Annotated in this window: 113 protein-coding genes (1 of these 113 only partly in view); 53 read left to right on the forward strand and 60 right to left on the reverse strand. The window is 38.7% G+C overall.

What is annotated here, in order from left to right:
• The 7 genes from acnA to HX129_RS03120 form a co-directional block, all read right to left on the reverse strand.
• A protein-coding gene (acnA, locus tag HX129_RS03090) for an aconitate hydratase AcnA (protein WP_286433678.1) crosses the window boundary here: on the reverse strand, positions 1–577 show its start. 2,180 nt of this gene lie to the left of the window's left edge; only the first 577 of its 2,757 coding nucleotides appear in the window; its start codon is at positions 575–577; its stop codon lies off the left edge, out of view.
• A gap of 123 nt (positions 578–700) precedes the next feature.
• Positions 701–1,525: a TatD family hydrolase gene (locus tag HX129_RS03095; RefSeq protein WP_286433677.1), complete on the reverse strand. Its 825-nt coding sequence runs from the start codon at positions 1,523–1,525 to the stop codon at positions 701–703.
• A gap of 36 nt (positions 1,526–1,561) precedes the next feature.
• Complete coding sequence (locus tag HX129_RS03100; protein ID WP_286433676.1) at positions 1,562–2,545, reverse strand: RsiV family protein; 984 nt, start codon at positions 2,543–2,545, stop codon at positions 1,562–1,564.
• Positions 2,546–2,638: 93 nt separating this feature from the next.
• Positions 2,639–3,463 carry a hypothetical protein gene (locus HX129_RS03105; protein WP_130072054.1) on the reverse strand — a complete coding sequence of 275 codons (825 nt, stop codon included), beginning with the start codon at positions 3,461–3,463 and terminating at the stop codon, positions 2,639–2,641.
• Between the two features lie 114 nt (positions 3,464–3,577).
• On the reverse strand, positions 3,578–5,167 hold the full coding sequence (locus tag HX129_RS03110; protein WP_130072055.1) for a peptide chain release factor 3: 1,590 nt from the start codon (positions 5,165–5,167) through the stop codon (positions 3,578–3,580).
• A 176-nt stretch (positions 5,168–5,343) separates the two neighbouring features.
• Positions 5,344–7,443 (reverse strand): putative bifunctional diguanylate cyclase/phosphodiesterase, encoded by a 2,100-nt coding sequence (locus HX129_RS03115; protein WP_174493735.1) that lies wholly within the window; start codon positions 7,441–7,443, stop codon positions 5,344–5,346.
• A 217-nt stretch (positions 7,444–7,660) separates the two neighbouring features.
• Positions 7,661–9,841: a carboxy terminal-processing peptidase gene (locus HX129_RS03120; RefSeq protein ID WP_286433675.1), complete on the reverse strand. Its 2,181-nt coding sequence runs from the start codon at positions 9,839–9,841 to the stop codon at positions 7,661–7,663.
• Between the two features lie 195 nt (positions 9,842–10,036).
• Between HX129_RS03120 and nagZ the strand changes: the two genes are divergently transcribed.
• Together nagZ and HX129_RS03130 are read left to right on the forward strand one after the other, a co-directional pair.
• Entirely contained in the window at positions 10,037–11,056 is a 1,020-nt protein-coding gene (gene nagZ, locus HX129_RS03125) for a beta-N-acetylhexosaminidase (protein ID WP_286433674.1), read from the forward strand.
• 75 nt (positions 11,057–11,131) lie between these two features.
• On the forward strand, positions 11,132–11,977 hold the full coding sequence (locus HX129_RS03130; RefSeq protein WP_286433673.1) for a class I SAM-dependent methyltransferase: 846 nt from the start codon (positions 11,132–11,134) through the stop codon (positions 11,975–11,977).
• 62 nt (positions 11,978–12,039) lie between these two features.
• Here HX129_RS03130 and HX129_RS03135 read toward each other — a convergent pair whose 3' ends face one another.
• On the reverse strand, positions 12,040–13,374 hold the full coding sequence (locus HX129_RS03135) for an alpha/beta fold hydrolase (RefSeq protein ID WP_286433672.1): 1,335 nt from the start codon (positions 13,372–13,374) through the stop codon (positions 12,040–12,042).
• Between the two features lie 314 nt (positions 13,375–13,688).
• Here HX129_RS03135 and HX129_RS03140 point away from each other — a divergent pair, with 314 nt between their 5' ends.
• The 8 genes from HX129_RS03140 to HX129_RS03175 all read left to right on the forward strand — a co-directional run bounded on the left by HX129_RS03140 (position 13,689) and on the right by HX129_RS03175 (position 23,094).
• Positions 13,689–14,954, forward strand: a complete 1,266-nt coding sequence (locus tag HX129_RS03140; protein WP_286433671.1) for a glutamate-5-semialdehyde dehydrogenase — start codon at positions 13,689–13,691, stop codon at positions 14,952–14,954.
• A gap of 133 nt (positions 14,955–15,087) precedes the next feature.
• Positions 15,088–15,489 (forward strand): hypothetical protein, encoded by a 402-nt coding sequence (locus HX129_RS03145; protein ID WP_180044993.1) that lies wholly within the window; start codon positions 15,088–15,090, stop codon positions 15,487–15,489.
• Between the two features lie 313 nt (positions 15,490–15,802).
• Complete coding sequence (locus tag HX129_RS03150; protein ID WP_174493741.1) at positions 15,803–17,020, forward strand: acetate/propionate family kinase; 1,218 nt, start codon at positions 15,803–15,805, stop codon at positions 17,018–17,020.
• A 56-nt stretch (positions 17,021–17,076) separates the two neighbouring features.
• Positions 17,077–19,218, forward strand: a complete 2,142-nt coding sequence (pta, locus tag HX129_RS03155; protein WP_286433670.1) for a phosphate acetyltransferase — start codon at positions 17,077–17,079, stop codon at positions 19,216–19,218.
• Between the two features lie 697 nt (positions 19,219–19,915).
• Positions 19,916–21,442 (forward strand): fumarate hydratase, encoded by a 1,527-nt coding sequence (locus tag HX129_RS03160; RefSeq protein ID WP_130072066.1) that lies wholly within the window; start codon positions 19,916–19,918, stop codon positions 21,440–21,442.
• 90 nt (positions 21,443–21,532) lie between these two features.
• A complete protein-coding gene (locus HX129_RS03165; RefSeq protein ID WP_286433669.1) occupies positions 21,533–22,036 on the forward strand; it encodes a hypothetical protein in 504 nt (167 codons plus the stop codon).
• Positions 22,033–22,527, forward strand: a complete 495-nt coding sequence (locus HX129_RS03170; RefSeq protein ID WP_286433668.1) for a DUF2059 domain-containing protein — start codon at positions 22,033–22,035, stop codon at positions 22,525–22,527. Before HX129_RS03165 ends, HX129_RS03170 begins: the two co-directional genes overlap by 4 nt.
• A 33-nt stretch (positions 22,528–22,560) precedes the next feature.
• Positions 22,561–23,094: a DUF2059 domain-containing protein gene (locus HX129_RS03175; protein ID WP_286433667.1), complete on the forward strand. Its 534-nt coding sequence runs from the start codon at positions 22,561–22,563 to the stop codon at positions 23,092–23,094.
• 65 nt (positions 23,095–23,159) lie between these two features.
• On the opposite strand, the gene HX129_RS03180 is transcribed toward HX129_RS03175, so the two are convergent.
• From HX129_RS03180 to tig, 4 genes are all read right to left on the reverse strand, one after another.
• Entirely contained in the window at positions 23,160–23,912 is a 753-nt protein-coding gene (locus tag HX129_RS03180) for a DUF2846 domain-containing protein (RefSeq protein ID WP_286433666.1), read from the reverse strand.
• Between the two features lie 159 nt (positions 23,913–24,071).
• Positions 24,072–25,382, reverse strand: coding sequence for an ATP-dependent Clp protease ATP-binding subunit ClpX (gene clpX, locus HX129_RS03185; protein WP_130072071.1), 1,311 nt, complete (start codon positions 25,380–25,382; stop codon positions 24,072–24,074).
• Positions 25,383–25,416: 34 nt separating this feature from the next.
• Entirely contained in the window at positions 25,417–26,028 is a 612-nt protein-coding gene (gene clpP, locus HX129_RS03190) for an ATP-dependent Clp endopeptidase proteolytic subunit ClpP (RefSeq protein WP_130072072.1), read from the reverse strand.
• Between the two features lie 189 nt (positions 26,029–26,217).
• On the reverse strand, positions 26,218–27,552 hold the full coding sequence (gene tig / locus HX129_RS03195) for a trigger factor (RefSeq protein ID WP_130072073.1): 1,335 nt from the start codon (positions 27,550–27,552) through the stop codon (positions 26,218–26,220).
• Positions 27,553–27,987: 435 nt separating this feature from the next.
• Here tig and HX129_RS03200 point away from each other — a divergent pair, with 435 nt between their 5' ends.
• The 8 genes from HX129_RS03200 (at position 27,988) to rdgB (ending at position 37,778) form a co-directional block, all read left to right on the forward strand.
• Positions 27,988–30,294 (forward strand): TonB-dependent receptor, encoded by a 2,307-nt coding sequence (locus HX129_RS03200; protein ID WP_286433665.1) that lies wholly within the window; start codon positions 27,988–27,990, stop codon positions 30,292–30,294.
• A 113-nt stretch (positions 30,295–30,407) separates the two neighbouring features.
• Entirely contained in the window at positions 30,408–31,091 is a 684-nt protein-coding gene (locus HX129_RS03205) for a Fe2+-dependent dioxygenase (protein WP_286433664.1), read from the forward strand.
• A 54-nt stretch (positions 31,092–31,145) separates the two neighbouring features.
• Positions 31,146–32,246, forward strand: coding sequence for an alpha-hydroxy acid oxidase (locus HX129_RS03210; RefSeq protein WP_286433663.1), 1,101 nt, complete (start codon positions 31,146–31,148; stop codon positions 32,244–32,246).
• A gap of 278 nt (positions 32,247–32,524) precedes the next feature.
• On the forward strand, positions 32,525–34,222 hold the full coding sequence (gene leuA / locus HX129_RS03215; protein ID WP_286433662.1) for a 2-isopropylmalate synthase: 1,698 nt from the start codon (positions 32,525–32,527) through the stop codon (positions 34,220–34,222).
• Between the two features lie 393 nt (positions 34,223–34,615).
• On the forward strand, positions 34,616–35,776 hold the full coding sequence (metX, locus tag HX129_RS03220; protein WP_130072078.1) for a homoserine O-succinyltransferase MetX: 1,161 nt from the start codon (positions 34,616–34,618) through the stop codon (positions 35,774–35,776).
• Positions 35,776–36,369 (forward strand): methionine biosynthesis protein MetW, encoded by a 594-nt coding sequence (gene metW, locus HX129_RS03225; protein WP_130072079.1) that lies wholly within the window; start codon positions 35,776–35,778, stop codon positions 36,367–36,369. Before metX ends, metW begins: the two co-directional genes overlap by 1 nt.
• Entirely contained in the window at positions 36,366–36,959 is a 594-nt protein-coding gene (locus HX129_RS03230; RefSeq protein WP_130072080.1) for a tetratricopeptide repeat protein, read from the forward strand. The genes metW and HX129_RS03230 overlap by 4 nt, the downstream gene beginning before the upstream one ends.
• A gap of 192 nt (positions 36,960–37,151) precedes the next feature.
• On the forward strand, positions 37,152–37,778 hold the full coding sequence (gene rdgB / locus HX129_RS03235) for an RdgB/HAM1 family non-canonical purine NTP pyrophosphatase (protein ID WP_286433661.1): 627 nt from the start codon (positions 37,152–37,154) through the stop codon (positions 37,776–37,778).
• Between the two features lie 129 nt (positions 37,779–37,907).
• Here the strand turns inward: rdgB and HX129_RS03240 are convergent, their stop codons facing one another.
• The gene (locus HX129_RS03240; protein WP_286433659.1) at positions 37,908–38,783 is read right to left on the reverse strand and encodes an AEC family transporter; all 876 of its coding nucleotides are present in this window, start codon (positions 38,781–38,783) and stop codon (positions 37,908–37,910) included.
• 164 nt (positions 38,784–38,947) lie between these two features.
• On the opposite strand from HX129_RS03240, the gene tatA reads away from it, so the two are divergent.
• The 4 genes from tatA to HX129_RS03260 all read left to right on the forward strand — a co-directional run bounded on the left by tatA (position 38,948) and on the right by HX129_RS03260 (position 42,762).
• A complete protein-coding gene (tatA, locus tag HX129_RS03245) occupies positions 38,948–39,169 on the forward strand; it encodes a Sec-independent protein translocase subunit TatA (RefSeq protein ID WP_286433658.1) in 222 nt (73 codons plus the stop codon).
• A 16-nt stretch (positions 39,170–39,185) separates the two neighbouring features.
• The gene (gene tatB, locus HX129_RS03250; RefSeq protein WP_286433657.1) at positions 39,186–39,647 is read left to right on the forward strand and encodes a Sec-independent protein translocase protein TatB; all 462 of its coding nucleotides are present in this window, start codon (positions 39,186–39,188) and stop codon (positions 39,645–39,647) included.
• Positions 39,644–40,426, forward strand: coding sequence for a twin-arginine translocase subunit TatC (gene tatC / locus HX129_RS03255; protein ID WP_286433656.1), 783 nt, complete (start codon positions 39,644–39,646; stop codon positions 40,424–40,426). The genes tatB and tatC overlap by 4 nt, the downstream gene beginning before the upstream one ends.
• 146 nt (positions 40,427–40,572) lie before the next feature.
• A complete protein-coding gene (locus HX129_RS03260; RefSeq protein WP_130072086.1) occupies positions 40,573–42,762 on the forward strand; it encodes a PhoX family protein in 2,190 nt (729 codons plus the stop codon).
• A 64-nt stretch (positions 42,763–42,826) separates the two neighbouring features.
• Here HX129_RS03260 and HX129_RS03265 read toward each other — a convergent pair whose 3' ends face one another.
• Positions 42,827–43,609 carry an NRDE family protein gene (locus HX129_RS03265; RefSeq protein WP_130072087.1) on the reverse strand — a complete coding sequence of 261 codons (783 nt, stop codon included), beginning with the start codon at positions 43,607–43,609 and terminating at the stop codon, positions 42,827–42,829.
• A gap of 105 nt (positions 43,610–43,714) precedes the next feature.
• On the opposite strand from HX129_RS03265, the gene lgt reads away from it, so the two are divergent.
• The 3 genes from lgt (at position 43,715) to HX129_RS03280 (ending at position 45,446) form a co-directional block, all read left to right on the forward strand.
• The gene (lgt, locus tag HX129_RS03270) at positions 43,715–44,533 is read left to right on the forward strand and encodes a prolipoprotein diacylglyceryl transferase (protein WP_130072088.1); all 819 of its coding nucleotides are present in this window, start codon (positions 43,715–43,717) and stop codon (positions 44,531–44,533) included.
• Between the two features lie 155 nt (positions 44,534–44,688).
• Entirely contained in the window at positions 44,689–45,072 is a 384-nt protein-coding gene (locus HX129_RS03275) for a hypothetical protein (RefSeq protein ID WP_180045462.1), read from the forward strand.
• A gap of 2 nt (positions 45,073–45,074) precedes the next feature.
• Positions 45,075–45,446 (forward strand): hypothetical protein, encoded by a 372-nt coding sequence (locus HX129_RS03280; protein WP_165353023.1) that lies wholly within the window; start codon positions 45,075–45,077, stop codon positions 45,444–45,446.
• An 82-nt stretch (positions 45,447–45,528) separates the two neighbouring features.
• On the opposite strand, the gene HX129_RS03285 is transcribed toward HX129_RS03280, so the two are convergent.
• Both HX129_RS03285 and HX129_RS03290 read right to left on the reverse strand, forming a co-directional pair.
• The gene (locus tag HX129_RS03285) at positions 45,529–46,077 is read right to left on the reverse strand and encodes a CHAP domain-containing protein (RefSeq protein ID WP_130072091.1); all 549 of its coding nucleotides are present in this window, start codon (positions 46,075–46,077) and stop codon (positions 45,529–45,531) included.
• A 298-nt stretch (positions 46,078–46,375) separates the two neighbouring features.
• Complete coding sequence (locus tag HX129_RS03290) at positions 46,376–47,179, reverse strand: YwqG family protein (RefSeq protein WP_286433655.1); 804 nt, start codon at positions 47,177–47,179, stop codon at positions 46,376–46,378.
• Between the two features lie 133 nt (positions 47,180–47,312).
• On the opposite strand from HX129_RS03290, the gene thyA reads away from it, so the two are divergent.
• From thyA to msrA, 5 genes are all read left to right on the forward strand, one after another.
• Positions 47,313–48,155: a thymidylate synthase gene (thyA, locus tag HX129_RS03295; protein WP_130072093.1), complete on the forward strand. Its 843-nt coding sequence runs from the start codon at positions 47,313–47,315 to the stop codon at positions 48,153–48,155.
• A 95-nt stretch (positions 48,156–48,250) separates the two neighbouring features.
• On the forward strand, positions 48,251–48,763 hold the full coding sequence (locus HX129_RS03300) for a dihydrofolate reductase (protein WP_286433654.1): 513 nt from the start codon (positions 48,251–48,253) through the stop codon (positions 48,761–48,763).
• 28 nt (positions 48,764–48,791) lie between these two features.
• Positions 48,792–49,859 (forward strand): Lnb N-terminal periplasmic domain-containing protein, encoded by a 1,068-nt coding sequence (locus tag HX129_RS03305; protein WP_286433653.1) that lies wholly within the window; start codon positions 48,792–48,794, stop codon positions 49,857–49,859.
• Between the two features lie 94 nt (positions 49,860–49,953).
• Positions 49,954–50,382 (forward strand): META domain-containing protein, encoded by a 429-nt coding sequence (locus HX129_RS03310; protein WP_130072095.1) that lies wholly within the window; start codon positions 49,954–49,956, stop codon positions 50,380–50,382.
• Between the two features lie 104 nt (positions 50,383–50,486).
• Positions 50,487–51,011 (forward strand): peptide-methionine (S)-S-oxide reductase MsrA, encoded by a 525-nt coding sequence (gene msrA, locus HX129_RS03315; protein WP_286433652.1) that lies wholly within the window; start codon positions 50,487–50,489, stop codon positions 51,009–51,011.
• 101 nt (positions 51,012–51,112) lie between these two features.
• Here the strand turns inward: msrA and HX129_RS03320 are convergent, their stop codons facing one another.
• The 5 genes from HX129_RS03320 to HX129_RS03340 form a co-directional block, all read right to left on the reverse strand.
• On the reverse strand, positions 51,113–51,517 hold the full coding sequence (locus HX129_RS03320; protein WP_130072096.1) for an ExbD/TolR family protein: 405 nt from the start codon (positions 51,515–51,517) through the stop codon (positions 51,113–51,115).
• Positions 51,517–52,137: a MotA/TolQ/ExbB proton channel family protein gene (locus tag HX129_RS03325; protein ID WP_130072097.1), complete on the reverse strand. Its 621-nt coding sequence runs from the start codon at positions 52,135–52,137 to the stop codon at positions 51,517–51,519. The genes HX129_RS03320 and HX129_RS03325 overlap by 1 nt, the downstream gene beginning before the upstream one ends.
• A 33-nt stretch (positions 52,138–52,170) precedes the next feature.
• On the reverse strand, positions 52,171–53,007 hold the full coding sequence (locus HX129_RS03330; protein WP_286433651.1) for an energy transducer TonB family protein: 837 nt from the start codon (positions 53,005–53,007) through the stop codon (positions 52,171–52,173).
• Between the two features lie 212 nt (positions 53,008–53,219).
• Complete coding sequence (gene purU / locus HX129_RS03335) at positions 53,220–54,086, reverse strand: formyltetrahydrofolate deformylase (protein WP_130072098.1); 867 nt, start codon at positions 54,084–54,086, stop codon at positions 53,220–53,222.
• Positions 54,087–54,171: 85 nt separating this feature from the next.
• Positions 54,172–54,864 carry a TetR/AcrR family transcriptional regulator gene (locus HX129_RS03340; protein ID WP_130072099.1) on the reverse strand — a complete coding sequence of 231 codons (693 nt, stop codon included), beginning with the start codon at positions 54,862–54,864 and terminating at the stop codon, positions 54,172–54,174.
• Between the two features lie 112 nt (positions 54,865–54,976).
• On the opposite strand from HX129_RS03340, the gene HX129_RS03345 reads away from it, so the two are divergent.
• From HX129_RS03345 to HX129_RS03365, 5 genes are all read left to right on the forward strand, one after another.
• A complete protein-coding gene (locus HX129_RS03345) occupies positions 54,977–56,425 on the forward strand; it encodes a coniferyl aldehyde dehydrogenase (RefSeq protein WP_286433650.1) in 1,449 nt (482 codons plus the stop codon).
• A gap of 165 nt (positions 56,426–56,590) precedes the next feature.
• Positions 56,591–56,827 carry a 50S ribosomal protein L28 gene (rpmB, locus tag HX129_RS03350; RefSeq protein ID WP_000048256.1) on the forward strand — a complete coding sequence of 79 codons (237 nt, stop codon included), beginning with the start codon at positions 56,591–56,593 and terminating at the stop codon, positions 56,825–56,827.
• 12 nt (positions 56,828–56,839) lie between these two features.
• Complete coding sequence (rpmG, locus tag HX129_RS03355) at positions 56,840–56,995, forward strand: 50S ribosomal protein L33 (RefSeq protein WP_003654787.1); 156 nt, start codon at positions 56,840–56,842, stop codon at positions 56,993–56,995.
• Positions 56,996–57,157: 162 nt separating this feature from the next.
• Positions 57,158–58,876 carry a cation:proton antiporter gene (locus tag HX129_RS03360; protein ID WP_130072101.1) on the forward strand — a complete coding sequence of 573 codons (1,719 nt, stop codon included), beginning with the start codon at positions 57,158–57,160 and terminating at the stop codon, positions 58,874–58,876.
• A 165-nt stretch (positions 58,877–59,041) separates the two neighbouring features.
• Complete coding sequence (locus HX129_RS03365; RefSeq protein ID WP_130072102.1) at positions 59,042–59,284, forward strand: hypothetical protein; 243 nt, start codon at positions 59,042–59,044, stop codon at positions 59,282–59,284.
• Between the two features lie 62 nt (positions 59,285–59,346).
• On the opposite strand, the gene HX129_RS03370 is transcribed toward HX129_RS03365, so the two are convergent.
• The 5 genes from HX129_RS03370 to HX129_RS03390 all read right to left on the reverse strand — a co-directional run bounded on the left by HX129_RS03370 (position 59,347) and on the right by HX129_RS03390 (position 63,027).
• Complete coding sequence (locus HX129_RS03370) at positions 59,347–59,625, reverse strand: hypothetical protein (protein WP_130072103.1); 279 nt, start codon at positions 59,623–59,625, stop codon at positions 59,347–59,349.
• Between the two features lie 115 nt (positions 59,626–59,740).
• Complete coding sequence (locus HX129_RS03375; protein ID WP_286433648.1) at positions 59,741–60,244, reverse strand: DUF6586 family protein; 504 nt, start codon at positions 60,242–60,244, stop codon at positions 59,741–59,743.
• 75 nt (positions 60,245–60,319) lie between these two features.
• A complete protein-coding gene (locus tag HX129_RS03380; RefSeq protein WP_130072105.1) occupies positions 60,320–60,682 on the reverse strand; it encodes an ASCH domain-containing protein in 363 nt (120 codons plus the stop codon).
• A 72-nt stretch (positions 60,683–60,754) separates the two neighbouring features.
• Positions 60,755–61,006 (reverse strand): RNA recognition motif domain-containing protein, encoded by a 252-nt coding sequence (locus HX129_RS03385; RefSeq protein WP_286433646.1) that lies wholly within the window; start codon positions 61,004–61,006, stop codon positions 60,755–60,757.
• Between the two features lie 29 nt (positions 61,007–61,035).
• Entirely contained in the window at positions 61,036–63,027 is a 1,992-nt protein-coding gene (locus HX129_RS03390; RefSeq protein ID WP_286433644.1) for an ATP-dependent helicase, read from the reverse strand.
• Between the two features lie 109 nt (positions 63,028–63,136).
• Between HX129_RS03390 and HX129_RS03395 the strand changes: the two genes are divergently transcribed.
• Positions 63,137–63,535 carry a hypothetical protein gene (locus HX129_RS03395; RefSeq protein ID WP_286433642.1) on the forward strand — a complete coding sequence of 133 codons (399 nt, stop codon included), beginning with the start codon at positions 63,137–63,139 and terminating at the stop codon, positions 63,533–63,535.
• An 18-nt stretch (positions 63,536–63,553) separates the two neighbouring features.
• Here the strand turns inward: HX129_RS03395 and HX129_RS03400 are convergent, their stop codons facing one another.
• The 9 genes from HX129_RS03400 to HX129_RS03440 form a co-directional block, all read right to left on the reverse strand.
• Positions 63,554–63,781, reverse strand: coding sequence for a hypothetical protein (locus HX129_RS03400; protein ID WP_180045474.1), 228 nt, complete (start codon positions 63,779–63,781; stop codon positions 63,554–63,556).
• Positions 63,782–63,829: 48 nt separating this feature from the next.
• Positions 63,830–64,972 carry a glycerate kinase family protein gene (locus HX129_RS03405; protein WP_286433640.1) on the reverse strand — a complete coding sequence of 381 codons (1,143 nt, stop codon included), beginning with the start codon at positions 64,970–64,972 and terminating at the stop codon, positions 63,830–63,832.
• Positions 64,973–65,070: 98 nt separating this feature from the next.
• Positions 65,071–65,634 carry an HdeD family acid-resistance protein gene (locus HX129_RS03410; RefSeq protein ID WP_174493766.1) on the reverse strand — a complete coding sequence of 188 codons (564 nt, stop codon included), beginning with the start codon at positions 65,632–65,634 and terminating at the stop codon, positions 65,071–65,073.
• 265 nt (positions 65,635–65,899) lie between these two features.
• On the reverse strand, positions 65,900–66,658 hold the full coding sequence (locus HX129_RS03415) for a hypothetical protein (RefSeq protein ID WP_174493767.1): 759 nt from the start codon (positions 66,656–66,658) through the stop codon (positions 65,900–65,902).
• Positions 66,659–67,326: 668 nt separating this feature from the next.
• Positions 67,327–69,969 carry a type I DNA topoisomerase gene (topA, locus tag HX129_RS03420; protein WP_286433638.1) on the reverse strand — a complete coding sequence of 881 codons (2,643 nt, stop codon included), beginning with the start codon at positions 69,967–69,969 and terminating at the stop codon, positions 67,327–67,329.
• Between the two features lie 28 nt (positions 69,970–69,997).
• Positions 69,998–70,447 carry an ammonium transporter gene (locus HX129_RS03425; RefSeq protein ID WP_286433636.1) on the reverse strand — a complete coding sequence of 150 codons (450 nt, stop codon included), beginning with the start codon at positions 70,445–70,447 and terminating at the stop codon, positions 69,998–70,000.
• A gap of 68 nt (positions 70,448–70,515) precedes the next feature.
• Complete coding sequence (locus tag HX129_RS03430) at positions 70,516–71,463, reverse strand: PIN domain-containing protein (RefSeq protein ID WP_286435996.1); 948 nt, start codon at positions 71,461–71,463, stop codon at positions 70,516–70,518.
• Between the two features lie 25 nt (positions 71,464–71,488).
• Positions 71,489–72,496: a hypothetical protein gene (locus HX129_RS03435; protein WP_286433632.1), complete on the reverse strand. Its 1,008-nt coding sequence runs from the start codon at positions 72,494–72,496 to the stop codon at positions 71,489–71,491.
• Positions 72,497–72,614: 118 nt separating this feature from the next.
• Positions 72,615–72,860 carry a SlyX family protein gene (locus HX129_RS03440; protein WP_174493770.1) on the reverse strand — a complete coding sequence of 82 codons (246 nt, stop codon included), beginning with the start codon at positions 72,858–72,860 and terminating at the stop codon, positions 72,615–72,617.
• Positions 72,861–72,896: 36 nt separating this feature from the next.
• Here HX129_RS03440 and HX129_RS03445 point away from each other — a divergent pair, with 36 nt between their 5' ends.
• Together HX129_RS03445 and HX129_RS03450 are read left to right on the forward strand one after the other, a co-directional pair.
• Positions 72,897–74,804 carry an ATP-binding cassette domain-containing protein gene (locus tag HX129_RS03445; protein ID WP_286433628.1) on the forward strand — a complete coding sequence of 636 codons (1,908 nt, stop codon included), beginning with the start codon at positions 72,897–72,899 and terminating at the stop codon, positions 74,802–74,804.
• Positions 74,805–75,142: 338 nt separating this feature from the next.
• On the forward strand, positions 75,143–76,753 hold the full coding sequence (locus tag HX129_RS03450; protein ID WP_130072117.1) for a purine-cytosine permease family protein: 1,611 nt from the start codon (positions 75,143–75,145) through the stop codon (positions 76,751–76,753).
• Positions 76,754–77,015: 262 nt separating this feature from the next.
• Here the strand turns inward: HX129_RS03450 and HX129_RS03455 are convergent, their stop codons facing one another.
• The 12 genes from HX129_RS03455 to HX129_RS03510 form a co-directional block, all read right to left on the reverse strand.
• Positions 77,016–77,588: a HupE/UreJ family protein gene (locus HX129_RS03455; RefSeq protein WP_286433624.1), complete on the reverse strand. Its 573-nt coding sequence runs from the start codon at positions 77,586–77,588 to the stop codon at positions 77,016–77,018.
• A gap of 12 nt (positions 77,589–77,600) precedes the next feature.
• Positions 77,601–78,215: an urease accessory protein UreG gene (ureG, locus tag HX129_RS03460; protein ID WP_174493773.1), complete on the reverse strand. Its 615-nt coding sequence runs from the start codon at positions 78,213–78,215 to the stop codon at positions 77,601–77,603.
• Between the two features lie 48 nt (positions 78,216–78,263).
• On the reverse strand, positions 78,264–78,926 hold the full coding sequence (locus HX129_RS03465) for an urease accessory protein UreF (RefSeq protein ID WP_286433622.1): 663 nt from the start codon (positions 78,924–78,926) through the stop codon (positions 78,264–78,266).
• Positions 78,916–79,422, reverse strand: coding sequence for an urease accessory protein UreE (gene ureE / locus HX129_RS03470; RefSeq protein ID WP_286433620.1), 507 nt, complete (start codon positions 79,420–79,422; stop codon positions 78,916–78,918). The genes HX129_RS03465 and ureE overlap by 11 nt, the downstream gene beginning before the upstream one ends.
• 7 nt (positions 79,423–79,429) lie before the next feature.
• Positions 79,430–80,011, reverse strand: a complete 582-nt coding sequence (locus HX129_RS03475; RefSeq protein WP_286435997.1) for a histidine phosphatase family protein — start codon at positions 80,009–80,011, stop codon at positions 79,430–79,432.
• A 12-nt stretch (positions 80,012–80,023) separates the two neighbouring features.
• Positions 80,024–81,724, reverse strand: coding sequence for an urease subunit alpha (gene ureC / locus HX129_RS03480; RefSeq protein WP_174493776.1), 1,701 nt, complete (start codon positions 81,722–81,724; stop codon positions 80,024–80,026).
• 33 nt (positions 81,725–81,757) lie between these two features.
• A complete protein-coding gene (locus tag HX129_RS03485) occupies positions 81,758–82,081 on the reverse strand; it encodes an urease subunit beta (protein WP_286433616.1) in 324 nt (107 codons plus the stop codon).
• A gap of 13 nt (positions 82,082–82,094) precedes the next feature.
• Entirely contained in the window at positions 82,095–82,397 is a 303-nt protein-coding gene (gene ureA / locus HX129_RS03490; RefSeq protein WP_130072125.1) for an urease subunit gamma, read from the reverse strand.
• A gap of 47 nt (positions 82,398–82,444) precedes the next feature.
• Positions 82,445–83,068, reverse strand: coding sequence for a hypothetical protein (locus HX129_RS03495; RefSeq protein ID WP_286433614.1), 624 nt, complete (start codon positions 83,066–83,068; stop codon positions 82,445–82,447).
• Positions 83,069–83,156: 88 nt separating this feature from the next.
• Positions 83,157–84,032, reverse strand: a complete 876-nt coding sequence (locus HX129_RS03500; RefSeq protein WP_286433612.1) for an urease accessory protein UreD — start codon at positions 84,030–84,032, stop codon at positions 83,157–83,159.
• A gap of 74 nt (positions 84,033–84,106) precedes the next feature.
• A complete protein-coding gene (locus tag HX129_RS03505; protein ID WP_286433609.1) occupies positions 84,107–85,102 on the reverse strand; it encodes an acyltransferase family protein in 996 nt (331 codons plus the stop codon).
• A gap of 30 nt (positions 85,103–85,132) precedes the next feature.
• On the reverse strand, positions 85,133–85,684 hold the full coding sequence (locus HX129_RS03510) for an O-acetyl-ADP-ribose deacetylase (protein WP_174493780.1): 552 nt from the start codon (positions 85,682–85,684) through the stop codon (positions 85,133–85,135).
• Between the two features lie 121 nt (positions 85,685–85,805).
• Here HX129_RS03510 and HX129_RS03515 point away from each other — a divergent pair, with 121 nt between their 5' ends.
• Both HX129_RS03515 and HX129_RS03520 read left to right on the forward strand, forming a co-directional pair.
• A complete protein-coding gene (locus HX129_RS03515; RefSeq protein ID WP_286433606.1) occupies positions 85,806–86,741 on the forward strand; it encodes an LpxL/LpxP family acyltransferase in 936 nt (311 codons plus the stop codon).
• Positions 86,742–86,810: 69 nt separating this feature from the next.
• Positions 86,811–87,914, forward strand: coding sequence for a glycosyltransferase family 4 protein (locus HX129_RS03520; protein WP_286433604.1), 1,104 nt, complete (start codon positions 86,811–86,813; stop codon positions 87,912–87,914).
• A 99-nt stretch (positions 87,915–88,013) separates the two neighbouring features.
• Here HX129_RS03520 and HX129_RS03525 read toward each other — a convergent pair whose 3' ends face one another.
• Both HX129_RS03525 and HX129_RS03530 read right to left on the reverse strand, forming a co-directional pair.
• A complete protein-coding gene (locus tag HX129_RS03525) occupies positions 88,014–89,459 on the reverse strand; it encodes a DUF2252 domain-containing protein (protein ID WP_286433602.1) in 1,446 nt (481 codons plus the stop codon).
• 400 nt (positions 89,460–89,859) lie between these two features.
• On the reverse strand, positions 89,860–90,969 hold the full coding sequence (locus HX129_RS03530; RefSeq protein WP_174493784.1) for an endonuclease/exonuclease/phosphatase family protein: 1,110 nt from the start codon (positions 90,967–90,969) through the stop codon (positions 89,860–89,862).
• Positions 90,970–91,156: 187 nt separating this feature from the next.
• Here HX129_RS03530 and asd point away from each other — a divergent pair, with 187 nt between their 5' ends.
• The 5 genes from asd to truA all read left to right on the forward strand — a co-directional run bounded on the left by asd (position 91,157) and on the right by truA (position 97,242).
• Positions 91,157–92,275, forward strand: coding sequence for an aspartate-semialdehyde dehydrogenase (gene asd / locus HX129_RS03535; protein WP_130072134.1), 1,119 nt, complete (start codon positions 91,157–91,159; stop codon positions 92,273–92,275).
• Positions 92,276–92,424: 149 nt separating this feature from the next.
• Entirely contained in the window at positions 92,425–93,816 is a 1,392-nt protein-coding gene (locus HX129_RS03540; protein ID WP_286433599.1) for a type IV pilus assembly protein FimV, read from the forward strand.
• A 54-nt stretch (positions 93,817–93,870) separates the two neighbouring features.
• Entirely contained in the window at positions 93,871–95,319 is a 1,449-nt protein-coding gene (fimV, locus tag HX129_RS03545) for a T4P machinery localization factor FimV (protein WP_286433597.1), read from the forward strand.
• A gap of 120 nt (positions 95,320–95,439) precedes the next feature.
• Positions 95,440–96,411, forward strand: a complete 972-nt coding sequence (locus HX129_RS03550; protein ID WP_286433739.1) for an asparaginase domain-containing protein — start codon at positions 95,440–95,442, stop codon at positions 96,409–96,411.
• Positions 96,412–96,444: 33 nt separating this feature from the next.
• On the forward strand, positions 96,445–97,242 hold the full coding sequence (gene truA / locus HX129_RS03555) for a tRNA pseudouridine(38-40) synthase TruA (RefSeq protein WP_130072137.1): 798 nt from the start codon (positions 96,445–96,447) through the stop codon (positions 97,240–97,242).
• Between the two features lie 117 nt (positions 97,243–97,359).
• Here the strand turns inward: truA and HX129_RS03560 are convergent, their stop codons facing one another.
• Entirely contained in the window at positions 97,360–98,370 is a 1,011-nt protein-coding gene (locus HX129_RS03560; protein WP_130072138.1) for an AraC family transcriptional regulator, read from the reverse strand.
• Between the two features lie 228 nt (positions 98,371–98,598).
• Between HX129_RS03560 and infA the strand changes: the two genes are divergently transcribed.
• Positions 98,599–98,820 carry a translation initiation factor IF-1 gene (gene infA / locus HX129_RS03565; protein WP_004692529.1) on the forward strand — a complete coding sequence of 74 codons (222 nt, stop codon included), beginning with the start codon at positions 98,599–98,601 and terminating at the stop codon, positions 98,818–98,820.
• Positions 98,821–98,863: 43 nt separating this feature from the next.
• Here infA and HX129_RS03570 read toward each other — a convergent pair whose 3' ends face one another.
• Complete coding sequence (locus HX129_RS03570) at positions 98,864–99,232, reverse strand: lysozyme inhibitor LprI family protein (RefSeq protein ID WP_286433594.1); 369 nt, start codon at positions 99,230–99,232, stop codon at positions 98,864–98,866.
• Positions 99,233–99,370: 138 nt separating this feature from the next.
• On the opposite strand from HX129_RS03570, the gene HX129_RS03575 reads away from it, so the two are divergent.
• Complete coding sequence (locus HX129_RS03575) at positions 99,371–99,745, forward strand: hypothetical protein (RefSeq protein WP_286433592.1); 375 nt, start codon at positions 99,371–99,373, stop codon at positions 99,743–99,745.
• Positions 99,746–99,811: 66 nt separating this feature from the next.
• Here HX129_RS03575 and leuB read toward each other — a convergent pair whose 3' ends face one another.
• From leuB to HX129_RS03600, 5 genes are all read right to left on the reverse strand, one after another.
• Positions 99,812–100,891: a 3-isopropylmalate dehydrogenase gene (leuB, locus tag HX129_RS03580; protein ID WP_174493788.1), complete on the reverse strand. Its 1,080-nt coding sequence runs from the start codon at positions 100,889–100,891 to the stop codon at positions 99,812–99,814.
• 45 nt (positions 100,892–100,936) lie between these two features.
• Positions 100,937–101,500 carry a hypothetical protein gene (locus HX129_RS03585; protein WP_130072141.1) on the reverse strand — a complete coding sequence of 188 codons (564 nt, stop codon included), beginning with the start codon at positions 101,498–101,500 and terminating at the stop codon, positions 100,937–100,939.
• Between the two features lie 91 nt (positions 101,501–101,591).
• The gene (leuD, locus tag HX129_RS03590) at positions 101,592–102,242 is read right to left on the reverse strand and encodes a 3-isopropylmalate dehydratase small subunit (RefSeq protein WP_130072142.1); all 651 of its coding nucleotides are present in this window, start codon (positions 102,240–102,242) and stop codon (positions 101,592–101,594) included.
• Between the two features lie 24 nt (positions 102,243–102,266).
• Complete coding sequence (leuC, locus tag HX129_RS03595) at positions 102,267–103,700, reverse strand: 3-isopropylmalate dehydratase large subunit (protein WP_130072143.1); 1,434 nt, start codon at positions 103,698–103,700, stop codon at positions 102,267–102,269.
• A 234-nt stretch (positions 103,701–103,934) separates the two neighbouring features.
• A complete protein-coding gene (locus HX129_RS03600) occupies positions 103,935–104,570 on the reverse strand; it encodes a hypothetical protein (RefSeq protein ID WP_286433589.1) in 636 nt (211 codons plus the stop codon).
• A 197-nt stretch (positions 104,571–104,767) separates the two neighbouring features.
• Between HX129_RS03600 and HX129_RS03605 the strand changes: the two genes are divergently transcribed.
• Together HX129_RS03605 and HX129_RS03610 are read left to right on the forward strand one after the other, a co-directional pair.
• Positions 104,768–105,025 (forward strand): DUF2061 domain-containing protein, encoded by a 258-nt coding sequence (locus HX129_RS03605; protein ID WP_171457442.1) that lies wholly within the window; start codon positions 104,768–104,770, stop codon positions 105,023–105,025.
• A 424-nt stretch (positions 105,026–105,449) separates the two neighbouring features.
• Positions 105,450–106,307: a LysR family transcriptional regulator gene (locus HX129_RS03610; protein WP_130072146.1), complete on the forward strand. Its 858-nt coding sequence runs from the start codon at positions 105,450–105,452 to the stop codon at positions 106,305–106,307.
• A gap of 61 nt (positions 106,308–106,368) precedes the next feature.
• On the opposite strand, the gene HX129_RS03615 is transcribed toward HX129_RS03610, so the two are convergent.
• Both HX129_RS03615 and HX129_RS03620 read right to left on the reverse strand, forming a co-directional pair.
• Positions 106,369–106,611, reverse strand: coding sequence for a DUF2789 family protein (locus tag HX129_RS03615; protein ID WP_286433586.1), 243 nt, complete (start codon positions 106,609–106,611; stop codon positions 106,369–106,371).
• 200 nt (positions 106,612–106,811) lie between these two features.
• Positions 106,812–107,462, reverse strand: a complete 651-nt coding sequence (locus HX129_RS03620; RefSeq protein WP_174493793.1) for an HAD family hydrolase — start codon at positions 107,460–107,462, stop codon at positions 106,812–106,814.
• A gap of 183 nt (positions 107,463–107,645) precedes the next feature.
• On the opposite strand from HX129_RS03620, the gene HX129_RS03625 reads away from it, so the two are divergent.
• Together HX129_RS03625 and ptsP are read left to right on the forward strand one after the other, a co-directional pair.
• Positions 107,646–108,146, forward strand: coding sequence for an RNA pyrophosphohydrolase (locus HX129_RS03625; protein ID WP_130072149.1), 501 nt, complete (start codon positions 107,646–107,648; stop codon positions 108,144–108,146).
• Positions 108,147–108,228: 82 nt separating this feature from the next.
• Entirely contained in the window at positions 108,229–110,526 is a 2,298-nt protein-coding gene (ptsP, locus tag HX129_RS03630) for a phosphoenolpyruvate--protein phosphotransferase (RefSeq protein WP_130072150.1), read from the forward strand.
• 19 nt (positions 110,527–110,545) lie between these two features.
• Here the strand turns inward: ptsP and HX129_RS03635 are convergent, their stop codons facing one another.
• Positions 110,546–110,731 carry a DUF7230 family protein gene (locus HX129_RS03635; protein WP_130072151.1) on the reverse strand — a complete coding sequence of 62 codons (186 nt, stop codon included), beginning with the start codon at positions 110,729–110,731 and terminating at the stop codon, positions 110,546–110,548.
• 313 nt (positions 110,732–111,044) lie between these two features.
• Here HX129_RS03635 and HX129_RS03640 point away from each other — a divergent pair, with 313 nt between their 5' ends.
• Positions 111,045–111,239, forward strand: coding sequence for a hypothetical protein (locus tag HX129_RS03640; RefSeq protein ID WP_130072152.1), 195 nt, complete (start codon positions 111,045–111,047; stop codon positions 111,237–111,239).
• Positions 111,240–111,467: 228 nt separating this feature from the next.
• Here HX129_RS03640 and HX129_RS03645 read toward each other — a convergent pair whose 3' ends face one another.
• Positions 111,468–113,144, reverse strand: coding sequence for an acyl-CoA dehydrogenase family protein (locus tag HX129_RS03645; RefSeq protein ID WP_286433583.1), 1,677 nt, complete (start codon positions 113,142–113,144; stop codon positions 111,468–111,470).
• A gap of 80 nt (positions 113,145–113,224) precedes the next feature.
• On the opposite strand from HX129_RS03645, the gene HX129_RS03650 reads away from it, so the two are divergent.
• The gene (locus HX129_RS03650; protein WP_286433581.1) at positions 113,225–113,839 is read left to right on the forward strand and encodes a TetR/AcrR family transcriptional regulator; all 615 of its coding nucleotides are present in this window, start codon (positions 113,225–113,227) and stop codon (positions 113,837–113,839) included.
• Positions 113,840–114,073 lie beyond the last annotated feature (234 nt).

Raw genomic sequence — 114,073 nt, forward strand, 5'->3', positions numbered from 1 at the left:
GTGCTAAATATTCTAAGTTGACCTGATGGCAAATCCCTGTTCCGGGTGGAACAACACTAAAATTATCAAATGCAGACTGTCCCCAACGTAAGAACTGATAGCGCTCGCCATTTCTTTGCATTTCAATATCGACATTTTCTTCAAAGGCTTGCGGCGTTGCAAAATGATCCACCACCACAGAATGGTCAATCACCAAATCGACAGGAGACAATGGATTAATTTTGTCAGGATCAACCCCTGCTTTGGCTACCGCGGCACGCATAGCAGCCAAATCAACCACCGCAGGCACACCTGTAAAGTCTTGCATCAAGACCCGTGCAGGTCGATATTGGATTTCTTGATCAGACTTCTGTGTTTTCTGCCAATTCACCAACGCTAAAATATGTTCGGTTTTGACTGTGACATCATCTTCAAATCTCAGTAGATTTTCTAACAATACCTTCAATGATTTAGGTAATTTTGAAAAGTCATCTAACTGTGCTTGGGCAGCATTTAAACTAAAAATTTTGTACTGTGCTGAACCAACCTGTAAATCTTTGAATGCTTTAAAACTGTTTTTCTGGCTATATTTACCCATGGGGTTACTCCTTTGGTAAAATACATTTTTATTGGATGGCAAGAAGTCGCTCTTGTTCTAATGTAAGCCAATTCAAATTTATAGATGTTATGAATTGGTTAAATTTCTAGCACTTTCACTTTTTTAAAATGGCAAATGTAATGCCTGTAACGTATTTTCCCAAAGCATTGCAGCAAGTTTTTCAGGTGCAATATTGAGTTGCTGAGCCAATCCTTCTAGCACATAAGGTAAATTGGCAGGGGTATTACGTGTACGGTGTTCATGCGAGGTTTGACAGCATAAAGGTGTCATATCAGGGCAATCGGTTTCTAAAACCAAATGTTCTGCCCCAACAGCCTGTACGACATTGATCAGCTTTTTGGCATTCGGGTTTGTAATCTGCCCTGTCACACCAATTTTAAAACCAAGTTGAATAAAGGCTTTGGCTTCTTCCACTCCACCACTAAATGCGTGTGCAATTCCACCGAGTTTAAAATGGTGTCGTTTTAACATCGCAAGAACATCCGCATGGGATTTACGGATATGTAACAGTATGGGTTTGTCAAATTGTTGTGCAAGTTCAATTTGGGCTGCAAAAAAATCTTTTTGCTTTTGCAACATAGCAGGTTGTTTATGTTGCTTTAAAAAAGTATCTAAACCAATTTCACCGATCGCTACACAGTCTTCATTTTTTAAAATATTTTCGAGTTCTAGCAAATGCTGTGGTTCATGCTGCTCGATATAAAAAGGATGTAAACCAGGTGCTAAATAACTTTGTGGTGCATGGTCTAATCGGTTTAGAAAATGTTGCGTTTGAATTAAGGCAGCAAAACGTTGCTGCTGAAAACCAATCAGCACTAAACGTTCTACACCCACAGCTTTGGCTTGATACGCTAAAGCCTCTCGATCTACATCGAAGTCTTCCACATCAAAATGTGTATGCGTATCAAACAAAGCCAATTTAGACATATATTTTGCTAGCGTATTCGCTGCCTATTTAAACATTTAGTTTTTAACCACGGTTGATGCAGGTTGATCTACCACCAATTCCACAGGTAAATACGGTTTTTTCAACACAGTTTTAAGTGCGTCATAAGGGATCTCTAAGCGGGGTAAACCCACCACATATGGACCAATTTCATATTCAGCATATTGTAAAATTAAACCTTGCTTACCCAGATAAAAATTATCCGACAGTTTAAATTTCCAGACTTGCTCATACTCTTGCAAATTATCCGCCAATTTATTATCCGCTACCCAAACTTTAAATGCCTCATAAGCCAATTTTTCTAATGCTTTCTTTTGGTTTGGCTCAACAATATCATCTAAACTGACTTGCTTTTGATGTTTTAAATCAAAGTTATAGTAAACCTGTGAAGCTGAACCATGTGCCCCTCCCAAATAGCTACTGGTATTTAATACAACTGTTGCTAAGGGCTCAGTCGAGTTCAAAATTTTTGGACTCACGCTGACACTGATTTTACTGCTCGCCCCTAAACTGGTCAGCTCTTTTTGTAATGCTGCAAAAGTCGTGACATAAGGTTTAAGCTGATCCGCCATGGTTTGTGCAGGTGTTTTTGCCGCATTGGCAGCGATCACACTACTACTGGCTTGCTGTTCATCTTGTTTTTGCTGCTGTTCACTCTTTTTCTTTTCTTCTTGAATACTTTTACTTTGATGCCCAACATCCAAGATTTGATCTAAGTTTTTTAAGATGGCTTGATCAATAATATTATCCACGACAAATTGATTGGTATGTAAGCGCTCAACTGTGAATTCAGAACAACTATTGCCATTACATTCAGGTAAATCCAATACCACTTTTTCGGCTTCACCTTGTAAAGTCAATGTCGTGTCGATGACCTCTGAACTGCTTTGTTGTTCTACAGGCGGTTTTTGTTGTTTTTGATCTGCTTTCGGCTGACAAGCAGATAAGGCAAGGCTTACCATCAAAATAGACAATACACATGTGTGTTTCCGATCTAACATCTCATAAAACCTTAAAACAAATAGAAATAAAAAAGGCATACTGCTAGCTTATGCCTCCTCCATCACACACTCAATATTTATTTGTATCCAAGCTTAAAACATATATTGAAACACGGGTGCTTGTAAAATTTCTTGGGTTTGTTGTTTAGAAAAATATATATCTAACTGTTGAGCGTCTTCCACAATTTCTCCTGCACGATAATGTAAACCCACCCCTTCGCCATCAAAGAACCAATCTGACTGCCCCCAATACAACTTTTTCGGGGCAGATTTTTGCACAAGACTGTCTTGTTTTTTTAACCATGCTTGGTATTTCTCTTGCACCCAAGCATTGAGTTTATTTTGTTGTTTCGATTGGATCACATCCAAAATACTTAAGCTTTTCTGTGTTTTACGATCTGCCACAAAAAAGTATTGTCGCGCTTTGACAGCAACTTCAGCTTGTTGTGTATCCACCGACAATTGCAATAAAACATACTGATTACGTTGTGATGCCATTCTCGTACTCAGATGTAGTTCATAGGCTTTATTTTTAGAAAACTCATCTTGCCACGCATCTGACTTTTTCACATAGGCATTCACAGCTTGCTGCAAAGTCATGCTTTGTTTTAACCCAATTTGGTCTTGAATCACCTTGGCCTGGTTATTGGCAATCCAAGTATTTAACCAAGGGTCTTGAGTTTTTAAAGTTTGTATGTCGATTTCTATACAATTTTTCTTTTCACAAAATGGTACAGCATAATCTGCTTTTGTTTCTTGAATATTTAGATAAGGTAAAACCTCAGCTTTTTCAACTACTTTTTCTTGTACAGTGGCATCTTTCGATTCTTCTTGTGGTGATGATTTTTTATTTGAATCACATGCTGACAAAAAGATCCCCATGCAAAGCATCAGCATGAAACGTTTATGAATGTACATTACGCCCTCTCATTTTGTCTCTTATATTTCAGTATTTTGAACCTATGACCAAATAAAACAGCTTCACCAGGAAGCTGTTTTTGATTCAAGACAATGATATATCACAATCTATAATTAATGTTCACGTGTCGCACGGAATTCGATGTCAGGATAACGCTCTTGCATCAACTGTAAATTTACGCGACTTGGTGCAAGATAGGTCAAATGACCACCACCATCTACAGAAAGCTGATCATGCGCTTTTTTCTTAAATTCATTGAATTTTTTCTCATCGCTACATGACACCCAACGCACAGTATTGATACTCACAGGCTCATAAATACAGTCCACTTTGTACTCTTCTTTCAAGCGATATGCCACCACTTCAAACTGCAGCACACCCACAGCACCTACGATTAAGTCATTACTGTTTTGCGGCATAAATACTTGTGTTGCACCTTCTTCTGAAAGTTCTTTCAGACCTTTTTGCAACTGTTTAGATTTCAAAGGATCTTTTAAGCGTACACGGCGGAACATTTCAGGGGCAAAGTGAGGAATACCTGTAAATTGTAATTTTTCACCTGAAGTGAAGGTATCACCAATTTGAATCGTACCATGGTTATGCAAACCAATGATATCGCCCGGCCAAGCTTCCTCTAAGTGTTGACGATCACCGGCCAAGAAAGTCAAAGCATCACTGATTCGTACATCTTTATCGATACGTACATGCTTCATTTTCAAGCCTTTTTCATAGCGACCTGAACAGATACGCATAAATGCAATACGGTCACGATGTTTCGGATCCATATTGGCTTGAATTTTAAAGACAAAGCCTGTAAAGCCTTCTTCAGTCGCATCAACAGTACGCACTTCCGTTGGATGTGCTTTAGGTGGCGGTGCGTAGTTACTAAATGCATCTAACACATGGTCTACACCAAAGTTACCCAAAGCCGTACCGAACAATACAGGCGTTTGACGACCTGCCAAAAACTCTTCACGATTCAACGGCTCATTTGCCATTTGTACGAGTTCTAAAGACTCTTCAAATGCAGCCCATGCGAGTTCACCGACTTTTTCACGAAGGTCTGCATGGTTATAGCCATCACGAACTTCAATTTCAGTAATGGTTGAACCAAACCCTGCTTTATAAACGTAAAATTTTTCTTCAATTAAATTAAATACACCCGCAAAATCACGTCCTGTACCTAAAGGCCAAGTCAGTGGTACACATTTAATTTTGAGGACATTTTCAATTTCATCAAGCAGCTCTAATGGCTCACGGATTTCACGGTCCATTTTGTTGACAAATGAAATGATCGGCGTGTCACGCATACGACACACTTCCATCAATTTGATGGTACGGTCTTCGACACCTTTTGCACCATCAATCACCATCAACGCAGAGTCCACTGCCGTCAAGGTACGGTAGGTATCTTCCGAAAAGTCTTCGTGCCCTGGGGTATCGAGCAAGTTAATCATTTTATCTTTAAATGGAAATTGCATCACAGATGTGGTGATCGAAATCCCACGTTCTTTTTCCATTTCCATCCAGTCCGATGTCGCAGCACGATCGGCTTTACGACTTTTTACCATCCCCGCAACCTGAATCGCTTGTCCCCATAACAACAGTTTTTCTGTCATTGTGGTTTTACCCGCATCGGGGTGGGAAATGATGGCAAAGGTTCGGCGTGCCGCAACTTCTTTTGCTAATTGATCTTTAAACATAGAATAAATCTTAAATTGACACACAAATTTGTACACAGCATCCTATGGCGTGTTTTGTGTGAGAGAAAATAAATTAAAAATTGGCGTAATTGTATATGAATACGCTGATATCTGCGAATAAATTAGACATGTTTTCAGCACGGATCATTTTTTATTTTTTGTTTGTGACTTGCGTTTTAGTCAAGATGAACTGTCTTATGAGCAGCGAGTTGGGCTGCGAAATATTTATTTTCCAAACATTGTATTGGCTTTGGTTTTCCAAATAAAAAACCCTGTAACTGCTGACAATTTAAGCGTTTTAAAATTGCAGCTTGCTGCTCGGTTTCTACACCTTCAGCAGTGACAATTAAACCCAGTCGTATTGCGAGATGAATGATACTTTCCAAAATAATTTCATCTTTTGAGCCTTCACATAAGTTACGAATAAATTCACGATCAATTTTCAATTCATCCACAGGTAAGTTCTTCAGATATAAAAAGCTAGAATGTCCTGTCCCAAAATCATCAATTGCCAATAAAATACCCAATGCTTTTAGCTGCTCAAAAGTTGCGATACTTTTTTCAATGTGATGCATAGCCGTCGATTCAGTAATTTCAACAATCAGCTCTTTGGCTTGGATCTGATACTTTTGCATTAAATTATCTAAAGTGGTAATTAAATGCTTATGCTCAAACTGCATTGCCGACAAATTCACTGCGATTGGACAAAATGGCATCCCACGTTGATGCCATGATTGCAACTGAATACAGGCTTGTTCTAATGCCCAATAGCCCATGCGAATAATTAAACCTGTTTGTTCAGCCACCTCAATAAATTTGTTCGGTGCCAGCAAACCTAAAGTTGGATGCTGCCAACGAATCAAAGCTTCAACACCACAAATTTTATAATCCGCTGTAAATTTAGGCTGATAATATAAAACAAACTGCTGCTCATCAACGGCACAATATAAATCATTCACCAGTTTAGATTGATGACGATGTTGAAAATAATCATCTGAATTTTGATGATAAATACAAAAAGTATTGCGCCCCTGCTCTTTGGCAAGCATTTTTGCCGTATCCGCATGAATCAATAAATCTTGTAAAGATTGCCCATGATCAGGATATAACACGATTCCTAAACTTGCTGAAATATTAATTTGCTTTTCATGAATTAAAAAACGCTGTTGAATTTTTTCTAAAATTTTTTCTGCAAGGACATCCAGTTTAAGTTCTTTAATTTGTGGAACAATCACTAAAAACTCATCACCACCTAAGCGTAATAAAGTTTGATTATCATGTAACACTGTTTGTAATCGCGTGGTCAAAGCCACCAATAAATCATCACCAACTTGATGACCAAAATTATCATTTACAGCCTTAAAAAAGTCTAAATCTAAGTAAATCAAAGCAAATTTTTGGTGAGTTACTTTATAATGCTGAAATAATTTTTGGATATGATCTTCTAAAAATAATCGATTCGGCAGCTTAGTTAAATTGTCCTGTAATGCTAAATCTTCAAGTTCTTTATTGGCTTGTAATAATTGTAAATTACGCTCTTCTAATCTGCGCTCTAACACCGCAACACTAAAAGCAGAAACCAAAATTAAACTGGTCACAAAAATGATGGTTAATAATAAAATCCCTTGCCCCCCATGAACATGATGTGTCGTATGTAATAAATTTCCAAGAGAATGAAAAGTTGTAGCCGCCATACCAGTATAATGCATGCCAACAATGCTAAAAGCGAGCATGACAGAAAGAGCGATTTTATAGAGTGTTTTGTGTTTAAAGGTATTTTTATATTTAAATGCCAACCAAAAAGATAAACCAGCTCCACTAATCGCAATCAAAACAGAAAATACAACCAATAAAATATTATAGTGAATTTCCTGATTTGGAATTTGTAGGCCCATCATTCCTACATAATGCATACCCGAGATCCCTAAACCCATCAGCAATGCACCTAAGACTAAACGGACTATGGGTAACGTTTCACGCGTCATTAACCAAATTGCAAAAGTTGAAGCAAGTGCTGCAATTACATAAGAAATGATGGTTAATGACAGATCAAACGTATAACCTTCTGGTAAATCACCCGCCCATAACCCCAAAAAATGCATCGCCCAGATTGCAAAACCAAAAACCATACCGCTCAGACAAAGGATCATTTTTTGTATACGGGGCGTCCTTGAAACAAATATGAGTTGTTCTAATGATATAGCAACATAACAGATAAATACTGCAACACATGCAGACCCCATTACGAGACTACTGTCATAACCCATATCATTCATAAAAATTATCTTCCAATAGAGAACCTATTATTTTTATAAAACCCCAATTTTTTTACAACAGAAAACTGTATGAAGGTTCGCCTTTTAAAGAATGTAAAATATATGGTTAAAATAGCATTATCTTATTGAAGGTCAAGTTATTCTTAACTTTTTAGATAAGAAAAAAGCATATCGTAATATGCTTTTAATCTTGATTTAACAGAGTGTTTAGACAAATTTACTTCTGTAATTTTGCCAAGTCAATTAACACATTTGCCGCTTCAGTCACAAAAGTTTCTTCTTCAGGTAAAGCAGGTCGCTTATTTGCTTTCATTTTTGCACGAGATTCAGCAAGTGCATCCAAAGAAGCCTGATAACTCTCCCAATTTGGATAAGCTTTTAACCCTGTTTCAGCACGTCTTTTATTTTCAGCAGCTAAAGTTTTTAACTCAAGAGTATTAAGCTCTGCTTTACGCTTTTCAATATCTAAAACAATTTGCTTTTGATCTTTGGTTTGCTGCGCAATTGCAGTTCTTTGCGCTAAATACTGAAATTGAGGATCTAAAGATACACGTATTTTTGATTTTTCAGCTAATTGTGGCAAATACGGTTTAATAGAACCTTCACGCTTAAATGGCGCTGTTGGAATCGTATCCCATTTCAATGCATTCTTCGCTTTACGTTCTCCAAACTCTTCATCATAGATATCCACCAGTTTAATATCCGGAATCACACCTTTGTTTTGGGTACTTCCACCTGTGATTCGATAGAATTTACGTTGTGTTAAGGTGGCTTGACCATACGCCAAACTGTCTAATTGAACTTGGGCTGTGCCTTTGCCTGTAGTCGTACTGCCTAGTACCACACCACGATCATAATCTTGGATTGCAGCCGAATAAATCTCACTTGCCGAAGCAGATGCAAGATTGATCAGTACAGCTAGAGGCCCCGCATAAGTCTGAGCGCCTCCATCAGTATCTTCAAATACGTTCACTGTGCCATTGCCATCACGAATTTGCACCACAGGGCCTTCTTTTACCACTTGCCCAATCATTTTCGCAACTTCTTCTAAAGAACCACCCGGATTATTGCGTAGATCAATAATAATCCCTTCGACTTTTTGATTCGCTAAATCTTGCAATGCTTTGTTGGTGTCTTCTGCAACTGAACGGTATTCATTGCCTGCACGACGTGCACGATAGTTCAAATAGAACGATGGAATTTCCAACACACCAAACTTATGTTTAACCCCATCACGTGTTACTTCAACTGTACGAGAGCGCACCCCTGCATCTTCTTCTTGAATCACATCACGAGTCAATGTCACTGTACGGGCTTGGTTCATAGAAGCACCTGCACCTAACAGCTTAATACTGACTTTGGTACCACGCTTACCACGAATTAACCCAACAATTTCCGAACTTGGCCAACCGATGACATCAATCATTTTTTCGCCATCTTGTGCGACACCAATGATCCGATCACCTGATTTCACTTGTCCCGACTTACTTGCAGGCCCACCTTCTACAATAGTTTCAATCTTGGTATAATCTTCATTACTCCGTTCAGGACGAATTGAGACCCCAATCCCTTCAAGCTGCAACGTCGTTTGACGATTCAGCTCCATTGCATCAAGTGGTGGGAAATAATTACTATGTGGGTCATAAGTTAATGTCATTGAGTTTAAAATTTTCTCAAGCACATCATCACTTTTGACACGTCCCATACGTTCTAACTGACGCGTATAACGCTTCGTCAAAGTTTGAACAGGCGTTAAATCTTCAGAAGCAGTCAGATCCTGTCCATTTGCCAAAGAAGGGTCATCTTTCAGCGCTTTTTGTTTCGCTTGTTCTTCTTGTTTGGTAATGGTTAAGTTGATGAGCTGAGACACCAACATTTTATTCCAATACTTTTCTTGTTCAGCCTTGTGACTAAAAAATGGCGCTTTTTCTCGATCTGTTTCGATATAAGCATCAGGCTGATTCAGATTTTGCGGCTTTTTCAGCTCTGCCAACATATACGTATAAAATTCTTTTAGACGTGCTCGATATTGCGCATGAATTGCGTATGATCCTGTCAAATCCCCTGCTTTTAAAGCAGCACCCAAGGTTGCACCATATTGCTTTTTATACTGCTCAATTTCAGGGGCTAAGAATAAAGAATGATCAGGATCTAAACTATCTATATACATATCTAAAATACGTGCAGAGGTATTTGCATCCAAACGCATATTTAAATAATGCTGACGATCCACCAAAGTTGCCAACTGGCGTGTCACCAAAGCTTGTTCTTTTGTTGGTTGAATAGATTCTGAAACAGCAGTTGTTTCAGTTGCCGCCATAGCCATTGTAATAGCATGGTTGAAAAATAAACCACCCGTTGCGATAGCAACTGCACATGCGATTGTTTGAAGTTTCATAAATTGTGTGTACTTCCTTGGATTTACCAATTTCAGCGCTGTTTTTTGAAATGAATTCATGCAATTCAAAATCTTAAACAACTTTATCTGTTTATATCGTGTAGTTTTATCATAAACTGTACTGACAAAATGTAGCAAATCATTGCAAAATTCGGTTATTGTTTCTTTTTTAAATAAATACAATTCGGATTTCTTATGATCGGCGCATTGATGCTTGACATTGCAGGCACAGAACTTAATCAAGAAGATATTGAACTATTACGTGCTCCGCAAGTCGGTGGTGTGATTTTATTTTCAAGAAATATTCAATCTCCTGCTCAAGTACGTCAACTCACTGAGCATATGCGTCAAATTCGTCCTGATATTCTTATTGCTGTCGATCAAGAAGGTGGACGTGTACAACGCTTAAAACAAGGCTTTACGCTACTGCCGGCCATGGGTCATTTTGGTGAACTTTACTTAAACGCACCTGAAAAAGCACTTGACCTTGCAGAAAAATGTGGTTGGCTTATGGCAACCGAAGTTCTTGCTGTCGGGATTGATTTTAGCTTTGCACCTGTTTTAGATATCAATGCCATTAGTGATGTCATTGGTGATCGTGCTTTTGCAAACAATGTACAAGACATCGTGCCTTTAGCCAGTGCCTTTATGCGAGGGATGCAACGTGCGGGTATGGCAACAACAGGCAAGCATTTCCCTGGTCATGGCTCTGTTAAAGCGGACTCGCATGTTGCAGCAGCGATTGATCCACGTTCTTATGACGAAATTTACCAAAATGACATGCAAAGCTTTATTCAGCTACAACCGCAGCTTGATGCACTGATGCCTGCACATGTGATTTATGAAAATATTGACCCAAATCCAGCAGGTTTTTCACCCTATTGGCTACAAAAAGTTTTACGCCAAGAATTAAAATTTGACGGCGTACTGTTCTCAGATGACTTAAGTATGCAAGCAGCTTGTGTTGCAGGTGGTGCAGATGCACGTATTCAAGCAGCTTTAAATGCAGGTTGTGATATGGGCTTAGTCTGTAATAATCGTGAATCTGCCTGTATGGCTTTGGCTGGAATTGCAGATTTACCACTACCAAACCAAGAACGTCTTGAACGTATGCGTGGCAAAACTCCACAGCTCCAGATAGGTGAAGCACTTGATTTAGGTGAAGAATGGCAAACTGTCAAAAAAGTCATTGAAGAATTTAAAAATTCACTTTAAAACTAGAGGGGCATTCGATATGCCCTTTTTTGATTTTAAACAGTCAAAATAACAACAATAAAGTTAAGGATAACCATGACTCAACAACTTTCTAAACATCGGCATATTTCCTTTACCGCACACTATACAGGGTATATTTGGTATCAAATGGGAATTTCTCACCCATTACTTGCAACATCAAAAGGAAAGTCACTCGCTTTTATTGCCAATCCTATTGAAACATGGGCAGAAAAGTATGTGGGTGGCAGCATGCGTACGACCTTAAAAGAACGTCACACCATGCTAGATGACACTCTAAAACAATTAATTCATCAGTATCCTAATCTACAAGTGTTAGAAATTGCCACAGGACTATCACCACGCGGTTGGTGGTTTAGGGAGCACTTCCCACACATTGATTATCGGGAACTTGATTTGCCTGATATGGCAATGACTAAGCAAGCAGCATTAAAAAAAATCAATGCAGCCAGTCCTGACGTATTATCTGCAGACTTGTTTACCGAAGACTTTAAAAGTGCCTTTGCTGTCTTTGATCCACAGCGCCCTTTGGTGATCATCAGTGAAGGTCTGATAAATTATTTTGAAAAAAATTTATTACAACAACTCCTAAAATCTATTGTAGATTATGGGCAAGATTTTAAGACCTTACATTATCTGACCGATATTTATCCTGAACCTATCAAAAATAAACTCGCAAGTGTTATTTGGAATAGCAGTAAATTACTCAAAGTCATTTCGCGTAGTGCTTTTAGTTTCCACTTTCAAAAACCTCAAGAAATCCAAACGTTTTTTAAAATGGCAGGTTTTACACAGGTCGAAGTGCTACAACCACATGTTTATTTTCAACCACAACAAGCTAAACAAGTGAACCTAGAAGAACATTTAGGTGATTTAGTGTGGATGATTCACGCTGAAAAATAGTCAATTTTAGGTACAAAAAAAATCAGTCGAATATGACTGATTTTTTTACTCATTTTAAAAGATTAAACCGTTTCACATACTGTAGTCTCTAAATTTGCTCGTTCCGTTGCAATAAATTGCAATAGACGATCTGCATTTTCAAAGCTGCCATGTTTAAATAAAGCGCGTATGTGATTTTCACCCATTTCAAAAATCAAACATTCAATGGTGAACTCACCTTGTTCATCCTCTAAACTCAATGCCAAATCTCGAGTATGTTGTGCTGCAAATTCAACATCTTCTGCACTGAGTGTCATTGAAAGCCCAAAATAATTCACATCATTCACATGTACAGGAATTTCACGTGCCGAATGACGATGACGTAATTGGCGTGCAGGTTGTCGAATCTGAATACGGTCTTCGCCACGGCGTTCCATATTCTGCATGTCCTCACGGCTTAAATGAATAATGCCATCCAGACCCTGAATCGATTCACCTTTTAAATAGGTGGTAAATAAAGTCATAGTTTCTTTACGACGTTGCAACTGTGGCACATGATCGGCATTGGCAATCATGGCAAATTGCATGTCTGGGCATTGCAATGCAAAAGCTGCATTTTCGTGAGGTAAAGTAAAACTGTCATACTGCCCACAAGCAACTAATGTGTCGCACTGTGGCACGGGCACATTGGACAAGCGCAACAAACGATTGCAGTTAATTTCGTAACGTTCTTGTTCGGTGACTGAAAACTCAGCCATTTGTTTAAAGAAAAGACGCTTTGCGGTTGGAGACATACGTGTTTTGTCAAGCTTTGCATGATTGACCAAATACAAAATTACAGCCTGACCAAACTCATCCATACGTTGTTCTTTCATCAGCATTAATGATTCTTCAAGCAGCATACGCCAACTCTTACGCGTTTTTTGCATCACACCCATTAGAATCATTTTTTCAACCAATTCAGGACGTTGCTCTACAAAGAATGAGGCAATCACTGAACCTAAAGAAATCCCGACAACATCAACTTTTGGAATACCAATAATATCAAACCACTGTCCTAACATTTGAGATAAATCTGGAAGCTCCAAGGTGCCCGCAGACAAGCCTGTGTCGACATTGGTAATCTGTTGGTTTGCTCCCATAGAGGGGAGGTCAATTAAAATCACAGGTCCGCTTTCAAAAAACTGCTCAACGCAATATTTATATGAGTTAAAGTTTTGAAAAGCACCACCGATAATTACAATAGGCGTGTTATGGATTGTCTCTGGATCAGCAATCGCCATATATTCAATTTTCCAACCGTCAATCCACGTCGTACGTGCTGGTTGTTTGAAGCTATTTTTATTGTAAATATCGAAAAAACCAAAATTAGTAAAATTTTGATTTGATTCTGAGTCCATTTGGATAATGGAATTCATATCCTTCCTCCATCCTTGCTTTATTCTTTTAGTCTGCAAGATTATTATCGCTCGCGTTGTTTTATCAAATCGTGATACAGACCTACTTTTGTATCATTTCAATGTCCTTATAGTTTCATTCTATACAAATATGTGAATTCTCCGCAATTGCTGAAATGACCGCTCATCATATTTAAAAGGGAAAAGCATTGCAAAATATTTACAAACCATGGTTTTCACTTGCATTTTTAGTTTTATTTTCGAATCAGACTTCCTTGCTTTCACATTGGCTGCTACTATCAAAGGGAAATTTCTAGGTGATCAATTAAAACGCTATGCAAGATTCTATTGAACAGTATATGCAAACTGTAGGGAAACAGGCACGCCAAGCTTCTCGCTTTTTGGCAGGTGCTTCCACACTGCAAAAAAACAATGCGCTATCTGCGATTTATACCGCTTTGGAAAATAGCCAACCGCAAATTTTAGCTGCAAATAAAATTGATATGGACAATGGTCGCTCAAAAAGTTTAGACAGCGCCCTGCTTGATCGCCTAGAACTTAACCCCAAACGCTTTCAAGCGATGCTTGAAGGTTTAAAAGATGTCATTGGCTTAATTGACCCTATCGGTGAAATCACTGATTTAGCCTATCGCCCAACAGGCATTCAAATTGGTAAAATGCGCGTACCTTTAGGTGTTGTGGGCATGATTTACGAGTCGCGTCCGAACGTCACACTTGAAGCAGCTTCGCTTGCGCTTAAATCAGGTAATGCGATTATTTTACGTGGTGGTTCAGAAGCACTCCACTCCAACCAAGCAATCGCGGAAGCCATTCAACATGGTCTAAAAGCGGCTGGTTTACCTGAAACTTGTGTACAAGTGATCAATACCACAGACCGTGCTGCAGTGGGTCAATTAATTACATTGTCAGAATATGTCGATGTCATCGTTCCGCGTGGTGGTAAAGGCTTAGTTGAACTGATTACCAATGAAGCGACTATTCCTGTAATCAAACATTTAGATGGAAATTGCCATGTTTTTGTTGAGGCACAAGCTGACTTACACAAAGCACTTCCGATTGCTTTAAATGCAAAAACACACCGTTACGGTGTCTGCAATGCTATGGAAACGTTACTGGTCGATGAAAAAATCGCAGAAGATTTTTTACCACGTATTGCAGAACTTTATGCTGAAAAGCAAGTTGAACTCCGTGGTGATGCAGAAACTCGTCGTATTTTAGGTGCCAGTGTAAAAACAGCCACTGAAGAAGATTGGTATGAAGAATATCTCGGTCCAATTTTAGCTGTTAAAGTTGTATCTGGTTTAGATGAAGCGATTGATCATATTAATAAATATGGTTCACATCATACTGACTCGATCATCACTGAAAACTTTAGTTTGGCACGTCAATTTTTAACTCGTGTTGATTCGAGCTCTGTCATGGTGAATGCGTCTACTCGCTTTGCTGATGGTTTTGAATATGGTTTAGGTGCTGAAATTGGTATTTCAACCGATAAAATTCATGCCCGTGGTCCAGTGGGGTTAGAAGGCTTAACTTCTCAAAAATGGATTGTTTTAGGCGATGGTCAAATTCGTCAGTAAGTTAGTACATTGAAGTAAAACCGTTCAGTTTTTGAAAATTGGACGGTTTTTTATTTTTGTGGCATTAAAAAATTACATTGCAACAAAAAAAATTTCCTAAAATAAAAAAATATATAAAAAGAAGGGAAAAATTATGTTTTACGCTTTAATCATCATTACATTTTGCTTGGCATTATTGGTTTCGTTTGTGGTCATGCGTATTTTTTCAGGTTCTATCAATGCCATTTTAGCGCGTATTATCCATGATCCAATCCATACAGCTTGGGCTAAATACACCAAATTTGCAGGTATGGTGGTGGGTACGTCTTCAGGCATTCGCATATATGATATGGAAAAGTATATTAGCCCAATCACTTACACCAACGAGAAAGCACCAATCATTTTAAAACTCACCCAAGAACGTTGGTTTTTAGAGGTTTATCGCACCATTATTGAGACATTACAAGGTTTGGCATGGATGATGCTCGTCTTTTTTATGGTGGCTTTAATTGCTTATGTGATTGTGCGTTGGTCTGAAATTAAATATAAAAATTAATGATACACAACCGTTGAAATACAAACTTGTTAACATAAAACTCAGCCAAGATGTATAAAAATCATGCTATGTTTGAAATAGATGATACTTTATGTCCTGTACTATTTTATTTATAAATGAAATCTATCAACTGATAAATTCTAATTATAATTCTTAAAGTGGTCGATAGTGCTTAAGTCTAATCACCTAAAGTCTATCTAGGACAGAAAAACCACACATGGTACAACATCACTACTGATCTAAATTGCACCAACAAAAAGCGTAATCAGATCAATCAGGACGAATATCAAATTACAATTTCGGGTAATAAAACGTGTCTACATCAGTATTAGTAATTAACTGCGGATCTTCATCAATTAAATATGCTTTGGTTTCAGAGCACCGTAAAGATCGAATCTTTGGTTTGGCAGAAAACTTAGGTTCTGCGAATGCACGTATTAAAGGTATTACGACTGGTGGTGAAGAGCTTGAACTTTCTATTCCACATGCAGATCATGAAAAAGCATTGGAAACCATTCTTGAACGTTTAGCTCATCATAATCCTCAAGCGATTGGTCACCGTGTTGTACATGGAGGCACATTAACCAAAGCTGAATTATTAACACCTGAAATTATTGAACGTATTCGTGAAGCAACGCCACTTGCACCTTTGCATAATCCTGCGCATTTAGTGGGTATTGAAGCAACCATGCGTTTGTTCCCACACTTGCCACAAGTTGCAGTTTTTGATACTGCTTTCCATCAAACGATGCCTGCACATGCCTATCGTTATGCATTACCAAAATTTTTATATACAGAACATAATGTTCGCCGTTATGGTTTCCATGGCACAAGCCATGCGTATGTCTCTGAACGTGGTTCTGAACTTGCAGGCAGCTACAAAAAAGGTGGTTGGCTCACAGCACATTTAGGTAATGGTAGCTCGACTTGTGCCATTTGGAATGGTCAATCTGTCGATACCTCTATGGGTTTAACACCACTTGAAGGTGTGGTAATGGGTACACGTAGTGGTGACGTAGACCCAAGTATTCATAGTTTCTTAGCTTCAAACTTAGGTTGGGACATTTATAAAATTGACAAAATGCTCAATAGCCAATCTGGTTTGCTGGGTCTATCTAATCTTTCAAATGATATGCGTACGCTCATCGAAGCATCTGAACAAGGTAATGAAGATGCAACGCTTGCGATTGAAGTTTTTTGCTACCGTTTAGCAAAATCATTAGCAGGTTTAAGCTGTGGTCTACCACGTATTGATGGCTTATTTTTCACAGGTGGTATTGGTGAAAACTCCGCTTATATTCGTGAAAAAACCGTTGCGTATCTACCACATTTTGGCTTTAACTTGAGTCAAGAACAAAATAATAGCTTAAAGCGTGGTACTGAAGGTCGTATTGATGCTGGTACAGGTCCGCAAATCTGGGTTGTACCAACCGATGAAGAAGGTCGTATTGCCAAAGAAACTGAGCATGTTGCACTACAAGAAGGAAATGTAACTGCAAAAAAGTCTAATGCGGAAACTGTGACAGCTTAAGCTGTCGCAGGATGTGATTTAAAATTTATTTTGATTTATCTGATTAAGAATAGCGTATGAAAACAATTTTATTGGTTCCTACAGGTGAAGGCGTAGGTCTTACCTCTGCATGTCTTGGACTTATTTATGCTCTAGATTGTCAGGGAGTAAAAGCGGGATTTTTAAAACCTTTTTCACAAGATGAGAAAGCCGAATCTGACCGTACAACTGCACTCTATCGCCATGTTTCGAAAACTGAAACGGTTGAACCAATTCCATATGCAAAATTAAATCATTTACTCAACACAGGTGAAACCGACGAACTACTTGAAGAAGCTGTTCGTTTACATCGTGAAGTTGCTCGCACACATGACATTATTATTGTTGAAGGTCTAGTCCCAAGTGCACGTGATGCTTTTGCCAGTGAAATTAACGCTTCACTTGCCCAAGCCCTTGACGCAAAAGTTATTTTTGTCAGCAATGCCAATATTGCCAAGCCTGAACAAACTGCTGAGAAAGTCGAAGCACAATTACGCTATTTTGGTGGTGCAGCATCAGCGCGTAATGTTGGTGTATTGTTTATGCGTACACGTGGTTTACCAGAAGAATCAGCACAAATTCCTGTGACATTTGCGCCAGATTTACGTTTAGTTGAAGAAACAAAACAATTTACACAAGCCATTCAATGCACACATGCACATATTGGCACTGAACATTTACCTGTGATTGGTTTAGTCCCATTCAGTGATACTTTAAGTGTACCGCGTGTTTCAGACCTTGCCACACATATCCAAGCAAGTTGGATTAATGAAGGTAAATCAAATGTACGCCGTGTTTTACACAGCAGTTTAATTGCTTCTAATATTGAACATGAATTACAAAAATTTATTGCGGGTGAATTAATCATCTCTGCTTCAGATCGTATTGATGTGTTACTTGCAGCAAGTCTTGCAACCAGTAATGGAATTCCATTGGCTGGCTTAGTCTTAGCTGAGCAACATGAACCCAACCCTGCTGCATTGGCATTTTGTCAAACAGCAATTAAAAATGGTTTACCTATTTTACATACGCCATTAAGTACATTTGAAACAACTCAATTACTTTCAAATCTAAGCAATGAAATTCCAGTCGATGATACTGAGCGTGCAGAACAAGTCACACGTTTTGTTTCGAGCCATATTAATATGGACTGGTTAGTCTTGTTATTAAATGGTGACTATCAACCTCGTCTATCCCCTTCTGCTTTCCGTCATGAATTGGTACAAAAATCAATTGCTGCGAAAAAGCGTATTGTACTGCCTGAAGGTGATGAACATCGTACCATTCAAGCGGCTGCAATTTGTCAGGCGCGTGGAATTGCACACTGTATATTATTGGCAAAACCTGAAGCTGTTGTTGAAGTCGCACGTGCACGCAATATTGAACTGCCTCATGATTTAGAAATTATTGATCCAGATTTGATTCGTGAACAGTATGTCGAAAAAATGGTGGAATTGCGTAAAGGCAAACTCAATGATTTACAAGCACGTGATCAGCTGCAAGATACCGTTGTACTTGGCACAATGATGCTCGCACTCGATCAAGTTGATGGCTTAGTGTCTGGCGCGGTGCATACCACAGCAAATACCGTACGCCCTGCTTTCCAATTGATTAAAACTGCGCCTGACTATTCATTGGTATCTTCAGTATTCTTTATGTTATTACCTGATGAAGTCTATGTTTATGGTGATTGTGCAATCAACCCAGACCCAGATGCAGAACAATTGGCTGAGATTGCTATCCAGTCTGCGGACTCTGCAAAAGCCTTTGGGATCGATCCACGTATTGCCATGATTTCATATTCTACAGGCACCTCAGGAATGGGTGCAGATGTAGAAAAAGTAGCAAAAGCCACTGAAATTGCAAAACAGCGTCGCCCTGACTTACTTATTGATGGTCCATTACAGTACGATGCAGCTTCTGTTGAAAGCGTAGGTAAATCAAAAGCACCAGATTCAAAAGTTGCAGGTCGTGCCAATGTGTTTATTTTCCCTGACCTCAATACAGGAAATACCACCTATAAAGCGGTTCAACGCTCTGCAAACGTGGTCAGTGTGGGTCCAATGTTGCAAGGTTTAAATAAGCCTGTAAATGACCTGTCACGCGGTGCTTTGGTGGATGATATTGTCTTTACGATTGCTCTAACTGCAATTCAAGCAGAACAACAAGCCGTTCAATAATCTAAACTCATACAACATTGTTAAGGTTTGATACTCAAACCACCCAATTTACGGATTGGGTGGTCTTTTTTTTATTACAGTTTTAATCAATTAAATACTCGTATTACCTATCAATTGGAAGCTGATAAAGCTGTACGTTTTTCAATCCTACTTTTTACTATTAAATATTTAAATTTTAAAGAATAAATACTTTTTGATATCTTTTATATTCACTTAAATTTTTGAAATAAAGAGCAATACACAAATGATCAATACAATAAAAATGCAAGCATAAAAAAGAAGATAAAGCTTATGCCTGATCTTCTTTCTGGCCATACATCCAAGTCGCAGCAATATAAACACTAAAGCCTACAACCATTAGGATACTTGAAATTGTCATATTTCATTCCTCTGTTTTGATGCCTATTATTATGTGAAAGTTTTATGACAAATTCATGACATGATTATCATACTCTTTCATCCAATTTTAAATGTTATTTTTATCAAACACTTAAAATCATAAATTTGATAATGAAATCCTAAAATTCACAATATCTCCCTATCATGCAACATCATTTTTATATAGGTCTAAGACAGATTAACTCAAAATAAGATTTATTAAACTTTAGCCCAAATCTTAGCCAAAGCTCCCACAACACAAACAATATCACGTATAATTTAGCCCGCTAGCTATCAGCCCGCTCAAGAGATTTTCGATATGACAACTATTATCAAGCAAGATGACTTGATCACATCGGTCAAGGATGCGCTTCAGTTCATTTCTTATTATCATCCACAAGACTTCATCCAAGCGATGAGCCGTGCTTATGACCGTGAAGAGAACAAAGCAGCAAAGGATGCAATTGCACAAATCTTAATCAACTCACGTATGTGTGCAGAAGGTCATCGTCCAATCTGTCAAGATACTGGTATTGTTAACGTATTTGTTGATGTGGGCTTAGACGTTAAATTTGATTTAACCATGAGCTTAGATGACGCAATCAATGAAGGTGTACGTCAAGGCTATCTTGAAAACAGCAACGTTCTTCGTGCATCTGTACTTGCTGACCCTGCTTTTGGTCGTAAAAATACCAAAGACAACACTCCTGCTGTGATTCACTACAAACTCGTTCCGGGTAACAAAGTAGACATCACTGTTGCTGCAAAAGGTGGTGGTTCAGAAAATAAATCTAAACTTGCGATGCTCAACCCTTCTGATTCAATCGTGGATTGGGTACTTAAAACTGTTCCAACCATGGGTGCAGGTTGGTGTCCACCGGGTATGCTCGGAATCGGGATTGGTGGTACTGCTGAAAAAGCCATGATGCTTGCAAAAGAATCACTCATGGAAGAAATCAACATGGACGAATTACTTCGTCGTGGACCACAAAACAAAATCGAAGAGCTTCGTATTGAAATCTTTGAAAAAGTAAATGCATTGGGTATTGGTGCACAAGGTCTTGGTGGTTTAACCACTGTCCTTGATATTAAAATCAAAGATTACCCTTGTCATGCTGCAGGTAAACCAGTCGGTATGATTCCGAACTGTGCTGCAACTCGTCATGCACATTTCCAATTAGATGGTTCAGGTGTTGCACATATTCAAGCACCTAAACTTTCTGACTATCCAGAAGTGACTTGGGATTCTTCAAAATCTAAACGTGTTGACCTAGACAATATTACGCAAGAAGAAATGAACTCTTGGCAACCAGGCGACACGCTATTGCTTAACGGTACAATCTATACAGGTCGTGATGCTGCGCACAAACGTATGTGCGAAATGCTCGACAAAGGCGAAGAGCTTCCTGTAGACCTGAAAGGTAAATTTATTTACTACGTGGGTCCTGTTGATCCTGTTGGTGATGAAGTGGTTGGTCCTGCAGGTCCAACAACTGCAACACGTATGGATAAATTCACTCGTCAAGTGTTAGAAGCGACTGGTTTGTTCGGCATGATTGGTAAAGCAGACCGTGGTCCGGCTGCAATCGAAGCAATCAAAGACAACAAAGCGACTTACTTAATGGCTGTTGGTGGTGCTGCGTACCTTGTTTCTAAAGCTGTTCGTCAAGCTGAAGTGGTTGCATTTGCTGACTTAGGTATGGAAGCAATCTACAAATTTGTGGTTGAAGATATGCCAGTATCTGTTGCAGTTGATGTAAACGGTACATCAATCCATGCAACAGCACCAAAAATCTGGCAAGCAAAAATTGGTAAAATTCCAGTCGTTGATGCTGCAGCGAACTAAGTCTTTATTCAACGCGAAATAGATTTATTGCTTGAATATTGATGAAAAAGCACTCTATGATTAGGGTGCTTTTTTATTTCTGAGAAGAAGATGAAAATTAAATCCTATATATTTTCTATATTTTTACTAAGTTTTAGCTTTCAAACTTTCGCAGCCTCTGCGACATCACAACAAATTGATCAGCTCATTAAACTTGAATATTGGAATCAATTTAAACCGGCTTTACTCAAACAAAGTATGCCGAATATGAAAAGTGCAACTGAAGAATTGATGTTTGACCAATTACAATATAGACAAGCGCTTTCAGCTGAAAAGCAAGCTTTAATCATCCAAATATCGGATATTATGATTAATGACATGATCGAACAAGTAGATGAAAAAGTTTTGCTCAGCAATATTCGTGCAGCATATCAAGCACTTAGTCAAGAACAAGCCCAAGCCTTGATCAATGTTTACCAACAACCTAATATGCAAAATGCAGGAGAAAACACTCCAATTATAATTGCAAAAATTGTAGATGCTTCAAGTAATGATTTTAATAAGCTGGTCAACTTAGACGATATTCAAAGCATTATTCGCGAGAACCAAAAATGATCAAAAAAATAATATTTAGCCTCAGCTTTTGCCTACTGCACACAGGTGTATATGCAGCACCTGCAACTACAGAAAGTACCGAACAACTACTTAATGTTATTCATATCAATCAAGCAATCGAAGACCTCGCAAAGAGTGAAACTTTTCAACAACTGACACAACAAATCATTGAGTATTATTCCATTCCGCCAACCAAGGAAAACCAAACCCGTATTTATAATGCGATTCAAAAATATTATTTAAGTGATGCTTATAAACGTGAATTTAGACAAAATTTATTTAATATTTACAATCAAAACATGACTGAAGAAGAAACCCAGCAATGGATTAAATTTTATAAAACAGCAGTCGGACAATCTATTTTAAATAATAAAAATTTTGAACAGAAAATCATTGATGCTGTTGAACAAATTTTCCCTGACAATGCCGAACCATCAGCGCAAGCACAAGCTAAACTTACGCAAGTCATGCAGAAATTTTTCTCTCAATAAGTTTTCTATTCATTATCTTTTAAGGACAGTCAGATGAAAAAATTTAAAACCTTATTACTCAGTGGTTTAATACTGATTACACCTTATACTTTTGCTGCTCCTGCAAGCGACCAACAAGTGCAAAAATTAATAGAAGTGATGAAAATCGATCAACTTTTACAACAAACTATACAACAAATTCGCCCTCAGCTTGATCAGCAAGCATATACGATTGTACAAAATATTGTGCGGCATGAACAACTTAGCCCACAAGAACAAATCGTTGCCAATGAATTAGCAGATCAATTACATGAGCAAAATAAGAAAAGTATTTCTTGGGAAAAAATGCAGCCGATTTATCAAAAAATTTACAAAGACATTTATAGTGCTGAAGAAGTACAAGCACAAATTGATTTTTACTCAAGCCAAGTTGGACAATCCATTTTAGCTAAAAGTCCTGTTGTTGCCCAAGAATCCATGAAAATCGTCAATACTCAACTGATGTCGACCATTCAAGCGGCTGAAAAAGACTTTGCTCAAGTTAATAAAAAACTCGAAGCACTTAAAAAAGCCGCAGAAAACAAATAATACTGTTTATTTTTATAAAAAAGAGGCAATTGCCTCTTTTTAAATGAGTGATTTTGGTATCTCATTTACCATGTTAAAGGATTCCAAATCTTAAATGGTGTACTCAAATGCACATCATCACTGGCTTGATAATCTCCACTATTAATTTTTTCCTGAGGTTTGATCAACTTTCCATCTGTGGTCATTTCGCCAACAAAGTTTAAACCAGGCGATTTTAATTGTGTCATGGCAATTTCTTTTAATCCTTGGCGCGTTGGCATTTGCATCAATGGACCAACTTTCAATAAATCACCACCACCATTTGGACCACCACGGAATTTCTCTTCCTCATACTTTACAAAGTATTGCTGACCTGCTTGCACGTGAAAATAAGCAACTTTAGGCTTTTGAAAATGTACCACTGCCAATGGTCGACTTAAACTGAGTTTATAATCGCCCTCAGCCAGCTCAATCCAATAATAATGATTGCTAATGAGACTAGGAATTCGTTTTCCATTTAAATAAAAGCTCTGCGCAATAATTTCTTGGCGATTCCACTTACTATCAGGACGATAAAAATAAATCACAGCAGCATTCGGATTTTGGGGTTTTACCAGTTTGAAATACTGCCCAGGCTCTTGATTGACCCATGAACCGACAGAAAACTTACCGAGTTTATATTGATCTAACTTTTCATGGACAAAAGAATTTTCTTTTTCAAAATTTACGGCATCTAAAGTAGACACAGCTTGACTTGTAATTGGTTGTTCGACAGCCTGATGACTTTGACAGGCAGCCAATCCACAACTGGTTAAAATAATTAGACCAAAGTAACGCATGATTATCCCTCACCACGTATTTTTATTTTCATTTTTTGAATGAAGATGATTTTCTCAACATCAGCTTAACATTTCATTGGCGATTTAAAAATAAAAAACGTGTAAAAAGTCCAGCTTCTTACACGTTTCAGATAAGTTGCAGATCACAACTCAATCATCTTAAGCAGATTTACTATCAATCACTTTTAAATCAACTTTTTCTTCAACAGCTTGTTCTTGCTTCGGTTGACGTTCTGCTTGATAAACAGGTTCTGCTTGATGATTAATCACATCAGCATTAATGATGACTGTGCCAATATCTTCACGACTTGGTAAGTCATACATAGTTTCAAGTAAAACATTTTCTAAAATCGAACGTAGACCACGCGCACCTGTATTGCGTTCAAGCGCTTTTTTTGCCACAGCACGTAATGCTGAGTCTTCAAAAATTAGATCGACATCTTCCATTTCAAACAAGTACTGATACTGGCGCGTTAATGCATTTTTTGGTTCAGTCAAGATTTGCATTAATGCTTCTTCATCGAGCTCTTCAAGCGTCGCAATCACAGGCAAACGACCAATAAACTCAGGAATTAAACCGAATTTTACTAAGTCAGTTGCTTCAACTTGACGGAACAATTCTGATACTTTCTTAGTATCATCTTTATTTTTCACATCAGCAGTGAAACCAATACCACCTTTTTCTTGACGTTGTTGTACCACTTTTTCAAGTCCAGCAAACGCACCACCACAAATAAATAAAATATTTGAGGTATCAATTTGAATAAACTCTTGTTGTGGATGCTTACGTCCGCCCTGAGGTGGAATAGATGCAACCGTGCCTTCAATCATTTTCAGAAGTGCTTGTTGTACGCCTTCACCTGATACATCACGGGTAATCGATGGATTTTCAGATTTACGCGTAATCTTATCAATCTCATCAATGTAGATAATACCTTTTTGGGCTTTTTCTACATCATAATCCGCTTTTTGTAATAGCTTTTGTACAATGTTTTCAACATCTTCACCCACATAACCTGCTTCGGTTAAAGTGGTTGCATCTGCCATCGCAAAAGGTACATCAAGTAAACGCGCAAGTGTTTGCGCCAATAATGTTTTACCAGAACCTGTTGGTCCAATCAGCAAAATATTACTTTTTGCTAACTCAATAGCATCTTTAGGTTTATTTGCAGATTGCGTTACTTTTAAACGTTTGTAATGGTTATAGACCGCAACTGATAACGTTTTCTTTGCAGTATCTTGACCAATCACATACTGATCAAGCGCAGCACGAATCTCATGAGGTTTAGGCAATGGACGTGTTGCCCAATCTCCAGTTTCAACTTGTTGACTGGTTTGAACTAAATCTAAGCAGACATCCACACATTCATTACAAATGTACGCGTCCTCTCCAGCGATCAGTTTTCCAACTTCAGACTGTGTTTTTCCACAAAATGAACAATGTTTTTGTCCTTGAGGATTATCGGACATTTTCACTCCAAATCTTAAATCTGTACGTTAAAGCTTAGTTTTGTGGGCGTTTTGATAACACTTGATCCACTAAACCGTATTCTTTCGCTTGTTCTGCAGTCATAAAGTTATCACGATCCGTGTCTTTTGCGACACGCTCATAGTCTTGGCCACTATGTTCTGCCATTAAGCGATTTAAACGTTCTTTAATAAATAAAATCTCACGTGCATGGATTTCAATATCTGATGCCTGACCACGGAAACCACCCAATGGTTGGTGAATCATCACGCGCGCATTTTCAAGACAATAACGTTTACCTTTCGCACCCGCATTTAACAAGAATGCACCCATCGATGCAGCTTGCCCCATACAATACGTCACCACATCGGGCTTAATAAATTGCATGGTATCGTAAATTGCCATACCTGCAGTCACTGACCCTCCTGGTGAATTAATATATAAATGAATATCTTTTTCTGGGTTTTCAGCTTCTAAAAACAACATTTGTGCAACGATTAAGTTTGCCATGTTGTCTTCAACTTCACCTGTTAAGAAAATTACACGCTCACGTAAAAGACGTGAGAAAATATCGAAAGAACGTTCACCACGAGATGACTGTTCTACAACCACAGGGACTAAAGCGTTTTCAATAGATGGAACATACATATGTTATTTATTCCTGAATTTTTTGTTACTCAGCTCATAGTGACAATATGAGGGATAATGATTGAAATTGCAAAATATTCCCCATTAAATATCAAATTTTTTTGAATAAGCATTTTGAATTTGGGACAATTACAAGTTTGATACAGCATAAAAAAAGGCGCTCGAAAGCGCCTTTTAATAAAAAACAACTTAGCCTTGTTGACGTGCTTGCTGTTCTTTCAATAAATCTTGGTAGCTCACTTCAGTATCAGATACTTTAGCAGCAGCTAAAATATAATCTACAACTTGGTCTTCTAAAACAACAGCTTCAATTTGAGCACGTTGTTTTTCATCATTTTTGAAGTATTCAATCACTTCAGCAGGATCTTCATAAGAAGTTGCCATGTCTTCGATGTAAGCTTCAACACGAGCAGCATCTACTTCAAGTTTAGCATCTGCTAAGATTTTACTTACAAGTACACCTAATTTAACTGACTTTTCAGCTTGTTCTTTGAATAAGTCATCAGGCAGCATGCTGCTGTCAAATGCTTGCGCACCTTGAGCACCAAACTGTTGAGTGAACTGTTGAATCATTTGTTGACGTTGACGGTCAATTTCTTGAGCAACCATTGCTGAAGGAAGTTCAACTTCATTTGCAGCAACTAATGCATCAAATGCAGCAGATTTAACTTGGTTACGTAGACCATTTTTCACTTCACGTTCCATGTTTTTGCGAACGTCAGCTTTTAATTTTTCAACGCCTTCTTCTTCAGTAATACCAAAGATTTTTAAGAACTCAGCATCAATTTCAGGAAGTTTTGGTTTTTCAACCAATTTCACATTGATTTTGAATTGAGCCGCTTTACCTGCAAGGTTTTCAGCTTGGTAGTCTTCAGGGAAAGTAACATCAATGACTTTCTCTTCACCTTTCTTCATACCGATGATGCCATCTTCGAAGCCAGGAATCATACGACCAGAACCTAAAACAAGTTTAAAGTCTTGCGCAGCGCCGCCTTCAAATTTTTCGCCATCCACTGTACCTTCAAAGTCGAAAGTCACTTGCATGTCTTTCTTCGCCATACCTTTGGTTTCAGCCCAAGTTTGACGTTGTTTTTGAAGGTTTTCGAGCATAGTGTCGACATCTTTATCATTCACTGAAGTCGATTTACGTTCGATTTCTAAAGTATCAAGTGCATTTACTGAAACTTCTGGGTAAACCTCTACAGTTGCTTGAAAAACCAAAGCATCATCTTTGTTTTCAACTTTATCAATGTTTGGCATACCAACAGCATTGATTTTTTCTTGTTGAATTGCTTCGAATACTGAGTCACGGATGATGTCATTTACCACTTCTTGGTAAATACCAGCACCATATTCACGACGAACAACGTTTACAGGTACTTTACCTGGACGGAAGCCGTTAATCTTTACAGTTTTGGCAGCGCGTTTTAAACGAGCTTCAAATTGCTCATTTACACGGCTCGTCGGTACAGATACATTTAAACGACGGGCAATGCCCGAAACCGCTTCAGAAGTTACTTGCATGGCTTCCTCTATATAATAGTAGTTACAATTTAAAAAAGTGCCACATTATATGACAACTTTATAGATATACAAAATGTCGGCTATTTTAACCCCTAAAATAAAAATTTCTCTATATTTCTTTTCAGTAATTTTTCAAATTTATTTTCCGATGACGTCATTCTTTCAGAAATGAATAAAACCACTTCACTAGAGTAAAACTTCTAACAACTCCTCTCACATGACCTCTGATTCGTAAAACCAATAAAAAACCATTTTTTAAAAGAGTTTTTTATTTAACATAAAAATCATAAACTTAATATTATTTTACATTATTAAACATTATATTTACAAATGATAATCAATATATTCATAGTTAAAACCAATAACAAAGAATAGTTAAAACAAATAAGAATTATTATTATTCGCATACAAATTTGCATTCACCAGTGAGTCGTTATGTCATTTATTAAATCACGCAAAAAGGTTGTTGTTTCAGCCCTTGCTTCTTCTTTGTCTGTCATTACTACAACTGCGATTGCACAAGAAGATACGATTCAACAACTACCTACAATCCATGCGCAAGCTCACGCAACAAAAAAAGAAAGTTTAAAAGTTGATGAATCAGCAAATAGTAAATTTGTTGCTCCTCTTTTAGACACACCAAAATCTGTGTCTGTAATTTCTAAAAAATTAATCGAAGACACACAAGTGACTACGCTTGCAGATGCACTTCGTACTGTTCCAGGGATTACTTTAGGTGCAGGTGAAGGCGGCAATCCAAATGGTGACCGCCCATTTATTCGTGGTTATAACTCTGAAAGCTCAATGTATCTAGATGGTATCCGTAACTCAACTTCACAAAACCGTGAAATGTTCGCAGTTGAACAAGTTGAAGTCACCAAAGGTTCTGCTTCTGCCATGGGTGGTGCGGGTACAGTCGGTGGTAGCATCAATATGATTTCTAAAGTGGCTAAAAAAGGTGACTTTTTAGAAGGATCAGTTGCTGGGGGTACTGACAACTATCAACGTATCACCTTAGATGGTAATAAAGACTTTGGTAATGGCATTGCAGCACGCGTTGCTGTTTTAGGTCATAAAAATGAAAAAGCAGGTCAAGCAGACGGTGCTGAATATGCACGTGTGGGTATTGCACCAAGTATTACTTTTGGATTAAACACGCCTACTCGTGCGACATTAAGTTATTACTATTTAAAATCTGATGATACACCAGATTCAGGCGTACCATATTGGAATGCAAATGATAAAACGGCTACTGGTAAACCTTTAAATGCTAAACAAGGTATTTACTATGGTTGGTTAGACCGTGATTTCCAAAAACAAGAAAATCAAGCAGGCACAATTAAGTTAGAACATGATTTAACCGATAACTTAACCATCACTAATACAGCGATGTACAACAAATCTAAAAATGATTATGTTTGGACACAACCAGATGATTCAAAATTAAATATTGCTAATGGGCAAGTAGTTCGTCGTGCAAATACACGTATTACAAATACAGATGCATTTACAGATCAACTAGCTTTAACTGGTAAATTTAATACAGGTGCTTTCGTACATAGCTTTAATGTTGGTGCAGAATATTCTAAACAAGAATCAGATAAAGGTAGTTATCTACTCACTGACTTAGGGCAAACTCCATCTTCTACATTGCCATCGAATATCAGTAGTGCAAAGGGATGTAATGGCTTAAACAGTATTTCATCTAACTTCTGGTGTACAGACGCTTATAATCCAAACTCAAAAGACCCATGGTTAGGTGGCATTTCTGCAGATAAAGCAATCTCAACAAACTCATCTGAAACAACTTCAGTCTACTTCCTTGATAATATTGAAATCAATCCACAATGGTTATTGGACTTGGGCGTTCGTTGGGACAAATTTGATTCTGACGTTAAATACAACAAAGATTCTAGTTCAATCAAAGCTGGTACAGAATATAGTACTAGTAACGACTTCTTTAACTATCAAGCAGGTGTGACTTTCAAACCACGTCAAAATGGTTCAATTTATTTAAGCTATGCAACATCGGCAAATCCTGTAGGTGTTGATGCTGGTGACGGTTCTGAAGGGTTAAGCGTACCTGGACGTAACACAACTGAAGAACAAGCTCGCGCAATGAACAACCTTAAGCCTGAGGAAGTAAAAACTTATGAATTAGGTACGAAATGGGACGTTCTTAATGATAAGTTAAGCTTAACTGCTGCGATATTCCGTACAGAAAAAGAAAATACCCGTGCGACTGATACAGATGGTTTTACTCGTAATGTTGGTGAAACACGTGTAGATGGTATTGAACTAGGTGCTAACGGTAACATTACAGATAAATGGGCTGTTTCTGCTGGCTATACTTACTTAGATAGTGAAATTGTAGACGCAGGATATAGCAAGAATTCTGATGGTACTTATTCTCCAAGTGCAAATAATGGTAATCAAGTACAAAACGTAGCAAAAAATTCAGCAACCCTTTGGACAACTTATCAAGTACTTCCTGTGCTGAATTTAGGTGTTGGCGCAGTAGCTATGGATAAAGTCTATGGCGATGCTGCAAATACTAAGTATGTCCCAGGCTATGTACGTTACGATGCTATGGCTCGTTATAACGTAAACAAAAATGTTGATTTACAGTTGAATGTCAATAACTTGTCTGACAAACGCTATTTCACTAAAGCCTATGCATCACACTATGCAACGGAAGCAGAAGGTCGCAGTGCAGTATTGTCTTTAAACTTTAAATACTAAGTTATGACATTAATCCATATAGATCTTATGGATTAGATTACATATTATAAACTAGCCTCTAACTTTAGGGGCTATTTTCCTTTTATTCATCCAACAACGTTCAAGGTGTGACGATGATTCACCATATTCCAAATGTATTAAGCAAAGAACAAACCGCTTATTTCCGACAAGAAATGAATACAGTTAATTGGGAGGATGGTAAAAAAACCACAGGGTCATTGTCTGCACATGTAAAAAACAACCAACAACTCCCTGAAAATCACCCACTCACACAGCATTTGGGCAGCATCATCTTAGATGCATTGGCACAGCATCCTTTATTTTTATCAGCAGCACTGCCATTAGAAATTTTACCACCTTATTTTAATCGTTATGAACAAGGTGAAACTTTTGGTTTTCATGTGGATAACGCTATTCGCCATATTCAAGGAACGCAGCAGCGCATCCGTACCGATCTTTCCTGTACTTTATTTTTGACTGAACCTGAAGACTATGACGGTGGTGAATTGGTCATTGAGGATACTTACGGCTACCATGAAGTTAAACTGCCTGCGGGGGATTTGCTCCTCTATCCATCAAGCAGTGTGCATGAAGTCAGTCCTGTTACCTCAGGGTGCCGTACAGCCTCATTTTTTTGGTTGCAAAGCATGATCCGTGATGATGCCAATCGCCATATTTTATTTAATTTAGATCAAAGTATTCAAAATCTTAGGACTGAATTGGGTGATAGACATGCCGAAGTTGTGAAACTCACCAGTCTTTACCACAATTTAATTCGTAAATGGGCTGAGTTATAAGTTTATTCAGCCAACGTATTTTTAGCCCACATTTTGTAGATGAATAGGTTTCTTATGAGCTCCTCTGTCCTCGCCCCACTTAGCCAAATCCCCCCTCATCTACAAACCTTGGCAGATTATGAAACTCAAGCGCAAAAACATCTGTCAGATATGGTGTGGCAATATCTACAAGGCGGCGCAATGGATGAATATAGTGTCCGAGACAATCGCCAACAATTCTCCAAAATCCAACTTGTTCCAAGATTACTCAATGACCTCACACAAGGCTCAACAGAAATAGAAATCTTAGGTCAAAAATTTCCACATCCGATTTTTTTAGCACCCATTGGACATCAACAACAGTTCTATCCCGATGCCGAAGCAGCCACCGCTTTAGCCGCTGAAGTATTGGGTAGCAACTTTATACTCAGTACCTTCACCAATACCGATTTACGCCGTTTAAAAGCAGAAAATCCTTTCAAATGGTTTCAGCTCTATTGGCAAGGCGAACGTGAAAAATCACTTGCTTTAGTCAAACTTGCCGAAGCTCAAAATTTTAAAGCGATCGTCATTACAGTAGATGCTCCGCATACAGGTATTCGTGATCGTGAACGTCGTGTGTTTTTCCATTTACCTGAAAATATGCAACATCCGCATACTCCCACTCATATTCCTCTGCCTGAACTTCGTGAAGATCAACATCCTGTATTTAATGGCTTAATGCAAATTGCACCGAAATGGGCAGATATTGAATTTATCATTGCCAACACACATTTACCTGTGATTTTAAAAGGTGTACTACATCCTGCTGATGCCCGTAAAGCTATAGCAATCGGGGTAAAAGGTTTAATTATCTCCAATCACGGTGGACGAGTTTTAGATACCGCGATTTCACCACTCAAAGCTTTAGCAAAAATTAAAAGCGTTGTCCCTGCTGATTTTCCTTTACTCCTTGATGGCGGTGTGCGCCGTGGGACAGATGTATTTAAAGCACTGGCCATAGGTGCGTCTGCAGTGTTGATTGGGCGTCCTTATATTCACGGTTTGGCCGTTGCCGGGGCTTTGGGTGTGGCGCATGTGATTAAAATCTTAAAGGAAGAATTTGAGGTGACTATGGCTTTAATGGGAACTTCTACACCAAATGACATTAACACAGACTATATTTCTCAAGAATAATCATTTTCATGAAAATATTTTTCTTATTTAAATGAAATGCTGCACATTAAGGAAATTATTTCCAAAGTATATGTTTTAGAATTAAGCTTAAGTTAATTTATTTACAAGTCATCAAAGTTCCATTCATGTGATGTTAAGAACACCATCATGTTATGCCACTTTAGGCGAATATTCTCCGAAAAATACTTGTAAATCGTTAGAATAGACACAATCTATATTTGTAGTAAGCTGCCTTTACCCAAGATACGAGCAGTAGACACTACACAAGGAGTTTCCTCATGATGTTGGCTGATCCAAGTAAAAAATATCGTCGCATGTACCAACGTGTAGACTTGCCAGACCGCCAATGGCCAGATAAAGAAATCAATAAAGCGCCAATTTGGATGAGTACCGACCTTCGTGACGGAAACCAAGCGATTTTTGAACCCATGAACATTGAACAAAAATTCAAAATGTTCCAAATGTTGGTGAAAATTGGTTTTAAACATATTGAAATTGGTTTCCCTTCTGCTTCGCAAATTGACTTTGACTTTACACGTAAATTGATTGAAGAAGGTCATATTCCAGACGACGTTTATATCGAAGTTTTGGTACAAGCACGTGATCATTTAATTCAGCGTACTTTTGAATCTTTACAAGGTGCAAAACGTGCCATTGTGCATATTTACAACTCAAACTCACCGACTTTCCGTCAAAAAGTCTTGAATGTTGATATTGCAGGTGCAAAACAATTGGCAATCAATGCTGCAACCAAAGTTAAAGAATATGCAGCAAAGCAGCCTGAAACCGAATTTATTTTCCAATACAGCCCTGAATGTTTTACTGCAACAGAATTAGAAGTTGCAAAAGATGTTTGTGATGCTGTGACTGAAATTTGGGACGCTTCTCCTGACAATAAAGTCATTTTGAACTTACCTGCGACGGTTGAAGTTTCAGGTCCTCATGTCTATGCCGACCAAATTGAATGGATGCACCGTAATCTTGCTCGTCGTGACGGCGTGATCATTTCTGTTCACTGTCACAATGACCGTGGCTGTGGCATTGCAGCATCTGAATTGGCGATCATGGCAGGTGCTGACCGTGTTGAAGGTTGTGTGTTTGGAAATGGTGAACGTACAGGTAATGTGGACGTTGCAGCGATTGCATTGAATATGTACACCCAAGGTGTTGCACCTGAATTAGATTTCTCGAACATCAACGAAATCATTGCCACTGTTGAAGAATGCACTGGCTTGCCTGTACACCCTCGTCATCCATATGCAGGCGATTTGGTCTTTACTGCATTCTCAGGTTCTCACCAAGATGCGATTAAGAAAGGTTTTGAGTTCCAAAAAGATCAAGAAATTTGGGATATGCCTTACTTACCAATCGACCCGAAAGATTTAGGTCGTGACTATGACGCCGTGATTCGTGTTAACTCACAATCAGGTAAAGGTGGTATCGCTTACTTGTTAGAATCAAACTACAACGTGGTTTTACCGCGTCGTTTACAAGTTGAATTTTCGCAAGTGGTACAACAGGTTGCTGATGATGAAGGCGTTGAAGTTTCAGCACAACAAATTTGGAACTTGTTCAAAGAGACCTATGTTGCTGCTAAAGATGCACATTATTCAGCGCAGAATTACAGATTGTCTGATGAAAACGGCAATCAAGTGATTGAGCTTGATGTCGTAGTAAATGGTGAAACTCAACATTTACGTGGTGAAGGTAATGGTCCGATCTCAGCAATTTTGAATGCACTTCAATTGCCGATTGATGTCTTGAATTATGAAGAACGTAGCATTAGCTCAGGTGCTAGCGCTAAAGCCTTGGCATTGATCGAACTTCAGGTACATGGTACAGGTAAATCTGCCTTTGGTGCGGGTGTTCATGACAATATTGTCACTTCATCTATCGAAGCGATTATTGCGGCAACCAACCGTTTGATCGACCAAGGTGTGTTGAGCACAGATCAAGTGATCGCTGCTGCTGTATAAGCTAGATCGTATATAAGCAATATCAATTAAAAGACTTTAGAAAGGATGCCCCAAGTGGTATCCTTTTGTTTATGTAATCATTAGATATGCGTATTTTCACAAATCAAAAAATGAACGACTTTAACGACTAAAGTGCTATTTAAGCAGTAGAAAGTCTCTTCTCCGTAAGTAAAACAAAGCAGTGCTTTGTTGAAACACACGACCAAGTTGGAGAAGGTGAGGATGAGGGCAAATTTGCAATAATGTCTCCTGCCTTACCCTCTTCCAAAAGATGGAGGGAGCTTTCTTAGTGAAATATAGCGAAGTTCAAATGATCAAAACAAGTCGTTTTCTGATCAGACATTGATTGATGAAATTTACCTATTTTCTCAAATTTTAAGGCGAACATTTCCTGTGTCATTTCCAGCAGATTCAGTGGGTCTCGTTACCCCGCAAAAGTTTGAATTTAAAGAACCCTTAGAACTCGAATGTGGTCGTGTATTACCTCGTTTCGAAATCATGGTTGAAACTTATGGTGAACTGAATGCAGATCAATCGAATGCTATTTTAATTTGTCATGCATTGTCAGGCCATCATCATGCTGCTGGCTATCATCATGCAGATGATAAAAAGCCTGGTTGGTGGGATGCTTGTATTGGCCCAGGCAAAGCCATTGATACCTCAAAGTTTTTTGTCGTCGCCTTAAATAATATTGGCGGTTGTAATGGTTCTACAGGACCAACTTCACCAAATCCTGAAAATGAAAATCGCCCTTATGGTCCAGACTTTCCTCTCGTCACGGTGCGAGATTGGGTCAAAACTCAAGCCATGTTGTCTGACCGTTTAGGCATTGATGTTTGGTATGCGGTCATTGGAGGCTCATTGGGGGGGATGCAGGCGTTACAATGGTCTGTAGATTATCCTGATCGTTTACAAAAATGCGTCATTATTGCTTCCGCACCGAAGCTATCAGCACAGAATATTGCCTTTAACGAGGTGGCACGTCAGTCCATTCTGTCCGATCCAGATTTCCATCATGGACGTTATCTTGAACATGATAGCTATCCAAAACGTGGCTTAATTTTGGCACGCATGGTAGGTCATATTACTTATCTTTCAGAAGAAGCCATGAAACAGAAATTTGGCCGTGACTTAAAATCTGGCAAATTTATGTATGGTTTTGATGTGGAATTCCAAGTCGAAAGCTATTTGCGTTATCAAGGTGAACAATTCAGCCGTAACTTTGATGCTAATACCTATTTGATCATGACCAAAGCCTTGGATTATTTTGATCCATCGCGTGAATATGAGCAATCATTAGTCAAAGCATTGTCCAATACTCAATGTCGTTTCTTGGTGGTTTCATTTACTACAGACTGGCGTTTTAGCCCACAACGCTCTCAGGAAATCGTAGATGCGCTCGTATCTACAAACAAACCAGTCAGTTATTTAGACATTGATGCAGAACAAGGTCATGACTCATTCTTGTTCCCTATTCCCTTATATGTCAAATCATTACGAGCATTTTTAGGTGGTGAACAACACCTTCAAGCAACACCGAAGGAGATAGCATAATGCGTATTGACCACCAACTTGCTGAAAAATGGATTCAACCCGACTCACGTGTCCTCGACTTAGGTTGTGGTGATGGCGAGTTACTTGCACACATGAGTAAAAAACATAATATTCGTGCATACGGACTCGAAATTGATCAAGAAAAGATTGCAATTGCAGTCAGTAGAGGGTTAAATATTATCCAACAAGACTTAAATTTGGGTTTAGGTCGTTTTGCTGATCAGTCTTTTGACTATGTGGTCATGGCTCAAGCATTACAAGCAGTAGATGCACCCGATGTGCTATTGCGCGACATGGTGCGTGTGGGGAAACAGGCAATCATTACATTTCCTAACTTTGCGCATTGGAAGACTCGTTCTTTTCTTGCCTTAAAAGGGATGATGCCCGTTTCAGATGCATTACCGTATATGTGGTATAATACGCCAAATATACACCTATGCACCTTTCGTGACTTTGAAGCACTTTGTGCGGAAAATCATATTCGTATTATTAATCGACTTGCTGTAAATGGGAACCAACAAGGGAGCTTACTGAGTAAGTCGATCCCAAACTTGTTCGGCGAAGTCGCAATCTATCGAGTGAGCGCTATATGAAAAAATTATTATTAGGTAGTACATTATTTTTTGGGCTGCTTAGTTTTCAAGCCCATGCGGACTATATTCCGCAACAACAAAAATCAACTGCTGCACTTGCTGCACAGTATGCACATATGAATGTGGCTGACTTAACCAAAGCAGCAAAAGCAGGTCAACCTGCTGCACAGTTTTATCTTGCGACGCGTTATCAATCAGGCAATGGTGTTTCTAAAGATCTAAAAGAAGCTTTTAGTTTGTTTAAAGCTGCGGCGGATCAAGGGATTTCAGCAGCTCAATTGAACGTGGGTCGTATGTATGCTGATGGTATTGGAGTATCTAAAAACGAAGCGTCTGCACGTCAATACTTTGAAAAAGCCGCAAGCCACGGCGATAATCGTGCAAGCTTTAACTTAGCTGTGATGGAAGAGCAAAAGAAAAACTACATTGGTGCTTACCAGTGGTATGAACTTTCAACTCGTGATGGCATGTTAGACAATAAAGTCATTAATATGTCTGAAACCAAAAAAACGGCTTTAGCTGCCAACTTAACGCCTGAACAAATCCGTACTGCGCGTGACCGTGCTGACCGTTGGATTCAAACACAATAAGTTTTATTTTTAAATAAAATACGATAAAGGAAGCACCATTAAGGTGCTTTTTTTTATTTGAGAATAGAATATGCTTTTTTAGCATCATGATTTTTTAAATCATCTTCCATTTCATGGAAAAACTTCTAATTTTCAAACCGCACTCAGAATCAGTTAAAATAGCTTTCACGATTCAAACTCAGAGCAATTGACATGTCTGCACAAGATTGGTTATCCCAAGGAACATTAGTCCTCGCAAGTAATAACAAAGGTAAAATTGCTGAATTTGAAAAAATGTTTGCAGAGTTAAACCTCCCTGTCGAGGTCATTCCTCAAGGAAAACTCAATATTGAAGATGCCGTAGAAGATGGCTTAAGTTTTATTGAAAATGCCATCATCAAAGCACGCCATGCAAGTCGTATTTCAGGAAAACCTGCCATTGCAGATGATTCAGGGATTTGTGTGCCGATGTTAGGTGGTGCACCTGGCATCTACTCTGCACGTTATGCGGGTGAACACGGTGATGATGCCGCAAACAATAAGCAACTTTTAGAAAACCTAAAACCTTTACGCCAAGAAGGCAAAACGATTGAAGCCATGTTTGTTTGTGTTTTAGCTTTGGTTCAACATGCGGATGACCCACTTCCACAAATTTTTCAAGGCATTTGGCAAGGTGAAGTGTTAGATGCTCCACGTGGAGCACATGGTTTTGGTTACGATCCTTTGTTTTGGTTACCCGAATTGCAGATTTCGAGTGCTGAAATGAGTAAAGAAGAAAAAAATAAAATCAGTCATCGTGGACAAGCCATGCAATTATTTAAAGCAAGTTTAGAAAAGTAAGAACCTGCCCTCTCCTTGAAAGAATGAGTGTTTATACGCACCACAAGGAGAGGTATTTTCCCTATAAGAATTATAATGCCCTTTAACTCAGCCCTATAAAACAAGGGAATTTGCATGATTTAAGCCGCCCTACAATAAATGCACCATTACCCCATAAATTAAGCATATGCCACAACTGACCATCGTTCCTGCTGCAATGTATTTGGCTGAAATACCTGTCCCTTGATAATGCGTTTCAAGTGCCACAATATTCGCTGCGGGAGGTAAACAGAATAATAAAAACATCACACCAATATTGTCCTGAACATGTGCGATTGGTAAAAAATAATAAGCAAATGTACAGAAAATGACGCCACAGATCACTTTGATCAGTGCTACTTTACAACTATAGGTCAAATCCTCTAAATGTACTTTGGTTTTGCGTAACCACATGCCTAATACAGACATACCCGTAAAGACCATCCCCCATTTTGAAAAAGAATAAATCGCATCGATCCACGCATGCTCTTGTACACTTTGCACATTCAACAGTCTTAAAATAGCTGCCAAAATCAAGGCAATAACAGGGGGGGACTTAATGACTTTTTTAAAAATATCTTGAATATTTAAAGTTTCGGAGCTGACAGAAGTTACTGCCCAAATATTGCCAAAAATAGAACCACCGACATAGATGGCAATAATAGATGCACTGATTTGTTCTCCAAACAAAGCCATGGCGATGGGAAAACCGAGCCAAGCCATATTGGTATAACTAAAACAGAGTGACTGTAGTCGGTCTTTGGATAAAAATAGGTAAATAAAAAATAATAAAACTGCTGAAAAAAAGCTAAATAGCATCAAGCCCAAACTGCCCGCCTGATAAAAAACCATATTGTAAATAATCACAATTGGAATAAATAAGCGTGATAAAACAGAAGAAAATAAGCTTTTTAAATGCTGTGAAAATGACGTTGTTGCTAAGATTAAGCCACTACAAAACCCCAAAAGGGGTAATACCGTAGACACTCGCATTCACCTAAAATAATTTCACAGAATTTTAGCATGATGCACCGCAACATGCTTTTGAAAAAGCAACTTTAAAACCCATGTCTTTAAATTGAAATATTGGTGTCACTTTTTTGTCACAGATACCTGTTGAGATAAGCCCTAATGAAACAGGAGATTTTATCATGGCTGGATTATCAATTTGGCACGTACTGATTTTTGCAATTGTAGTGATTTTATTATTTGGTACATCAAAACTTAAAAACTTAGGGAAAGACGTGGGCGGTGCGGTAAAAGACTTTAAAAAATCTATCAAAGAGGATGAAGTTACGACTCCTAATCTACAAGAGCCACGTACTTTAGAACATCAAAATACCCATGATGTGAACTCTACCGTAAAACACTGATACGGGAGTATAGATCATGCTCGATGTTGGTTTTTCTGAATTACTGGTTTTTGGCGTTATCGCTTTATTGGTTTTAGGTCCTGAAAAGCTGCCTGTCGCTGCACGTTTTGTAGGCAAATGGTATTCTAAAATCAAACGTACTGTCAGTAATGTGCAAAATGACATTGACCGTGAACTCCGTCTTTCCGAATTGCGTGAGCAGATGCAGCTTGAGATGCAACGTATTCAAGAGCTTGAACAAAAAATGCAAGCGCAAATGCAGGAACTACAACAAAACAAACATGCTGAAGAAAAACAAAATATCACAGCAAATGTCACGGCTCAGCCGCAAAACATCACTTACCATTTTATACAAGCTTCAGTTCCAACTGTATATATCGCTCATATTTGGCTGAAAATATTGGCAACATCTAACCATCCAATTCAACAAATTGAACAGCAAGCTTTTACAATGAAACACTTCGAGGTTGCGGTATGAACAGCTCTTTCACCCCACAGGTTCATTCCTCTGAGCCCAATCCTCAGCCTGAATTAGAAGCCATGCCGATCACAAAACATCTGATCGAATTAAGACGTCATTTGTTTAAAATTATTGGTGTATTGATTGCACTATTTTTTTGCTTATTGCCCTTTGCCAATAAAACCTACATTGCCTTATCTGCACCGTTAAGAGCGCAATTGCCCGTAACATCGACCATGATTGCTACCGATGTGACTGCAACATTTATGGCACCTTTTAAGCTAAATTTTTTTATTGCTTTGATGTTGGCAATGCCTTTTATTCTTTATCAAATTTGGGCATTTGTGAAACCTGCGTTATATGCCAAAGAAAAAAGTTTAGCACTGCCTTTGTTAATTGGCAGTATTAGCCTATTTTATGCAGGTATTGCCTTTGCATATTTTGTGGCTTTGCCCTCGATTTTACATTTTTTCATGAGTGTTTCTCCTGAAACTGTCGCACCGATGACCGACATTAATAGTTATTTGGCATTTTGTTTAAAGCTATTTTTGGTCTTTGGACTCACTTTTGAAATCCCAATTATTACCTTATTGCTGATTTTAATCGGCGTCGTCTCTACACAAGACCTCGTCAACCAACGCCGTTATATTATTGTGGGTTGTTTTTTTATCGCAATGTTTATTACCCCACCTGATGCCATTTCTATGATTATGTTGGCAATTCCAATGTGGTTACTCTTTGAACTGGGTCTAATGTTCGGCAAAATTCTTGAAAAAAGACGCCTCAACACAGATTAACCTCTGTAATTAACAATATGTTTAATTTCACCATTTTGACATTTTTTCTTCATTAGACTGTCACCTAGCTGTCAAAGCGTCGTCATATTTCTTCTCTAAGTTAATAGCAACTTTTATCACCATTGATTAATTTTAGGGAAACTTCCATGACCGAGCTGACGCCATATCATGAAGATCAAGAACTTGATAATAATACTTCTGATAACATCCATTTTCGTGACATTTTAGAACAACATATTACACGCCGTAGCTTAATTGCAAAAACAGCCAGTGGTGCAGCTGCTTTGGCTTTAGCTTCTACATTAACAGGCTGTGGTGATAATAAAGATTCATCTAATAATGTAACACCCCCAACGCCTACACCTGTTGATCCTAATAAAAAACCTGAAAAATTAACCTTTAAGCCTGTCGCTAAAAATCTGAATGACATTGTGACTGTACCTGAAGGTTATGAAGCGACTGTACTGTATGCAATGGGCGACTCCATTAATCCTGCCTATGCTGAATGGAATGATAATGCTGTTCCATCGGGTCCAAGTTTTCAGTATCGATCAGGTGACTGTCATGACGGTATGAGCTATTTTGGTTTAAATCAGACCACCAAAAACTACGATCCAACCGTATCGGAAAGTGGTTTATTGGTCATGAACCATGAATATATCAATCCAACGTTCTTGCATCCTCAAGGTCCGACACTGAGTGCTGACGGTCGCCGCCCTGAAGATGAAGTGATTCGTGAAATGAATGCACACGGTGTTTCAATCATTGAGTTGAAAAAAGACAAAACAACACAAAAAGTCGAGATTGTTAAAAACTCACTGTTTAATCGCCGTATTACTGCATCAACAGTGATGGATTTTGCAGGTGTTGTGGCAGGTTCAGACCTTTTAGTCACCAAATATTCAGCAGCAGGTAAACAAACTCGCGGTACTCATAACAACTGTGGTAATGGCTATACACCATGGGGAACATACTTAACCACTGAAGAAAACTATATTGGTTATTTCATCCGTAATAAAGGTGATGACGCTAAACGTACGGCAGCAGAAATTATCGCACTTAAACGTTATGGTCTAAAAGATGGTGCAAGCTCACGCTACAAATGGGAAACTGCCCTCGGTCAATTAGAAAGCCAAGACTTATATGACCGTTGGAATTCTTCAATCACTGCAGACAAAGCGACCCAAGACTATCGTAACAGTGCCAATACTTTTGGTTGGATCGTAGAAATCGACCCATTTGATAATCGTCAAAATCCAGTCAAACGTACTTCTTTAGGTCGCTTTGCGCATGAAGACTGTCGTGCAAGCCGTTTGATCGAAGGTGAAAACCTTGCGTTCTATATGGGTGACGACTCACGTGGCGAATATATTTACAAATTTGTTTCTGATGCAAAATGGTCTGCCAAAGATATTAACGGCGGCTATAAAGCAGGCGATAAATATATGAACTCAGGCAAACTTTATGTTGCCAAGTTCAACAGTGATGGAACAGGTCAATGGATCGAATTGGCTTATGGTAAAAATGGCTTAAATGCGACAAATAGCGTCTATCCATTTCAATCACAAGCAGAAGTCACAACCTTTGCTCGTCTTGCAGGCGATGCAGTGGGCGCAACCAAAATGGATCGCCCTGAATGGGTTGCGGTAAACCCTGAAAATGGCGAAGTTTATGTGACACTGACCAACAACTCAAACCGTGGTACAGCCTATCCAACAGATGCAGCCAATCCACGTAACTACCAAGATCCTGAAGGTGGAAAAGGTAATGTGAATGGTCATATTATCCGCTTCCATGAAGATGGTAATACAACAACGGCAACAACATTTAAATGGGACATCTACCTATTTGGTGCGGAAGCAAAAATGGCAAATAACATTAACTTGTCTGGCTTAAATGACAACAATGACTTGTCTTCTCCAGATGGTATGTGGTTTGACCCACGTGGTGTGCTTTGGATTCAAACAGATGATGGTGCATATACAGATACGACCAATTGTATGATGCTAGCAGCATTACCAGGTAAAGTGGGTGATGGTACTAAAGCAACGACATCAACAGGTCAAGAAACCATTGTTGGTGCGAAAATGACTGATGATAATTTACGTCGTTTCCTCACAGGCCCAACAGAATGTGAGATTACAGGGGTCACAATGACACCTGACCATAAAGCAATCTTCATCAATGTACAACATCCGGGTGAAGATTCAGCAAGCTATGACAAACCATCAAGTCATTGGCCTGCAACTCAAAAAGATGCCAGCAATAAAACTGCTCGCCCACGTTCAGCAACCGTGGTTATCACACGTAAAGATGGCGGTACAATCGCAGGCTAATACGCTTATTATATGATTGTAATCTGCTTTATACGCCATATGTATTCACTACATATGGCGTTTTTTAATGTGAAAGCAATCGAGCGATCTGAATCACTTCCCCTGATTTTTCACCCTGTTGGGTTTTTTCAAACCATTGCATTTTAGAATGCTGAATGGTTAAAAAGTTTGAACATCGTGTCCCATAAATTGGACTTTGAATAAAAGTAGAAGACAATAAATGTTCCATTTCAGTACTAATACCAGTATTGGGCAATAAGTCAGGAATGATTTTACGTTCATCTTGTAAAAGATCCCATACGGCAGAGACTATATCGTGCTCAGGTATCAATGGCTGTTGCAGCATCGGTAAAAATTCCTGTGTAAAACGCTTACGCAAATGTTGCGTTTTTTCCCAGTTTTCACTCAATAACCCATTCGATACCACAAACACACCTTTGGCTAAGACTTGTGGGGCTTCTCCACGATTACTCATATATACCGCTTGGTTTCGATCTCCGATAAATAAATTAAATCCCGCATAATCACATTGTTTTTTTTCTAAATCTTGGGCAAAACGAATGGGGGGTTGTGCGGACTGTAAAAAGGCCTGAATCAAATGTCCTCGTGAAGTTGCATATTGTTTCTTATCCTGTCCATCTCGAAAATTAGTGACAATCGCCCAACGTCCTTGCGCAGTTACACCCATCCATGTCCCGCCAGATTGCAAGTCTTGCCCTGCAATAATTGGACTATTTTCCCAGTGATGTAGCTGTGAAGCAGCACGATGATAAAATTCATCTCGATTTGAAATCAAACACAATGGCATATCATCAAAGACTTGCCATGCCAAAGCCACGATACACATATTTTTATTCCATCTCAGATTACTTTAAGTTTACACATTGAATGTACAACATTTTTCATATCTTTCAGCTAAAATCTGTGCAAAACAGAATACAAAGGACAAGGCATGCTGACCTACCCGAATATCGACCCAGTCGCAATCGCATTGGGGCCACTTAAAGTACATTGGTATGGAATCATGTATCTTCTTGCATTTTTATGTGCTTGGGGACTGGCAACTTACCGTGCAAAACAGCGCACCAATTGGAACTCAGAAATGATTTCCGACCTAGTATTCTATGGTGCCTTAGGTGTGGTGCTCGGTGGACGTATTGGGTACGTACTATTTTATGAGTTTGACAAATTTATTGCCGACCCAATCTGGTTATTTAAAGTCTGGACTGGTGGCATGAGTTTTCATGGCGGCTTCCTCGGTGTGATGATCGCGATGCTGTTATGGTGTCATAAATACAAAAAAACTTGGTTTGAAACGCTGGACTTTATCGCACCCTGTGTTCCGACAGGTCTAATGTTTGGTCGTTTTGGTAATTTTATCGGTGGCGAACTTTATGGTCGTCAAGTATCCGATCCAAACTTTGCTTTAGGCATGATTTTCCCGACAGATCCACTACATTTGGTCCGTCATCCATCACAAATTTACCAAGCATTATGTGAAGGCTTATTACTCTTTATTATCTTATGGTGGTTTAGCTCGAAACCTCGTCCTCGTTATGCTGTTTCAGCTATCTTTTTGATCGGTTATGGTTGTGCACGCTTCTTTATGGAATTCTTCCGTGAACCCGATGCAGATCAAGGCTACATTTTATTTGGTTGGATGACCAAAGGTCAGATTTTATCTTTCCCGATGATTTTGATTGGAGTTTGGATGATTTGGTATGCCTACCAAAAGAAAATTTTTGACTGGGGTCCACAGAAAAACACTTAAAAGCCAAACTTCACTTTGAAGCGACAACGAGCGGATGCACAAGCATCCGCTTTTTATCTTTTATTTTCTTATTTTTTAATGACTACGTAACTAAAACTCATCTTTTCAATCAGTTCATTTATACTAAAAGCGTCTTTTAAAAATACACATCCATTATGCTTGAATTCTGGTTTGATCCAAAAACCCCAATCTTGAAAAAGCTATTTTTCTTGATTGTCATCGCCATTGCAACTGTAGTGCTCTATCGTATGCAACCTTTGTCCTATAGCGCGATCTTAATGTTTGTCGCAACAGGTGTGATCTTCCTGATTTGTCGTTATTGTAAAATACATTTTGTGGCACAGAAGCCAACGGGTATTGTGTATCGTGTCCTGACATGGATTCCAATCGCGCTTTTATTGGCATTGATTTTTAAAAATATGAATCAAGGTGAAATTTTAATTCCTGGTTCACAAGGTATTTGCTTTATGGCATTGGCAGTATGTCTATTTTCACCCTTGTCATTACTCCATCAAAACAAACCCACACAAGTCTCTTAAATATGCTCGATTTTTGGTATTCGCAACGTTGTACCCGACAAATAAAATTGATGGTCAGCATTGGGCTGTGTATTGGGATTTATTATTGTTCAAGCATTGTCAAACTCAGTCCATTCTTTGTGGGAATCAGTTTAGCAATAGGCATCATCTTACACCTGCTAAAACAGCTCAGTTTGAAACGTTTACAACATAGCAGCCAAGTCAAAATTTTAAAAACATTAATCATGTTTCTCCCCATTTTAACTTTGACCATCATGGCTTGGTATCTGCCACAGCAAGATCTGATCTACTTGATCTTACAATGTCTTGGCTTTATGACTTTAGGTTTTATTCTCATTGCCAATTATGAAAATCGTGCGAAGCGTATCAATTAAAAAGGAAGATTTCCCGAATAAGCTTCCTTTTTAATTTAGTCTGCACATTTTTATGCTTAAAATGCGCTTGCACGCGTGAAGATTAAACAGGTAAACGATAATATTTATACGTTACATCGCCTTTGTAAACGTCATAACTGCGTTGTTTAAAGTCTGATACCCACTCAGTCCCCGTATAGCCTGCAATATGCCCATAACGGTGTTTAGCGGTGCGATCAATAATATAAATATCACCTTCTTTAGGATGATCAAAAGCAGGTTGAATCTGTTTATAACCAATTTCTTCGAGTGTTCCACCCCAATCTGCCGCAGCGATTGGATGATTGGTAAATTTAGCACCTGCTGTTTGTAATGCAATACGGATACTGCGTGCGCAACGTGCTGAACTGGTACGTGCAGAAATACTGTCTAATTTATTGATGAATTTATCAATATCAATTTGAAATGCATTACTCAACGAAAACTTATTCGCTTGTGCAACTTTCAATTTATTCTGTTGAATAATCGCTGTTGGATTGAAGTCATCTTGCTGAGGGTAAAAAGAACCGCTTTCAAGTTGGAAAATAAACTGGCTCTCAGTATTACTTGCATGTAAATCTGACACGGGTTGAGTATTTAAATCGATAATCATTGCTCAACCTCATCCTTGTTTCTTTGAACCTGTCCTACCATAAAAAAACCAATACACTTATGAAAGAAGCAGTGATACTAGCCATAGATTCTTAAAAAGTGGTTAATGTAAATGTAATAAAATTTGTGAATGTAAATGAGAATAGTTTAAGTTGCTCTTTCTGCGGTTATTTTACAAGATTATTTTTTATATCAATTATGCTTATATATTTATACTTTTTTATGAAATAGAATATTAATGTGAAATATATCACACAATCAATAAGAAACCTATCTCTCGATAGGTCCATGCCATGTCATTAAGAACAATCCCAGTTATACATCACTTTAGAAAAATCGCTTTTCTTCAGGTCATCGGGGTGGATAAAGAAATTGGCAACCCCACAATCTCCCCATAAAATTTCCACATTTTCTTGTCCTGAACTATCCAACTGAAACAGTAAAATATAATCTTTAAAGCGTTCATCATTGCCTCGTGGATCATCCTGTGTAAAGTAAGGATAACCCCCTAGATGGTGCCCACTAGCAGAAAATGCGTCTTCATATGCATCATACAGATCTTCTGCGGCATCATCGTCCATCTCATAAAGATCACAAATCTGCTCAGCAAACCGATAATCAGATATCGAAATATAGCGCTCTTGTGCCTGAAACTGTACAGCATATTGCCCTGTTACAGGGTTCATCTCCTGATCTAAAGTTTGTATTGGAAATGTATGTAACAACTGTGTGTTATCTTGTATCACTTGCTCATGAAAAATCACCCGAAAATTATTTTGATTTTGTGGCTCATCAAAATCTAGCCCCCATAAATCATCTTCAATATCAATAAAAAACTGTAAAATTCCTGTTTTTAGATAAAGATCATTCTCAGGGAGTTCAGCAAAATTAATCTGTGCCAATAAAACCAAAGCTCGACCTTCTGCATTGTGTGGATAGTCCCTAGTTAAAGGAAAATAAGGTTCACCGCCGACTTTGCTTTGCCATAGCGTCAAATCGTCAGCAGGCGTTAAATTCAACGCAATCGCTGACTTTTTTGTTGCTAAAATTTGTGCTTTATAGTGCTGAATAAACTCAGGTATTTCGCTCGAATTGATGTGCATTGTTTTTCTCTCTTGTTATCTCTAGTTAAAATAAATTAGCGTTTAGTATAAACTGAGCGGTTAAGCAAAAATATGACCATCTTGTGCTATAAGACGAGTTGTGTCGTTTAAAAACAGATTTTTTGGAATTGATATGAGAGCGTATTTAGACCTTTTACAACACATCCTCGACAATGGTGGCGACAAGGGCGACCGTACAGGCACAGGAACACGTTCTGTATTTGGTCATCAAATGCGTTTTGACTTGTCCAAAGGTTTTCCACTACTCACGACTAAAAAAGTGCATTTTCGTTCAATTGTGATTGAACTATTATGGTTTTTAAAAGGCGATACCAACGTTCAGTATTTAAAAGACAATAAAGTCTCTATCTGGGATGAATGGTCTACTGCTGAACAAACTGCACGTTTTGGTCGTCCCGAAGGTGAACTCGGCCCTGTATATGGTCATCAATGGCGTAATTTTGGTGCAACAAAGCTTGAAAATGGCTTATATGAAAATGACGGCTTTGATCAAATCAAATGGCTCATTAATGAAATCAAAACCAATCCGAATTCACGCCGTTTGATTGTTTCAGGTTGGAACCCTCAAGAAGCAGGTCAAGTCGCATTACCACCTTGTCATACGTTATTTCAGTTTTTTGTACAAGATGGCAAATTATCTTGTCAGCTTTATCAACGCAGTGCAGATGTATTTTTAGGCGTTCCATTTAATATCGCAAGCTATGCACTACTCACCCATATGATTGCACAAGTCTGTGGTTTAGCTGTGGGAGATTTTGTTTGGACAGGTGGTGATACACATTTATATGCCAACCATTTTGAACAAGCACAGTTACAGTTAACGCGTGAACCCTTGCCACTATGTCAATTAAAGCTCAACCCTGAAATCACAGATATTTTTGATTTTAAATTTGAAGATATTGAAATTGTCGGTTATGAATCTCATCCTGCAATTAAAGCACCTGTTGCGGTTTAATTTTACACACTATTTCTCAATAAAGCCCATTCCCGTTCAAGTACTCCCCTCTCTTTAAACAGAGAGGTTGAGAGGAATTCAAAAACGAGTTCACTATGACATTTAAAAATTTAGAAGTTGTTCATGTTGTTGCTATGGATCAGCAACGCTGTATTGGTAAAGGTAATGATCTTCCTTGGCATATTTCAGCTGACCTAAAACACTTTAAGGAAATCACCCAAGGTGGTGTCGTTGTGATGGGACGTAAAACTCTTGAGTCTATGGGGCGCGCGCTACCTAAACGTGTCAACTGGGTCATTACCCGTGATCCAAACTGGACATTTGAAGGTGTCAAAAGAGCACATAGCATTGAAGCTGCTCTCGCGCTTGCAACTTCCGATGTACTCGCTTCAGAAAAACCGAGTAGCATTTTTATCATTGGGGGTGGTGAAATTTTTAAACAAACGATGCATATTGCTGATCGTTTAGAATTGACGCATGTCGAACTAGATGTACAAGGCGATGCACACTATCCAGAAATCCCGACGGCATTTAAAAAAGTTGCTTCTGAATCACATATTGATGACAAAACAGCTATTGCTTTTGAGTTTGCAACTTATCGAAAATAAGCATCAATTCAAATCATGATTTTGAAATATGCCAGAATTCCAAAAAAAATCTATTTTTCATACATTTGGAATGGGGTTACTCCATTCCATTTTTAGTCTTTTTGTGCTCATTTCTTCTATTTGGCTATGTGGTGTCATTTGGTTTCAAGAACCTTTAGGTATACTATTCAGCCGTGTCCTCATCGCCATTTGGATCATATTTTCCCTCAGTATTTTAGGCATTTATATTCGTCAAAATCTGTTTAGTCGCAATAAAGATATTTTGCTGTATAGCGTCGTTTTTATACTGAGTCTGCTGTGGTATTTTAATATTCCTGCCAAACAAAACCGTGACTGGAATCCTGAAGTAGACCGTTTATTTACCTATCAAAAACAAGGTGATATCGTCACCATTCAGAATATTCGTAATTTTAATTGGAAAACTGAAGACCAATACGATGTGCATTGGGATACACGCCGTTATAATTTAAATCATATTACAGGGGTCAATATCATTACCTCTTATTGGATGGGACCACAAATTGCACATACTTTGGTAAGTTTTGATTTTTCTGATCAAAAACCTTTGGTATTTTCAATTGAAATCCGTAAAGAAAAAACTGAAAGTTTTTCTGCAATCGGGGGCTTTTTCCGTAAATATGAGTTGAGTTTAATTGCCTCAGATGAAAAAGATTTAATTTATACCCGTAGTAATGTACGCAATGAACAAGTGTATTTCTTCCCAATCAATATGCCCAAAGCTGAAATGCGTGCCTTATTTGAAGAATATTTGAGTAAAACCGATGAGTTGGCACAACAAGCAAAATGGTATAACACGCTCACCAGTAATTGTACGACGCTCGTTTTTGACATGATCCAAGCCATTTCACCTAAAGAGTTACCGATAGATTATCGTTTGCTTGCCTCAGGTTATTTACCGAATTATCTCTATGATCTAGGTGCCTTAAATCCACAATGGAATATGCACCAGTGGTATCAACATGCACATGTCAATCCTCGTACAGATCAGTTTAAACATTTTAAATATCAAAGCAGTGAGAACTACTCCCAAGTGATTCGTGAAGGTTTACCGAAAACGGTCACAAAGGGTTCATAATTCAGTAGATTTTTAACGCTTAGATACATTGTCAAGCTAGTGATTTGCATGATTTTTTGTTTATATAGAAGGAGTCTATATTTCTGAGAAAATCATGCTAAAAAATCTGTTATGGATCGGTATTGTATCAACTGCAATCGTTGGCTGTACGACAACAACACAGTCAGTGCAACAACAAGAAAATTTAGCAGTGTTGCAAAATAAAACGTGGGTCATGACCCATATTGGCGCAACCGAATTTGCGAAAAAAGCAGAAACGCCTATGATTCAATTTGGCAGTGACTTACGTGTCAGTGGCTCAGATGGATGTAACCGTATTATGGGCAATTATGCAGTCAAAAATCATCATTTAAACCTCGGTGACATCGCTTCAACAAAAATGTTATGCCCAAACAATCAAGATATTGTTGCAAAATACCATACGGCTTTAAAGAAAGTCATGGGTTATCAAGCGTATGATCAAACTTTAAAACTGTTAGATCAGCATGGCAATGTGGTGTTGCAATACCACACTGCTCCATAAGTTTGAATATATTCAAGCAGCATAAACATCCGCACTATTTAGGTTTTTATGCTGTTTCATTTTTTCTTTTTTGATCTAGAAAATAAAATAGAAGGGAGATCACGATGCAACAGGCATTATTTGGTGGTGGATGTTTTTGGTGTACTGAAGCCGTATTTTTACAACTTAAGGGCGTAGAAAAAGTCGTCAGTGGTTATGCTGGTGGTAATACAACAAATCCGACTTATGAGCAAATCTGCACAGGTACGACTCAACATGCAGAAGTAATTTTAATTGATTTCGATGAGCAGCAAATCAGTTTTAAACAATTACTCAATGTTTTTTTTACCACACATGATCCAACCACACTCAACCGTCAAGGCAATGATATTGGCACACAATATCGTTCAGTGATTTATTATTTTAATGATGAGCAAAAAGCACAAGCTGAAAGCTATATTGCAGAATTAACAGCACAAGATTTAAATATCGTCACCGAACTTTCTCCTGTGCCAACCTTCTACCCTGCAGAAGACTATCACCAAAATTATTACGCCAAAAACCCGTCACAAGGGTATTGCAACTTTGCGATTCCACCCAAACTGATGAAATTACAAAGCCAGTTTAAAGACTTACTCAAAGAGAGTTAATTGCAAACTGAAAAACAAATTATGTTAAAAAATAATAAAGATAAGACATAAAAAAAGCGATCTATCAAGATCGCTTTTTTAAAATTTACACGATATAAAATTTAATTATCACTCATAAAGGCAAGATCGTTCAGTCCGGCTTCACTGGCACGAGACATGACTTGAGCAACAGTATCATAACGAGAATCTTGGTCTGCTCTCAATTGAACCGCAGGTTTTACTGGTTTTGCTGCTTCTTCTTGGAACCGCTTTTCCAATTCAGGCAGACCAATCACCTGATCATTCCAAGCCACTTCACCCTCTTTATTGATGCTAATGGTAATGGCTTCAGGTGGCGGATCCACAATTTCCGCAGTGGTTTTTGGCAAGGTTAATGGTATTGATGGGTTAGCAACGGTTGCAGTCACCAAAAAGATGATCATCAATACCAACATAATGTCGATGAGCGGAATGAGATTCATCTCATTCATGCCAGCATCGTTGTCTTCACCCAACTGAAAAGCCATTAAGCTTGACCTCCAACTAAACTTTTTTGTGTTGCTTGATGTTCAACTTTCGCAGTTGAATCTTGTTGCAACATGGTATCAATCAATAAACCGTGTGCTTGGTCTTGCAATTCATTTGACAATGTACGGTTGAAACGCACACAAATGTTATATGCTAATACCGCAGGAATTGCGACAGCCAAACCCAAACCTGTCATGATTAAAGCTTCACCAACTGGTGTTGCCACTTGTGCTAAGCCTGCTTGACCACTTTTACCGACAGCGACAAGGGCATGGAAGATCCCCCAAACTGTACCAAACAAACCCACAAATGGTGCGATAGAAGCAATAGTTCCTAGAACCGAAACCCCTTTTTCAGCATTTGATTTTTCAACCGAGATTTGGCGTAACAAGGCTTGTTCAGCAACTGCTTTACGTTGATCAAAACCTAAAGGAGCAAGTTTTGCTTTCAGCTGATTGACCGCTTGCGCAAGATGCGCTTGCGCTTGTTGTTTAAGCTGACGTGTACCCATCAAACGTAAAATGAATACTGTCCATGTAGCAATAGACATCGCCAATAACACGAAATACAGTGTCTTACTGACTGCATCTGCATGTTGCCAATAAACTGAAAAGTTCATATTTGAACTCCTGATAAGGTTAGCCGATTAAATTTATTGTCCAGAGGTTTTCAGACTTACAGGTAAATTTGCAATCATTGCACGCCCATCACTTGATGGATTCATCCTTGCAAAACGTACAGCACTGCGTACTTCACGATCAAGACTAGGTAAACCACTTGATTTTAAAACAGTCACATTGGTGATTTTACCCGCAGGATTAATCTCTATACGAACAAGTAAAGATCTACTTTGATTTTTAAGCAAGTCATCATCAAAATCAAATGCAGGTGCTTTTTTCCAAGAGATCTCGCCTGCACTCAACTTACGTGGTTGCTGTGCTTCTTGTTGGCGACGTTGTTGCTCTTGCTGTTGTCTTAACTGCTCTTGACGTTGTTGCTCTTGCTGTTGTCTTAACTGATCTTGACGTTGCTGCTCTTGGCGTTGTTGTTCCTGACGCTGTTGCTCTAAACGTTGCTGCTCTTGACGTTGTTGCTCTTGCTGACGCTGCTCTTGCTCACGTTTAATTTTTTCTTGATCAATCTTGGGTTCTTCCTGTTGAATGGCTTTCTTTTCCACTACAGGTTTTTTCTGGGTAATCAATTTTGGTTTTTCCACGGGCGGTGGCGGTGCTTTTTTCTCAACCACAGGCTTCGGTTCAACCTTCGGCTTGACAGGAGGTGGAGGGGGTGGAATCACCTGTTCTTCTTTGATTTTAACAAATTTTACTTGAATCGGTTTTTTCTCGATGGGTTTTAACTCAGGTGTTTTTAGATGACTCAATGCCCATAATGCCCCCATGTGTCCCACAAGAACGGCAATTACAGCAGCAATGACCTTTTTCTTCATTGGGTTGGGTGCCTGCATGTTAGAAGTGGAAGATTGACTCATACGAATCTAAATACCTAAATCTGAGAAAATCTATATACAAGATAGCTTGTTTAGATTGAACTCATCGGATAGAACAATGAAAGTGCGCCAATAATAAATGAGAAGTGTTTTCATTTGCAACTACTTTTTGGTTGCTTTTAAGCGTTTTATCAAGCAAAAATGTAAAAAAGGATGCACTATGGCATCCTCTCTTGACATCAAAAATCTATATATTATTGAAATACAACTGTTTTGTTCCCATCAACAATAATACGATCTTCTAAATGCCATTTTACTGCACGTGCAAGCACATTACGTTCTACATCTTGTCCAAGTTCACGTAATTGTTCCACCGTAAAATCATGGCTTACACGTTCTACATCTTGTTCAATGATCGGACCTTGGTCTAAATCTGCCGTGACGTAGTGTGCCGTCGCACCAATCAATTTCACCCCTTTCTCATGGGCTTGTTTGTATGGATTTGCTCCGACAAAGGCAGGTAGGAATGAATGGTGAATATTAATGATTTTCATTTCCCATTTTTGTACAAATTCTTCATCCAAAATTTGCATATAACGCGCCAAGATCAATAAATCATTGCCTTGCATCATTTCATCAATTTGTGCATAGGCTTCACGTTTATTTTCTTTATTTACAGGCACGACATGGAATGGAATACCAAAATTTTCCACAGCTTCTCTTAAATCAGGATGATTTGACACAACTTGGGTAATTTCACACGGTAAACCGCCACGCGCATGACGCCATAACAGCTCAAGTAAAGCATGGTCAACTTTTGATACTAAAATCCCCACTTTTTTCAAATCACTGACCAAAGCTAGACGCCAATGCATGCTATAACGCTCTGCTACATTCGTAGCAAACGTCTGTAGCAAAGTTTCACGACGGCTTTGTAGATTTTCTAACTCGAACTCAACACGCATAAAATAACGCCCGCCCTGAGCTTCTGTTGCATATTGATCAAGCGCAGTAATATTTGCTCCTTGATGATACAAAAAGCTCGATACAGCTTGCACAATTCCTGGCTTATCTTCACAAGTAATCAGGAGACGTGCTGTGTTGGCAGTAGTCATGTTCATGTTAATTGATATCACTTATACGTTAATTTGAAAACAGCCGAATATTCTAACGCTTTTTACACAGCTTTCAATCATCGAACGCAATTCAATCATGTTTTAAAGTCGATAAACTCGCAAATAACTCAGAAGAACCAAAACTTTCAAGCAAGCGCTCATAAGTCTCACGACTCTCTCCACGCAAATAAGGACCTTCTAAGAACACCATTTGACGCAAAGCTTGCCACATCCATTTTTCATCTAAATGATTAGAATCACTTAAATGTCCTGACATGTATAAAAAATTTGTCCAATTGGTTAATACAATCCAAATATTAATAATCAACGCTTCAATTTCAGAAGCCGTCATTTGCATCAAACCCGCTTCAACAAAAGCATGATAAATTTTTTGCCCTTGTTGCATGACCTTACCTGCGAAACGTGGATAAATTTTTCTAAAGTCAGCATTATTTTCAATCAAATGATAAACATCTCGATGCAAAAAACGATATTCCCAAAGTTGACTACTCAACACTTGGAAATAACGGATTTTATCGTTTGCGTTGACTGTCCGGTCATCAGGCAATGCCAACATCTCTAAGGTTTCTTTTTGATAGCGCTCCATCAACTCTTTGATGATTTCTTGTTTGTTGCGAAAATGATAATACAAATTACCCGGACTGATCCCAAGCTCAGCAGCAATATGATTCGTGGTAATTGAACGTTCGCCACGCTCATTAAAAAGTTGCAAGCTAATCTGCAAAATTCGATCTTTGGTTTTTACCGTTTTAGTATGCGACATCCTAATACCATATTTCAGTGTTAGCTTAGGCTAACATATAAAGTAACTTGACTAATTAGAGCTTTTACTCTAAAAATTATCATAAATCAGCTCCTCTCTAAAGGTGTTCGAGATGAACAGTCAAACAAAAACAAATTCAATGACTTCTTATACCCCTGAAGTTCAACATTTACATGATACGCTTACTCAGCAAAAGCAAGCATATCAACGTTATCCAGTACCTACTGCAAAAGAGCGTATTGAGCGTTTAGCACGCCTTAAAAAAGTGTTACTAAAATATCAAGATCAACTTGCAGAAGCAATTAATCAAGATTATGGTAATCGCTCTATCACCGAAACAAAAATTGGTGAGCTCATCACTTGTTTAGAACAAATCAAATATTATAGTAAAAATATTAGTACATGGATGAAACCATCTAAACGCCATGTGGGTATCATGCATCAACCATCTAAAGCATGGGTACAATATCAACCACTTGGCGTGGTTGGCATCATTACACCGTGGAATTATCCATTGCTACTTTCTGTCGGCCCACTGATCTGCGCATTAGCCGCAGGTAACCATGCCATGATCAAAATCTCAAGTTCATCAATGAACCTGGGTTATGTCTTAGAAAATGCTCTTGCTGAAGCTTTTCCACGTGAACTTGTTGCTGTCATTACTGGTGGCGGTGTAATTTCTGATGCTTTTAGTCATTTGGCTTTTGACAAAATAATTTTCACAGGCTCAACCAATGTGGGTAAAACCGTCATGGCGGCTGCCTCAGAGAATTTAGTCCCTGTGATCTTAGAGCTTGGTGGTAAATCCCCTGCAATTGTGCATCCATCAACTGAAATCAAAGATGTCGCACAACGTTTAGCCTTTGGTAAATTATGGAATGCGGGGCAAACTTGTGTTGCACCAGACCATTTATTCTTACCGAAAGGCAAAACTGCTGAATTTGTAGAGCATTATAAAACGATCGTGACAGGCATGTATCCAAACATTGCCAACAATCAAGATTACACCTCGATGATTAATGATAAGCAATATAGACGTGTACTAGGCTATTTAGAGGATGCACAAGCTCAAGGTGCTGAACTGATTGAAATCAATCCTAAAAATGAAGATTTAACGCAAGCACGTAAGATTGCACCTACTTTAGTCACAGGTGTCACGACAGAAATGGACATCATGAAAAATGAAATCTTTGGTCCAGTATTGCCAATCATGGAATATGATCAAATCGATGATGTCATCGACTTTATTAATAGCCGTCCACGTCCACTTGCATTATACTATTTTGACTTTGACGATGCGCGAGCACAGTATGTCGCTCAGCGTACCCATTCAGGGCACTTCGGTCAAAATGCGTTATTAACCCATGTCGCGCAAGACGACCTACCGTTCGGAGGCGTTGGTGCATCAGGTATGGGGAAATATCACGGTCCAGAAGGTTTTTTCAGTTTATCGCATGAACGCTCTATGATGTCGATGCCAAAACTCTTTAGCATAAAATTCATTCTACCGCCATTTGGTGGTGCTGTTCATAAAATTTTAGAGAAAACTTTTATCCGCTAAATGATCAAGGCATGATCTATCGTCAAAGATCATGCAGTGTTTTCATCGATTCCGCTTGTCTTTTAAGCGGAATTTTGGTATAAAACGCCCCTTGAAAGAATTCAATCCGTTTTATTTTGACTGGCCATACAGATTTGCTGTTGGCTAAATCAATGGAGTTACACCATGTCTAAGGTTTGCCAAGTTACCGGCAAGCGTCCAGTCGTTGGTAACAACGTCTCACACGCCAACAACAAAACTAAACGCCGGTTCGAGCCGAACCTGCACCACCACCGTTTCTGGTTAGAAAGCGAAAAACGTTTCGTACGTCTTCGTCTAACTACTAAAGGTATGCGTATTATCGACAAATTGGGCATCGAAAAGGTTGTTGCTGACCTACGTGCTCAAGGTCAAAAGATCTAAGGAGTCTGAACCATGCGTGATAAAATTCGCCTAGTTTCTACTGCTGGTACAGGTTATTTCTATACCACAACTAAGAACAAACGTACTATGCCGGAAAAAATGGAAATCAAAAAATTTGATCCAAAAATCCGTCAACACGTAATTTTCAAAGAAGCTAAAATTAAATAATTTTAGTTTTCTAAAAAAACACGGCCCTTTTGGGTCGTTTTTTTTGCTTTTTTTTTATGCAAATTGTTAAAATCCTCACAGTTTTTTATTTTGGCACCCTTTGTGCTTAGTCTGTACATTGGCGTTGTCCTATAACTTTCCCCACCAATTAAGGAGTGTTGAGTGCCACATGATGTAGATTTGATTATTTTACTTGCAGTTGGTTTTGGTATAGCGCTCATTTTCGGCTATATCGCTGCTCGTTTGCGTTTACCTCCGTTGATCGGCTATTTGATTGCCGGAATTATTATTAGTCCAAATACTCCAGGAATCGTCGGAGATATTACCCTTGCCAATCAGCTTGCAGAACTCGGCGTCATGTTCCTGATGTTTGGCGTAGGTATGCATTTTTCTTTAAATGATTTAATTCAAGTTCGACGTATTGCACTGCCCGGTGCGATTTTACAAATTACCGTTGCCACGCTCTTGGGCATGATCGTGTCACATTTTTGGGGATGGAGTTGGGGTTCCTCCTTAGTATTCGGTTTAAGTTTATCCTGTGCCAGTACGGTTGTTCTCCTCAAAGCACTGGGTGATAAAGGCTTACTCAACTCCGTCAATGGTAAAATTGCGGTTGGGTGGCTCTTGGTCGAAGACCTTGTGATGGTGTTAGTTCTGGTCTTATTGCCTGCAACAGCAGTTTTACTCGGGGGACAAGCACTTGCAGGACATGACAGCAATGAAAATATTTGGCTGACCTTAGGCATTACCTTACTCAAGGTATCTGGCTTTATTGCCTTTATGCTTATTATTGGTAAGCGCCTTGTACCAATGATCATGCAATATGTCGCTCGTTTAGGCTCTAGAGAGCTTTTCACCCTGACTGTGGTGGCAGCAGCCGTCTCCATTGCATACGGCTCATATGCTATCTTTGGCGTCTCTATGGCGCTCGGTGCATTCTTTGCGGGAATGGTTGTTAAAGAATCTGACTTTAGCCATCGTGCAGAAGAAGAAACGCTGCCTTTAAGAGAAATTTTCTCGATTTTATTCTTTGTGTCAGTGGGTATGTTGTTTGACCCAAGAATCATTATTGAACAACCTTTACATATTTTAGCGGTGATCGCCATCATTATGATTGGTAAGACTTTGGCTGCTATGGCACTCGTCTTATTTTTCCGTTATCCATTGAATACTGCATTAACTGTAGGTGCAAGTTTGGCACAAATCGGGGAATTTTCTTTTATCCTTGCGACATTAGGCTTGTCTTTAGGTTTGCTTACACCTGAAGCACAAAACTTAATTTTAGCGGGTGCTTTATTCTCCATCACACTCAATTCATTTTTATTCTCAGCCATTGAACCTGTACAAAATTGGATTCGTGAACGTTCACATTTGGCACGTTTACTTGAACGTAGCGGCGATCCATTGGCCATGCTTCCTGATGAAGTGGATCAAGACTATCTGCGTGATCAAGTCGTTATCGTTGGGCATGGTGAAGTTGGACGACGTATTACTAAAACGTTAATGGATGATGGCATCAAAGTCGTCATTGCTGAAGAAAATCGTGAGATTGTGGAAAATCTGCGTGAAAAAGGCATTGCTGCGGTTTCTGGTCATGCCACAGAAGCTGGTGTGTTGATTCAAGCACATATTCAACATGCACGGCTCTTGGTGCTCTCTCCGATGGATATTTTAGATATTCATAAAATTGTTGATACAGCAAAATTATTGAATCCGCAAATTCAAGTTTTGGTCTGTGCTGAAAGTAAAGAAGAGGCCGAAGTGATTCGCCAAGATCAAATTGGAGAAGTATATTATGCCAAAGAGGAAATGGCGAAAAATATGAGCAATCATATTTTAAATCAGATCCAAATTGCGCATCATCACGAACCAACACATTGATTCATTGAAAATTTTCAACAGACTATCAAATAGGGTAGTCTGTTTTGTTTGATTAAAATCATGCTAAAAAAAGTCACATACGTTATAACTTTATAAAATGCATTTTACTCTGCACACTTGAACGATAAATGTAATTTAAATATAAAAGATCAATAAGAGGACAATATGTTTTTATTTTATTTTGGGCTACTCATTCTCGTGATTGCTTCGATTGGCTTTCTCATCGCTGCATTCAAAGAAAGCATTTGGTGGGGCTTAGGCTGTTTATTGCTTTCTCCAGTTTCTCTGATTTTTCTCATCATGCATTGGCATCAAGCGAAAAACCCATTTTTTCTACAACTGATTGGCTTAGCCATTATGTGTGTAGGTGGATCCTTTTTTGCACCACAGCCACTAGCAACGCACTAGCCCTTGAAAATGTACGTATAAAAAAACGCACTTCACAGTGCGTTTTTATGAAATTTTTTCATTTAACTCATATATTTCGGCTGCTCATCAAGCACCTCAGCATTCAATTGATTCACTTGATTTTCCATCAAAGCGTACAATGCTGCTTGAATCATGTGTTGAGCAACAATAGGGGTTTGTTCACCAAGCAAAGCTTTCACTTGTTCATTAAACTGAATAGTAACCAGTGGCTCTTGTTCTGAGCCTGCATTACGTAGCGCCAACTCTCCACTTTCAAGTTGTACTAACTCTAAAATCGCTTCTTGATTCCCAAATAACTCTTTTAACTGTTCAATAGACATATCAATCACCCTCCATGCTCAACATGGGGCAAAATACTGTATGTACTTTGCATCTTGTAGATATTGGTATATTGTCATTCAATTGATGAATTTCAAGTGAATTCAAGTAAAAAGATCAGAATTCCACCATTTCATTACGAAAACCATCAATCAGTTGGGTTAAATCACGATGCCACTCTCTTAAAATTTTGGTGTCAGGTAACCATGCTTGTGGGGTTTGTGTTACTTTAATAATTAAATTGGATGAGGTTTCATCTTCAGGTTCTGGTGCGCTTGGCTCAGGTGCATACTGACATGAGCGATAAGCACGTTTTAATTCTGCAATGAATCCACTTTTGGCTAATTGTTGCATCACCACCACTTCTGGTGACACTTGTCCTTTTTCTGCCATCAGTTCTTCGATTGATTTAAGCGTCGGTGCAAAATCATTGAGACGATAGTAACGGACTAATTCCTGTAAAAATGCCAAAACAGCACCATGTAAATGAAAGACTGCTGCTTCACGCTGTGCCTGTGCTTGTTGTACATTTTCAGATTGTTCTGCTTGCATACATGAAAGTCGAGCAAAATACAGTTTTTGATTGGTGCGGTCTGCATGAAAGCGAGCAACTCGTGACATGATTTTATTTCCTAAATTTTGGCAGCATTTATCTGACTAAGATTAAACTTTCTTAGTATCAATGCACAACAAAATTTATAAATGATCCGTATCAATACAATAGATTTTACGCTTTGCAGGTACATCAAATGGCTGTGAAATAGGACGGACATTATTGATGACCCATGCCCAATAACCTTCCGCCCAGTAGCTTGCACAGGCTGCGTCAAATTCGTCTGCTCGCCAACGATGCACTGATTCAATATCAACGATAGCAACTGCTCTTCCCATTTCCTCAGGATATTCAGATGTTAGAAATTGAGTATTTTCAACAATGACCAAGTCATGCAGAGGTAATTCTTTAGGCGTCCAAGAGCGTATTTCTAACGTTTTTAAACCTTGAGCAATTTTGCTTGCGCTGGGTGCAACAATAGATAAAGCAGGATATGTTTTGGTCATGCATAAGTTCCATCAACTATTTTCAAGCAATAAAAAAGGAGCAAATCAATGCTCCCTCTTCACTGTATAAAATTAAGGTTTAGGCTTTTCTTCCGCAGCTTTCACACGAATCCCCATACCTTTCACTTTAAGGGTGTTTAAACCTTTAATGGCTTTGATCGCTTCACGCCCACTTGGCATTTCAATAAAACCAAAACCTTTAGATTTTTTGGTTTCAGCATCCATCACCACCACAGCTGAATCTACTGCACCATAAGGCTTAAACAGTTCAAGTAATTCTGCTTCAGTTACTGAACGCTCTAAATTACGCACTAAAATTTTCATGATCAAACCTTCATTATCTTCACTATAGTTTAATCTAAATCAATACCAAAATCTAAATGAATCGCCTTTCGTTCGATCAAGGCACTTTTCACCGTTTGTTCACGTTGACGATAATGTGTTTCAGTGATGCATAAATTGCGTGTTAAATCATTTAGAAAATAGCTTTCTACTTTACGTCCTTGTTCATCAATTTGGCTCTGTGTCCAGAAACTTAAATTTTGTTTGGTCAAAATCAGTTCATTTTTTGCACGAGTCAATGCCACATAAAGCACACGACGTTCTTCTTCAACTTCATCAAAATCCCCTTGTGCACGGGCATGTGGATATTGCCCTGCTGACACATTAGCAACATAACAGACTTTTTGTTCTGTCCCTTTTGCAGAATGAATGGTAATGAGCGTAACAACATCATCGTGTGACTGACGCTCAATTTCGGAAATAGAGATAGGATCGAGTACATATTCTTCTAAAAATTCACTGAGTTGAGAATGCTTAGACGCCAACTGTTTCACCAAATCAAAATCACCTACGCGTTTATGCCAGTCTTTTTTGGCATAGTTTTCTTCAAGTTGATTAATGATCGCTTCGACGCCCAATTTGACACAGGCTTCAACTTCGGTTTTTAGCACGGACATTTGCTTTATGATCAGCAAAGTATTTTCAGGAATACGTCCAAACTTTTCCAATTTTTCAGCAATTTTGTCCAGATCTGGATCGGTTAAAAGTTGCTGTGCGAGTTTACTTGCACCGACATCACCGACACCATTCCACAGCGTCAAGAATCGCATCCATGCAATATCATCCAAAGGATTAGCAATCACACGCAGTAAACTGAGTAAATCTTTCACATGTGCAGTTTCGAGCAGCTTCATGCCACCAATAAAACGATACGGCACATTGGCTTGGATAAATGCTGCTTCAATATGACGAGCCGCAAAAGCTGAGCGTACCAAAACCATATGATCATTCCACGCTGTGGCTTCAAGTAAATGACGCTCTTTAATATCAATGGCGATCCATTTTGCCTCATCAAACTCATTTGGAAAAACATGCATGCGTGGTTTGATGCCATCACCCCGATAAGCTTCGAGTTTTTTATCATATTTAATGGCACTTTGATCGAGCAACCAATTGGATAAGTCTAAAATTTCTTGGGTTGAACGATAGTTTTTTTCGAGTTTAAAAATCTGTGCATCAGGCACACGTTCTTTGAAATGGTGAATATTTTCAAAATCTGCGCCACGGAAACCATAAATTGACTGTGCATCATCCCCTACACAAAACAATGAAGTTTTGTCTTTGAGTGGTTCTAGAATTGCCCATTGCAGTGGATTTGTATCTTGCATTTCATCCACCAACATATGCTGACACAAGCTTGCAACATAATCGGTCAAACCTTCGGATTGCGCCAAGCCTGAAGCCACCACTGCCAAAATATCATCATAATCGAGAAAATGACGTGCCTGTTTACGTGTCTCGTACTCTTTCATGATCTCAGCAATTTGATCTTTATATTCTAAAAACTCAGGCAATTGCTTTTCTAAAGCCAAACTGAGTTTTTGACGAGTATTTCGGGCAAATGAATATAGATCACAGAGTTGTTGCGGTTTGGGTAAGGCATTTGGATTCTTTTTATCGTCTTTGCCCCGAATCAAGCGGAACAACATGAGTTGATCATCACGATCAATAATGGAGAATTGTTCCAATCCAAATGCTTTCGGTACACGGCGCAGCAGGTACATACAAAATGTATGAAAGGTTGATGCACGCAGACCTTTAGCAGCATCACCTAAGGCAAGTTCCACACGAGCGACTATTTCACTTGCTGAACGGCGGGTAAAGGTCAAAATCTGAATTTGATTGGCAGGCACACCTTGATCTATAAGATAAGCTGCACGTGCCACGATGGTTTTGGTTTTGCCACAACCTGCCCCTGCAAGGACTAGACTGTGTTTGCTTTCAGTCGTAGCTGCTTGTTTTTGCTGAGGGTTTAATTCGTTGATCAGGTTGGTTAAACTCATGGGTACTCATCGTTTTGTGGATGGTGAGTAGTTTAACAGAGCTATAGATAAATTATGTGTCTTTGACTTAGAATCAAGTCTGATAATGTCGTATCAGCACCTCATAAAAATGAAGAAAAATACCATTTACCAGATTTTTAATTTTCAGACTGAAGGTAATTGCTTTTACCAACTCATTCGAACAGAAGGTTTTGATAAAGAAAAAGGGATTAAATTCAACCCTTTCATAAAAGAAGAATACGATTATAAAAGCGAAGTCGTCATGTATCCTCATGATGACTTTGATATTTATCCAAGTTTTGACTTGATTCGTTTCCACAAGATACGTTGTTTAATTCGGATCTACTCATTACGGCTTGGGGAGAGTTATATCCTAGATCATCAATTTCTGTATGTTGATGCCTTAGATATTTTAAATCGTTTTGGCAATGAACAATTTCATACCGTGAGGAAATTATTGCTCGAAAAATATGGGAAAAAGCCAGAATATTATTGGGAAAATGAGTGATTTTAATGATCTAATCTATTAGCTCCAATAAAATAAAATTTTGTATATACAATAGATAAAACTCATAACCATAAAAATCAAAATAGCAATTTTAAAATTGAATTTATTTTTTCTTACGGCTTGATCTTTCTTTTCTGATCCTTTCATTTGGGAATAGCTCAGCCAAATAATTCCTATACTTAAAAAGAAAGCGATCAATAAATATGGAAATGCATAAAGCCCATTCAGATTAGCAGCACTTAACATGGATTTTAACTCTCATTATTTTAATATTCTATGATTCTAAATTTAAAATCAAATACGATCTTTTATCAACCTCACCACATTTCCACATGTTCTTTCCAAATTTCTCTCACCATTTTTTAGTGCAGTTTGCAGATCATATGCACCATCAACTATCCCGAAAATAGCAGTAAAACCTTCATTATATAGTTCTTCAACACCTTCACCGACATAGCCTGCAAACGCAATCACAGGCTTATTTAAACGCTTCGCCACTTGCGCCACACCAAACGGGGTTTTGCCAAATTTGGTTTGAAAATCAATCCCACCTTCACCTGTAAAGACATAATCCGCTTGCACAATTTTTTCAGCAAGTTGCGTTTCTTCAATCACGATTTCCACACCTGAACGGATGGTTGCCCCTGCAAATGCCATTAAGCCAAAACCCAACCCACCTGCTGCACCTGCACCTTGAACATGAGCAAAATCCAAACCAAGTTGCTTTTTCACCAAATCGGCAAAATAACTTAGATTTTGATCCAAAATCTTGACCATTTCAGAGCTTGCGCCTTTCTGAGGTGCAAAGACATAAGATGCGCCACTTTCTCCACACAATGGATTATTCACATCACTCGCAATAATGATTTCAGTCTGTTTTAAACGAGTATCTAGTTGTGAAAGATCAATACCTTGGATTTGATTAAGCTGACCACCACCCACCGCAACAGGCTGACCATTTACATCCAAAAACCTTGCACCCAACGCCTGTGCCATACCTGTACCCGAATCATTGGTGACGCTCCCACCTAAACCAATAATAATTTTGGAAACCCCAAAATCCAATGCAGCCTTAATCATTTCCCCTGTGCCCAAAGTTGAAGTGAGCATCGGATTTCGTTGTGATTGTTCAAGCAGATGAATGCCGTTGGCAAGTGCCATTTCAATCACTGCAGTTTGGTCATGTTCAATCAAGCCAAAATAGCTTTTCACTTTTTGATGAATCAGCGGTCCTGAAACCTCAATTTCGACTTTTCGCCCCTTCCTCGCAGAAATAAGCGCATCGACTGTGCCCTCACCACCATCCGCCATAGGCACATGTATGAAAGTGGCATCGGGTATGACTTTTTCAATACCACGTTGCATCGCTAAACATGCTTGTTCAGCTGTCATACTTTCTTTAAATGAGTCAGGAGCAAGGAGAAAGGTTTTAAACATTAGATTCTTTGTGTAACTTTTATAGATATTTATTGCAGAATAACACAAGTAATCACACTAAAAAGAGCGCACGAAGCGCTCTTTTACAAATGAACTTTTCAATGACTCGCAGGTGGAATCTTTTTAATTGCTGCTGCAAAAGTTAGATAATTCACCCCTTGAAATAGAATATCCACCCCTAAAAATAACCCTAGCACCCAAAATGGTGAATCAGGAGAAGCCAAAATAATCGCACCTGTAACTAAAGTTAAAATCCCTGAAAAGAGTGTCCACCCCCAACCAGACATAGGTTTGAGCATAAAGGCATTAAAAATACGAATAAAACCACCAATTAACAAAGCAATTGCAAGTAAATTCGTCAACACTACAGCAGCTTTGATTGGTGAGTTAAACGCATAATAACCTGCGATCAAATATAAAATACCAAACAATGCCCACAGCCATCTAAAGCCACCATCAAATATTTTGAATGCTGCAATTAAGTGAATCACGCCACCGATCATCATCAGCACACCAAAAAGTAAAACAACAGTCAGTGTAGCCATACTTAAAGAAGCAAGTAAAACTAAGCCAAAAATGACCAATAATGCTCCCAATAACAAATACCATTTCCGATTTTCATGCAATTGATGACGGACAATATCATTTCCCACTGTACGCATAGTTCTTCTCGTAGTTGTTATAAAGACTCATTTTATTGTTGAACAAGAAGTTAAATTTGTCTGTATAAAATCTGCATCTTGAGCGAGAACAAAGCATCGCTTTGTTCGAAGCGCAAGACAAACGTAGTGATAAAAAATGCATCGCTTTGTTCGAAACGCAAGACTAGCGTAGCAATAAAAAAATGCATTGCTTTATTCGAAGTGCAAGACAAACATAGTGATAAAAGTAAAAGCTTATCCAGAATTGAAGATAAATGAATAATCTTTACTTAACCCAGCCTATTTCCTGAGCGGTTAAATCACTGATCATGGTATCTTCTAAATTATCAGGGGTTTTGCTTTTCGTTGCGCTCAATGGAATATAGCCACCCATGATTTCAGCATATTGTTGCGGATATCTTGGATTTTGCTCAGGATGTGCATATCCCAATGGAAAAATCGGCTGTCCTGTGTTCAGGTCATATTTATCCTTTGCACCAAAGGTATGTAAGAGTTCATGTACTAAAACGACTTTATTGCTTTCACTCTGCTTTTTAGAAGCAAATAAATTGACTGAACCAATACGACCTTTTTCAAGTGCTGTTGAGTGTTTTAGAATATGTATATTTTGAGGATCATAATAATTTAAATAAAGTGTGACAGCAGGTGCGCCATCACCATTTTCATGTTGTTTCCAAGCATAAAACCTAAACTTTAGACTCCATAGAATACTATTGAGCAGACTTGGATTTTCTGGAACTTTAGGGGGAATATTTTTAAGTTCTCGTCCGAGTTGGAAATAGACTTGAATGGGCTGTCCACGAAATTGTTTTGACTGTTGCATTAAATATAGTTTTGATTCATCTAAATCATCAATCGAAAGCTGCTGAATATAGTGCTCTGTTGCCGTTTGCCCATCCGCATTAATTGGATGAAGTAACACGATAATGGGTTTAGTCCAATCTTGATTCATATCACGCCAAGCATTCACGGCGACAATCAATAAAATGAGTAATAAAATTACAACTCGGATTTTTTTCCACATTTTCAGCACCAATCATTATCGCTTTTATTTGCGATCATCAATCTTTTGTTTTAATAACCATTCTTCAATTTTTTCCACCTGTATTTGAATTTCAGTTTCCAAGTGAGGAGAATTTTCAAATGTCCAGCTTTCATCACACTAATCGCAAGCATTCCAAAGGCTACCCAACCATTCTGGGTAATCAGCAATATTTTCAGGTAACCCCCGTGAAGCACTTAAAAAAGCCACCTCAATGTCCATGATTAGATTGCATATAGATAATGGTAGTATTTGATTATCTAAATACTCTTTCAATTTTCCTAATCAATATTTAGCTGTATATATTTCAGCTAAAACACTGCTTTGAGTAAAGTTTGAATCTATCTTTTTAACTAATTCAACTAATAAATTCTCACTATCATTTAAATTAGAATCTAAAAGCGCAAAATATTATTTATCCAATGTAATATTTTGATTTTCAATATATTCACTTACCCACTGATTAATCTGTTGAGCATTCACCCGATCAAACCACAACACTATAAGCATTTCTATTGCAGTTTTCATATTACTATTCTCTTAGTTAAAAAATACTTAACTCAAATAATTTTTTACTTAATTTCCAAAATCATATAAAAAATGCCCACCAAAGTGAGCATTTTCTTGAAAAATTTTAATAAAATTAAAAATTAAGCTTCAACCCATTTTCCATCTTGATAAACCAATGACCATTTGGTTTGTTTACCTTCAGGCGTTTCAGAACCAATATATTGCGCTTGGTTTTTACGGCTAAATTTCACCAAAGTTGGATGACCATCTGGATCTTGATCAGGTGCTTGTAAGATAAATTGGTACTTTGGATCAATCTGATCTGCAACTGTACGCAACTCAGCAACTTTAGGTGCACGTGTTTCACGAACTTTCGGGAACTTACTTGCGGCTAAGAACAGACCCGCCGCACCATCACGTAATACAAAATAATCATCATGTTTGGTTGAGCGTAAATGTTCCATTTTGATCGGGTCTACACGCGGCGGCGCAGGTTGACCATTTTTTAACATTTTGCGGGTATTGTCACAGCTTGTACATGCGAAATAAGGACCAAAGCGTCCCGTTTTCAGCTGCATTTCGCCATCACATTTATCACAAGGAATAGTTGGCCCATCATATCCTTTGATTTTGAACTCACCTTCTTCGAGTTCATAACCATTACAATCAGGGTTATTACCACAAATATGTAGCTTACGACCACCGTCAATGACATAACTATCCATGGCCGTACCGCAAATTGGGCAGCGTTTTTTCGACATCAAATCTGCAGTTTCAGCACCGTCATCGTCCGACAATGCAGCAAGTGACTCGACTGGGGTTAAATTCAATGTCCCTTTGCAACGCTCTTTCGGTGGTAAGTTATAACCAGAACAGCCAAGGAATACACCTGTTGTCCCTGTACGAATCTGCATTGGGCGTTCACATTCTTTACAATGTACTGCCTCAACTTCAACAGGAAGATTACGGCGCATGCCATTTTCACCCTGTGCAGTCGTCAAACGTTTCTTAAAATCGCCATAGAAACTGTCGAGTAACTCTTTCCAATTACGCTCACCATCGGCAACTTTGTCCAGTTGACCTTCAAGATCAGCAGTAAAAGCATAATTCATTAGATTGTTAAAACTTTCGTCCAAACGATCTGTAACGATTTCACCCATTTTCTCAGCATAAAGGCGGCGATTGTCGAGTTTGACATAACCACGATCTTGAATCGTTGAAATAATCGCGGCATAAGTCGAAGGACGACCAATGCCTTTTTTCTCAAGCTCTTTCACCAAAGATGCTTCGGTAAAACGTGCAGGTGGTTTAGTAAAATGTTGTGATGGATCAAGTTTTTCTAACTTGAGAATTTCACCCACTTTCACCGCAGGAAGTAATACATCATCATCTGATTTATTTTGACCACGAACTTTGGTAAAACCATCAAAAACTAAAGTACGACCTTTGGCTTTAAGTTCTACCCCATTGGCATCGACTAAAATAGTTGATGATAAATATTCTGCTGGGGTCATTTGACATGCGACAAATTGACGCCAAATCAAATCATATAAACGCTGTGCATCACGTTCCGCGCCTGCGAGTTGATCACCTTTTAGTGCCACATTCGATGGACGAATTGCTTCATGGGCTTCTTGTGCACCTGCTTTATTGCCATAACGATTTGGCTTTGCCGGCAAGTATTTCGTACCAAACTCAGCTTCGATATGTGTACGAACCATATTCACTGCGTCATCACTCAAGAATGTTGAGTCAGTACGCATATAGGTGATGTAACCTGCTTCATACAAACGCTGTGCAAGCATCATGGTTTTCTTTACAGAAAAGCCGAGACGTGTACTTGCGGCTTGTTGGAGCGTCGAGGTGATATATGGTGCGCTTGGATTGACCTTCGTTGGTTTATCTTCACGGGCTGAAACTTTATATTCAGCATTATTTAAAATTTTTAATAAAGCATCAGTTTGGGCTTTATTTTGCAATTTTAAAGTTTTACCACCTTGCTTGACAGCTTCTAAGCGAATGTCATCTTTGTGAGATTTGGTATCTGCAAACACTTGCCAATATTCTTCAGGAATAAAAGCACGAATTTCACGTTCACGCTCGACCACCAGTTTCACTGCCACAGACTGTACTCGTCCTGCTGACAAACCACGGGCAATTTTTTCCCATAGCAATGGTGACACCATAAAGCCCACCACACGATCTAAGAAACGGCGGGCTTGTTGTGCATTCACTCGGTTTAAATCAAGGCGTGTCGGCTGTTTAAACGCATCCTGGATCGCATTTTTGGTAATCTCATTAAAAACAACACGATGGTAACGACTATCGTCCCCCCCGATCACTTCACGTAAATGCCAAGCAATCGCTTCCCCTTCTCTATCCAAATCCGTTGCGAGATAGATTTCGTCAGCATCTTTAGCGAGTTTTTTCAGTTCAGCAACAACATGCTCTTTGCCTGGAAGCACTTCATACTGCGCTTTCCAGTCATGCTCTGGGTCAACGCCCATGCGGTTGACCAATGCCGTTTGTGCTTTTTCAGCCTTCTGTGCATCTGTCAATTTGGCACGCGTTACAGGTTTTTTTTCTGTCGTTTTACTTGAACCACCTGTCGGTAAATCACGCACGTGACCTACAGATGACTTTACAATGTAATCTGAACCTAAGTACTTATTAATGGTTTTCGCTTTTGCAGGCGACTCCACAATCACTAAGGCACGTTTCTTGCCTGCATTGGGAGTTTCTGCAGTTGTGCTTTTGGTTGTGGACCGAGGAGCTTGCGCCATAATGAACCGTCTATCCTATTTTTTTAAGTTAAATTTCAGCCAAGGAGAATAAATATGCTTTCATATCTTCTAGCTGGGTTGCTCGAAGGTCTGATTCTTCATCCCAATAGAGTCCCACACAGTTAGCTTGCATATGAATAGCATAAATACCTTTTAATGCAATGGGAAAATCATTAAATTTCGCATCGCCCTGCAACAGTTTAAGTTTTTGATCTTCTACACGTGCACGCATCAAAGGTAGGCGAGCTTCTGGAATTAACACACTATAATACGCCACCATACTGGCACGATTTTCAGTTGCCATTGGTACTTTTGTCCAATCAGGCGCTGCCACCAATCGTGGATGTAATCCCATTTTTCTGGCTTTTTCTCGCATCATACCCAGTGCTTTTTCTCTTGGGCTTACACGCAAACCAAAAATTGAGCCCATGACAAAAACAATAACAATGACTGCTACCCAAAGACCTGTGTGTTCCATAATTCACCTTTTTATTCCTATATTAGATTTGCATAAGCTGAATATAAAACGCAAGTTTGTTTGATAAATTAATTCGCAAATAAAATTGGACTATATGAAATTTGTTTTTTACTATTCACCTGAATAAGCTCATATTTCTTTAATAAATATAAACTTTCTTCTATTAATGTTTCATCTAAACATTTTTTTAAAATCGTCGTAAAACCGCTTAATGTTTTTGGATAAGGTTTATTCTGTGAATTAAAATAAGTCACGAGTTTAAATTGAATTTCAGTTAATCTTTGTTCTAATACTTCAAAATCAGCAGTTTCAGCAGTTTCAGCAGTTTCAGCAGTTTCAGCAGTTTCAGCAGTTTCAGCAGTTTCAGCAGTTTCAGCAGAAAAATCCTGCACTAATTTCCCTATAATATTTTGAAAATACTGTACTTTATTTTCATTAATTTTAATGACTTTTAATTTTTTTAGCTCTTCAATCACTGCTTTTGCAATATCCTCCTCAATTTTTAAATTTGCCTTCAAAGAGTTAATTAATGACTCTACTTTTGCAGGTTTAGAAAAATTCGATTTGGTCAAATTTTCACAATATTGATAAAGCATTTTATTTAGATTGAATTCAGATTTAATTTCTTGTATCTGTTGATATGCAATCAATGGCTTTTCATGGATAATTTTCACATCAAATTGTGCCAATTTAAGCAAATCAACAACATATTCCATTGAATGATCATTGGACATGACGTCAAAACAATACTCTTTTGCTTGCATTTGAACGGATAATTGTCCTGCAATAAACGCTAAACCAAAGTCAGCAGCATCTTTGCCTAATTTAGGCATTTTTAAAATTTTTAATTTTCCATTCATCACAAATGGCGCAAGTTTTACCAATCCATCTAAACTAAAATTCACGGGTGATTTTGCATAAACAAGATAGATTAATTGATATTGAGATAAATATTTAAGTAGTTCTTTTTCGGTTTTATGTAAATTCTCAATATCAAGTAATAAGATTTTTTTCATGCGTCCCCCAACACAATTTTAATTTTTAATTCAAATACATCTCATGACTATAAATCACATCATGCCCATTCCAATAAATATAACCTTTTTCAATCAATTCTTTGAGCAATAAACGCACATCTGCTTGTGGAAACATTTTTTCCAACAAATCTCGCAGCGCATAAATATCTTTGGGTTTATTGGTTTTTAATTCATTTAATTTTTGAATTACTTCCCACTGAATTGGATCAATTTTTTCAAAATCTTGATTTAAAAATGTTGTGTCACTTGCTTTATTTTGCTGCTTTTCCAACTCAGAAATCACCTGTTTTGCACCAGCACTGAGTTTTTCTAAAACAGCATCAATTTCTAATACTTTACGCTCTGAAACTCCATTTTTTTGTTCTAAATCAAGTTGTGACCATTGTTTCAACAATTTTTTGCGAAACCAAACTTGCTCATCCTGTTTTTTGACTATTTTTAGATTAATTAACATACCCAATAAATGTTGGGCTTTTTCAGGCACAATCTGCAAACAATTAACAAGGGAATTTTTTAATTTTTCAACCGTATTGGGTTTACCTGTCATTTTTGCGACAACATCACAATATTTTTTAATTAACTGCAAAGCAGGCTTTTTTTGAATCGTTTCAATACTTGGAAGCGTATGTTTTGAGGCTTTGGTGGTACTTTCAGGTTCAACTTGAATGAAATGACAACTCAACTCTGAACTACGCAACATATCAATGAGCATCTGACAAGTTGGCATCGCAGAAATAACTTCAATATGGCTATCTTGCTCAAGTAATGCTAAAAGTTGCCCAACCACCACCGCATATTCATATTCTTTTTCAGTGGTTTCAGGCACATCTAAAATGATGATTTGCCCACTTGCAATCAGGCTTGCCAATTCCGTTAAATCATCCAGTGCAAACTCAATTTTCCCTGCACAATTAAATAGATATAAAGCCGAATAATGTTCCATAATATCCCTTAACATTTTTAATGTTGGCATATTATTTTCAATATCAAGAAGTACGACTTTATTCTGCATAATTCAATGTTAACAAGGAAATGGAAGTCAGCATTACACCGAGCTTTTACACAAAGGTCAAATATATTTTCCGTGCGATCTCACAATTTACAGCGAAAAAACAACCTCAGCCAATATCTTAATAGTGAGGTGGGCGATTGGTCATTGGATCAAAAGCTGCAACGCCTTCTGATAAATCCGCAGACTCCACACGCTGATAAAGTAGCTTCATCTGTTTCTTTAAATCTGCAATTTCCAAACTTTGTTGTGCCACTTGATCATTTAATTGTTCGACTAAATCATCTAAAAATGTAATTCGGACTTGCAAATCTTCTATGGGTGCGGAAAATGACGCTTGATCATCAAAATTTTTCTGTTTAGTCACTTTTTAGTCCTCACTGTGGGATGTTTAGGAAACATTATGGCCTATATTACTTTAAGGGATGTCCAACTTGCGTTTGGTGGACCTGCCCTGCTCGACGGCGCAAACTTCAGTTTAGAACGTGGCGAACGAGTCTGTTTGATTGGGCGTAACGGTGAAGGTAAGTCTACTTTACTTAAACTAATTGAGGGAAGTTTATTACCTGATGCAGGTGAAGTTTCCTTGCAAAATGGCATCACCATTGCCATGTTGGCGCAAGATGTACCGATGGATTCGGGCAAAGTTGCTGACATCGTTGCTGACGGTGCAGGTGAAGCAGCTTCAGTATTAAAAGCATATCATGAAGCGAGTGATGCTTGCGTACTCGGCGACATGGAAGCCTGTGAACGCATGGGCAATCTACAACATCAGATGGATCAACTCGATGGTTGGTCACTTGAAACCAAAGTCAATGCAATTTTAAGTAAAATGGGCTTAGACCCAGAAGCAGACTTAGCAGATTTATCAGGTGGACGTAAACGCCGTGTGTTATTGGCTCGTGCTTTACTGACCCAGCCTGATGTCCTATTACTCGATGAACCAACTAACCATTTAGACGTTGAAAGTATTGAATGGTTAGAAAAATTTTTGTTGGATCAAAACAATTTAACTTTATTGTTTATTTCGCATGACCGTTCATTTGTTGACAGCATTGCAACCCGTATTGTTGAGCTAGATCGTGGGATTTTACGTAGCTATGAGGGTAACTATTCACGTTATCTTGAGCTAAAAGAACAGCAAATGGAAGCTGAAGAAAAGCAAAATGCGCTGTTTGATAAACGTTTAGCTGAAGAAGAAGTGTGGATTCGTCAAGGGATCAAAGCACGTCGTACCCGTAATGAAGGTCGTGTCCGTGCGTTAAAAGCTTTACGTGAAGAATCGAAAGCGCGTCGCTCACAACAAGGTAAAGTCAGTATGGCGACGCAAGAAGCACAACGCTCAGGTAAAGTGGTCTTTGAGATTGAAAATCTCAGCGTTACTTTTGGTGACAATGCACCGATCATCAAAGATTTCTCTGCATTGGTCTTGCGGGGTGATCGTATTGGTTTAGTCGGTGATAATGGTGTAGGTAAAACCACCCTGATTAAAGCCATTTTAGGTGAGCAAGAACATACGGGCAGCGTTAAAACAGGAACACAGCTTGAAGTCGCCTATTTTGACCAACTGCGTAATGCGCTAGATTTAGAAAAATCAGTCAAAGATAACGTATCAGAAGGTTCTGATTTCGTAGATGTGAATGGTGGTCGCCGTCATATCTATAGTTATTTGCAAGACTTTTTATTCTCACCTGAACGTGCCCGTACACCTGTAAAAGCACTGTCTGGTGGTGAACGTAACCGTATTCTTTTAGCTAAGCTTTTACTTAAACCATCCAACCTGATTGTCATGGACGAACCAACCAATGACTTGGACATGGTAACACTTGAGCTACTCGAAGAAATGCTCGGTGGCTATAAAGGTACATTACTTCTCATCTCGCATGACCGTGCCTTTATGGACAATGTCGTGACGTCGACTTGGGTCTTTGATGGTAAAGGTCATATTGACGAATATATTGGTGGTTATCAAGATTATCTTGAACAGCGCCCTGACCAAACCGTTGTGGATCAAAAGAGTGCAGTAAAAAAAGCCGCAGCAAAAGCTGCAGCGGTGGCAGCACAAGCTACGCAACCGAAAAAAGTTAAGTTGAGCTATAAAGACCAACGTGCTTTAGAGCAACTTCCTGCTGAAATGGAAGCTTTGGAAAAGGAACAAGCTGAAATTAACAACCTACTTGCAGATGGTTCATTGTTTGTTTCTGATTCAGATCAAGCCATGAAACTGTCCAATCGCTTAACCGAAATTGATGATTTATTGCTAGAAAAACTTGAGCGTTGGGAAGAGCTTGAAGAAATGAGTAAAGGTTAATTTCTATATTTTTTTAGCTGCAAAAAACTCCGCCTTTAGTGCGGAGTTTTTGATTCAAGTCCGAATTTTTCAATATGATCAACACGATATTTTCATTTTTTGATGCGCTAAAAATGCTCATAGTATTTTTAAAACATTATTTTCTGTCATTTTTTGTGCATTTATTCAAGTGCATTGATGGATAAAAATAGTGCTTAAATTTATCCCCCTCAATCATCAATAATAAATATTTTATTAAAATTCAAACCTTTAATAAAAATAAAACATCCTTCAAACATTTGGCATCTATTTTGCAAAACACCAGACAAACACAAAATTAAAATACAGGAGTGTTTGCGATGCATAACCCATCTACAACAGATACTTTTGAGGATAAAGCCACTTCCTCAGCTGCAAATGAAACATTAGAAGATTACACATTACGTTATGCACCACATAGTTTTCGTCGTTGGAGCCCTAAAGTTGTTGCCATTACCGCATTAGGCGGCATTGCCTATTTAGCTGATTTTTCAATTGGCGCAAGTATTGGTATGACGTATGGTACAACCAATGCTGTCATGTCGATCCTCTTCGCTGCGATCATTATTTTCCTGACAGGTATTCCACTTGCCTATTATGCTGCTCGCTACAATATTGATTTAGATTTGATTACTCGTGGCGCAGGCTTTGGCTATATGGGTTCAGTGTTAACCAGTATTATTTTTGCGAGTTTTACCTTTATTTTCTTTGCGCTTGAAGGTTCAATCATGGCGCAAGGTTTACTGCTCGGGCTTGGTATTCCGCTCTGGGCTGGTTATCTGATTTCCACAGTGATGGTCATTCCCCTTGTGATTTATGGCATGAAAGCGCTAAGTAAACTACAAGTATGGACCACGCCGATTTGGTTAATTTTGATGATTGGACCTGTGGCATATTTAATTCATAAAGAACCGAGTTTGGTCAGCTCTTTTGCCACCTATACAGGTACAAGCGGCTATGCACCTATGGACATGGCAGCGATTATGCTAGGTGCAGGGATTTGTTTGTCGCTGATTATGCAAATTGGTGAGCAAATTGATTATTTGCGCTTTATGCCTGCAAAAACCAAAGAAAATAGCAAATCTTGGTGGATTGCAGTCATCTCAGCAGGTCCAGGTTGGGTCATTTTGGGTGCAATTAAACAAATCATTGGTGCATTTTTAGGTTTTTATTTACTGACAAAAATTCCAGGTGTCAATGCAACTGAGCCTGTACAACAGTTCAATGCCGCTTTCCATGACATGTTACCGGGTTGGTTGGCGCTGTCTTTAGCCGTGATTTTAGTGGTGATTTCACAAATTAAAATTAATGTCACCAATGCTTATTCGGGTTCTTTAGCTTGGACGAGTGCGTATACCCGTATCAGCAAACATTATCCGGGACGCATTGTTTTTGTCATTGTTAATCTTGTCATTGCCCTTGCATTGATGGAAGGCAATATGTTTGCGGTCTTAGGTAAAATTTTAGGTTTCTATTCTAACTTTGCCATTGCTTGGGTGGTTGTGGTTGCAACGGATATTGCCATCAATAAATATGTGCTTAAGCTGTCACCGAAAGAGCCTGAATATCGTCGTGACATGTTGTATAACGTCAACCCTGTTGGAATGGTTTCTTTCCTTGCGGCTGCGGGTCTGTCCATTGCTGCATTCTTTGGCTTGTTTGGGGATTTCCTTGCTGCCTATTCTCCATTGATTGCCTTGGTTGTGGCATTTGTATTGACTCCTGTGATGGGCTTAATCACCCAAGGGAAATACTATATCAAGTCTGAAAATGATGGCATCAAAGAGCCTCGTTATGATGCTGAAGGTACGCCTGTTGCGACGGTTTATCACTGTGTGTCATGTCATGAAGATTATGAACGTCCTGATATTATGTATTCACATCAACATAATGGCGTGATCTGTTCATTGTGCAAAACCATGGAAAAATAATAAAACTAAAATAAAAATAGTTTGGTTAAATTTAAGGCTTCATTTGAAGCCTTATTTTTTGTGTTTTTTTAAAATAAAGTACTTACAAAAGTAAAAACAAACCAAGATTGATAGAAAAATTAATATTGAAACTTCCTTGTCTTATGCCATATATGAATCAGGGATGAGGAGTAATTTCAGTGAGTTAAGTATTTTTATATAAAACGATCAGATACAAAAAATCCCACATTTTCATGCAGGATTTTTTGAAATGTTCTATACATTAAGCCAAAGTAATCAACGCAACAAAGGCAGCAAAAACACCCACGATTTTTTTACCATAAGGCATGTAGTCCGCAATCACTTTCCCTAACAGTAGACCCACAGCATAAATCAGTGACATTGCCACCACCATACCTGTAACCAAGCCTACGACATGCCCTGCACCACCCAGTTCAGCACCATGCGCAACACCATGAAAAGTAACCAACATCGCCGTTGCCACAGGTAAAATCATGTTTGACTTCGACCATAATGCAATCGCAACCACCATCAGCGAAGCCACAATGCCATATTCTGCAAATACTTCAGGTATCCAATGTGCTGCCCCAATTACAAAGCCACCAACCAAAGCCAAGACCATACCAATCATGCCGATCACATTCCATTTTTTAGCGGCTGAATAAAATAACACCCCCAAAGCAATCGCCATCATCATATGGTCAAGCCCTGTGAATGGGTGTGTAAATCCTGCTGCAAAACCTGAGTGAGTTTGATCATGCCCGGGATGTGCCATTGCAAAAACAGGACTCAAGGATAAAAAAAATAAAATACTTTTTTGCCCAAATTTTGTCATTTCCATCGCTCCTCAGGCTTTAAATAAACCTTGTTTTTCAATAAATAAAATAATTTCAGCCAAACCATCTTCAGTTTTCATATTTGAAAATAAAAAGGGTTTATCACCACGCATGCGTTTTGCATCCTGATCCATCACCTCAAGATTTGCACCCACCATTGGCGCTAAGTCTGTCTTGTTAATAATCAATAAATCTGACTTGGTAATGCCCGGTCCACCTTTACGAGGAATCTTTTCACCCCCTGCAACATCAATCACATAAAGGGTTAAATCGGATAGCTCAGGGCTAAAGGTTGCAGCTAAATTATCACCACCACTTTCAATGATAATCAGTTCCAAACCCTCAAACTTTTCACATAAATCATCAATTGCAGCAAGGTTAATTGATGCATCTTCACGAATTGCTGTATGCGGGCAACCACCCGTTTCCACCCCCACAATACGATCAGGTGACATGGCTTCATTATGAGTTAAAAAGTTAGAATCTTCTTTGGTATAAATATCATTGGTGACCACTGCCATATTATATTTGTCACGTAATGCACGACATAAATTTAAGGTCAATGCCGTTTTACCTGATCCAACAGGACCACCAATTCCAACACGTAATGGACTACGTTCTGACATGATTTCTTCCTTTATTTTGTGTGAATACTAAAGTTAAATGTTGTTAATTTAAGAACGGAATAATCTTGAATATTGCGTTTCATGTTGCATACTGAGCATGGCGTACTGTGGCAAACTGCTACTCATTTCATCATCCTGTAGCGCCATCGCCTTCTCTACCGCAGCAGGAACCAAGCCATGCAAATGCCATAAAATCCGTTGACCGCTCATTTGACCCAATGGAATGGTTTTAACCGCAGCCAAGACCTGATTTTCCAAAACAGAAAAACTATAAGCAGTTAAAACATCCGCCTCGTTTAAGCCTAGACGACCACAGAGCTGTGCATAGACAGGCACAAAACCAAACTGTTTTTTCACCGTGACATCAAGTAAAAGGACATCTTTGATCCATGCATTTAAGGAAAATGCCAACTGTTGTGACTCAGTCAAGAGTTCCTTACTTTCACGACTCGCCCGATATAAATGCGCCCAATATAAAAATTCATTTTCCTGTGAAAAATGCTGCATTAACCGTTGCAAAATAGGCAGCTCGAAGCGAAGCAACAGCATTTCCAAAACATCTTCAAAATAGGCTTTGCTGCTGTTTTCATCATGGATCAAGCCTTTTTCAATCGCACTTTCCACACCTTGTGAATAACAATAAGCACCCACAGGCAAAGCCGTTGAAGAAAGCGTTAAGAGCTTGAGCAGTTGCGCGGCATTAATGGACATGGTGTAAAGACTTGATTGGGCTTAAAGGCTTCGTTTCTGCTTTCGATAAACGCTCATGACTGTGTGCATGTTGCGCATAAGCACCACTTTCAGGTTCAAAGGGGTGATCAACCTCCGTGACAACCAAACCTAAGCCCTGCACCATTTCCGCAAGTACATGATCAGGCTCAAAATACAAAGCGGTCGGGGTCAACATCAGTGGCACATGCCGATTGCCCAAGTGATATGCCGCTTTTAACAGCTCAAATTCAGTCTTTGCTGTGACTTGCATCAAATGTTCCGCTTTGGCATTGACCTTTAAAATCTCGCCTTGCTCGGTCGCAATCAATGCGCCACTTCTTAAAATACCTGTACGTGGTAAATCCACGCCAATATCATCACCATTATCCAAAGTGGCACGAAAACGACTTTTTTGACGGGTATCAAAAGTCAGAGCCACCGTTTCAAATGCCTCTTCAGTTTGCGTCTGCTCCAATCGTTGGGTAAATATTTTCATCAGCATCCTACTTATAAATAAAAAATTCTGTATTTTTAATCGGTTGATGTAACATATTATGGCGAAATGCTCGCATTAATTTGGCTGAAACTGCCTGCGGTTCAGTCATTAACATTTTAAATAACTGTAAAAATTGACCATGACTAAAAACCATCAAGTTTTGATCTAAATAACGTTGTTGTTCTCGATCAAGAAATGTGAATAAAGCTTCAACTCTTTGATATAAATCTCGAAAAGATTCAGCATCCGAAGCATCGACATAATCTACATCCGCCAACTGCCAATAGGCATCTACCCACGGTTTACGCTGCGATAAAGTTGTACCTTTGCATTTCACATCGGAAAGATAAGAGAATTCCTCTATCGGCAAAATTTCGGCACTTAATTGATCCCGATCAAGCAAGGGTTGAGCAGTTTGTAAAGTTCTTAAAAAGGGTGAAATAATGACATGATCAGCCTTCGGCAACTGTGCTAAAAGCTGTCGTGCTTGTAAATGCCCCAATTCAGTCAGTGCAATACTGGCATGTGATTCTGTTTGACCATCAACATTTCCCACACTTTGTGCATGTCGAATCAAATAAATTGCCATCAAACCTGTCCCTTAAAATAAAAAATAGCGTTGTGCCATCGGTAACACTTCAGCAGGTTCACAGGTCAAATGCACTCCATCGGCTTTCACTTCATAAGTTTCAGGATGAACCTCCATCACAGGACAATAATCATTGTGCTTCATGTCCTTTTTGGTGATTTTTCGCGTATTTTTGCTTGGGGAAATGATCTTTTTCAGCTGTAATTTTTCTGCAACACCTGCATCAATTGCCACTTGTGAAAGAAAGGTAATGCAAGTGTTATGTACACCACGCGGAAAAGCCCCAAACATCGGACGATAATGCACAGGTTGAGGTGTTGGAATCGACGCATTGATATCGCCCATTGGTGCGGCTGCAATCATGCCACCTTTGATGATCATGGACGGTTTAACGCCAAAAAATGCAGGCTTCCATAACACCAAATCTGCCAATTTTCCTTCTTCAACCGAACCGACTTCATGACTTAAACCATGGGTAATGGCAGGATTAATCGTATATTTAGCGATATAACGCTTCACCCGTTGATTATCACAATGCGGTGTATCCCCTTGTAATGCGCCACGTTGCACTTTCATTTTATGGGCAGTTTGCCAAGTTCGAATGATCACTTCACCGACCCGTCCCATCGCTTGCGAATCCGATGACATCATCGAAATTGCACCTAAGTCTTGTAAAATATCTTCTGCGGCAATGGTTTCACGGCGAATTCGACTTTCAGCAAATGCCACATCTTCGGCAATTGCAGGGTCTAAATGGTGGCAAACCATGAGCATATCCAAATGCTCATCAATGGTATTGACCGTATAAGGACGGGTTGGATTGGTTGAAGATGGCAATACATTGTCCTGACCAATCGCTTTTAAAATATCAGGTGCATGCCCACCACCTGCGCCCTCAGTATGGTAGGTGTGAATGGTTCTATTTTTAAATGCAGCAAGGGTTTCTTCCAAAAAACCACTTTCATTTAAAGTATCGGTATGAATCGCCACTTGTACATCATATTCGTCTGCAACACTCAAACAATTGTCAATCGCCGCAGGTGTCGAGCCCCAATCTTCATGCAGTTTAAGTCCGACTACGCCTGCTTTGATTTGTTCTGCAATCGGTTCAGGCTGACTCAAATTCCCTTTACCCAACAGCCCAATATTCATTGGCAAATCATCAATCGCTTGTAACATGGTGGCAATATGCCAAGGTCCGGGGGTCACTGTAGTTGCCGATGTCCCTGCCGCAGGTCCTGTACCGCCACCAATCATGGTCGTGGTTCCTGCCATCAATGCGGTTTCTACTTGTTGCGGGCAAATCCAATGGATATGGGTATCAATTGCCCCTGCGGTTAAAATCTGCCCTTCACCTGCAATGACTTCGGTTGCCGCACCTAAAGGAATGGTAATATTCGGTTGAATGTCAGGATTACCAGCTTTACCAATTTTCCAAATTCGACCATTTTTTAAACCGACATCAGCTTTGATAATGCCCCACCAATCCACAATCAACGCATTGGTAATGACGGTATCTGCAACTTCATCTGCCAAAAGTTGTGACTGTCCCATGCCATCACGGATAACCTTGCCACCACCAAATTTAACCTCTTCGCCATAAGTGGTCAGGTCTTGTTCCACTTGTATAAATAACTCGGTATCAGCTAAACGGACACGATCTCCAACCGTAGGACCAAACATTTCTGCATAAGCACGACGTGATATTTTCATGGTTGAATACCTTAATTTCGTGGATATTTTAAATTATGTATCTGACGCATCATCAAGTTTTCCCATGACTCGTCCTGCAAAACCATACACTTCACGCTTGCCTGCCAATGCCACCAATTCAATACGACGACTTTGCCCCGGCTCAAAACGAATGGCTGTCCCTGCCGCAATATTGAGGCGATAACCTTTGGTTTGCTCGCGGTCAAACTGCAAAGCATCATTGGCTTCATAAAAATGAAAATGCGAACCCACTTGAATCGGGCGATCTCCCATATTGGCGACATTGATGCTTAAGGTCTTGCGTCCTACATTGAGTTCAATCTCTGCATTAGGGGTAATCACTTCACCGGGAATCATGTGTTGCTCCTTATTACAGAATGGGTTGATGAACCGTCACCAACTTTGAACCATCAGGAAAAGTGGCTTCAACCTGAACCTCAGCAATCATGTCCGCCACGCCATCCATCACATCATCTTGTGTGAGTAGTGTGGTGCCGTAATGCATGAGTTCACTGACGGTCATCCCATCACGTGCACCTTCCAACAATGCTGCAGAAATAAATGCAATCGCTTCAGGATAATTGAGTTTTAAACCGCGCGCCTTGCGACGCTCTGCCACCAACCCTGCGGTAAAAATCAATAATTTGTCTTTTTCTGTGGGATTAAGTTCCATAACATTTTCCTGTTTTTTTAATTCATGCAAAAATCGTGCTCATTTTTCTAATCACGATGATCTAAAATATAACGCTTGAGTTCTAAACCCTGTGTACAGGCAGGATCTGACTTGCCGTAAACACAACTCATAATCAGCGCATCTAACGCTTTATCATAGCTTTCTTTCGAGTCATCATTCTTAATTAACTCAGATGCATACATTGTGCAGCCCCAAGGGTCATTCCAACGGCATGATTTTTCAAATGTTCTTGTAATACATTGTTTTCGCTCTAAGCTTAATGTGTCTATAAACGTCATTGCACCCGCTGCTCGATTGGTACATGCCGATGCGACACCTAATTCACAGCCTCTTTGAAATAATTGCTCAGCAGCTTGTACTTGATGCGCTTGCTGTAAACTCAATGCTGTAAAATAACAAGCATACCCTTGATCATGCTCACATTTTTTATAACATGCTAAAGTGTTTTTCTGACAATATGCAGCCAAAATAGTATCATCTTGTAAGAATTTGGCTTTTTTATTGGGTGATGTATCCGCTGGACATCGCTCTAAATTATTTATAAATATCGGATTTTTTGACATACCTTGCTTGATTTCGAAAATGTCATTTTCAGACATCGCATAACAGAACAAAGGCATTAAGCAACAAAATAATATTAATATTTTCATTAACTTATCTTTTTAAGGTTGTATTTTTTAATCAGTTTATCGAGATATTCATCACATTACCATCTAAAAACTAAATCATATTTAAAAACTAAGTCCGCCAAATTCTTGGAAATTCTTCATCTAAATCAAACCAATAACGTCTAAGTTTTGCCCGAATGGCGGCAAAAGCGTCATGGCATTGTCGAACGTCCTGTCCTAAATAACGTGCACAAATCACATCACCTAAAATAGTCAAAGTCACAGGTGTATTCATCCGCATAATCAATTCTCGGATCAAATCAAGCTGCTGATCTAAATGCATATTTGCACGAAATTTCTCAGGAGGCACAGCCCAAAAACTGCCCATCACAGCACAACTATTCATGCCTAAACAAGAACTCAACCAACGATCATTCCCCACAAAATTCAGTGAATCTGCAATTAAAAGTGTCTGATTTCGATACAGTTTAAAATGATTTTGATAACGCCCCTGCTCAAATTTTTCTTGTTGTGCCTGACGCCCCAAGACCAACAGATCCCAACCGATAAAACTTGCGGTCTGATCTAAATGAACAATCGTTTCAGAATTGGCATTTGCACCATTAAAGAGCATCGTTTCCTGTGGCAACCACTCCAATATCGCATGATTTTTGACATGAATATGAATATGCTGAAAGGCAGGCTTACCATTACTTTTGTACCATTTTCCTGCCCCGGGCGTTGTAACTACGGCATGGGCATACTGCTCAGCATCAATTTGAAAACTTAAGTGATCGCCACCTGCAATGCCCGCAGGTGGATGTACAATAATGGCATGACATACCCCTGTTTTTTCAGGCCACAGCATTTTTTGCACCCGAACAGGTCCAAAATGTTTACGGTGATGTAAAATGGTGCGTTTATGATCACCCTTAAAAGATAATTCTAATTTTGCGTACCAATATTGTGCATTTTCAAATGTATTTTTTAAGTTTGATATATTCATCCACACCTAGCATGTTTTATTTTAGATCCTATTTTATCTCAAGCAAAAAATGCACCAAAACATAACACCTAGACCTATTTTTTATTTTGTATATGCATAAATTTTTCAGTTGGCTTGACTAACCATAATGATATTTTTCTTAATACTTGATCAAAAACATATTGTTGCAATATCCAACACGTCAAAACAGAAAGAGCCATACACATCGCTATTTCCATGAAAATATTAAGATCTAGAGAATAAAGCCGCGAAATTGCGATCACCACAAAACCATGTAACAAGTACACAGGCAAAGTATAAGTACCTAATTGCAACCATTTGCCTTGAAAAAATTGCGTAACAGACAGTAATGCTACTACCCCTACTGCAGATAGCATCAAACATAAAGTTCGTATGAATATTCCATCAAAAATACTGACTTTTAATTGTGTATAACTCAAACTACCATATAACCAATATTGATTGATCTGAGAAAAATACATCAATGCTGCATATATCAGTAGACAGATCACGCCCCACCATTTGGCAGTCATTGAGTGTTGAATTTTGGCAATGATGACTTTGCCATACAACACCCCAAAAATAAAAAATGGGAAAAATACAAAAATCCGACCCACTGAATATAGATAATTATTCCAAGGGCTTAAGCCAATCAATATAGACAATAGAATACAAAGAAATAAAGCAAACTGATTTGAGGTTTTAATAAGAAAATGAGTCAGTGCAGTCCATACCATCATACCGAGCAAATACCAAAGCACCCAATAAGGCTTAATCAACACATTCCAGTTCCAATGAAACTGCCCTGACCATAGGCCATCAAATGCGATAAATAAAAGCTGAAATGGAAGATAAAGTGATAGAAAAAATATAATGTTTTTCAGCCAATTATGATCTTTATACAAAATACCCGATACAAAAATAAAAGCAGGCATATGAATCAAATAAATTGTTGCCAACAATGTATGGCTGATTGGATTATGCCATCCGATCATACGTTCTATATAATGTCCCAAGACCACTAAAAAGATCAAAATCGCTTTATGAGTATCGAGAAAATGATTACGCATAGTGGCTTGTAAACAAAAAAATTTGAGAAATTATATACCTAATATTTGCACATCGGCTGCATCTATTTGCGCTAATTGTTGACGATAAATTTTAAAATTTTCCACATCAAAACACACAAAATGAATCTCTTGCACATACTGTGCATTTTTCAAAAAATGAACTGCACTCTGTACTGCAATTTCTGCTGCATCATATTTTGGAAAACGATAAATCCCTGTAGAAATATTTGGAAAAGCAATACTTTGCAACTGTTTTTCATCGGCTAGATGTAAACTATTGCTATACGCTTTTTGCAATAATTGTTTTTCCTGCTGTTTCCCATCTTGCCATGTTGGACCTACAGTATGAATGACATAATGACTCGGTAATGCGCCTGCTGTCGTCATCACTGCTTCCCCGACAGCACACCCCCCTTGCTTTGCACGAATTTTTTGACATTCAGCTAAAATGGTTTCGCCACCTTTCCGATGAATCGCCCCATCTACTCCACCACCACCGAGAAGTGATGTATTGGCAGCATTGACAATTGCATCGACTTTTTGAAGGGTAATATCACCTTGAATTAAGCGTATACTTTTCATTAAATTAAAGCCATCGCAGTCTGATTCTTGTTGGTCATATTATCAAACAATGCCTACCATCTTTAAATTTAGTTCATGTTAAACTTCAGCCATCTCAACCATTGCCACCCCTCACATTCATATGAGTAAAAAGCATCAGTACGTATCAGGAAAGTTTTATTGGGCATTCTTATTGCCACAATATTGGGGAATATGGATCGCCATTGTCTTTTTAATGTTACTTGCAATTTTACCTTGGCCTATTCAGCATCGCTTAGCGACTTTTCTAGGAAATGTTGCATTTAAACGACTGAAATCAAGACGTAAAACCACTGTGCGTAATCTCGAAGTATGTTTCCCTGAATGGTCGGCTGAACAAGTACAAGAGCACGCCCGTCAGGTTTTTATTGACATGATGATTGGTGTTTTTGAAACCTTAAATGCTTGGTACTCACCACAATGGTTTAAAGGTCGCGTAACAGTTGAGGGTTTAGAGCATATTCAAAATGCACAAGCCGCAGGTAAAGGGATTTTGTTATTAGGCACACACAGCACTTTACTCGATGCGGGTGGTTATTTATGTGCGCAATATTTTGAACCTGATGTGGTCTATCGTCCACAAAACAATCCTTTGTTAGATATGCTGATTTATCGTTGTCGTGGCACCATTTACAAAGCACAAATCGACCATGATGATATGCGGGGGCTTATCCGCCATTTAAAGGAAGGGGATGCGATTTGGTATAGCCCTGATCAAGATTTTGGCTTAAAACAAGGGGTTATGGCCCCATTTTTTGGTACACCTGCAGCAACAGTGACGGCGCATCGTCGTTTATTAAAAATTTCTAAAGCGGTCGCCATTCCTCTGTATTTTTATCGTCATGGTGACATTAAAAATCCACAATACCGAGTGTTGATTGAACCTGCGGTGGATCATCTGCCAAGTGATGATGAACTAGATGATGCGATTCGTGTCAACAAAATCATTGAACAGCAATTACGCATCGCACCAACTCAATATATGTGGTTTCATCGTCGCTTCAAAACCCGTCCTGACGGCTATGGAAAGATTTATTAATCTGTTGCAAAAAGTGCGATTACACTGTTCTAAACGCTGCACCAACCTCACAATGACAAGGAAAAACGTATGAAAGTAATACAACTTCTTCCCGAACTAAATAGTGGTGGTGTAGAACGTGGTACTTTGGAAATTGCAAAAGCGCTCGTTGCAGAGGGTCATCAATCCTTAGTGGTGTCCAATGGCGGACGCTTAGTTCCCGAACTAGAAGCAGAAGGAACAACCCATTTAACGCTGCCCATTCATAAAAAAGCTTTGTCTAGTCTGTGGCAAATCCGACCACTACGTAAACTGATTGAACAGCATCAACCTGATATTGTACATGTACGTTCACGGGTGCCCGCATGGCTAACGCATTTTGCCCTCAAAGGCATTGCTGTAGAAAAACGTCCGCATCTGATCAGCACTGTGCATGGTTTTTATTCCATTAATCGTTACAGTGCCATCATGACTCACGCTGAAAAAGTCATTGCCGTCTCTGACAGCGTGGTCAAATATATTACAGATCATTATAAAAACTGCCCACCTGAAGATATTGTCCGTATTTATCGAGGCATTGATCCCAAAGCATTTCCACATGGTTATCAAGCTCCTGCACAATGGATCAATAAAACGTTTGAAGATTTTCCACAACTAGAAAATAAGTTTTTAATTTGCCTACCGGGGCGTATTACTCGTCTTAAAGGTCATGAAACGCTGATAGAACTGATGGAAAAATTGCGTGATCAATATCCACAACTGCATGCTGTTGTGGTCGGTGGCGCAGACCCGAAAAAAGCAGCTTATTTAGATGAATTAGAAAACACCATTAAAAGCAAAAAATTAACTGATCACATCACCTTTGTGGGTCATCGTTCAGACATCCGAGAATGGCTGGCATTTTCTGACTTGGTGCTGTCTTTGTCTAATCAAGCCGAAACTTTTGGTCGTACAGCATTGGAGGCACTTTCTGTTGGTACGCCTGTCATTGGTTGGGATCGAGGCGGTGTCGCTGAAATTTTAGCAAATGTCTATCCACAAGGTAAAATTGCGGTAGATGACAACATTGCGCTTTTGAATGCTGTAAAATTACATATTGATCAGCCACAGCAGGTTGCACCTGTCACACAGTTCAGTTTAAAAGATATGTGTGATCAAACGATTGAGCTTTATAAACAAGTGTTACAGCAATAAATAAGCTTGACGAAGCATTACGTGCTTTTATTACGTAGGAATAAAAAATGCCTTTGATTAAGTAAAGGCATTTTTAGCTGCTGTAAGACTTAGATCATTTTAAAGAACCTCATCCCCTGCAACGTCTATTTTCCCATTTTCAATTTCTTGTAAAAATTGTGCATAATCTGCCGCATTGCGTTCGGCATATTGAACCGCATATTCTTGAAGAACTTTGACAATTTGCTTACCTTCACCCAAATAGCCCATCAAGACATCGGCATTGCCTGCTTTTGCATGCGCATGTGCCAATGCCAAACCACAACTGTCGGCATATTCATAAAGATATACATCGTCCATATCTTCAAGGTCGATTGAGATTTTCATATCACGTAACTGGCGGACATAAAACTGTTGATGCTCCTGACTATATGAGGCAAAACCCAAGAAAATATCATTTGCTGCTTGCATTAACTGTTGCCCTGAAATGACACGTTCGCCTTCATGCTTGGCTTTTTCAAGAAATAATGGGCTTAAAATCGAAGGATTTGCTTCTTTCATTTGTAAAATTAAAGGTTCACGATCTGCATCTTCAAACAAAGCAATCGCAGCACGTGTACCTACACTCCCCACGCCAACAACTTTTAATGCGATATCGGTACAACGATAACGATCAAATAATACCTGACGGTCAGACTTTAAAGAGTCACGGTAACGCTTAAAAAATGCTTTGGAATTTTTCGCAAAAACTTCACCTTTTTCAGGATGACGCAATAATGGTGGCTCATCAATAAAACAACGATGCCCAGTTTCTGCATCATAATCCGTAAGTTTCGGCAATACCGAAGCAGAAGTACGACGATGCGCTGTCGCTAAATGTTTTTCACGTTTTTTACGAATTTTTTGGTCTTCGGTATGTTGCAAAAGTACCGCTGCATCTACTTTTTCATACCAAGTTTGTAAGGGTGATAGTGTTCTAAAATGTTGTAAATGCTGCCGATAAGCATTAAGCATGACTTCAATCGCTTTTAAACCGACTTTTTCACCGAGCTTAATTTCACTTGCTGCGATAATAAAACTCGTTGCAAGGCGTTTTAAGTCCCACTCAAAAGGCGCAACTAACGTTTCATCAAAATCATTAATTCCAAATAATAAATTACGCTCAGGACTGGCAAAACCACCAAAATTTAACAAATGACAATCACCACAAATTTGCTGCATTAAACCTGAATGGCTTTTTTCCCATGCAAGGTCATATAACATCAAAGAAGGCATACCACGAAAATAAGCAAATGGCGAAACGCTCATTCGTTTCGCACGTACAGGTTTTAAACGATCTACACGCCCTTGATTACTCCAATGATAAATCGTTAATGCATCGACTCCCTTTGGGCGCTCTGAGAGTTGACTCAGTTCTGAACGTGAAATTAGTTTTCGCTGCGCTTTACCTAAGTCAAAGCCTTGTTGCTGATTTAAAAGCTTATTTTTATATTGATGTGAGGTCAGGTCTATACTGAAATCTGTCCATAAAAATTGCGGCAATTCAGGTGATTTTTTTTTGTGCATAACCAATATTCTAATTGTGTTTGTGAGCCGAAATCATAACATTGACATTTTTATCTTGTCATCATTTGTCTAGTGTGAATTCGACGCTAGTATTGGTCTTATATTTTTGCTCACCCTAAATAAGCATAACCCGAGTTCTGCATCCTGCAAAACTCGGGTATATGAGGTTGTGCTTTCAAGTGCTGTTCTTTTTATTGTGTTTGGTTGTCCATTCCAACATCATGTCCATGATGATTTTCCATCGGCTTCGTCTTCCTTAAGGGGACTCTTCCTTTCCCTACTCCGTGTGCCGATAAGCCTATATTAAAACCAACGGCATGCGTTGCCTATCCGCTATGCACCTAAATAGACGTAAGCTTTTTCGTACAAAGGCTACAAACTTCATAATAATCAGTTAGCCTCATTTATAATCCTGTGCAATTTCATCGGTGACTACTTTTTCTTCACGCTCTGCTTTTTCAATTCCTTCTTGAATCGCTTGTTGTGCTTCTTGCTCATCGGCATCGGTTTGCTCTAATTCTTCTTGAATTTGTTCAAACACACGCCCTGTTTGTAAAGTCACATATACAGGAAAATGGTCTGAGCCAATATGTGGCAAGCGTTGCATCTGCACCAAAGCAAAATCAGTACTATGGAAAATATGATCGAGCGACCATCTTAACAGCTTATAATCAGCATGGAAGGTATTGACATATTTACGTCCAACACGTGGGTCTAGTAAACCACTAATTCGCTGAAATAAACGTGTCGTGCGAGACCAAGCAACATCGTTTAAATCACCCATCACAATGCAACTTTCATCCAAATCTTTAATTTGATCTCCTACAATCAATAACTCGGCATCACGTAAGGTCGAGTCTTTTGCTTCGGTTGGACTTGGTGGTTTTGGATGCAAACAATACAACTGCACAGGCTGTCCTGAACGTAAGATCACGGTGGTATGAATCGAGGGAATTTCATCACTCAGAATAAATTTCACTTCAGTGTCGAGCAATTTCAGTTTGCTATACAAATGCATGCCATACAAATTATCTAAAGGTACAGGCACGCGATAAGGATAATCTTTCTCGATGCTAGACAAAGCATTCTGCCAAGTTTGATCTGTTTCTAACGTTAATACGATGTCAGGTTGATACTTTTCAATTTGTTCAATCAATAAATGATATTGATCATTTGGTGTCAGCACATTAGATACAATTAAAGAAATTTGACGATCTGGCTCTAATTGTTCTGGGCGCACTTGTGCAACTTGCTTCTTCCACAGAAAAGTATAAGGCAACACCATTTTTAACTGATACGCCAAAGCCGCAATCAACAAAATCAGAATAATATCTCGTTTGACATCCCATTCTCCTTGCCAAAAAATAAGGAAAAGCAATGCCACGACACCCAAGACTAAGATTTGTAGTCGTGGAAAATCTGCGCCGCGAAACCACCATTCATCTCGTGGAATCAATGACCAAAAGCTCAGCCAAATCACCAATCCTGCTAAAATTTCAATCCAAAACATAATTTACACTCTTTATATTCTTAAATTTTTATTCATTTATAAATTTATATCAGTTTTGCATGTAACATAAACAAGATATATTGCACAATATTGTTGGTGTTTTGATTGTGTAGCTATTGCAGTTACACGTCCTTTTGATACACTCGAACCCCCCTATTAATTTTTTAACGCACCGAGGCGAAGTGACATGAAAGTAGGTCTGGTCGGTTGGCGCGGGATGGTTGGTTCCGTCCTTATGCAACGTATGGTTGAAGAGAATGATTTTGCTCATTTTGAGCCATTCTATTTTTCTACCAGTAATGCAGGTGGTGAAGCTCCTGCGTTTGGCGGTAAGACCGCCCCAGCACTTATGGATGCATCAGACATTAACAGTCTGAAGCAAATGGATGTCATTATTACCTGTCAAGGTGGCGACTATACCACTGAAGTTTTTCCAAAACTCAAAGCTGATGGTTGGGATGGTTACTGGATTGATGCTGCATCTACCTTACGTATGGATGATGAAGCCATCATCGTTCTCGATCCTGTGAATATGAATGTCATCAAAGATGGTTTAGTGAAAGGCACGAAAACTTTCGTGGGCGGTAACTGTACTGTTTCATTGATGCTGATGGGCTTAGGCGGTCTATTCCAAAACAATTTAGTGGAATGGGCAACTTCAATGACTTACCAAGCAGCTTCTGGTGCAGGCGCGCAAAACATGCGTGAACTGATCACAGGTATGGGTTATTTATATAACAATACCAAAGATTTGCTTGATGATCCTCGTTCACCAATTTTAGACATTGACTCTAAAATTGCACAATTACAACGTGGTGAAGGCTTCCCATCTGCAAACTTTGGCGTGCCTTTAGCGGGTTCTCTCATTCCATATATCGACAAACAGCTCGAAAGCGGTCAGTCAAAAGAAGAATGGAAAGGTCAAGTTGAAACCAACAAGATCTTAGGCAATCAGCAAATTGTACCTATTGATGGTCATTGTGTACGTATTGGTGCAATGCGTTGCCATTCTCAAGCTTTAACGTTAAAACTTCGTAAAGATATTCCATTGGATGAAATCGAAGATATTATCGCAAGTGCAAATGACTGGTCTAAAGTTGTACCGAATACCCGTGAAGCTTCCATGACAGATTTAACACCTGTTGCAGTGACTGGAACACTGTCTGTTCCTGTAGGTCGTTTACGTAAACTTAATATGGGTAAAGAATACTTAGGCGCATTTACAGTCGGTGACCAATTACTTTGGGGTGCTGCTGAGCCTTTACGCCGTATGTTACGTATCCTGATTGACTACAAAAATAGTTAATTTTTGAAATTTTTAGTCAAATAATGAAAGCCGAACTGTAAAGTTCGGTTTTTTTGTGTAACTATACGGTTAAAAATTTATTTGGGGATATAACTAAGCAAATCCGTGCTTAGTTAATTGACGACAATTTCATTAGAGCAATGAAAGCGATGACCGTATATAACAAACTAAAAATTGCCATATTAGCTATTATTGCATCACAATCTGTATCTGCAATTCAACTTGATCCAATTCAAATTCAGTCGAGTTCAGGAGATTTACTCTATGCAGAGATGAAATTTAGCAATTCGAATCCAAACGAAAAAATTGATGTTAATCTTGCATCAGCAGAAGATATGATGAATATTCGTGCATCGCATCAACCGCCTGGACATTTAAACTTTTTTACACGTCGTTCAGGTGATGGCAGTGGCGTCATTGTCATTACCTCTTCTCGCCCTGTGATTGAACCAGAACTGAATATTTTATTGAAAATTCAGGAAGGTAGTTCAACTTATATCCAACAAGTCAAAGCCAGCTTACCGCGTACCAAAACAGCGACCCCGCCAATGGCAATGCCGAGTAATGAAACAGCACTGACCCCACAAATGATTGTTAGTGAAAAGGATATTGCTTTAAATTTACCTGAAAGTGCTTCGCTACAACCATCTCAGCCAGTAAAACAAGACACGGCTATAGCAAACAATCTCGCTATTTCAACAGTAGCACTGCCTGCATTAAGTACAGCCACCAATACGGCGAACACGTCTTCAGCATCGCAACCTTCTATTCAAAATAATAATCCCCATCAGATACGTGAAGATCATGAAGCGACACGTGCTGCTTTCTTGAAGCATCACCCTGTTCCAACACAGAAGACTGAAACAGCCCAAATAACCCCAAAACCTATACCACAACAACACATGGCACAAGTAAACCCCAAAGCTAAGCCACAACCTCAAACAACCAATAAACCACAAAATACACAGGCTGCACCACAAGCAAAAGCTGCATCGGCTGCAATAAAAGGACAACATACTGTCCAAGCCAATGAGTCTTTATGGTCTATTGCAAGTAAAATTGCAGCAAAAACCAAACAAAGCATTCCAGAAGTAATGCGCCAATTACAAGCCAATAATCCTCAAGCTTTTGTACAAGGTGATCCCAACCGATTGCGTCAAGGGGTTGCTTTAAATCTTGCACAACCAATGCCGAATACCCAGCAGAAATTTAAACCTGCTCCACCACAAACCGCACAACAAAGAGCCAATACCAAAACCAAATATCGACTTAACCAAGCAGAAATGAGTATTGTGGCAGATCAAAAACCATTACAAACGACATCCGCAGCACATCAAAATGGTCTACAAAAGACAACTTCAGCAGAATTATCTGTAAAAGTTATGACAGCACGTGAAAAAACAGTTAAATTACAAAATAACGTGACGCAATTGAGTTCAGCTCTAAATCAAAAGAACAATCGAATTCAATTGCTCAATGCACGACTTGCTCAAATTCAGCAACAATTGCAACAGCAAGCTCAAGCAAGAAAACCTAAGTAATTCACGTATTTTTTAAATTAAGGTTCATTGGATACAATGAAGGGGTAACCGAATATGTTGTTGTATATCATTCCTTTTGTTTTATTATTAGTGGTTGCGATTGTCTTAAAAAAACGTGAAGCAAACAATCAGGATGCTGACCGCAGTAAGACCAACAAAAAAGTCAGCAACAAAAAAACAGCCAAAAAGAATGTGGCGAAAAGTGCCCGTACGAGTCAGCGTCAACAAACACAAGTATCTGAACCAGAACCTGTTGTTCAAGATCAAGTTATAGCTGTCAGTGCCGATTTAAAGCAAAAAATTGAAAGTTTAATCAGCGCTAAAAATTATTCTGCTGCTGAAGCTCAGATCAATTTAGCCTTGAACCAAGACAACCGTCAACATGGCTTATATTTGTACTTATTGGACATTCATTTAGCACAAAAAGATGAATTTGCAATTAATCAATTGGTTCAGTATTTACGCTCTTTAAATTTGCATGATATCGCTCAACAAATTGAAGATAAAAAAACTCAAATTGATGCACAAACCATTGAAGTTATTGAGTTTAAAACATCGACTGAAGCAACAACACCAACAATTACTTCTGTGATCCAAAATCCAGTTCCCGCAGATGCTTTTGACGCATTAGTTGATCATAAACCAACAAACAATAACAGTTTTGATTTACTGCAAAATGAATATAGTCCAAGTGCAAAAAATGAACCTCAACCAATTGAATTAGCAGATGAGAAAACTTTAGCGACGCCTGAAAGTACAGTATCAAATGAACATGTTGATTTAGAGTTCACACCAAGTTTAACCACTGAAAAAGTTGCAACACCTGCTGAAGAAAAAGCAGAAACTGAAAATAATGCACTCGCATTTGATTTAACTCAACCTGGAACACATACAGATAAACCACAAACACGCGATGCATTAGATTTTAGCTTTAGTTTAGAGACACCTACAGCATCACCTGTCGTTGAAGAATTTGTCGTAGCGCCTGAAAGCAAGATACCACTTGAATTTAGTCTAGATGCTGTATCCCCCCCAACTGAAACAGTGACTAAGCTCACATCTCCAGTAGAAAGCTTAAGTGAATTTAAACTCGATTTGGAAGCGTCTGTTACACCAAGCAGTTCAGAGTCGATTAACATCGATACAGCAACGTCTGAGCCAACGATCTCAGAGCATAGCTTAGACTTTAAACTAGATAGCTTTGCAATAGAGCCAGCACCAAACTTTAATTTTGATGTTGCTGAACCGCAAATTGTACCAAGCCTAGATTCTCAAGCTCAAAGTCAGATTCAAGAAACAGCAGCAACGCTTGACCCTTTAGCGCAAGCATTTCCAGATCTTTTAAATACAAATGAAATTGAATTAAACTTAGATCTTGCTGAACAATATATTACTTTGGGTGCATACGATGCTGCACGCCAACTCTTAGCGCAAGATCAGGATCATTATTCAACTGAGCAAAAGTTACAGTCACAAAACTTACTTAATCAAATAGCATCATAATATAATTCGTTTTAAGATAAAGCAGTCCTAGATGGCTGCTTTTTTTATTATGCAGCCTCAAAAATTAAGCCCATTCAGCCACCTGAAAACAGCGAACAAAACATCCTGAGCCTGAAAATGATGAACAAAAAAATTGCCTTAATTTACATGGGTGGAACTTTTGGGTGTATAGGCGAACCTTTAGCACCCATGCCTGAAACCGAGTTTATTCCAAAGCTTGAAAAAGTATTACCATCACATTTACAGATAGAATGCTTTAAAGCACCTGCAATCCTAGACAGCAGTGCTTGCACTGCCCAAGTTTGGTTGAAACTCATTCAGCAAATTCAAAACCTACAACATGCTTTTGAATATTTTGTGGTGATTCATGGAACAGATACACTCAGTTACGCTGCTGCTGTACTGTCACGCTTTTTAGCCGACTCTTGCACAGTGATCCTGACAGGAAGCCAATATCCGCTATTAGACACTCAAGGCGATGGTATACGTGAATTGAGCGATGCAATGGACAACCTCAACACTGCGCTAGAAAATTTGACAAAAGTTCCTTCAGGTGTGTATTTAGCGTTTTATCACCAAGTCTTTTATGCCCGTACTGCTTTAAAATTTCATGGTACGGCTTTAGATGCTTTTCATGGTCAAAAGGTTGAAAATTTGCAGAAGAATATTTTTCCTTCTCAAAATCAAGCCTATATTATTGACCAAGTCGACATAGAAAAAGCACAACAGCTGAATATTCTCAATTGGATGATCTTACCGATTGAACAACAACAACTGGAAAATAATCTCGCTACTTTACTGCATAAAGCACCTCATTTTCTCATTTTGCAGGCTTACGGTGTTGGAAATTTAGCGGTTAACGCCACGATTATTCAATATTTAAAACGCTTAAAAGCGCATGGTTGCTGTGTAATTTTAAGCAGCCAAGTCCCTTTTGGCGGCTTAGACCAACGTTATGCGGTCAGTCAATGGATACAAGATGCCAACATTTTATGCAGTGATGCTCAAAGCCAAGCCGATCTCTATGCCAAAATCTTAAAAATTTATTTACAATACCCAAGCTCCCAACAGTGGCATGACCATTGGGTATGATCACTTAAACAATCAGCCTGAATAGAGGTAATTATGCAACGCTTTGCAATTGGTATTGAGTTTTGTGGCATTCGATATAAAGGTTGGCAGACTCAACAGGCTGGCGTACGCAGCATTCAGGAAACCATGGAAAAAGTCCTCAGCACCATCGCCGATGAGCCGATTATTTTACATGGTGCAGGTCGTACAGATGCAGGCGTACATGCAACCAATATGGTGGCGCATTTTGACACCAACGCAATTCGCCCGATGCGTGGCTGGCTCATGGGTGCAAATAGCCAACTTCCGAAAGACATTTCTATCCAGTGGATCAAGGAAATGGATCATGATTTTCATGCACGCTTTAAAGCCAAAGCTCGCCGTTATCGTTATGTGGTTTATCAATCACCGAGCCGTCCTGCATTACTCTTTAAGCAAGTCACACATGCCTACTACCCGCTTGATGTAGACAAAATGATTGCTGCTGCCAAGAAATTTGAAGGCACACATAATTTTGAAAGCTTTCGTGCCGCAGCCTGTCAATCAAATCAACCTGTACGCCATGTAAAGCATTGTCGCTTGATCCGTCACGGCAATTATCTTGTTCTTGATATCCAAGCAGATGGTTTTTTACATCATATGGTACGTAACATTATGGGATGTTTATTAGAAATCGGACAAGGAATGTATGAGATTGATCATATTGATGAAATTTTTGCAGCCGAAGACCGTAAAGCAGCAGGAATTACCGCGCCTCCAGATGGTTTATATTTCATCCATGCAGATTATCCTGAGCAATTTGAATTACCCCAAATGCCTTTGGGACCACATTGGCTCAACATGCCTGAATAAACTTAAACTGACTCTGTATTACTCATGCTACAAACAATGTATGTTTGCTCTTACTTAGAATGCAAAAAGCTTCGGTTCATAACACCCGAAGCTTTGTATCGTGAGTGATACTCTTACTTAATGCTGTTTACGTTTTCGATATTCGACAGGTGTTTCGTTCGTCCAACGCTTAAATGCACGATAGAAAGTACTCGGCTCAGAAAAGCCCGTCAGATATACGATGCGCTCAACACTTTCATTGGTGTTTGCCAACAGTTTCTTGGCTAAACGACAACGGTAATCAGAAAGAATCTGCTGAAAACTCGTATTTGCTTCAGACAATTGAGTACGCAAACGACGTGGCGTAATGTGCAATTGAGCAGCGACAGTTTCAAGGGTTGTTTCACCACTTTCTAAAGTTGAACCAATCGCACGACGTACTTCACCGACCAAATCATAACGTGCTAACTCTTGCAATTTTTCAATCGCAAGCTGCTCATGCAACTGTAGAAGTTCAGGTTCCGCTTGCCACAAAGGATAATCCAAAATCGCAGCATCAAAATATAAACGGGTTTCTTTTTGTCCTAAACTTACAGGACACTCATACACACGAAAATATTCATCATCGGAAGCACCTTCACTAAAGTTAAAATCGATATAAATAGGCTGAAAGCGCCCTTCGGTAATAAACTTAAAGAAGCGTAAAATTCCTGACAATGCACATTCAGAAAAATGCCGATTAACAATATTTTCCCCCCATGGTTGCTCACCATTGGTTAGATAACACCGTCCATCGTTCTCAACGACCAACTTGGCATGAAAAGCATCACTAATTAATCGTTGATATGCCAATGCTCGTTTGAGCCCTTCACCGAAGTTTTCACTTGAAATAAACAAATGCTCAATCACTTGCCCACGGTATAATGGTAAATGTTCACCAAGATGTAATCCAATGTCTGGATCCTTACTCACCTCTTCAGCAGCAATCCAAAAAGCATATTGCGCACTTAAAGGAGTACGGGCATTTTGATCAATTTGATTTAATGCCACACCGGCTTTTGATAATAGTTCTTCAGTTGGCAATCCCGCACGACGAATTGCTTGATAGCCTAATCGCAAAACAACCGAAGCATCAGTTAGCTGACTCACGCAGTGCCCTTCCTTGTATCTTATTCATTTATACTTAAATCATAAGATTTAGATTACAGACGATTGACCAAACTGACAACACATATAAGCAACTTTTTGTTGAAATAATTTATTTCTTTGTTCGTCTATTTTGACTACATTTACTTCGCTATAACTGACTGCCGACTTGTTTTTTTCTATTTTTTTGCCTATAATTTGCGCCTTTCCAATTTGATCATCAGGTAGGCTATGGCCAATAAAGAGGAACTTATCGAGTTCGAAGGCGTTGTCACCGAAACGCTTCCTAATACTATGTTCCGTGTGCGTTTAGAAAACGGTCACGAAGTGATTGCACACATTTCTGGTAAAATGCGTAAACATTATATTCGTATTTTAACTGGCGACAGTGTAAAAGTCGAAATGACACCTTATGACTTAAGTAAAGGTCGTATTACATACCGTGCACGCTAAGTTTTAGCAAGCAAAAAGCCACCCTTGTGGCTTTTTTAATGTTTTAATTCAGCGTACTATTTTTACAACCCACCGTATCACACTCACGAATTCGCTCTCTTAACCAAGCGTTGCGTTCTTGTGTTTTCTCTAAATTACAGTTCACAAAAACTGTACGTTCTGCTTCATCTGAACATTGTGCATCACGCGCTTTGATCCAAGAAATTTGAGAACGTTTTAAAATCGTTTTTTGATTTGTTGTTAACTTACTTCTGAGCAATTGATAATTTTTATTTAATTCAGCATCTGCGCTGGCATAAATTTTATTACTACAATAAATATCATCATAAGCATTACGTGCATTGTCACAATTATCTGCAAATGCAAAACTTGACAGGCACATTACACCCAAACACAACGTTATCTTTTTCATTTTCTAATCCTAATCATCTTTGATTTTTATTTTTAAATGCTGTTTTAGCAATCAAACAACACTACATCATGAAATTTTTTACTACACTGATCAGGAATGTCAATATCAATAATGTGTTGGACATGAGGGAAAATATTTATGCAAAAAATTATGTCTTTCATCGGGGTGTGTTGTATAGGTTTAAGCTTAATTGCCTGTCAAACTGAGCTTAATCGTCCTTATGATCTCAATGCGTATTTACATCAATTTCTTGGTCAATCCAGTCAAAATATCCAAGATAACTTGAATTTTAAAAAATTAGGCTATCAGAGCAAATCACCACAAATAACTGAATCACAAATAATTTATACTGTTTATCGTCCTTTAAATATTCCTATTCCACAAGGGGATGCACATCTAGGTAAAGTACAGTCTGGTGCAAGTAGTTATGATATTCACTTCCAATGTAAAATCATTTTTGAGTTAGATCAAAATATTGCGAAAGCTGTTCACTACACAGGACGAGCTTGCTAAAGACTAAATTTTTTATATAAAAAAACGCAGCCTAAGCTGCGTTTACACGATATCTAAAATAAAATATTAAGCGAGTGCTGCAACGACTGCATCACCCATTTCTACTGTACCGACTTGATTCATGCCTTCTGACATGATATCACCTGTACGCAAACCTTGATCTAAAACGTTACCTACAGCGTCTTCAATCGCTTTAGCAGCCGCTTCTTCACGGAAGGTATAACGAAGCATCATTGCAACAGAAAGAATGGTCGCAAGCGGATTCGCTACGTTTTGACCTGCGATGTCTGGCGCAGAACCATGACATGGTTCATACATCCCTTTACCATTTTCATCCAAAGATGCTGATGGCAACATACCAATAGAACCCGTTAACATTGCAGCTTCGTCAGAGAGAATGTCACCGAACAAGTTACCTGTTACAATCACGTCAAACTGTTTAGGTGCACGTACAAGTTGCATTGCAGCATTGTCGACATACATGTGTGAAAGATTAATATTTGGATATTGTTCTTCTTTCAATGCAGTTACCGTTTGTTTCCAAAGCTCTGTCACTTCAAGGACATTGGCTTTGTCGACTGAACAGACTTTGCCACCACGTAAATTTGCCATTTCAAAAGCAACTTTGGCAATACGTTTGATCTCAGATTCGGCATAAACATCAGTGTTATAGCCCTGCTTCTCACCATTTTCCAGTTCACGGATACCACGTGGTTGACCGAAGTAGATCCCACCTGTCAGTTCACGTACGATCAAAATATCTAAGCCCGACACCACTTCTGGTTTTAAGCTTGAAGCATCAGCAAGTTGTGGGTAAAGAATCGCAGGACGTAAGTTTGCAAATAAATTCAATTCACTACGAATTTTTAATAAACCACGTTCAGGGCGGATTGAACGCTCAATCGTATCCCATTTTGGACCACCCACAGCACCTAATAAAATCGCGTCCGCTTTTTTTGCTTGCTCAGCAGTGACCTCTGGATAAGGTGAACCATGTGCATCAATCGCAGCACCACCGAGCAAACCATGTTCCCATGTTAAACCTAAATTAAATTTTTCATTGACGCTGGTCAGGACTTTTTCAGCAGCAGCAACAATTTCAGGACCAATCCCATCACCCGCCAAGATCAAAATTTGTTTAGACATTTGTATTTCCATTTTCATTGTTGACAGTTAAACCGCCAAGTAAGTTTAAATTTTTTGTTCAATATATTCACTTAAGCCTGTCTCTGCATTATAGGGACGGCAAAAACGACGTATGGTGCGTTTCTCTTGCAGCAAATCGACACATAGCGGTGAAGGTGCTGATACATTCAATAAACTTCCTGCACTTTCAGAGCGTTTACGATACATTTTAAAGGTATATTGCTGATTCGCTTTAAAACGATGAATCACATGAAAAACTTCAGCATGTTGTTGAGAAATAGGATAAAAACGTATCACCAATTCATACTGATTTGCAGGTATTTTCAAATACACAGCGTGATTTTTCGGATCTTGACTTGAAAGCTTGAGATAACCTGTTTTCAATGCATCTTTATGAATACGATGGGTATTTTCATCGATCAACGTGATGTTATTGAGTCGGCTAAATTCACAGTTTTCTGCTCCCGTGCAATAAATACTGACATTATTGCGTGGATCATAATATTGGGTTTCCGCTTTTTGAATGCGTGAAAAGTCCGATGTTTGACATGCACTCAATAAAAGACCCAATGCACCTAGTACAATACGATAATCAAAGACCTTAATCATTATTTTGGTCCAACCCTGCCACCTAAAACATATATATTTTTATGTTCCACATGTTAGCAAGAGTTGAACCTTCACGCTATCTATTATGCAATTAAGCCTGTATTTCAGAGAAAACCCATGGACGAGCAGCTTTGGTTTTTTCTTCATAAGCTTTAATCTCATCTGCCGCTTGTAAAGTTAAACCAATATCATCCAAGCCATTCAATAAACAGTGTTTACGGAATGGATCAACCTCAAACTTAAATGCTTCACCGTTTGGAGTGCGAACTTCTTGCGCTTCTAAATCAATCGTTAACTGATAGCCTTCGGTTGCAAAACATTCTTTGAATAATTGATCAACAATTTCTTCTGACAAAATGACAGGTAACATGCCATTTTTAAAACTGTTATTAAAGAAAATGTCCGCATAACTTGGTGCAATGACCGTACGGAAACCATATTCTTCCAACGCCCAAGGCGCATGTTCACGACTTGAACCACAACCGAAGTTAGCACGAGAAATCAAAACCGTTGCACCTTGGTAACGTGGTTGATTCAAGGCAAAATCAGGATTTTTAGGACGTTTAGAATTGTCTTGTCCTAGAAAACCTTCATCTAAATAACGCAATTCATCAAATAAATTTTCACCAAAACCTGTACGTTTGATTGATTTCAAAAACTGTTTTGGAATGATTAAATCTGTATCGACATTGGCACGGTCTAATGGTGCAACGATACCTTGTTCAACGGTATATTTTTTCATTATCTTTGCTCCTATTAGTCCAAATTAGAACGAACGCACATCAACAAAATGACCTGCAATTGCAGCCGCTGCCGCCATTGCTGGACTCACCAAATGGGTACGCCCACCATTACCTTGACGACCTTCAAAGTTACGGTTTGACGTCGAAGCACAGTGCTCACCCGGCTGTAATTTGTCAGCGTTCATCGCTAAACACATTGAACAACCCGGCTCACGCCATTCAAAGCCCGCTTCGATCAAGATTTTATCCAAACCTTCAGCTTCTGCTTGTGCTTTGACTAAACCTGAACCCGGTACAACCATCGCTTGTTTAATCGTAGATGCAACTTTCTTGCCTTTAGCCACTTCAGCCGCTGCACGAATATCTTCGATACGAGAATTGGTACATGAACCAATAAATACGCGATCTAATTGGATATCAGCCAATGCTTGACCACCATTTAAACCCATGTATTGATAAGCACGTGTCCAATCATTACGTTGTACGTCATCTTTGGCTTGTTCTAATGTTGGTACTGCTTGAGACACTGGAATGACCATCTCAGGTGAAGTTCCCCAAGAGACCTGTGGTTCAATCTCTTCACCTTGTAAAACGACTACAGTATCGAAATGTGCACCTTCATCAGAATGCAAAGTATTCCAATAAGCTACCGCAGCATCCCATTGTTCGCCTTTCGGTGCATATGGACGGTCTTTTACATATTCGATCGTTTTATCATCGACTGCAACCATACCCACACGTGCACCGCCTTCGATTGCCATATTACAAACCGTCATACGACCTTCGATGGACATATCACGAAAGACTTGACCGCCAAATTCAATCGCATGTCCTGTACCGCCCGCAGTACCGATCTTACCAATGATTGCCAATACAACGTCTTTTGGTGTGACGCCCTGACCTAATTTACCGTCAACACGCACCAACATATTTTTCATTTTCTTTTGAACTAAGCATTGGGTTGCCAATACATGTTCAACTTCTGATGTCCCGATCCCATGCGCCAAACAACCAAAGGCACCATGTGTTGCTGTATGTGAGTCACCACATACCACCGTCATACCCGGTAAAGTTAAACCTTGCTCAGGACCAACAACATGTGCAATCCCTTGGCGAACATCATTGATGTCAAACTGAACCACATTAAATGTTTTACAGTTATCATCTAAAGTTTGTACTTGAATACGAGATGTATCATCTTCGATCCCTGCAATACCTGCTGTACGCTCTTTGCTTGAAGTGGGTACGTTATGGTCAGGAGTTGCCACATTAGCACTTAAACGCCACGGTTTACGTCCTGCAAGTTGTAAGCCTTCAAATGCTTGTGGTGAAGTCACTTCATGTAATAAATGACGGTCAATATAAAGAAGTGCAGAGCCATCATCTCGTTGTTTTACTAAATGGTCATCCCACAATTTGTCATACAATGTTTTTGCTTTTTGGTTTTCGCCTGCCATGTCGAGGTGCTCCACTGGACTGGGTAATTCTTTCATTAACTTCGATTATAACCACGTTTTTACATAAATCTAATTTATCATTTTTATTAATTTAAAAACTTTTTGGAATAAAATGTTCTCTTAAAAATGCTGCTATTCACCTGTGCAATGACTCAACGATATTTTAAGAAAAAAGTCTTAAATTTTCTATTGCATACTTTTATCAATAAAAGTATGCAATAGGTTTAAATACAATTAATCAGTGCTGTTTAAGCTTTTTAACCCTGTGATTTTTTTATATTCATTGCCATATTTAGAGAAATCTGGCTGAATTTTATCATCAAAAATATTGGCAATTAGTTTTTCACATTGTGATTTAATATTTTTTTCTTTTTCATAAAGTGCCTGAAGAATAATCACCGAGTTAGGATTTCCACTTGAAAATGAAAAATGAGGATTTGCATCTGATAAAGCTTCTTTTACTTCTTTATTATCAACGCCAAAAAACTTCGCTGTAGCAAGACGTGCAGGAAGCATATTGAGCTGAAAATTAGCTTCTCTCATTTGATCTCGATATTCTGCAGCATATTGTGATTCATAATCGTTCAGATAGCGGCGGATTTTTCGATTAAATGAATGCGTTTGACGTTCATAATATTCATAAGCACGTTTTAATTCACGTCCATATTCACGAGCTTCCTGTTGTGTTTCAAGACCTAATGCCTGAATATCACCACAAATTTGCATTTTTAAAGCCATTTCACTTTCAATACGTTGAGATACAATCGCGGCTTCTAATAAATCATTTTCAGGTAAGTCTTTTAAATACGGGCTTCCACCACAACCACCTAACAATACTACCAGCCCCAACAGACCTAATTTGAATTTCATACAATCCCAAATATTTAAAAAATTATAATTAAGTAATTATATTTAAATATTTTTAATTATAAATTATATTTTTAAAAAATATTAAGCCGCCATTTTATGATTTAATTCACAAAACCAATCATCATCAATCAAAAAAACTTTTTTACTTTTTAAATGATAATGATTATTATTTATTTAAGTTAAAAACATTTGTGGTGATTCTCATGGCTCGTATTCAAAATTTCGTACATACCAATCAACGTATTTTCAAAAAAACATTAAGCTACTACATCATGCACATTACAGTAGCAATGCTTGTGGGCTATCTTGTTACAGGCAACGTATGGATGGCAATCACATTAAGTTTACTTGAACCCACTGTTCAAGCTGTTGCTTTTTTCTTCCATGAAAAAGTATGGAACAAAAAAGATGCTCAAGCAGCACAAGCTCTAGAACTAGAAGCAAAAGCATCGTAAAAAATCTGTTATGGAGGTTAATCACCACTCCACCGCAGCGATGAAAACATCCTGATCATTCTAAACAGAATAATATACAAGCTCATCTCATGAAAAAATACAGCACTCGATCACACCCAAATAAAGCGATCATTCAAAAATCTAATAAGCTCTCAAATATATCCACCAAGTATCCTGAAGTGCTTAAAAGTGATGATGTTCTATCTATAAATAAAACCCGCTTTTTATTGTTTTTATGATGTTTTCTACGAATAGATCTTCTATTTTTTATACCGTGAAAATTTGCATAACATTTTTTTATGGAGAAATAAAAAACGTCGTTATTCTTTATGCAATTTAAAAAAAGTAAAAATTGCTTTGATTAATTCTTAAAATTTCTGAATAATGAATTACGCATAAAAATTCTTTATGGATGGAAATTGTTATGAATCTTGCTGCCTTTGAAGCTTTTGTAAAAGTAATGGAAACTGGGTCTATTTCGATGGCAGCAGAACAACTGTTTATTACCCAACCAGCGGTCACCAAACGAATACATAGCTTAGAAGATTATTTTGGTGTCAAACTTTTTGAGTCCGCAGGTCGTGGCGTCCAAGCAACTCATGCTGCTAACTCATTGCTTCCTAAAGTTAAAAATTGGTTAAATGAGCTAGGTGATATTCATCACACGCTTAGTCACGAACAAGGACAAGTGCAAGGTAAATTAAAAATTGGCACAAGCCATCATATTGGTTTACATCACTTGCCAACACATCTCAAAAAATATGTACAAGATTTTCCAAATGTGACTTTAGATGTGCATTTTGTAGACTCAGAACAAGCACATGAACAAGTCTTAGCTGGTGACTTAGAACTTGCCTTTCTCACTTTACCGCCACAAGGTGATGAACGCCTAAAATATGTGAAAATTTGGAATGACCCTTTGGTTTTTGTTGTTGCACCATTTCATCCTTTGGCACAAAAGGAAAATCTAACACTTGAAGACTTAATTGAATATTCAAGTTTAATTCCTGCATCACAAACATATACCAGTCAAATCACTTTAGCTGAGTTTGAAAAACAAGGCTTAAAACCGAAAATTACGATGAGTAATAACACACTCGAAGCCATTCGTATGCTTGTATCTATAGGCTTAGGGTGGTCTGTATTGCCCAAAACTTTGTTAAATCCCGACCTGAAACAGCTTGATATACCTGTCAATATGTATCGCCAATTAGGGATGGTTTGGCATCCTGCGCGTAGTCAATCTCGTGCTGTTTTAGAACTTATTGATATGATGAAATAAATAAAAAAGCTCTCCTTAGTTTAGCGAGGAGAGCTTTTAAAAAATAATATATCGTTTCGTTTTACCTGACTGAATCTTCATGTAATGATTCATTTAACTGATCAACAATCGTTGCCCATTCACCATCTGAACTGAGTTTTTCAGCTAAAAATTGACGTTGTGCTTCCGTCCAAAAATCAGCTTTAGTCAAAAATGTACTAGCATCTAACTGATGTGTTTCAATAAATTTTGCAATTCCCCCTTCGCTTGAGTCTAAACCCAATTGTTCAAATAAATTGGTCATTCTTGGACGTGTTTGGCTCATTTTATTTTCTCCATCAGTTTTAAAATTTCTTATTTCAACATAACATTTTTAATTTTAAAGTGAAGTAGCAAATCTTAAACATCTGAAAATATTTACAAAGTTAAGACATAGATATAATCTTCTCACGATGCTGATTATTTTCAAAATATGGCAATAAAAAACAGCACCGAAGTGCTGTCATTCATCTAAGTCAGAAGTAATCAAATCGACCAATCTTGAATATCCCAACCTTGCTCTTTAGCAAGTGCTTCTAGACGATCATCTGGATTAATCGCAAAAGCATGATCAGCATATTCTAATAAAAAACGGTCATTGATTGAGTCTGAATATGCCCAAGATTCAGTGACATCACGTCCTTCTAACCATTGATCTAAACGTGCCAATTTACCCTTTTGATAACACGGAATATTGATGACTTTTCCTGTGTATTTTCCATCTTTTACTTCAGCATTGGTGGCAATAATTTCCGTGATTCCAAACTCACGAAAAATCGGTGCAGTAATAAAGTCTGAAGTTGCTGTAATCCCAACCAATGCATGCCCTGCATCTTTATGCTTTTGAATTGCTTCAAAACCTTTAGGACGCATTTGTGGGCGAATGACTTTTTGCATAAATAACTGATGCAACTCGGTCAAATAATCATGATCATGTTGTGTTAAAAACTCAAAAACAAATTCATTATACGCAATCGGGTCAAGCTGCCCTGCTTTATAGTCTTCATAAAATTTATCATTCATTGCACGATGTCGGACTGGATCGACCAAGCCTTCATTGACTAAAAACTCTCCCCAAGAGTGGTCAGAGTCGGTATTTAATAAGGTGTGATCTAGGTCAAACAACGCCAATTTCATGAAAATACTCGTTCAAACTGAAATTTAAGAAAAAAATTGTAAATCTATCTCCGCTAGTCGATAGAAATTCGGTAAGATCATAGCAATTTTACAACATTATTACTTTGACTTTATCGAGTTGGACAAAAGAGTGTATGTCCCCATATACAAAGTCAATGAAATTCACAATTTTTAGGTAGCCAAATGATCGATTCAGAAGGTTTCCGACCCAACGTCGGGATCATTTTGGCAAATGATATTGGACAAGTCTTATGGGCAAAGCGCATTGGTCACAATGCATGGCAATTTCCTCAAGGAGGGATCCAGTTTGGAGAAACTCCTGAACAAGCACTTTTTAGAGAACTCCATGAGGAAGTTGGTCTCTTACCAGAGCATGTCCAAATAATTGCGCAAACCGAAGGTTGGCTGCATTATCGTTTGCCACTTCGATACATTAGATCGGACTCCGATCCTGTATGTATTGGACAAAAGCAGAAATGGTTTTTATTAAAATTGGTCGCTTCAACGAAGTATATTCAGTTGAATCTTTCTGACCCACCAGAGTTTGATCAATGGCAATGGGTCAGCTATTGGTATCCACTTGGACAAGTGGTGAATTTTAAACGTGATGTTTATCGTAAAGCAATGATGGAGTTATGTATGCAAATGCCACAGCGTTTACCTGAAAATGCCATAAAAATGTAAATGATTTTTCAGGGAGGTACTGCTATAAATAATAGGTCATCTTGCAACTCAAGCACCATCTAAATTTAAGGAGCTTATATTCATGTCGAACATGCAACTGGACACGCTAAGACGTATTGTCCAAGAGATTAATACCTCGGTCAGCTTGCATGAATCTTTAGAAATTATGGTCAATCAAGTTTCTGAAGCCATGCACGTGGATGTCTGCTCCATTTATTTGTTGGATGAGCGTAATCAACGTTTTGTCCTCATGGCAACCAAAGGACTAAACCCAAACTCTGTTGGAACGGTATCATTACATACCAGTGAAGGTTTAGTGGGCTTAGTTGGGCAACGTGAGGAAATCGTCAATTTAGACAATGCCTTCAAACATGAACGCTTTGCCTATTTTCCTGAAACAGGCGAGGAAATTTATAATTCCTTCCTTGGTGTACCTGTCATGTATCGCCGTAAGGTGATGGGTGTTTTAGTGGTACAAAATAAAGAACCTCAGGATTTTAGCGAAGCGGCTGAGTCATTCTTGGTCACACTGTGCGCTCAACTGTCAGGTGTTATTGCGCATGCTCATGCCGTGGGTAATATCGATGTTTTTCGTAAACCCAATAGTTTACCGACCTATAAAACCTTCCAAGGCATTTCAGGTTCAGGAGGCATTGCCATTGGTCGTGCCGTCATTTTATATCCACCTGCAGATCTGGCAGCAGTACCTGACCGTGAAGCAGACGATATTAGTGAAGAGTTGCAACTTTTAGACCATGCCATTGCTTCAGTACGCAATGAAATTCAGTCTCTAGATGACAAAATGCAAGATGCATTAATGGCAGAAGAACGTGCCCTGTTTAGTGTGTTCTTGCGTATGCTTGATGAGAATGCATTACCGTCTGAGATTAAAACAGAAATTCGTGATGGTCATTGGGCACAAGGTGCGGTACGTATTGTCATCGACAAACATATTGCGCTCTTTGCACAAATGGAAGATGACTATTTACGTGAACGTGTCTCAGATTTAAAAGATTTGGGTCGTCGTATTTTAGCCTATTTACAAGAAGCGGATTCGAGTCATCGTGAGTTGACAGATGAAAGTATTCTGATTGGAGATGAAATCTCTACTGCCGCCTTGGTAGAATTGCCTGTCGATAAAATTGCAGCGATTGTTACCACTGAAGGAGCCATGAACTCACACATGGTGATTGTCGCACGTGCACTTGGCATTCCAACTGTCGTTGGGGTCACTGAACTTCCGGTCAATACACTCGATGATGTGGAAATGATTGTCGATGCACATCAAGGTCGTGTTTTTATCAATCCACCTCGTCGCTTGCGTACCCGCTATAAAGAAATTCAAAAAGAAGAAGAACAAATTGCCAAAGATTTAAAACAGTATGAAACGAAGGATGCTGTCACACCTGATGGTGTTGCAGTCAAACTCTATGTCAATACAGGCTTAATGATTGATGTCGTTCGTGGCGTGCAACGTGGTGCCAAAGGCGTTGGTTTATATCGTTCTGAAATTCCATTTATGCTGCGTGAGCGCTTTCCGGGTGAAGAAGAACAACGGGCAATTTACCGTCAACAACTCAGCCACTTTGCCAATAAACCTGTGGTCATGCGGACACTAGATATTGGTGCGGACAAAGACTTACCTTATTTCTCGATTGAAGAAGAAAACTCAGCATTAGGTTGGCGTGGTATTCGCTTTACCCTTGATCATCCTGAAATTTTTTCTTCACAAATCCGTGCCATGCTCAAAGCTAGCATTGGTTTAAATAACTTACATATTTTACTGCCTATGGTGACTAGTGTCAGTGAAGTTGAAGAAGCATTATATTTACTTGAGCGTGATTGGGTGGCTGTACAAGAGGAAGAACAGGTCAGGATCACCAAACCTAAAATCGGCATCATGGTTGAAGTTCCAAGTGTACTTTTACAGATTGATGAGTTTGCGCCTTTGGTCGACTTTTTCTCTGTCGGCTCTAATGATTTAACTCAATATTTACTTGCTGTTGACCGTAATAATCCACGTGTAGCCAATGTTTATTCGCATTCACATCCTGCGGTACTTCGTGCCTTAACACGCTTAGTACAAGAATGTCATAAGTACGATAAACCTGTCAGTATTTGTGGCGAAATGGCGGGCGATCCATTGACTGCAATTTTACTCATGGCGATGGGCTTCAATACTCTGTCTATGAGTTCAAGTAATATTTTACGCGTACGTAAAGCAATTTGTCATGTGCCTATGCCTGATGCCCAAGCACTATTAGATCAGTCTTTAAAAATGAATAATCCACTCATGGTTAAAAGTTTATTAGAATATTATTTTAAAACGCATGGCTTAGCAGATATGGTGAAAAACTCTTCTCGTGTGGTCAGTTTATAATTTAAATCGTTTATCAATTTTAACAAAGTAATAGAAAGTAAAAAGGTCGATAATCATCAGAATATCGACCTTTTTTGTGTTTAGAATAACCACGTTTTGCATCTTTTTTTCGATCTACAAAAGTTTGGCTTTTGTTAAAATCGTTCATGTGTTTCGCCACAAAGTTGTGAATCACAACTTCTGGCGTAGCTTTTTTCTTCGCCATTTGATTGACCTTTTATATTAAAAACATCAGCATGATGTGAAGCATATAATGCGCTTTTTTGTGCAAAATACAAGCGGATCAAGTACTCATTTGATATAAAAATGTTATTTTCTATCACTGATATTTTAATAATAACTTCAGAAATCAGCAAACTTCTAACTTATTTTCATAAATAACTCAATATCTTAAGTATTTAAAATCATAATTTAACAATTTATTAAATATTTTCAAAAAGATAAATTTGCTTTATTTTAAAAACGTATATATATTGTATATACATTTTTAATCATCACCTTTAGGTGATAAAAACGTTATGGCTGAATTACCCAAAAAAACAAAGGTGAATAAAAAAGATGGACAGCTCTTAATTCGCATTAATAGTGCTGAGCGCGATGAGTTTTTACAACTCTGTGAGCATCTGGACACCAGTGCAGCACGTGAATTAAGAAAATTTATCCGTAGTTTTATCAAAAAACATCAGCCAACGGATCTTCAATCGAAGGAGTAACATGATGTCAAAGCAAGTTAAATCTTTAAAGAAAAAAATCAAAGCACGTTTGGACAAAATTTCAAAACACGAAGGTAAATTGAAAAAGCTCCAAAAAAAGCTGAAAAAACAAAAGTAATCGCGATTACTTTTCCAAGCTTGAACCTTAATCAAAACGCTTAAAATGAAGGTCATCATAAAATGATGACCTTCGTGTTTAAAACTGATCTGTTTTGAATCTCGAAACGTTTAGGCAGCCAAAGCTCTTTCCAACAACCTTTCCACATCTAGAGTTTTCGCATCGACCATGCCCACCACACGTCCATGAAATTCGCTATAACGGGTTTGAATAAACGCATTTGCTACAAAATCAGGCGCATACTGTTTCAGTAAAATCGCTTGCGCGAGAATGACCAAACGGCTGACCAAACTACGTGCCATAAACTGCAATTCATCTGCCTGTAAACTGCTGAACAATTTAAATAATGACTGTAATTCATTTTGTAAAATCACATCTTGTGAAGCAATTTCAGCAAAAGACTTGAACAATACTTCTATAGATTCACCATCCCGCTGAATGGCACGTAACACGTCCAGACACATGACATTGCCCGAACCCTCCCAAATGGTATTGACCGGCGCTTCTTTAAAAATACGTGCCATAATGCCTGTATCAACATAGCCATTGCCACCAAAGACTTCCATCATCTCACCCGTCAGTTCAACAGTACGTTTACACACCCAAAACTTCGCTGCAGGGGTCATGATGCGTTTCCAAGCCTGAGACAAGGCATCATCATGCTCATAGCAATGTGCAAGATGAAATGAGAGTTGCATTGCCGCTTCAGTTTCCAAAGCCAAATCGGCAAGTACTGCTTGCATTAAAGGCTGTTCAGCTAAATGTTTCCCAAAAGCTTTACGCTGACGGGTATAGGCAATGCACTGTACCAATGCCTGACGCAGCATCGCACTTGAACCGACAGAACAAGTCAAACGTGTGTAATTCGCCATTTCAATAATGGTGGGAATCCCCCGTCCTGCTTCACCAATCATGATGCCCCACGCATTTTTAAATTCAACTTCCGAGCTTGAGTTACTGCGGTTGCCGACTTTGTCTTTTAAGCGTTGAATGTGAATATTATTCTTTGTGCCATCTTCCAACCAACGTGGCACAAAGAAACACGCCAAACCATCGTGTTCAGTTTTTGCGACAACCAAGTGTGCATCACACATTGGCGCAGAGAAAAACCATTTATGCCCAGTCAGTAAATAGGCTTTGCCACGACCTGATTCAGCCACAGGCAAAGCAAAAGTTTCATTGGCACGGACATCCGAACCACCCTGCTTTTCGGTCATGCCCATGCCCACCCAAATGGATTTCTTCTGAGCTATAGGCACATCGCGTTCATCATATTCATTGGATAATAATTTTTCGCCGACTTTTGCCCACAGTTCAGGTTCATTTTGAAGTAGTGGAATACTGCCTAAAGTCATAGAGTTGGGACATAAATTTCCACACTCTACTTGTCCTGCAAGAAAGAAACGTGCAGCCCAATCCACCCATTTTGAAGGCGATTGTGGATGGTTAAATGGATATGCATGCGTATTATATTGACGATTTAAACACATCCATTTGTGCCATGAGGGGTGAAATTCAAGGAAATCTTTACGGCGACCTCGGGCATCAAAAGCATGCAAAATCGGCGTGTGTCGATTGGCTAAATCTGCATATTGATAGTATTCAGCTGAACCTGCAATCTGTGCGAGTTCATTCAGTGTTTTTTGATCCTGACTGCCATAACGTTGCAGAATTTCTTGTAAAACCTGATCTGTGCTGAATAAATTGTAGTTTTGCAATTCATCAAACTGATTGTTGATCTCGTGGGTTTGCCATGCTGTGATTGCCTGAGATTGTGCTGTATTCATTTTCAACTCCTGTCTTGTTGTTTTGTCCGATTACATTCAGTATAGAAGAAAATTCAGACTTGGATGTTCGGATTATTTTTATGGCTTTAGCAAGCATCAATGTACGGCGTAAGCCCCGTCAATCAAGAGCGCGTATGACTCAAGAAGCGCTGATGGAAAGTTTTGTTCGGCTTTTGCATGAACGTGCTGCGCATGAAATTACCATTCGGGAAATCACCGAGCTTGCAGGTGTCGGTTTGGGCACGTTTTATGAGTATTTTTCCAAAAAGGAAGATTTGATTGCCTTGCTGATTCATCAGCATGTAAAAACCAATGCTGAAACAGTTCAAAGTTATGCACAAAGTCTGTATGAGTTATCCACAAATTTACTGTTGGGTGATTATTTAAAGCAGGTGATTAATTTTCAATTGCAACAAATGCAGGCACAACAGTTTTTATGGGCACAGTCTTTTTTGTTGGAACGGCAGATTTCGAGTATTGAAATTTATCAGAAAAGTTATGCCATGATGGTACAAATGTGGCGCAGTATTCTTGTGCCTTTTGTACAGGATGATAAGCAATTGCAACGTATGAGTTTAAATGTGCAACGGATTTGCTATGGTTTTATTTCTCAGACTTTACTGATTGAACCTGATTTTAAGGACTGGGAGGCTTTGGAGGGGGATGTGGTCTGTATTCTAAAGAATTTAGCTTAACGCATATTAGGTTTGTAAATAAATATGTCTATTTATTGGCAAAAGACACCAAAACAGCTCAAAAACAAAGCGGCATGTTTCAAGTCGCCTTTTTTACGGATGAATGACAATTTTTTAATTAATTAAGTTTTTGAAAAACAATAATATTTAACTTTTATGTTATTCCTAAGTAGAAATGTCCTACCTAATAACCAAATAGAAATGTCCTATATGGACAATTCCAAGTCAAGCACA

Origin of the sequence: Acinetobacter sp. 251-1, from assembly GCF_030329305.1 — a bacterium.
In the GTDB taxonomy this organism is placed as follows: domain Bacteria; phylum Pseudomonadota; class Gammaproteobacteria; order Pseudomonadales; family Moraxellaceae; genus Acinetobacter; species Acinetobacter piscicola_A.

What these genes read in the sequence shown, in the direction of transcription:
- HX129_RS03095 (WP_286433677.1), bottom strand. Translation starts at nt 1,525, where the DNA reads ATGTCTAAATTGGCTTTGTTTGATACGCATACACATTTTGATGTGGAA.
- HX129_RS03100 (WP_286433676.1), bottom strand. Translation starts at nt 2,545, where the DNA reads ATGTTAGATCGGAAACACACATGTGTATTGTCTATTTTGATGGTAAGC.
- HX129_RS03105 (WP_130072054.1), bottom strand. Translation starts at nt 3,463, where the DNA reads ATGTACATTCATAAACGTTTCATGCTGATGCTTTGCATGGGGATCTTT.
- HX129_RS03110 (WP_130072055.1), bottom strand. Translation starts at nt 5,167, where the DNA reads ATGTTTAAAGATCAATTAGCAAAAGAAGTTGCGGCACGCCGAACCTTT.
- HX129_RS03115 (WP_174493735.1), bottom strand. Translation starts at nt 7,443, where the DNA reads ATGAATGATATGGGTTATGACAGTAGTCTCGTAATGGGGTCTGCATGT.
- HX129_RS03120 (WP_286433675.1), bottom strand. Translation starts at nt 9,841, where the DNA reads ATGAAACTTCAAACAATCGCATGTGCAGTTGCTATCGCAACGGGTGGT.
- nagZ (WP_286433674.1), top strand. Translation starts at nt 10,037, where the DNA reads ATGATCGGCGCATTGATGCTTGACATTGCAGGCACAGAACTTAATCAA.
- HX129_RS03130 (WP_286433673.1), top strand. Translation starts at nt 11,132, where the DNA reads ATGACTCAACAACTTTCTAAACATCGGCATATTTCCTTTACCGCACAC.
- HX129_RS03135 (WP_286433672.1), bottom strand. Translation starts at nt 13,374, where the DNA reads ATGAATTCCATTATCCAAATGGACTCAGAATCAAATCAAAATTTTACT.
- HX129_RS03140 (WP_286433671.1), top strand. Translation starts at nt 13,689, where the DNA reads ATGCAAGATTCTATTGAACAGTATATGCAAACTGTAGGGAAACAGGCA.
- HX129_RS03145 (WP_180044993.1), top strand. Translation starts at nt 15,088, where the DNA reads ATGTTTTACGCTTTAATCATCATTACATTTTGCTTGGCATTATTGGTT.
- pta (WP_286433670.1), top strand. Translation starts at nt 17,077, where the DNA reads ATGAAAACAATTTTATTGGTTCCTACAGGTGAAGGCGTAGGTCTTACC.
- HX129_RS03160 (WP_130072066.1), top strand. Translation starts at nt 19,916, where the DNA reads ATGACAACTATTATCAAGCAAGATGACTTGATCACATCGGTCAAGGAT.
- HX129_RS03165 (WP_286433669.1), top strand. Translation starts at nt 21,533, where the DNA reads ATGAAAATTAAATCCTATATATTTTCTATATTTTTACTAAGTTTTAGC.
- HX129_RS03170 (WP_286433668.1), top strand. Translation starts at nt 22,033, where the DNA reads ATGATCAAAAAAATAATATTTAGCCTCAGCTTTTGCCTACTGCACACA.
- HX129_RS03175 (WP_286433667.1), top strand. Translation starts at nt 22,561, where the DNA reads ATGAAAAAATTTAAAACCTTATTACTCAGTGGTTTAATACTGATTACA.
- HX129_RS03180 (WP_286433666.1), bottom strand. Translation starts at nt 23,912, where the DNA reads ATGCGTTACTTTGGTCTAATTATTTTAACCAGTTGTGGATTGGCTGCC.
- clpX (WP_130072071.1), bottom strand. Translation starts at nt 25,382, where the DNA reads ATGTCCGATAATCCTCAAGGACAAAAACATTGTTCATTTTGTGGAAAA.
- clpP (WP_130072072.1), bottom strand. Translation starts at nt 26,028, where the DNA reads ATGTATGTTCCATCTATTGAAAACGCTTTAGTCCCTGTGGTTGTAGAA.
- tig (WP_130072073.1), bottom strand. Translation starts at nt 27,552, where the DNA reads ATGCAAGTAACTTCTGAAGCGGTTTCGGGCATTGCCCGTCGTTTAAAT.
- HX129_RS03200 (WP_286433665.1), top strand. Translation starts at nt 27,988, where the DNA reads ATGTCATTTATTAAATCACGCAAAAAGGTTGTTGTTTCAGCCCTTGCT.
- HX129_RS03205 (WP_286433664.1), top strand. Translation starts at nt 30,408, where the DNA reads ATGATTCACCATATTCCAAATGTATTAAGCAAAGAACAAACCGCTTAT.
- HX129_RS03210 (WP_286433663.1), top strand. Translation starts at nt 31,146, where the DNA reads ATGAGCTCCTCTGTCCTCGCCCCACTTAGCCAAATCCCCCCTCATCTA.
- leuA (WP_286433662.1), top strand. Translation starts at nt 32,525, where the DNA reads ATGATGTTGGCTGATCCAAGTAAAAAATATCGTCGCATGTACCAACGT.
- metW (WP_130072079.1), top strand. Translation starts at nt 35,776, where the DNA reads ATGCGTATTGACCACCAACTTGCTGAAAAATGGATTCAACCCGACTCA.
- HX129_RS03230 (WP_130072080.1), top strand. Translation starts at nt 36,366, where the DNA reads ATGAAAAAATTATTATTAGGTAGTACATTATTTTTTGGGCTGCTTAGT.
- rdgB (WP_286433661.1), top strand. Translation starts at nt 37,152, where the DNA reads ATGTCTGCACAAGATTGGTTATCCCAAGGAACATTAGTCCTCGCAAGT.
- tatA (WP_286433658.1), top strand. Translation starts at nt 38,948, where the DNA reads ATGGCTGGATTATCAATTTGGCACGTACTGATTTTTGCAATTGTAGTG.
- tatB (WP_286433657.1), top strand. Translation starts at nt 39,186, where the DNA reads ATGCTCGATGTTGGTTTTTCTGAATTACTGGTTTTTGGCGTTATCGCT.
- tatC (WP_286433656.1), top strand. Translation starts at nt 39,644, where the DNA reads ATGAACAGCTCTTTCACCCCACAGGTTCATTCCTCTGAGCCCAATCCT.
- HX129_RS03260 (WP_130072086.1), top strand. Translation starts at nt 40,573, where the DNA reads ATGACCGAGCTGACGCCATATCATGAAGATCAAGAACTTGATAATAAT.
- HX129_RS03265 (WP_130072087.1), bottom strand. Translation starts at nt 43,609, where the DNA reads ATGTGTATCGTGGCTTTGGCATGGCAAGTCTTTGATGATATGCCATTG.
- lgt (WP_130072088.1), top strand. Translation starts at nt 43,715, where the DNA reads ATGCTGACCTACCCGAATATCGACCCAGTCGCAATCGCATTGGGGCCA.
- HX129_RS03275 (WP_180045462.1), top strand. Translation starts at nt 44,689, where the DNA reads ATGCTTGAATTCTGGTTTGATCCAAAAACCCCAATCTTGAAAAAGCTA.
- HX129_RS03280 (WP_165353023.1), top strand. Translation starts at nt 45,075, where the DNA reads ATGCTCGATTTTTGGTATTCGCAACGTTGTACCCGACAAATAAAATTG.
- HX129_RS03285 (WP_130072091.1), bottom strand. Translation starts at nt 46,077, where the DNA reads ATGATTATCGATTTAAATACTCAACCCGTGTCAGATTTACATGCAAGT.
- HX129_RS03290 (WP_286433655.1), bottom strand. Translation starts at nt 47,179, where the DNA reads ATGCACATCAATTCGAGCGAAATACCTGAGTTTATTCAGCACTATAAA.
- thyA (WP_130072093.1), top strand. Translation starts at nt 47,313, where the DNA reads ATGAGAGCGTATTTAGACCTTTTACAACACATCCTCGACAATGGTGGC.
- HX129_RS03300 (WP_286433654.1), top strand. Translation starts at nt 48,251, where the DNA reads ATGACATTTAAAAATTTAGAAGTTGTTCATGTTGTTGCTATGGATCAG.
- HX129_RS03305 (WP_286433653.1), top strand. Translation starts at nt 48,792, where the DNA reads ATGCCAGAATTCCAAAAAAAATCTATTTTTCATACATTTGGAATGGGG.
- HX129_RS03310 (WP_130072095.1), top strand. Translation starts at nt 49,954, where the DNA reads ATGCTAAAAAATCTGTTATGGATCGGTATTGTATCAACTGCAATCGTT.
- msrA (WP_286433652.1), top strand. Translation starts at nt 50,487, where the DNA reads ATGCAACAGGCATTATTTGGTGGTGGATGTTTTTGGTGTACTGAAGCC.
- HX129_RS03320 (WP_130072096.1), bottom strand. Translation starts at nt 51,517, where the DNA reads ATGGCTTTTCAGTTGGGTGAAGACAACGATGCTGGCATGAATGAGATG.
- HX129_RS03325 (WP_130072097.1), bottom strand. Translation starts at nt 52,137, where the DNA reads ATGAACTTTTCAGTTTATTGGCAACATGCAGATGCAGTCAGTAAGACA.
- HX129_RS03330 (WP_286433651.1), bottom strand. Translation starts at nt 53,007, where the DNA reads ATGAGTCAATCTTCCACTTCTAACATGCAGGCACCCAACCCAATGAAG.
- purU (WP_130072098.1), bottom strand. Translation starts at nt 54,086, where the DNA reads ATGAACATGACTACTGCCAACACAGCACGTCTCCTGATTACTTGTGAA.
- HX129_RS03340 (WP_130072099.1), bottom strand. Translation starts at nt 54,864, where the DNA reads ATGTCGCATACTAAAACGGTAAAAACCAAAGATCGAATTTTGCAGATT.
- HX129_RS03345 (WP_286433650.1), top strand. Translation starts at nt 54,977, where the DNA reads ATGAACAGTCAAACAAAAACAAATTCAATGACTTCTTATACCCCTGAA.
- rpmB (WP_000048256.1), top strand. Translation starts at nt 56,591, where the DNA reads ATGTCTAAGGTTTGCCAAGTTACCGGCAAGCGTCCAGTCGTTGGTAAC.
- rpmG (WP_003654787.1), top strand. Translation starts at nt 56,840, where the DNA reads ATGCGTGATAAAATTCGCCTAGTTTCTACTGCTGGTACAGGTTATTTC.
- HX129_RS03365 (WP_130072102.1), top strand. Translation starts at nt 59,042, where the DNA reads ATGTTTTTATTTTATTTTGGGCTACTCATTCTCGTGATTGCTTCGATT.
- HX129_RS03370 (WP_130072103.1), bottom strand. Translation starts at nt 59,625, where the DNA reads ATGTCTATTGAACAGTTAAAAGAGTTATTTGGGAATCAAGAAGCGATT.
- HX129_RS03375 (WP_286433648.1), bottom strand. Translation starts at nt 60,244, where the DNA reads ATGTCACGAGTTGCTCGCTTTCATGCAGACCGCACCAATCAAAAACTG.
- HX129_RS03380 (WP_130072105.1), bottom strand. Translation starts at nt 60,682, where the DNA reads ATGACCAAAACATATCCTGCTTTATCTATTGTTGCACCCAGCGCAAGC.
- HX129_RS03385 (WP_286433646.1), bottom strand. Translation starts at nt 61,006, where the DNA reads ATGAAAATTTTAGTGCGTAATTTAGAGCGTTCAGTAACTGAAGCAGAA.
- HX129_RS03390 (WP_286433644.1), bottom strand. Translation starts at nt 63,027, where the DNA reads ATGAGTTTAACCAACCTGATCAACGAATTAAACCCTCAGCAAAAACAA.
- HX129_RS03395 (WP_286433642.1), top strand. Translation starts at nt 63,137, where the DNA reads ATGAAGAAAAATACCATTTACCAGATTTTTAATTTTCAGACTGAAGGT.
- HX129_RS03400 (WP_180045474.1), bottom strand. Translation starts at nt 63,781, where the DNA reads ATGTTAAGTGCTGCTAATCTGAATGGGCTTTATGCATTTCCATATTTA.
- HX129_RS03405 (WP_286433640.1), bottom strand. Translation starts at nt 64,972, where the DNA reads ATGTTTAAAACCTTTCTCCTTGCTCCTGACTCATTTAAAGAAAGTATG.
- HX129_RS03410 (WP_174493766.1), bottom strand. Translation starts at nt 65,634, where the DNA reads ATGCGTACAGTGGGAAATGATATTGTCCGTCATCAATTGCATGAAAAT.
- HX129_RS03415 (WP_174493767.1), bottom strand. Translation starts at nt 66,658, where the DNA reads ATGTGGAAAAAAATCCGAGTTGTAATTTTATTACTCATTTTATTGATT.
- topA (WP_286433638.1), bottom strand. Translation starts at nt 69,969, where the DNA reads ATGGCGCAAGCTCCTCGGTCCACAACCAAAAGCACAACTGCAGAAACT.
- HX129_RS03425 (WP_286433636.1), bottom strand. Translation starts at nt 70,447, where the DNA reads ATGGAACACACAGGTCTTTGGGTAGCAGTCATTGTTATTGTTTTTGTC.
- HX129_RS03430 (WP_286435996.1), bottom strand. Translation starts at nt 71,463, where the DNA reads ATGAAAAAAATCTTATTACTTGATATTGAGAATTTACATAAAACCGAA.
- HX129_RS03435 (WP_286433632.1), bottom strand. Translation starts at nt 72,496, where the DNA reads ATGCAGAATAAAGTCGTACTTCTTGATATTGAAAATAATATGCCAACA.
- HX129_RS03445 (WP_286433628.1), top strand. Translation starts at nt 72,897, where the DNA reads ATGGCCTATATTACTTTAAGGGATGTCCAACTTGCGTTTGGTGGACCT.
- HX129_RS03450 (WP_130072117.1), top strand. Translation starts at nt 75,143, where the DNA reads ATGCATAACCCATCTACAACAGATACTTTTGAGGATAAAGCCACTTCC.
- HX129_RS03455 (WP_286433624.1), bottom strand. Translation starts at nt 77,588, where the DNA reads ATGACAAAATTTGGGCAAAAAAGTATTTTATTTTTTTTATCCTTGAGT.
- ureG (WP_174493773.1), bottom strand. Translation starts at nt 78,215, where the DNA reads ATGTCAGAACGTAGTCCATTACGTGTTGGAATTGGTGGTCCTGTTGGA.
- HX129_RS03465 (WP_286433622.1), bottom strand. Translation starts at nt 78,926, where the DNA reads ATGTCCATTAATGCCGCGCAACTGCTCAAGCTCTTAACGCTTTCTTCA.
- ureE (WP_286433620.1), bottom strand. Translation starts at nt 79,422, where the DNA reads ATGAAAATATTTACCCAACGATTGGAGCAGACGCAAACTGAAGAGGCA.
- HX129_RS03475 (WP_286435997.1), bottom strand. Translation starts at nt 80,011, where the DNA reads ATGGCAATTTATTTGATTCGACATGCACAAAGTGTGGGAAATGTTGAT.
- ureC (WP_174493776.1), bottom strand. Translation starts at nt 81,724, where the DNA reads ATGAAAATATCACGTCGTGCTTATGCAGAAATGTTTGGTCCTACGGTT.
- HX129_RS03485 (WP_286433616.1), bottom strand. Translation starts at nt 82,081, where the DNA reads ATGATTCCCGGTGAAGTGATTACCCCTAATGCAGAGATTGAACTCAAT.
- ureA (WP_130072125.1), bottom strand. Translation starts at nt 82,397, where the DNA reads ATGGAACTTAATCCCACAGAAAAAGACAAATTATTGATTTTTACCGCA.
- HX129_RS03495 (WP_286433614.1), bottom strand. Translation starts at nt 83,068, where the DNA reads ATGAAAATATTAATATTATTTTGTTGCTTAATGCCTTTGTTCTGTTAT.
- HX129_RS03500 (WP_286433612.1), bottom strand. Translation starts at nt 84,032, where the DNA reads ATGAATATATCAAACTTAAAAAATACATTTGAAAATGCACAATATTGG.
- HX129_RS03505 (WP_286433609.1), bottom strand. Translation starts at nt 85,102, where the DNA reads ATGCGTAATCATTTTCTCGATACTCATAAAGCGATTTTGATCTTTTTA.
- HX129_RS03510 (WP_174493780.1), bottom strand. Translation starts at nt 85,684, where the DNA reads ATGAAAAGTATACGCTTAATTCAAGGTGATATTACCCTTCAAAAAGTC.
- HX129_RS03515 (WP_286433606.1), top strand. Translation starts at nt 85,806, where the DNA reads ATGAGTAAAAAGCATCAGTACGTATCAGGAAAGTTTTATTGGGCATTC.
- HX129_RS03520 (WP_286433604.1), top strand. Translation starts at nt 86,811, where the DNA reads ATGAAAGTAATACAACTTCTTCCCGAACTAAATAGTGGTGGTGTAGAA.
- HX129_RS03525 (WP_286433602.1), bottom strand. Translation starts at nt 89,459, where the DNA reads ATGCACAAAAAAAAATCACCTGAATTGCCGCAATTTTTATGGACAGAT.
- HX129_RS03530 (WP_174493784.1), bottom strand. Translation starts at nt 90,969, where the DNA reads ATGTTTTGGATTGAAATTTTAGCAGGATTGGTGATTTGGCTGAGCTTT.
- asd (WP_130072134.1), top strand. Translation starts at nt 91,157, where the DNA reads ATGAAAGTAGGTCTGGTCGGTTGGCGCGGGATGGTTGGTTCCGTCCTT.
- HX129_RS03540 (WP_286433599.1), top strand. Translation starts at nt 92,425, where the DNA reads ATGACCGTATATAACAAACTAAAAATTGCCATATTAGCTATTATTGCA.
- fimV (WP_286433597.1), top strand. Translation starts at nt 93,871, where the DNA reads ATGTTGTTGTATATCATTCCTTTTGTTTTATTATTAGTGGTTGCGATT.
- HX129_RS03550 (WP_286433739.1), top strand. Translation starts at nt 95,440, where the DNA reads ATGAACAAAAAAATTGCCTTAATTTACATGGGTGGAACTTTTGGGTGT.
- truA (WP_130072137.1), top strand. Translation starts at nt 96,445, where the DNA reads ATGCAACGCTTTGCAATTGGTATTGAGTTTTGTGGCATTCGATATAAA.
- infA (WP_004692529.1), top strand. Translation starts at nt 98,599, where the DNA reads ATGGCCAATAAAGAGGAACTTATCGAGTTCGAAGGCGTTGTCACCGAA.
- HX129_RS03570 (WP_286433594.1), bottom strand. Translation starts at nt 99,232, where the DNA reads ATGAAAAAGATAACGTTGTGTTTGGGTGTAATGTGCCTGTCAAGTTTT.
- HX129_RS03575 (WP_286433592.1), top strand. Translation starts at nt 99,371, where the DNA reads ATGCAAAAAATTATGTCTTTCATCGGGGTGTGTTGTATAGGTTTAAGC.
- leuB (WP_174493788.1), bottom strand. Translation starts at nt 100,891, where the DNA reads ATGTCTAAACAAATTTTGATCTTGGCGGGTGATGGGATTGGTCCTGAA.
- HX129_RS03585 (WP_130072141.1), bottom strand. Translation starts at nt 101,500, where the DNA reads ATGATTAAGGTCTTTGATTATCGTATTGTACTAGGTGCATTGGGTCTT.
- leuD (WP_130072142.1), bottom strand. Translation starts at nt 102,242, where the DNA reads ATGAAAAAATATACCGTTGAACAAGGTATCGTTGCACCATTAGACCGT.
- leuC (WP_130072143.1), bottom strand. Translation starts at nt 103,700, where the DNA reads ATGGCAGGCGAAAACCAAAAAGCAAAAACATTGTATGACAAATTGTGG.
- HX129_RS03600 (WP_286433589.1), bottom strand. Translation starts at nt 104,570, where the DNA reads ATGAAATTCAAATTAGGTCTGTTGGGGCTGGTAGTATTGTTAGGTGGT.
- HX129_RS03610 (WP_130072146.1), top strand. Translation starts at nt 105,450, where the DNA reads ATGAATCTTGCTGCCTTTGAAGCTTTTGTAAAAGTAATGGAAACTGGG.
- HX129_RS03615 (WP_286433586.1), bottom strand. Translation starts at nt 106,611, where the DNA reads ATGAGCCAAACACGTCCAAGAATGACCAATTTATTTGAACAATTGGGT.
- HX129_RS03620 (WP_174493793.1), bottom strand. Translation starts at nt 107,462, where the DNA reads ATGAAATTGGCGTTGTTTGACCTAGATCACACCTTATTAAATACCGAC.
- HX129_RS03625 (WP_130072149.1), top strand. Translation starts at nt 107,646, where the DNA reads ATGATCGATTCAGAAGGTTTCCGACCCAACGTCGGGATCATTTTGGCA.
- ptsP (WP_130072150.1), top strand. Translation starts at nt 108,229, where the DNA reads ATGTCGAACATGCAACTGGACACGCTAAGACGTATTGTCCAAGAGATT.
- HX129_RS03635 (WP_130072151.1), bottom strand. Translation starts at nt 110,731, where the DNA reads ATGGCGAAGAAAAAAGCTACGCCAGAAGTTGTGATTCACAACTTTGTG.
- HX129_RS03640 (WP_130072152.1), top strand. Translation starts at nt 111,045, where the DNA reads ATGGCTGAATTACCCAAAAAAACAAAGGTGAATAAAAAAGATGGACAG.
- HX129_RS03645 (WP_286433583.1), bottom strand. Translation starts at nt 113,144, where the DNA reads ATGAATACAGCACAATCTCAGGCAATCACAGCATGGCAAACCCACGAG.
- HX129_RS03650 (WP_286433581.1), top strand. Translation starts at nt 113,225, where the DNA reads ATGGCTTTAGCAAGCATCAATGTACGGCGTAAGCCCCGTCAATCAAGA.